The 115,343-nt window shown below is 55.7% G+C and carries 108 protein-coding genes, 1 tRNA gene, 1 other RNA gene and 1 pseudogene (2 of these 111 only partly in view); 72 read left to right on the top strand and 39 right to left on the bottom strand.

Annotated elements, in window-relative coordinates; all coding sequences use genetic code 11:
• The 4 genes from endA to metK form a co-directional block, all read right to left on the bottom strand.
• Positions 1-343 carry the start of a deoxyribonuclease I gene (gene endA, locus PGQ95_RS01620; protein ID WP_087859777.1) on the bottom strand. The gene continues 365 nt to the left of window position 1, outside the view, so the window shows 343 of its 708 coding nt (coding positions 1-343); its start codon is at positions 341-343; its stop codon lies beyond the left edge, outside the window.
• Between the two features lie 94 nt (positions 344-437).
• Positions 438-938, bottom strand: a complete 501-nt coding sequence (locus PGQ95_RS01615; RefSeq protein WP_020077952.1) for a SprT family zinc-dependent metalloprotease — start codon at positions 936-938, stop codon at positions 438-440.
• Between the two features lie 77 nt (positions 939-1,015).
• Complete coding sequence (locus tag PGQ95_RS01610) at positions 1,016-2,410, bottom strand: sugar porter family MFS transporter (RefSeq protein WP_045379571.1); 1,395 nt, start codon at positions 2,408-2,410, stop codon at positions 1,016-1,018.
• 389 nt (positions 2,411-2,799) lie between these two features.
• Positions 2,800-3,954, bottom strand: a complete 1,155-nt coding sequence (gene metK, locus PGQ95_RS01605; protein WP_004149807.1) for a methionine adenosyltransferase — start codon at positions 3,952-3,954, stop codon at positions 2,800-2,802.
• A gap of 136 nt (positions 3,955-4,090) precedes the next feature.
• On the opposite strand from metK, the gene PGQ95_RS01600 reads away from it, so the two are divergent.
• The 6 genes from PGQ95_RS01600 to speB all read left to right on the top strand — a co-directional run bounded on the left by PGQ95_RS01600 (position 4,091) and on the right by speB (position 8,692).
• Positions 4,091-4,408, top strand: a complete 318-nt coding sequence (locus tag PGQ95_RS01600) for a hypothetical protein (RefSeq protein WP_395226619.1) — start codon at positions 4,091-4,093, stop codon at positions 4,406-4,408.
• The gene (locus tag PGQ95_RS01595) at positions 4,408-4,557 is read left to right on the top strand and encodes a hypothetical protein (RefSeq protein ID WP_419718970.1); all 150 of its coding nucleotides are present in this window, start codon (positions 4,408-4,410) and stop codon (positions 4,555-4,557) included. Before PGQ95_RS01600 ends, PGQ95_RS01595 begins: the two co-directional genes overlap by 1 nt.
• An 84-nt stretch (positions 4,558-4,641) precedes the next feature.
• The gene (gene yqgB, locus PGQ95_RS01590; protein WP_015369741.1) at positions 4,642-4,758 is read left to right on the top strand and encodes an acid stress response protein YqgB; all 117 of its coding nucleotides are present in this window, start codon (positions 4,642-4,644) and stop codon (positions 4,756-4,758) included.
• Between the two features lie 8 nt (positions 4,759-4,766).
• On the top strand, positions 4,767-6,743 hold the full coding sequence (gene speA / locus PGQ95_RS01585) for a biosynthetic arginine decarboxylase (RefSeq protein ID WP_020077953.1): 1,977 nt from the start codon (positions 4,767-4,769) through the stop codon (positions 6,741-6,743).
• A 152-nt stretch (positions 6,744-6,895) separates the two neighbouring features.
• Complete coding sequence (locus PGQ95_RS01580) at positions 6,896-7,621, top strand: hypothetical protein (protein ID WP_395226618.1); 726 nt, start codon at positions 6,896-6,898, stop codon at positions 7,619-7,621.
• Positions 7,622-7,774: 153 nt separating this feature from the next.
• The gene (gene speB, locus PGQ95_RS01575; RefSeq protein WP_047080345.1) at positions 7,775-8,692 is read left to right on the top strand and encodes an agmatinase; all 918 of its coding nucleotides are present in this window, start codon (positions 7,775-7,777) and stop codon (positions 8,690-8,692) included.
• Here speB and PGQ95_RS01570 read toward each other — a convergent pair.
• Positions 8,689-9,900, bottom strand: a complete 1,212-nt coding sequence (locus tag PGQ95_RS01570; RefSeq protein ID WP_430916790.1) for an MFS transporter — start codon at positions 9,898-9,900, stop codon at positions 8,689-8,691. The two genes, speB and PGQ95_RS01570, sit on opposite strands and share 4 nt — an antisense overlap.
• A 428-nt stretch (positions 9,901-10,328) precedes the next feature.
• Here PGQ95_RS01570 and PGQ95_RS01565 point away from each other — a divergent pair, with 428 nt between their 5' ends.
• The 14 genes from PGQ95_RS01565 (at position 10,329) to PGQ95_RS01500 (ending at position 23,044) form a co-directional block, all read left to right on the top strand.
• Positions 10,329-10,652, top strand: a complete 324-nt coding sequence (locus PGQ95_RS01565; protein ID WP_004151769.1) for a Rieske (2Fe-2S) protein — start codon at positions 10,329-10,331, stop codon at positions 10,650-10,652.
• Positions 10,649-10,957 carry a recombinase-like helix-turn-helix domain-containing protein gene (locus PGQ95_RS01560; RefSeq protein WP_004144765.1) on the top strand — a complete coding sequence of 103 codons (309 nt, stop codon included), beginning with the start codon at positions 10,649-10,651 and terminating at the stop codon, positions 10,955-10,957. The genes PGQ95_RS01565 and PGQ95_RS01560 overlap by 4 nt, the downstream gene beginning before the upstream one ends.
• Positions 10,958-10,967: 10 nt before the next feature.
• The gene (locus PGQ95_RS01555; protein ID WP_032413044.1) at positions 10,968-11,990 is read left to right on the top strand and encodes an aromatic ring-hydroxylating oxygenase subunit alpha; all 1,023 of its coding nucleotides are present in this window, start codon (positions 10,968-10,970) and stop codon (positions 11,988-11,990) included.
• The gene (locus PGQ95_RS01550; protein ID WP_015703448.1) at positions 11,990-12,739 is read left to right on the top strand and encodes an SDR family oxidoreductase; all 750 of its coding nucleotides are present in this window, start codon (positions 11,990-11,992) and stop codon (positions 12,737-12,739) included. Before PGQ95_RS01555 ends, PGQ95_RS01550 begins: the two co-directional genes overlap by 1 nt.
• A 13-nt stretch (positions 12,740-12,752) precedes the next feature.
• Positions 12,753-13,541, top strand: coding sequence for an IclR family transcriptional regulator (locus tag PGQ95_RS01545; protein ID WP_113373038.1), 789 nt, complete (start codon positions 12,753-12,755; stop codon positions 13,539-13,541).
• 88 nt (positions 13,542-13,629) lie between these two features.
• Complete coding sequence (locus PGQ95_RS01540; RefSeq protein WP_015369749.1) at positions 13,630-14,556, top strand: VOC family protein; 927 nt, start codon at positions 13,630-13,632, stop codon at positions 14,554-14,556.
• On the top strand, positions 14,553-15,749 hold the full coding sequence (locus tag PGQ95_RS01535) for an NAD(P)/FAD-dependent oxidoreductase (protein WP_015703445.1): 1,197 nt from the start codon (positions 14,553-14,555) through the stop codon (positions 15,747-15,749). The genes PGQ95_RS01540 and PGQ95_RS01535 overlap by 4 nt, the downstream gene beginning before the upstream one ends.
• Before the next feature lie 26 nt (positions 15,750-15,775).
• Positions 15,776-17,032 (top strand): MFS transporter, encoded by a 1,257-nt coding sequence (locus PGQ95_RS01530; RefSeq protein WP_213793566.1) that lies wholly within the window; start codon positions 15,776-15,778, stop codon positions 17,030-17,032.
• A 10-nt stretch (positions 17,033-17,042) separates the two neighbouring features.
• Entirely contained in the window at positions 17,043-17,573 is a 531-nt protein-coding gene (locus PGQ95_RS01525; protein ID WP_004174433.1) for a cupin domain-containing protein, read from the top strand.
• 9 nt (positions 17,574-17,582) lie between these two features.
• Positions 17,583-18,353: an alpha/beta fold hydrolase gene (locus tag PGQ95_RS01520; protein ID WP_113373035.1), complete on the top strand. Its 771-nt coding sequence runs from the start codon at positions 17,583-17,585 to the stop codon at positions 18,351-18,353.
• Positions 18,337-19,131: an SDR family oxidoreductase gene (locus PGQ95_RS01515; RefSeq protein WP_015703442.1), complete on the top strand. Its 795-nt coding sequence runs from the start codon at positions 18,337-18,339 to the stop codon at positions 19,129-19,131. The genes PGQ95_RS01520 and PGQ95_RS01515 overlap by 17 nt, the downstream gene beginning before the upstream one ends.
• 9 nt (positions 19,132-19,140) lie before the next feature.
• Positions 19,141-19,905 carry an aspartate dehydrogenase gene (locus PGQ95_RS01510; protein WP_308958131.1) on the top strand — a complete coding sequence of 255 codons (765 nt, stop codon included), beginning with the start codon at positions 19,141-19,143 and terminating at the stop codon, positions 19,903-19,905.
• A 15-nt stretch (positions 19,906-19,920) separates the two neighbouring features.
• Positions 19,921-21,390, top strand: a complete 1,470-nt coding sequence (locus PGQ95_RS01505) for an aldehyde dehydrogenase (RefSeq protein ID WP_213316582.1) — start codon at positions 19,921-19,923, stop codon at positions 21,388-21,390.
• Between the two features lie 13 nt (positions 21,391-21,403).
• Positions 21,404-23,044, top strand: a complete 1,641-nt coding sequence (locus tag PGQ95_RS01500; protein ID WP_113373032.1) for a thiamine pyrophosphate-binding protein — start codon at positions 21,404-21,406, stop codon at positions 23,042-23,044.
• A gap of 136 nt (positions 23,045-23,180) precedes the next feature.
• Here PGQ95_RS01500 and PGQ95_RS01495 read toward each other — a convergent pair whose 3' ends face one another.
• Complete coding sequence (locus tag PGQ95_RS01495; RefSeq protein ID WP_108684058.1) at positions 23,181-24,449, bottom strand: OprD family outer membrane porin; 1,269 nt, start codon at positions 24,447-24,449, stop codon at positions 23,181-23,183.
• A 377-nt stretch (positions 24,450-24,826) separates the two neighbouring features.
• Positions 24,827-25,585, bottom strand: coding sequence for a M48 family metallopeptidase (locus PGQ95_RS01490; protein ID WP_015703437.1), 759 nt, complete (start codon positions 25,583-25,585; stop codon positions 24,827-24,829).
• A 279-nt stretch (positions 25,586-25,864) separates the two neighbouring features.
• Here PGQ95_RS01490 and tkt point away from each other — a divergent pair, with 279 nt between their 5' ends.
• From tkt to fbaA, 4 genes are all read left to right on the top strand, one after another.
• Positions 25,865-27,856 carry a transketolase gene (gene tkt, locus PGQ95_RS01485; RefSeq protein ID WP_213793561.1) on the top strand — a complete coding sequence of 664 codons (1,992 nt, stop codon included), beginning with the start codon at positions 25,865-25,867 and terminating at the stop codon, positions 27,854-27,856.
• Between the two features lie 385 nt (positions 27,857-28,241).
• Entirely contained in the window at positions 28,242-29,261 is a 1,020-nt protein-coding gene (gene epd, locus PGQ95_RS01480) for an erythrose-4-phosphate dehydrogenase (protein ID WP_015369761.1), read from the top strand.
• Between the two features lie 51 nt (positions 29,262-29,312).
• Complete coding sequence (gene pgk, locus PGQ95_RS01475) at positions 29,313-30,476, top strand: phosphoglycerate kinase (protein ID WP_271032129.1); 1,164 nt, start codon at positions 29,313-29,315, stop codon at positions 30,474-30,476.
• 110 nt (positions 30,477-30,586) lie between these two features.
• Complete coding sequence (gene fbaA / locus PGQ95_RS01470; protein WP_004144748.1) at positions 30,587-31,666, top strand: class II fructose-bisphosphate aldolase; 1,080 nt, start codon at positions 30,587-30,589, stop codon at positions 31,664-31,666.
• A gap of 86 nt (positions 31,667-31,752) precedes the next feature.
• Here fbaA and PGQ95_RS01465 read toward each other — a convergent pair whose 3' ends face one another.
• Positions 31,753-32,655, bottom strand: coding sequence for a carbamate kinase (locus tag PGQ95_RS01465; protein ID WP_271032130.1), 903 nt, complete (start codon positions 32,653-32,655; stop codon positions 31,753-31,755).
• Positions 32,656-32,982: 327 nt separating this feature from the next.
• Between PGQ95_RS01465 and PGQ95_RS01460 the strand changes: the two genes are divergently transcribed.
• From PGQ95_RS01460 to PGQ95_RS01425, 8 genes are all read left to right on the top strand, one after another.
• A complete protein-coding gene (locus tag PGQ95_RS01460; RefSeq protein WP_047044047.1) occupies positions 32,983-34,206 on the top strand; it encodes an MFS transporter in 1,224 nt (407 codons plus the stop codon).
• A gap of 13 nt (positions 34,207-34,219) precedes the next feature.
• On the top strand, positions 34,220-35,881 hold the full coding sequence (locus tag PGQ95_RS01455; protein WP_271032131.1) for an acyl-CoA synthetase FdrA: 1,662 nt from the start codon (positions 34,220-34,222) through the stop codon (positions 35,879-35,881).
• Positions 35,882-35,897: 16 nt separating this feature from the next.
• A complete protein-coding gene (locus PGQ95_RS01450; RefSeq protein ID WP_271032132.1) occupies positions 35,898-37,160 on the top strand; it encodes a DUF1116 domain-containing protein in 1,263 nt (420 codons plus the stop codon).
• 40 nt (positions 37,161-37,200) lie between these two features.
• The gene (locus tag PGQ95_RS01445) at positions 37,201-38,091 is read left to right on the top strand and encodes a DUF2877 domain-containing protein (protein WP_271032133.1); all 891 of its coding nucleotides are present in this window, start codon (positions 37,201-37,203) and stop codon (positions 38,089-38,091) included.
• Entirely contained in the window at positions 37,991-38,923 is a 933-nt protein-coding gene (gene allS, locus PGQ95_RS01440; RefSeq protein ID WP_032706364.1) for an HTH-type transcriptional activator AllS, read from the top strand. The genes PGQ95_RS01445 and allS overlap by 101 nt, the downstream gene beginning before the upstream one ends.
• Positions 38,924-39,052: 129 nt before the next feature.
• Positions 39,053-39,910: a small-conductance mechanosensitive channel MscS gene (locus PGQ95_RS01435; RefSeq protein ID WP_015369769.1), complete on the top strand. Its 858-nt coding sequence runs from the start codon at positions 39,053-39,055 to the stop codon at positions 39,908-39,910.
• A 155-nt stretch (positions 39,911-40,065) separates the two neighbouring features.
• Positions 40,066-40,707, top strand: coding sequence for an arginine exporter ArgO (gene argO / locus PGQ95_RS01430; protein WP_015703435.1), 642 nt, complete (start codon positions 40,066-40,068; stop codon positions 40,705-40,707).
• An 85-nt stretch (positions 40,708-40,792) separates the two neighbouring features.
• Positions 40,793-41,560 (top strand): oxidative stress defense protein, encoded by a 768-nt coding sequence (locus PGQ95_RS01425; RefSeq protein WP_087859762.1) that lies wholly within the window; start codon positions 40,793-40,795, stop codon positions 41,558-41,560.
• Positions 41,561-41,614: 54 nt separating this feature from the next.
• Here the strand turns inward: PGQ95_RS01425 and argP are convergent, their stop codons facing one another.
• Positions 41,615-42,508, bottom strand: a complete 894-nt coding sequence (gene argP, locus PGQ95_RS01420) for a DNA-binding transcriptional regulator ArgP (RefSeq protein ID WP_008806448.1) — start codon at positions 42,506-42,508, stop codon at positions 41,615-41,617.
• A 167-nt stretch (positions 42,509-42,675) separates the two neighbouring features.
• On the opposite strand from argP, the gene rpiA reads away from it, so the two are divergent.
• Both rpiA and serA read left to right on the top strand, forming a co-directional pair.
• A complete protein-coding gene (gene rpiA / locus PGQ95_RS01415) occupies positions 42,676-43,338 on the top strand; it encodes a ribose-5-phosphate isomerase RpiA (protein ID WP_045392023.1) in 663 nt (220 codons plus the stop codon).
• A gap of 268 nt (positions 43,339-43,606) precedes the next feature.
• Positions 43,607-44,839: a phosphoglycerate dehydrogenase gene (gene serA, locus PGQ95_RS01410; RefSeq protein WP_015369774.1), complete on the top strand. Its 1,233-nt coding sequence runs from the start codon at positions 43,607-43,609 to the stop codon at positions 44,837-44,839.
• A gap of 86 nt (positions 44,840-44,925) precedes the next feature.
• Here serA and PGQ95_RS01405 read toward each other — a convergent pair whose 3' ends face one another.
• The 3 genes from PGQ95_RS01405 to zapA form a co-directional block, all read right to left on the bottom strand.
• Positions 44,926-45,522 (bottom strand): 5-formyltetrahydrofolate cyclo-ligase, encoded by a 597-nt coding sequence (locus PGQ95_RS01405; RefSeq protein ID WP_271032134.1) that lies wholly within the window; start codon positions 45,520-45,522, stop codon positions 44,926-44,928.
• Positions 45,523-45,621: 99 nt separating this feature from the next.
• Positions 45,622-45,805, bottom strand: a non-coding RNA gene (gene ssrS, locus PGQ95_RS01400) — 6S RNA.
• Positions 45,806-45,846: 41 nt separating this feature from the next.
• A complete protein-coding gene (gene zapA / locus PGQ95_RS01395) occupies positions 45,847-46,176 on the bottom strand; it encodes a cell division protein ZapA (protein WP_004205298.1) in 330 nt (109 codons plus the stop codon).
• 166 nt (positions 46,177-46,342) lie between these two features.
• On the opposite strand from zapA, the gene PGQ95_RS01390 reads away from it, so the two are divergent.
• The 8 genes from PGQ95_RS01390 to PGQ95_RS01355 all read left to right on the top strand — a co-directional run bounded on the left by PGQ95_RS01390 (position 46,343) and on the right by PGQ95_RS01355 (position 56,386).
• Complete coding sequence (locus PGQ95_RS01390; protein ID WP_015703432.1) at positions 46,343-46,921, top strand: YecA family protein; 579 nt, start codon at positions 46,343-46,345, stop codon at positions 46,919-46,921.
• Between the two features lie 26 nt (positions 46,922-46,947).
• A complete protein-coding gene (pepP, locus tag PGQ95_RS01385) occupies positions 46,948-48,264 on the top strand; it encodes a Xaa-Pro aminopeptidase (protein WP_271032135.1) in 1,317 nt (438 codons plus the stop codon).
• A complete protein-coding gene (gene ubiH, locus PGQ95_RS01380; protein ID WP_430916782.1) occupies positions 48,261-49,439 on the top strand; it encodes a 2-octaprenyl-6-methoxyphenyl hydroxylase in 1,179 nt (392 codons plus the stop codon). The genes pepP and ubiH overlap by 4 nt, the downstream gene beginning before the upstream one ends.
• A gap of 10 nt (positions 49,440-49,449) precedes the next feature.
• The gene (gene ubiI / locus PGQ95_RS01375; RefSeq protein WP_430916780.1) at positions 49,450-50,652 is read left to right on the top strand and encodes an FAD-dependent 2-octaprenylphenol hydroxylase; all 1,203 of its coding nucleotides are present in this window, start codon (positions 49,450-49,452) and stop codon (positions 50,650-50,652) included.
• A gap of 422 nt (positions 50,653-51,074) precedes the next feature.
• The gene (gene gcvT / locus PGQ95_RS01370) at positions 51,075-52,169 is read left to right on the top strand and encodes a glycine cleavage system aminomethyltransferase GcvT (protein ID WP_430916778.1); all 1,095 of its coding nucleotides are present in this window, start codon (positions 51,075-51,077) and stop codon (positions 52,167-52,169) included.
• 24 nt (positions 52,170-52,193) lie between these two features.
• Positions 52,194-52,583, top strand: a complete 390-nt coding sequence (gene gcvH, locus PGQ95_RS01365; protein WP_015703428.1) for a glycine cleavage system protein GcvH — start codon at positions 52,194-52,196, stop codon at positions 52,581-52,583.
• A gap of 125 nt (positions 52,584-52,708) precedes the next feature.
• Positions 52,709-55,582, top strand: coding sequence for an aminomethyl-transferring glycine dehydrogenase (gene gcvP, locus PGQ95_RS01360; protein ID WP_430916776.1), 2,874 nt, complete (start codon positions 52,709-52,711; stop codon positions 55,580-55,582).
• A 60-nt stretch (positions 55,583-55,642) separates the two neighbouring features.
• The gene (locus PGQ95_RS01355) at positions 55,643-56,386 is read left to right on the top strand and encodes an SDR family oxidoreductase (protein ID WP_087859756.1); all 744 of its coding nucleotides are present in this window, start codon (positions 55,643-55,645) and stop codon (positions 56,384-56,386) included.
• 111 nt (positions 56,387-56,497) lie between these two features.
• Here the strand turns inward: PGQ95_RS01355 and PGQ95_RS01350 are convergent, their stop codons facing one another.
• The 6 genes from PGQ95_RS01350 to PGQ95_RS01325 form a co-directional block, all read right to left on the bottom strand.
• The gene (locus tag PGQ95_RS01350) at positions 56,498-57,001 is read right to left on the bottom strand and encodes a protein disulfide oxidoreductase (RefSeq protein ID WP_213316563.1); all 504 of its coding nucleotides are present in this window, start codon (positions 56,999-57,001) and stop codon (positions 56,498-56,500) included.
• Positions 56,991-57,602, bottom strand: coding sequence for a DsbA family protein (locus PGQ95_RS01345; protein ID WP_113373025.1), 612 nt, complete (start codon positions 57,600-57,602; stop codon positions 56,991-56,993). The genes PGQ95_RS01350 and PGQ95_RS01345 overlap by 11 nt, the downstream gene beginning before the upstream one ends.
• A gap of 1 nt (position 57,603) precedes the next feature.
• Entirely contained in the window at positions 57,604-59,613 is a 2,010-nt protein-coding gene (locus PGQ95_RS01340) for a protein-disulfide reductase DsbD family protein (RefSeq protein ID WP_430916773.1), read from the bottom strand.
• A 49-nt stretch (positions 59,614-59,662) separates the two neighbouring features.
• The gene (locus PGQ95_RS01335) at positions 59,663-60,022 is read right to left on the bottom strand and encodes a copper resistance protein (protein WP_015369786.1); all 360 of its coding nucleotides are present in this window, start codon (positions 60,020-60,022) and stop codon (positions 59,663-59,665) included.
• A gap of 124 nt (positions 60,023-60,146) precedes the next feature.
• Positions 60,147-61,580 carry a 6-phospho-beta-glucosidase BglA gene (bglA, locus tag PGQ95_RS01330; protein WP_032712496.1) on the bottom strand — a complete coding sequence of 478 codons (1,434 nt, stop codon included), beginning with the start codon at positions 61,578-61,580 and terminating at the stop codon, positions 60,147-60,149.
• A gap of 119 nt (positions 61,581-61,699) precedes the next feature.
• Positions 61,700-62,428, bottom strand: a complete 729-nt coding sequence (locus PGQ95_RS01325) for a MurR/RpiR family transcriptional regulator (protein WP_087859751.1) — start codon at positions 62,426-62,428, stop codon at positions 61,700-61,702.
• Between the two features lie 50 nt (positions 62,429-62,478).
• Here PGQ95_RS01325 and yqfB point away from each other — a divergent pair, with 50 nt between their 5' ends.
• A complete protein-coding gene (gene yqfB, locus PGQ95_RS01320; protein ID WP_015369789.1) occupies positions 62,479-62,790 on the top strand; it encodes a N(4)-acetylcytidine aminohydrolase in 312 nt (103 codons plus the stop codon).
• A 164-nt stretch (positions 62,791-62,954) separates the two neighbouring features.
• The gene (gene trhA, locus PGQ95_RS01315) at positions 62,955-63,614 is read left to right on the top strand and encodes a PAQR family membrane homeostasis protein TrhA (RefSeq protein ID WP_008806429.1); all 660 of its coding nucleotides are present in this window, start codon (positions 62,955-62,957) and stop codon (positions 63,612-63,614) included.
• Between the two features lie 98 nt (positions 63,615-63,712).
• Here trhA and ygfZ read toward each other — a convergent pair whose 3' ends face one another.
• Positions 63,713-64,696, bottom strand: a complete 984-nt coding sequence (gene ygfZ / locus PGQ95_RS01310; protein ID WP_087859750.1) for a tRNA-modifying protein YgfZ — start codon at positions 64,694-64,696, stop codon at positions 63,713-63,715.
• Between the two features lie 223 nt (positions 64,697-64,919).
• Between ygfZ and sdhE the strand changes: the two genes are divergently transcribed.
• Both sdhE and PGQ95_RS01300 read left to right on the top strand, forming a co-directional pair.
• Positions 64,920-65,186 (top strand): FAD assembly factor SdhE, encoded by a 267-nt coding sequence (gene sdhE, locus PGQ95_RS01305; protein ID WP_015369791.1) that lies wholly within the window; start codon positions 64,920-64,922, stop codon positions 65,184-65,186.
• A complete protein-coding gene (locus tag PGQ95_RS01300) occupies positions 65,167-65,577 on the top strand; it encodes a protein YgfX (protein ID WP_015369792.1) in 411 nt (136 codons plus the stop codon). The genes sdhE and PGQ95_RS01300 overlap by 20 nt, the downstream gene beginning before the upstream one ends.
• A gap of 7 nt (positions 65,578-65,584) precedes the next feature.
• Here PGQ95_RS01300 and fldB read toward each other — a convergent pair whose 3' ends face one another.
• A complete protein-coding gene (fldB, locus tag PGQ95_RS01295; RefSeq protein WP_015369793.1) occupies positions 65,585-66,106 on the bottom strand; it encodes a flavodoxin FldB in 522 nt (173 codons plus the stop codon).
• A gap of 100 nt (positions 66,107-66,206) precedes the next feature.
• On the opposite strand from fldB, the gene xerD reads away from it, so the two are divergent.
• From xerD to lysS, 5 genes are all read left to right on the top strand, one after another.
• Positions 66,207-67,103, top strand: coding sequence for a site-specific tyrosine recombinase XerD (gene xerD, locus PGQ95_RS01290; RefSeq protein WP_015703420.1), 897 nt, complete (start codon positions 66,207-66,209; stop codon positions 67,101-67,103).
• A 22-nt stretch (positions 67,104-67,125) separates the two neighbouring features.
• A complete protein-coding gene (gene dsbC, locus PGQ95_RS01285; RefSeq protein ID WP_087859749.1) occupies positions 67,126-67,839 on the top strand; it encodes a bifunctional protein-disulfide isomerase/oxidoreductase DsbC in 714 nt (237 codons plus the stop codon).
• 5 nt (positions 67,840-67,844) lie between these two features.
• On the top strand, positions 67,845-69,578 hold the full coding sequence (gene recJ / locus PGQ95_RS01280) for a single-stranded-DNA-specific exonuclease RecJ (protein ID WP_430916769.1): 1,734 nt from the start codon (positions 67,845-67,847) through the stop codon (positions 69,576-69,578).
• Positions 69,579-69,663: 85 nt separating this feature from the next.
• Positions 69,664-70,762 (top strand): peptide chain release factor 2 gene (prfB, locus tag PGQ95_RS01275; RefSeq protein WP_096335406.1). Its coding sequence is split into 2 segments (ribosomal slippage): positions 69,664-69,738 and positions 69,740-70,762, totalling 1,098 coding nucleotides; the frame shifts between segments, so codons are not numbered across the junction.
• A 9-nt stretch (positions 70,763-70,771) separates the two neighbouring features.
• The gene (gene lysS, locus PGQ95_RS01270) at positions 70,772-72,289 is read left to right on the top strand and encodes a lysine--tRNA ligase (protein ID WP_015369798.1); all 1,518 of its coding nucleotides are present in this window, start codon (positions 70,772-70,774) and stop codon (positions 72,287-72,289) included.
• Between the two features lie 106 nt (positions 72,290-72,395).
• On the opposite strand, the gene idi is transcribed toward lysS, so the two are convergent.
• The 4 genes from idi to PGQ95_RS01250 are packed head-to-tail and all read right to left on the bottom strand — an operon-like array spanning position 72,396 to position 75,816.
• Positions 72,396-72,950 carry an isopentenyl-diphosphate Delta-isomerase gene (gene idi / locus PGQ95_RS01265; protein WP_087859747.1) on the bottom strand — a complete coding sequence of 185 codons (555 nt, stop codon included), beginning with the start codon at positions 72,948-72,950 and terminating at the stop codon, positions 72,396-72,398.
• Between the two features lie 53 nt (positions 72,951-73,003).
• Complete coding sequence (locus PGQ95_RS01260; protein ID WP_004144724.1) at positions 73,004-73,720, bottom strand: DUF554 domain-containing protein; 717 nt, start codon at positions 73,718-73,720, stop codon at positions 73,004-73,006.
• A gap of 12 nt (positions 73,721-73,732) precedes the next feature.
• Positions 73,733-74,311, bottom strand: coding sequence for a UbiX family flavin prenyltransferase (locus tag PGQ95_RS01255; RefSeq protein ID WP_045359429.1), 579 nt, complete (start codon positions 74,309-74,311; stop codon positions 73,733-73,735).
• Positions 74,312-74,322: 11 nt separating this feature from the next.
• A complete protein-coding gene (locus tag PGQ95_RS01250; RefSeq protein WP_015369801.1) occupies positions 74,323-75,816 on the bottom strand; it encodes a UbiD family decarboxylase in 1,494 nt (497 codons plus the stop codon).
• Between the two features lie 211 nt (positions 75,817-76,027).
• Here PGQ95_RS01250 and PGQ95_RS01245 point away from each other — a divergent pair, with 211 nt between their 5' ends.
• The 4 genes from PGQ95_RS01245 (at position 76,028) to PGQ95_RS01230 (ending at position 78,824) form a co-directional block, all read left to right on the top strand.
• Positions 76,028-76,942, top strand: coding sequence for a LysR family transcriptional regulator (locus tag PGQ95_RS01245; protein WP_101705733.1), 915 nt, complete (start codon positions 76,028-76,030; stop codon positions 76,940-76,942).
• An 87-nt stretch (positions 76,943-77,029) separates the two neighbouring features.
• Positions 77,030-77,749, top strand: coding sequence for an amidase activator ActS (actS, locus tag PGQ95_RS01240; RefSeq protein WP_430916767.1), 720 nt, complete (start codon positions 77,030-77,032; stop codon positions 77,747-77,749).
• 80 nt (positions 77,750-77,829) lie between these two features.
• Positions 77,830-77,903 (top strand) — tRNA-Gly (locus PGQ95_RS01235).
• Positions 77,904-78,509: 606 nt separating this feature from the next.
• Positions 78,510-78,824: a hypothetical protein gene (locus tag PGQ95_RS01230; RefSeq protein WP_113373009.1), complete on the top strand. Its 315-nt coding sequence runs from the start codon at positions 78,510-78,512 to the stop codon at positions 78,822-78,824.
• Here the strand turns inward: PGQ95_RS01230 and PGQ95_RS01225 are convergent.
• The gene (locus PGQ95_RS01225; RefSeq protein ID WP_430916765.1) at positions 78,821-79,630 is read right to left on the bottom strand and encodes a DUF4225 domain-containing protein; all 810 of its coding nucleotides are present in this window, start codon (positions 79,628-79,630) and stop codon (positions 78,821-78,823) included. The genes PGQ95_RS01230 and PGQ95_RS01225 overlap by 4 nt on opposite strands.
• A 204-nt stretch (positions 79,631-79,834) precedes the next feature.
• Between PGQ95_RS01225 and PGQ95_RS01220 the strand changes: the two are divergent.
• Positions 79,835-80,171, top strand: a pseudogene (locus PGQ95_RS01220) (DEAD/DEAH box helicase); the annotation flags it as partial.
• Between the two features lie 96 nt (positions 80,172-80,267).
• Here the strand turns inward: PGQ95_RS01220 and PGQ95_RS01215 are convergent.
• A complete protein-coding gene (locus PGQ95_RS01215; protein WP_045391971.1) occupies positions 80,268-80,786 on the bottom strand; it encodes a hypothetical protein in 519 nt (172 codons plus the stop codon).
• Between the two features lies 1 nt (position 80,787).
• A complete protein-coding gene (locus PGQ95_RS01210; protein ID WP_430916763.1) occupies positions 80,788-81,576 on the bottom strand; it encodes a winged helix-turn-helix domain-containing protein in 789 nt (262 codons plus the stop codon).
• A gap of 645 nt (positions 81,577-82,221) precedes the next feature.
• Between PGQ95_RS01210 and PGQ95_RS01205 the strand changes: the two genes are divergently transcribed.
• The 8 genes from PGQ95_RS01205 (at position 82,222) to PGQ95_RS01170 (ending at position 90,599) form a co-directional block, all read left to right on the top strand.
• Positions 82,222-82,770: a fimbrial protein gene (locus PGQ95_RS01205; RefSeq protein WP_015369827.1), complete on the top strand. Its 549-nt coding sequence runs from the start codon at positions 82,222-82,224 to the stop codon at positions 82,768-82,770.
• 69 nt (positions 82,771-82,839) lie between these two features.
• Complete coding sequence (locus tag PGQ95_RS01200; RefSeq protein ID WP_113373005.1) at positions 82,840-83,388, top strand: fimbrial protein; 549 nt, start codon at positions 82,840-82,842, stop codon at positions 83,386-83,388.
• A 40-nt stretch (positions 83,389-83,428) separates the two neighbouring features.
• Positions 83,429-85,900, top strand: coding sequence for a fimbria/pilus outer membrane usher protein (locus tag PGQ95_RS01195; RefSeq protein ID WP_430916760.1), 2,472 nt, complete (start codon positions 83,429-83,431; stop codon positions 85,898-85,900).
• A gap of 26 nt (positions 85,901-85,926) precedes the next feature.
• On the top strand, positions 85,927-86,703 hold the full coding sequence (locus PGQ95_RS01190) for a fimbrial biogenesis chaperone (protein ID WP_087859741.1): 777 nt from the start codon (positions 85,927-85,929) through the stop codon (positions 86,701-86,703).
• A gap of 11 nt (positions 86,704-86,714) precedes the next feature.
• Positions 86,715-87,320: a fimbrial protein gene (locus PGQ95_RS01185; protein WP_113373002.1), complete on the top strand. Its 606-nt coding sequence runs from the start codon at positions 86,715-86,717 to the stop codon at positions 87,318-87,320.
• Complete coding sequence (locus tag PGQ95_RS01180; RefSeq protein ID WP_087859739.1) at positions 87,317-88,381, top strand: fimbrial protein; 1,065 nt, start codon at positions 87,317-87,319, stop codon at positions 88,379-88,381. The genes PGQ95_RS01185 and PGQ95_RS01180 overlap by 4 nt, the downstream gene beginning before the upstream one ends.
• A 9-nt stretch (positions 88,382-88,390) precedes the next feature.
• Positions 88,391-88,930 (top strand): fimbrial protein, encoded by a 540-nt coding sequence (locus PGQ95_RS01175; RefSeq protein WP_430916757.1) that lies wholly within the window; start codon positions 88,391-88,393, stop codon positions 88,928-88,930.
• 1 nt (position 88,931) lies between these two features.
• Positions 88,932-90,599 carry a Wzy polymerase domain-containing protein gene (locus tag PGQ95_RS01170; protein ID WP_430916755.1) on the top strand — a complete coding sequence of 556 codons (1,668 nt, stop codon included), beginning with the start codon at positions 88,932-88,934 and terminating at the stop codon, positions 90,597-90,599.
• A gap of 32 nt (positions 90,600-90,631) precedes the next feature.
• On the opposite strand, the gene PGQ95_RS01165 is transcribed toward PGQ95_RS01170, so the two are convergent.
• The 6 genes from PGQ95_RS01165 to PGQ95_RS01140 form a co-directional block, all read right to left on the bottom strand.
• Positions 90,632-92,455, bottom strand: a complete 1,824-nt coding sequence (locus PGQ95_RS01165) for an ATP phosphoribosyltransferase regulatory subunit (RefSeq protein ID WP_430916753.1) — start codon at positions 92,453-92,455, stop codon at positions 90,632-90,634.
• Between the two features lie 112 nt (positions 92,456-92,567).
• On the bottom strand, positions 92,568-93,836 hold the full coding sequence (gene hisS, locus PGQ95_RS01160; protein ID WP_113373000.1) for a histidine--tRNA ligase: 1,269 nt from the start codon (positions 93,834-93,836) through the stop codon (positions 92,568-92,570).
• A gap of 116 nt (positions 93,837-93,952) precedes the next feature.
• Positions 93,953-95,089, bottom strand: coding sequence for a histidine decarboxylase (locus PGQ95_RS01155; protein WP_343558288.1), 1,137 nt, complete (start codon positions 95,087-95,089; stop codon positions 93,953-93,955).
• A 34-nt stretch (positions 95,090-95,123) separates the two neighbouring features.
• Positions 95,124-96,470 carry a histidine-histamine antiporter gene (gene hdcC, locus PGQ95_RS01150; RefSeq protein ID WP_045373958.1) on the bottom strand — a complete coding sequence of 449 codons (1,347 nt, stop codon included), beginning with the start codon at positions 96,468-96,470 and terminating at the stop codon, positions 95,124-95,126.
• Between the two features lie 331 nt (positions 96,471-96,801).
• Positions 96,802-97,386: a cytochrome b gene (locus PGQ95_RS01145; protein ID WP_430916751.1), complete on the bottom strand. Its 585-nt coding sequence runs from the start codon at positions 97,384-97,386 to the stop codon at positions 96,802-96,804.
• Positions 97,383-98,456, bottom strand: a complete 1,074-nt coding sequence (locus tag PGQ95_RS01140) for a catalase family peroxidase (RefSeq protein ID WP_430916749.1) — start codon at positions 98,454-98,456, stop codon at positions 97,383-97,385. The genes PGQ95_RS01145 and PGQ95_RS01140 overlap by 4 nt, the downstream gene beginning before the upstream one ends.
• 481 nt (positions 98,457-98,937) lie before the next feature.
• On the opposite strand from PGQ95_RS01140, the gene PGQ95_RS01135 reads away from it, so the two are divergent.
• The 6 genes from PGQ95_RS01135 (at position 98,938) to PGQ95_RS01110 (ending at position 105,635) form a co-directional block, all read left to right on the top strand.
• The gene (locus PGQ95_RS01135) at positions 98,938-99,894 is read left to right on the top strand and encodes a LacI family DNA-binding transcriptional regulator (protein WP_430916924.1); all 957 of its coding nucleotides are present in this window, start codon (positions 98,938-98,940) and stop codon (positions 99,892-99,894) included.
• Positions 99,895-100,010: 116 nt separating this feature from the next.
• A complete protein-coding gene (locus PGQ95_RS01130; RefSeq protein WP_430916922.1) occupies positions 100,011-100,820 on the top strand; it encodes an inositol monophosphatase family protein in 810 nt (269 codons plus the stop codon).
• Positions 100,821-100,931: 111 nt separating this feature from the next.
• The gene (locus tag PGQ95_RS01125) at positions 100,932-102,290 is read left to right on the top strand and encodes an MFS transporter (protein WP_430916747.1); all 1,359 of its coding nucleotides are present in this window, start codon (positions 100,932-100,934) and stop codon (positions 102,288-102,290) included.
• A 25-nt stretch (positions 102,291-102,315) separates the two neighbouring features.
• Entirely contained in the window at positions 102,316-103,581 is a 1,266-nt protein-coding gene (locus tag PGQ95_RS01120; protein WP_430916745.1) for a histidine phosphatase family protein, read from the top strand.
• A gap of 461 nt (positions 103,582-104,042) precedes the next feature.
• On the top strand, positions 104,043-105,011 hold the full coding sequence (locus tag PGQ95_RS01115) for a hypothetical protein (protein WP_162750119.1): 969 nt from the start codon (positions 104,043-104,045) through the stop codon (positions 105,009-105,011).
• Positions 105,012-105,026: 15 nt separating this feature from the next.
• On the top strand, positions 105,027-105,635 hold the full coding sequence (locus tag PGQ95_RS01110; protein ID WP_430916743.1) for a hypothetical protein: 609 nt from the start codon (positions 105,027-105,029) through the stop codon (positions 105,633-105,635).
• A gap of 346 nt (positions 105,636-105,981) precedes the next feature.
• On the opposite strand, the gene PGQ95_RS01105 is transcribed toward PGQ95_RS01110, so the two are convergent.
• Together PGQ95_RS01105 and PGQ95_RS01100 are read right to left on the bottom strand one after the other, a co-directional pair.
• Entirely contained in the window at positions 105,982-106,638 is a 657-nt protein-coding gene (locus tag PGQ95_RS01105) for an epoxyqueuosine reductase QueH (protein WP_020078001.1), read from the bottom strand.
• Between the two features lie 116 nt (positions 106,639-106,754).
• Positions 106,755-107,861: a nickel/cobalt efflux protein RcnA gene (locus PGQ95_RS01100; RefSeq protein ID WP_430916741.1), complete on the bottom strand. Its 1,107-nt coding sequence runs from the start codon at positions 107,859-107,861 to the stop codon at positions 106,755-106,757.
• A 118-nt stretch (positions 107,862-107,979) separates the two neighbouring features.
• Here PGQ95_RS01100 and rcnR point away from each other — a divergent pair, with 118 nt between their 5' ends.
• The gene (gene rcnR / locus PGQ95_RS01095; RefSeq protein WP_015369853.1) at positions 107,980-108,252 is read left to right on the top strand and encodes a Ni(II)/Co(II)-binding transcriptional repressor RcnR; all 273 of its coding nucleotides are present in this window, start codon (positions 107,980-107,982) and stop codon (positions 108,250-108,252) included.
• Positions 108,253-108,300: 48 nt separating this feature from the next.
• On the opposite strand, the gene potE is transcribed toward rcnR, so the two are convergent.
• From potE to speFL, 3 genes are all read right to left on the bottom strand, one after another.
• Positions 108,301-109,617 (bottom strand): putrescine-ornithine antiporter, encoded by a 1,317-nt coding sequence (potE, locus tag PGQ95_RS01090; protein WP_015369854.1) that lies wholly within the window; start codon positions 109,615-109,617, stop codon positions 108,301-108,303.
• Positions 109,614-111,812, bottom strand: a complete 2,199-nt coding sequence (gene speF, locus PGQ95_RS01085) for an ornithine decarboxylase SpeF (protein WP_015369855.1) — start codon at positions 111,810-111,812, stop codon at positions 109,614-109,616. Before speF ends, potE begins: the two co-directional genes overlap by 4 nt.
• A gap of 263 nt (positions 111,813-112,075) precedes the next feature.
• Entirely contained in the window at positions 112,076-112,180 is a 105-nt protein-coding gene (gene speFL / locus PGQ95_RS01080; RefSeq protein WP_006819052.1) for a leader peptide SpeFL, read from the bottom strand.
• Between the two features lie 548 nt (positions 112,181-112,728).
• Here speFL and PGQ95_RS01075 point away from each other — a divergent pair.
• Complete coding sequence (locus PGQ95_RS01075; protein WP_430916739.1) at positions 112,729-114,279, top strand: peptide MFS transporter; 1,551 nt, start codon at positions 112,729-112,731, stop codon at positions 114,277-114,279.
• A 129-nt stretch (positions 114,280-114,408) separates the two neighbouring features.
• Here PGQ95_RS01075 and PGQ95_RS01070 read toward each other — a convergent pair whose 3' ends face one another.
• On the bottom strand, positions 114,409-115,343 hold the 3' portion of the coding sequence (locus PGQ95_RS01070; RefSeq protein ID WP_411325280.1) for an MdtP family multidrug efflux transporter outer membrane subunit. Its footprint extends 529 nt past the window's final position; the window shows 935 of its 1,464 coding nt (coding positions 530-1,464); its start codon lies beyond the right edge, outside the window; it ends in the stop codon at positions 114,409-114,411.

Raw genomic sequence — 115,343 nt, 5'->3', positions numbered from 1 at the left:
TCTTGCGGTATTCCGGATCTTTGGCGCAGTTTTTACGCCCACCATCCTGCCAGCACTGGCGCTGGTGGCCGAACTGCCACGCCGGGACCACGTGTTCCCATTCGACCCGGCTGGCGCGGTTCTCGTTTTTACGCACTTTGTAGCCGCAAGATTCCAGATCGATAACGCCTTTTTTACCCTGCCAGTCGATTTTACAGCCGCAATAAAAGTCGCCGGGGACGTCGGCATTCACTTTTACGCCAGCGGCTTTCGCCTGGGAAAAACTATGAATACCAGCAGCCGCAAGCTGGCCGCTGGCTGCCACGCTGAATAACGCGACGGCAAAAACATACATACGGGACATCGTAAACTCCGTGTCAAAACGAGCCCGCAACGTAGCGAATGAGGGTGTCAGATGCAATCAGTCAGATCAGAAAGTTTCTAATTAATTCCAATGGTTACTTTTCCGCCACTAGCAGATCGCCGCAGCGAACGCAGCGGTAAGTGGCTTCACCGCGCACCACGCGGTTATGGCGACGGACGGTTAGCTGATGCTGCTGGCACTGGCAGCGATAGGGGAAGGTGTTCTGGCGTACTGAATCGAGCTCAAAGCGGTGGGTGCGGCGGGCGGGGACGCCCAGCACGGCCTCCATCATCCATTTCCACTCTTTACCGTGCGGCGCGACGCGGCCAAAGTGTTTCCACACCAGCAGATGCGCCAGTTCGTGCGGCACCACTTCATCGATAAACGCCTGCTGATTTTCCAGCAATAGCACTGGATTGAGGCGGATCTCGTTTTTCTCCAGCCACGCGGTGCCTGCGGAGGTGCCGCGCTGCTGATAAACCAGCGTCGGTTCCGCATAGCGGCGTTCCAGCTTGAGATTGGCGGTGGCGAGATGCTCCCGCAGGCTACGCATGACGGCCTGCTGGATAGCGATGGGAATTCGGGGTGTTTTCATAGCGCCAGAGGATAGTGCGCCGCGCGGGGGAGAGCAAGAAGAAGCTTCCTCCCGGAGGGGAGGAAGCACAGAGGGGATTAATCGCGAGCGCCGATTTCGCGCAGCGGGCGTCCCTGCATCAGGTTGCGTTCAATATGTTCCAGCGAGACGTTTTTGGTTTCTGGAATCAGCCAGATAGTCAGCAGGATAAACAGCACGTTCAGACCGCCGTAGACCCAGAAGGTGTTGGCGCTGCCGAGAGAGTTCAGCATGGTCAGGAAGGTGGCGCCGACGATCATATTGGCAATCCAGTTGGTCGCGGTGGAGCAGGTGATACCGAAATCGCGGCCTTTCAGCGGCTGTATTTCAGAACACAGTACCCAAATCAGCGGGCCGGCGCTCATCGCGAAGCCGACGATAAACATCAGCAGCATCAGTACTGCAAAGTACTGCGCGGTAGCAGAGTGAATACCGATATGCATCATGCTGCCCAGTACGCCCATACCGGCGGCCATCACGATAAAGCCGAGGATCAGCGTCGGTTTACGGCCCCAGCGGTCGACCAGGCCGATAGCGATAAAGGTGGCCAGTACGTTGGTCAGGCCGACGATCACTGTGCCCCACATTTGCTCAGTGGTATTGGCATAGCCCGCCAGTTCAAAAATCTTCGGCGCATAGTACATGATGACGTTCATCCCGGTGAACTGTTGCATGATCTGCAGCAGGACGCCAAGGAACACCGCGCGGCGGAAGTTGCTGTTCTCTTTGAACAGCGCCCAGCCGGACTGTTTGACTTTCAAGCTTTCGCGGATTTCATCGAGCTCGCGTTTGGCTTCGGCGCTGGTATCGCGCAGGCGCAGCAGGACGCGTTCGGCATCGACGAAACGGCGTTTAGCGGCAAACCAGCGCGGGCTATCCGGCAGGAAGATTACGCCGATCAGCAGCAGGATTGCCGGGATGATAATCACGCCGAGCATCCAGCGCCACGCGCCGCTGTAGCTGAAGGCGGTGTCAGAGAGGTAGGCGCCGAGAATACCGATGGTAATCATCAACTGGTACATCGAAATCATACTGCCGCGGATTTTCTCCGGCGCGATTTCCGATAAGTACAGCGGCGCGGTGTAAGAGGCGACACCAACCGCCAGCCCCAGCAGGACGCGAGAGATCAGCAGGATTTCGACGTTCGGCGCGGCGGCGGAAAATAGCGAACCGGCCACGAACAGGATCGCGCCGATCATCAGGCTTTTTTTACGCCCAAGTTTGAAAGAGAGCCAGCCGCTGCCCACTGCGCCGACGGCGGCGCCGAACATCATGGAGCTGACCACCCACTCCTGGGTATGCGCGCTGATTTGGAATTCATTGGCAATGAACGGTAAGGCGCCGGCAATAACGCCGATATCAAGGCCGAACAGTAAGCCGGCCAGCGCGGCGAGGAAACAGACAAAGAACGTCATCGTCTTGTTTGAACGCCCTTGTTTTTTGTTGTCAGGCATAACGCCCTCCAGTTGAGTTATTGATTCTGTCGATGCTTAGAGTAGGGGAGTGCAGGACAAAAAAACGTGATTACAATCACGACTGTGTAATCGGTTACACTAAGGTAAAGATATGTAATCAGTAAAAACATATTCAAATCATAGATATAAAAGGCAAATATCGCCAATAAGAATGGGCTGAAACGGCGATTTTTGACATGTTATGTAACATTGTGAAAAGAGTTCGCGCCTGCGGGTAGCTAGAACGATCCCGCCCTTGCGGCAGATATGTAATCGCTTTCATCAAGTGGGGAAAGGAAATGGATCAAAGACGGTCAAACGTCGGGGAGAGAATCAGGGCAACAAAAAGGCCAGCGCGGGGCTGGCCTTAAGCAGTCAAGCGGGGTGGCTTATTTCAGGCCAGCCGCTTCGCGCAGCAGGGCTGCTTTGTCGGTTTTTTCCCATGGGAAATGTTCGCGACCAAAGTGACCGTAAGCGGCGGTCTCTTTGTAGATCGGGTGCAGCAGATCCAGCATCTGAATCAGGCCGTACGGACGCAGGTCGAAGAACTCGCGTACCAGCAGGGTCAGCTGTTCAGAAGGCACTTTTTCGGTGCCGAAAGTTTCTACCATGATCGAAGTCGGTTCAGCGACGCCGATGGCGTAGGAAACCTGAATCTCACAACGATCGGCAAGGCCTGCGGCAACGATGTTTTTCGCTACATAGCGCGCCGCGTAGGCTGCTGAACGGTCAACTTTAGATGGATCTTTACCGGAGAACGCGCCGCCGCCGTGGCGAGCCATGCCGCCGTAGGTATCAACGATGATCTTACGACCGGTCAGACCGCAGTCGCCCATCGGGCCGCCGATAACGAAACGGCCGGTCGGGTTGATGAAGAACTTGGTGGAAGCGTTCAGCCATTCGGTCGGCAGAATCGGCTTGATGATCTCTTCCATCACTGCTTCCTGCAGGGATTTCTGATCGATATCTTCAGCGTGCTGAGTGGAAAGCACAACCGCATCGATGCCGACGATTTTGCCGTCGTCATACTGGAAAGTGACCTGGCTTTTCGCGTCCGGACGCAGCCACGGCAGGGTGCCGTTTTTGCGGACTTCAGCCTGGCGCTGTACCAGACGGTGCGCGTAAGTCACCGGCGCCGGCATCAGCACGTCAGTTTCGTTAGTGGCATAGCCAAACATCAGGCCCTGGTCGCCCGCGCCCTGTTCCAGCGGGTCGGCGCGGTCAACGCCCTGGTTGATATCCGGGGACTGCTTACCAATGGCGCTCAGGACCGCGCAAGAGTTGGCGTCAAAGCCCATATCGGAATGCACGTAGCCAATTTCACGCACCGTGTTACGGGTGATCTCTTCGATATCAACCCATGCGCTGGTGGTGATTTCACCGCCAACCAGAACCATGCCGGTTTTGACATAGGTTTCGCAGGCTACGCGCGCTTTCGGATCCTGTTCGAGGATCGCGTCCAGCACGGCATCGGAGATTTGGTCAGCAATTTTGTCTGGATGCCCTTCTGATACAGACTCGGACGTAAAGAGGTGTTTTGCCATGTTTTATTTTACCTGTGAGTATTCGTGTAGCTCATACTGTTGTGTAGAGAGGCTTTGATAGATGACCCTACCAAGGCTTGCAGGTAGTGACACGAGCAGTCTGAGTGTTAATCAGTATAGATGGATTAACTTCTGGATGGCTATTTTAGGTCAGAACTTCATCGCATTTCCACATTTTTTTGACATCGCCCGCATTAATGGAAAAAGCGTGGTGGAAATTTTTCCTGACAACTCCGGCAAGACGCGTATTTTTATTTTGCATTTTACCCCGCTTCTCGGTATAAAACGCCGCGCGCGGCTCATTAAAAAAGCGCACGAAGCCCATCTCGTGACGCCACTTCCAGCCGGGTTAAGCACTCTGTTACACAGCGGCGGTTTCGCCAGCTGTTCGATATGTATAGCTTTGGCTTGTCGCTGGCCTGTTTCGGGGCAGTGTGGAGGTGATACCAGATAATGAACCAACGTTTTTCGCCTGATTCGCCGCGTCGTTCTGTCGCGCAATTCTATCCCGCAATCTGCATCTCTTTCGTGCAAACCTGCCGATGTTCTACCCATCTCGGCGCTTCTCAGGATTCCAGGGCCTCCAGGCTTTTTGAAAACTGAACAAGGGCGCTCTTGCGTGAGCAAGGGTTTTCTCGTGGTTTCTCCGGGCTGTCATACCAGCTTCGGGTACGTGTTTTACTATATATGAATAAGAAACCGGTCGCGCAGCTGCAGTGCCAGCACTATCTGCTGGGATTAAAGGCTGTTCATGGGTTGTTATCGCGTCTGTCGACTGCGATAGTAGTTAATATTACAAGTTGAGGTTCGCTATGTCTGACGACATGTCTTTGGGTTCGCTTTCGTCAGCAGGCGAACACGGTGTATTACGTTCCATGCAGGAGGTTGCGATGAGCTCCCAGGAAGCCAGCAAAATGCTACGTACCTACAATATTGCCTGGTGGGGTAATAACTATTACGACGTTAACGAACTGGGCCATATCAGCGTTTGCCCGGATCCTGACGTCCCGGAAGCGCGCGTCGACCTGGCCGAGCTGGTCAAAGCGCGCGAAGCCCAGGGACAACGCCTGCCGGCGCTGTTCTGCTTCCCGCAGATCCTGCAACATCGTCTGCGCTCGATTAACGCCGCCTTCAAGCGCGCGCGTGAATCCTACGGTTATAACGGCGACTATTTCCTTGTCTACCCGATCAAGGTCAACCAGCACCGTCGCGTGATTGAATCCTTGATCCACTCCGGCGAACCGCTGGGGCTGGAGGCTGGTTCGAAGGCTGAGCTGATGGCGGTGCTGGCGCACGCGGGGATGACCCGTAGCGTGATCGTCTGTAACGGTTATAAAGATCGTGAATACATCCGTCTGGCGCTGGTGGGCGAGAAGATGGGCCATAAGGTCTATCTGGTCATCGAGAAGATGTCGGAAATCGCCATCGTGCTGGAAGAGGCCGCCCGTCTGAACGTGGTGCCGCGCCTTGGCGTGCGTGCGCGTCTGGCCTCGCAGGGTTCCGGTAAATGGCAGTCCTCCGGCGGCGAGAAATCTAAATTCGGCCTCGCGGCGACGCAGGTGCTGCAACTGGTCGAAATTCTGCGCGAGGCAGGCCATCTTGAGAGCCTGCAACTGCTGCACTTCCACCTCGGCTCGCAGATGGCCAACATTCGCGATATCGCCACCGGCGTGCGCGAATCGGCGCGTTTCTACGTCGAGCTGCATAAGCTGGGCGTTAATATTCAGTGCTTCGATGTCGGCGGCGGTCTGGGTGTCGATTACGAAGGGACCCGCTCGCAGTCCGACTGTTCGGTGAACTACGGCCTGAATGAGTACGCCAACAATATCATCTGGGCGATCGGCGATGCCTGTGAAGAGAACGGCCTGCCGCACCCGACGGTGATTACTGAGTCCGGCCGCGCGGTGACCGCGCACCACACCGTACTGGTTTCCAACATTATCGGCGTCGAGCGCAACGAATACACCGAGGCGACCCCGCCGGCGGAAGACGCCGCGCGTCCGCTGCAGAGCATGTGGGAAACCTGGCTGGAGATGCACGAAACCGGCAACCGCCGCTCGCTACGCGAATGGCTGCACGACAGTCAGATGGATCTGCACGATATCCACATCGGCTACTCCTCCGGCACCTTCAACCTGCAGGAGCGCGCGTGGGCGGAACAGCTGTATCTGAACATGTGCCATGAAGTACAAAAACAGCTCGATCCGAGCAACCGCGCCCATCGTCCGATCATCGATGAGCTGCAGGAACGTATGGCGGATAAAATCTACGTCAACTTCTCGCTGTTCCAGTCGATGCCGGATGCCTGGGGCATCGATCAGCTATTCCCGGTGATGCCGCTGGAAGGGCTGAACAAGTCGCCGGAACGCCGCGCGGTGCTGCTGGATATTACCTGCGACTCCGATGGCGCCATCGATCACTATGTTGACGGCGACGGGATCGCCACCACCATGCCGATGCCGGAATACGACCCGGAGAACCCGCCAATGCTGGGCTTCTTTATGGTTGGGGCTTATCAGGAGATCCTCGGCAACATGCACAACCTGTTCGGCGATACCGAAGCGGTAGATGTTTTCGTCTTCCCGGACGGTAGCGTTGAGGTTGAGCTCTCCGATGAGGGTGATACGGTGGCGGATATGCTGCAGTATGTTCAGCTGGATCCGAATACGTTGCTGACCCAGTTCCGCGATCAGGTGAAAAATACCGGTCTCGACGCCGAGCTGCAGCAGCAGTTCCTTGAAGAGTTCGAAGCGGGGCTGTACGGATATACTTATCTTGAAGATGAGTAATTAAGACTAATCCGCTGGTGGGTCGGTTTATGTTAATAAACCGACCCTTTTTTATAAATGAAATCTGAAACAACATAGTGGATGCTTTTTAAAGCGATAATAGCCTGTACACTGCCGTGAGGAAATAATACTTAGTGGAACAGGGACAGAATATGAAAAATATATCGCGGTACGGTCTTATTATCGGTTTATTATTAGGCGGTTGTTCGAGCCAGGCTGTGTACCATGACCGTGCGGCGTCAACCACCGATGTCGCCACCCGCTGGGGCAGCGACGTTCACTCAACGGTTAAAGGCGTGTCCGCAGAACGCCAGGATTCCCATCCTGACGAAATTGTATTGATTAATTATTCCGGTCAAGATCATACCGGTTTCGACCAGCTGTATAGCATTCGAATTAGCGATCTGGAATATGCGGTACGCGATGCTAATTTTAACTCTCTCCCTATTACTCGCAGCTATAATAATTCCACCGGAAAATGGCAATACGCTATTGCGGCCCGCGTTGGCACACAATATCAATTATATGTTCGTAATTATAGCCATCGCGTGGATTACGAAATTGTTGCTACCGTGGATGGTCTCGATGTCCTGAGCGGTAAGGCCGGTTCGCTCCAGAATAATGGTTATATTATCCGTGCCGGCGGCTCGCTGGCGATCAAAGGATTCCGTAAAAATAACCGTACCGTAGCGGCGTTTGAGTTTTCTGATGTTGTGCAATCTTATGCCGCCCATTCCGCTCAGGGGGATACGCGTAACGCCGGGATCATTGGCTTTGCCGCCTTCGCCTTACGCGGAGAAAAGCCGGCGCCGCTTCCACCGTGTTCGGCTCAGGCCTTCCCGGCGAACGGTTTCGCCCCGGCGCCTTGTCAAAAATAAACGTCCCGCTTGCCGCCGGGCGGTTTTCAGGCGATAATTTGTCCTTATAAGCAGTAACCTAATTCAAACCCTTCCTCGTCGGGCCTAACGACGCGGAGGGGTTTTTTTATACTTATTTTTTACGTTCCACGACTGTGAAAAGAGGTCATACCCATGAGCACTTTAGGTCATCAATACGATAACTCCCTGGTATCCAACGCTTTTGGTTTCCTGCGTCTGCCGATGAACTTTATGCCGTATGAAAGCGATGCGGATTGGGTCATCACCGGCGTGCCGTTTGATATGGCGACCTCCGGGCGCGCGGGCGGCCGTCATGGCCCGGCGGCGATCCGTCAGGTGTCAACCAACCTCGCCTGGGAGCACAACCGTTTCCCATGGAACTTCGACATGCGTGAACGCCTGAACGTCGTGGACTGCGGCGATCTGGTCTACGCCTTCGGCGACGCTCGCGAAATGAGCGAGAAACTGCAGGCGCACGCGGAGAAACTGCTGGCGGCCGGTAAACGCATGCTCTCCTTCGGCGGCGACCATTTCGTCACCCTGCCGTTGCTGCGCGCCCATGCCAAGCATTTTGGTAAAATGGCGCTGGTACACTTCGATGCCCACACCGATACCTACGCCAACGGCTGTGAATTCGACCACGGCACCATGTTCTACACCGCGCCGAACGAAGGGCTTATCGATCCGAACCACTCCGTGCAGATCGGTATTCGTACCGAATTCGATAAAGATAACGGCTTTACCGTGCTTGATGCGGGCCAGGTTAACGACCGCAGCGTCGACGACATCATCGCTCAGGTGAAACAAATCGTCGGTGATATGCCGGTGTACCTGACCTTCGATATCGACTGTCTGGATCCGGCTTTTGCGCCAGGTACCGGTACGCCGGTGATCGGTGGGTTGACCTCTGACCGTGCGATCAAACTGGTGCGCGGCCTGAAGGATCTGAACATCGTCGGAATGGACGTGGTTGAAGTCGCCCCGGCTTATGACCAGTCTGAAATCACCGCCCTGGCGGCGGCGACTCTGGCGCTGGAGATGCTATACATTCAGGCAGCGAAGAAAGGCTAAGCGTTTACTGCTGCTGCGCGACGCATGCGCAGCAGCAGTATGCCGCCGGCGCACAGCGTGATCAGCTGTGATGCCACCAGAACGGAAAAACCTGAACTTACCGATCCCACCGATTTCATCACCACTCCCATCAGCAGCGGAATAAACGCCGCGCAGATATTGCCAATGCCGTTAATGATCCCATAGGCGCTGCCCACCGCTTCGCGCGGGGCGTGATGCTGCACCACAGCTGGGATCGCCGCCCCCTGTAATCCCCAGAAAACGTTCGCCGCCAGCATAAACAGCGCCAGCATCGCCGGCTGCTGGCTGAGCATCAGCGCCAGCACGGAACCGGCGGTGAGTAGGCCGCCGATAATAAACAGCAGCGGCGCCTGCTCCGGGCGCATTTTGTCGAGGAGCACGCCGCCAACAAACTTTGAGCCCAGGCTTAACAAAAAGGGTACTGCCGCCAGCAGGCCGGTGGCCTGCAGCGAGAAGTGGTGCTCGTCGCGTAGCCAGGCGGGCAGCCAGGCGCTACTTCCCCATAGATAGCTGAGCGTGGCGATTTCCACCAGTAGGATCCAGCCAAGCAGCGGCGTACGCCAGGCGAGGGCAAAAGTCTGACTGAAGCCCGGCTTCGCGCGCTGTGCGGTCACTTTTGGCGCGGGGAGAAACCGCCAGATTAATCCGCCGCCGAGCAGGAGGTTAAGCAGCGCCAGCGCGTAGAAGGAGCCGATCCAGCCAACATGCGCCATCAACCAGGTGACTAGCGGGAAGCCTACCGCCAGCCCAAGCGATACGCCGAGGGCGGTCACCGCATTCGGTTTACCTATTTCATCGGCGGCGAAGTTGTCGTTGATAAAACGTGTCTTCAGTGAGAATAGCGGTCCCTCCGCCACGCCAAGAACAATGCGCGCGATTAACATCCCGAAGAGCGAGCCCAGCAGCGGTGATACTGCGCAAACCAGCGCCCATATAGCAATGCTGCTTAAGAGTCCCTGGCGGTAATGCCATTTACTTTCTATAACTGGGGTTAATAATAATGCCGAAAATCCATAACCCAGAAGAAAGCATGTCATTAGCATGCCTTGTAACATTCTGTTTTCATTTAATTGAAAGTGGGCCGCAAATTCCGGGTTAAGGATCATCACCGAGATATTTACCCGATCGACGTAGGAAATAATTATTAACAAAAGTAATGCTATTACCCCTTGCCATCTTGCCGCCATTTGTTGTCTCCACGCTTAATTTAATGATTGCCGGTTATTATTTTTTTAACGCCAGAAATAGTTACATAAGTAAAATGATTCACCAGTGAAACTCGTTGTTTTTAAAAGATTAAATAAATGATTGTTTCATGGGTGAAACACCATGGCTTCCGCCGTTGCACATTTTTAATGATCGTCTGCAAAAGAAGTCAATAGTCGCGTGTGAAATTTAAATCGGCATTTTTATTTATAATGGATCACCACTTTAAATATCATCATTTCATCTGAATGCAGTTTTTCGTGATCAATTGCACACTTAGCTAATTTAAAAGTCATTCATTAACAAGTTTGTCACATTAACGCTTGACGAAACATTCACCGCTTTTATATTGACCGTATTAAATAAGAAACAGAGTTTCATATATGAAACAAAAGCCTGGAGGATTGCGATGAGCTGGATAGGCGTATGTGACGCGGAGCAAGTACAGGAAGATTTCCCATATAGCGGCAATATCGACGGTAAGGAAATCGGTATTTATCTGATTGATGGCGAATATTACGCGCTGGAAGACGTTTGCCCTCATGCCTATGCGCTCCTGAGCCAGGGCTTTGTCGAAGATGGCAAGGTGGAATGCCCGCTGCATGAGGCGGTATTCGACGTCAAAACCGGCCAGTGCCTGCATGGCCCCGGCGGTCGCAACCTTAATCGTTACCCGGTGCGGGTATACGACAATCAGATCCAGATTACCTTTATCGAGGAGAACGTGGCATGAGCGAATCCCTGGACTTCAACCCGGCGCTACCGGAAAGCCGCCAGTTTACGCCACCGGCGGAAGGCGGAAACGGCAATATCCATAAGCCTGGCGACTATCACAATCTGATTTGGCAAACCCGCAGCCGGGTGCCGGAAAACTGGGAACTGCAGCTTATCGCCACCCTGGAAACGTTGTTCGAGCAGGGCGCGGAAAGTCTCGGTGAACTGGTGAACGGCCTCAATGGCGTCAGGATGCATGACCAACAGGGCGAACCGTGGAGCGAAAGCAGCTTCCAGGCATTTTTACAGGTTAACGGCTACTGAGGACACAGCGATGACGACAACGGTACAAAATTATCTTGATAAAGGACTGCGCGGCCTGTGGTATCCGGTGCTGGCGAGCTGGGAAGTGCAGTCTGCGCCGGTAGGCATTACCCGTCTCGGCGAGCAGATCGTGGTCTGGAGAAATAAAGACGGCCAGGTGCAGGCGCTGGAAGACCGCTGCCCGCATCGCGGCGCGCGCCTGTCAATGGGCTGGAACTTAGGCGATCGTATCGCCTGCTGGTATCACGGCGTGGAAGTCGCCGGCAACGGCGAAGTCAAAGACGTCCCGGCGGTTGACCGCTGCCCGCTGGTCGGCCAGCAGTGCGTGCGCAGCTACAACGTGCAGGAAGCGCACGGGGCAATCTTCCTGTGGTTCGGCGTCACCGCCGACCAGCAGCCTGATGAACTGAGCTTCCCGGAGGAACTGGCCGATCACGAAAAATACAGTAACTTCCTGTGCACCGCGGCGTGGAAATGCAACTACCAGTACGCGCTGGAAAACGTGATGGACCCGATGCACGGTACCTATCTGCACTCGTCATCGCACTCGATGGCGGAAGGCGATCGCAAAGCCGATATGGTGCTGCAGCCGACGAAAACCGGCTTTATCTTCGAGAAAAAAGGGCAGAGCGGCGTCAACTTTGACTGGGTTGAATTGGGCAACAGCGGCGCCTACTGGATGCGCCTGTCTATTCCGTACAAAAAGCGTTTCGGGCCGGGCGGCCACTTCTGGATCGTCGGCATGGTGGTTCCGGAAGATAACGACAACTGCCGCGTCTTCTTCTGGCGCATCCGCGGCGTTCAGGGCTGGCAGCGCGATCTGTGGCGCTTTATGTACCGCAACCGTCTGGAAAAACTGCACTGGGAAGTACTGGAACAGGATCGCGTGGTGCTGGAAAGCCTGGCGCCGAACGCCCGCGATCATGAATATCTCTATCAACATGACGTCGGTTTGTCCCGCCTGCGCCGCATGATGCAGAAAGCGGCGAAAGAGCAGTTAGCGCTTCGCGAAGCGCAGCAGGGTGCCGCCTGATGAACGGCCTGCTGAACGGTAAACGTATTGTCGTCACCGGCGCGGCGCGCGGCCTCGGTTACCACTTTGCCGAATCCTGCGCCGCGCAGGGCGCGACGGTGGTGATGTGCGACATCCTGCAGGGGGAGCTGGCGGAAAGCGCTCATCGCCTGCAGCAGAAGGGCTATCAGATCGAATCCCACGCCATCGATCTTGCCAGTCAAGCGTCGATCGAGCAGGTCTTCAGCGCCATCGGCGCGCAGGGGCCTATCGATGGCTTAGTCAATAACGCGGCGATGGCCACCGGCGTCGGCGGTAAAAATATGATCGATTACGATCCGGACCTGTGGGATCGGGTGATGACGGTCAATGTCAAAGGCACCTGGCTGGTGACCCGCGAGGCGGTACCGCTGCTGCGCGAAGGGTCGGCGATCGTCAACGTCGCTTCGGATACCGCGCTGTGGGGCGCGCCGCGGCTGATGGCCTATGTCGCCAGTAAGGGCGCGGTGATTGCGATGACCCGCTCCATGGCCCGCGAGTTGGGTGAAAAGCGGATCCGTATCAACGCCATCGCGCCGGGACTGACCCGCGTTGAGGCCACGGAATACGTTCCCGCCGAGCGTCATCAGCTGTATGAGAACGGCCGCGCGCTCAGCGGCGCGCAGCAGCCGGAAGATGTCACCGGCAGCGTGGTCTGGCTGCTGAGCGATCTTTCGCGCTTTATCACCGGCCAGCTGATCCCGGTCAACGGCGGTTTTGTCTTTAACTAACAAGTGAGGCGGTATGGCGAACGATCAGGAAGTGAAGTACCTGGTACCGGGTCTGGAGCGCGGTTTACAACTGCTGCTGGCGTTTGGCGAACAGCATCGCGATCTGACCTTTGCCGAGCTGCATCGGCTGGTGGATATGCCGAAAGCGACCGCCTATCGCGTGGTGCAGACGCTGGAATATATGGGCTTTCTCGAGCGCAATGCCCGCACCAATACCTTTTCGCTGGGCATGAACGTACTGCGTCTGGGCTTTGAATATATCGCCTCACTGGATGTCGCTCAGGTGGGTCAGCCGGTCATCGAGCAACTGCGCGATATCAGCCAGTGCAGCAGCCATCTGGCGATCCGCGATGGCCGCGACATCATCTACATTGCCCGCGTCAGCGCAGCCGGTTCACGTATCAACCAGGTCAGCGTCGGAACGCGGCTACCGGTGCACTGCACCTCGCTTGGCCGTATGCTGCTGACCGATGTTTCCCGTAGCGAGTTTGAACAATTGTTCCCGGATGCACGTCTGCCGGGCAATACGCCGGGCCAGCTGTACGACCGCGAAGCGCTGTGGCAGATGGTGCAGCAGGATAAAGCTCGCGGCTACGTGATTGGCGAATCGTTCTACCGCCACGGTATCTCATCGATTGTCTATCCGGTCTTTGACCGCAGCGGGCGGGTGGCGGCGGTCGTCAGCATTCTGGTGCCGTCGGACGAGATCCCGCAAAGCGATCGCGAGCGGTTACAGAACGAGGTCAGTATGGCGGCGGACAAAATTTCCGGCTTCCTCGGATATTTGTCACAGGCAAGTTAAATCAACAACTTAACAGCAGGCGCTTGATTGCGTCGGGCATGTTTTACGCCCAAATTCGGGCGACTGAACGGTAAAGAGGCGACGAATAATGAGTATTACCGGAATTGAAAAGCTGGAATTTGGCGTAGACGACCTGAACCACAGCGCCAAATTTATGCGCGATTTTGGCCTGACCGGCGACGCCAGCGGCCGCGCGTTTACCACCCTCAGCGGCGCGCGGGTCGAACTTAACCCGACCGATGCCGCCGATCTCCCGCCAGCCTTTGAGGCGGGCAACACTCTGCGTCGCATGACCTGGGGCGTGGCGGATCGGGCGGCGCTGGATGCGCTGCGCCCGAAGCTGGAACGCCAGCCCGGCTTCCGTGAAATCGACGGCGCGCTGGAGTGCCGCGACCCTAACGGTATGACGCTGCGGGTGCAGGTTAGCCAGCAAACGGCGGTTGAACTGAACGTTGAACCGATCAACCAGTGGGGCGATGTGCGTCGCATCGACACCCCGAGCCCGGTGTACGACCGCGCGCAGCCGATTAACGTCGGCCACGTGGTGTTCTTCGTGGAAGAACTGGCGGCGGTGGAAAGTTTCTATCGCGAAGTGCTCGGCTTCCAGGTGTCAGACCGCTATATCAATCGCGCGGTGTTCCTGCGCTGCGGCGTACGCGGCGGCCACCATAACCTCTTCTTATTGCAGTTGCCCAACCGCAAACGTGGACTTAACCACGTCGCGTTTACCGTACGTGATATTCACGAAGTGATCGGCGGCGGTATTGCGATGAATAAAAACGCCTGGAGCACGTTTATCGGCCCCGGCCGCCATCCGGTCTCCTCGGCCTACTTCTGGTATGTCAACAGCCCGACCGGCGGCGCTTTTGAGTACTACACCAACGATGACTATCTGACGGAAAACTGGCAGCCGCGCGAACTTGAGCATTCACTCGTGTCCTTTACCGAATGGGCGGTGGAAGGCGGTATCGATCACGATACCCGTCGCCAGCAGAAAAAACCGGAGGCGGTATGACGGCGCGGATAGTCATTATCGGCGGCGGCCAGGCTGGCGGCTGGGCGGCGAAAACGCTGCGTGATGAAGGGTTTAGCGGCGAGATTTGCGTGGTTGCCGAAGAGCAATGGGATTTTTACGAGCGCCCGCCGCTGTCGAAAGCGGCATTGCTGGAGGCCGAACCGGCGCTGCCGCGGTTATTCAGCGCCGAGGCGCAGCAGGCGCTGGATCTGCGCTGGTACCGACCGCTGCGCGCGGAATCGATTGACCGGCAAAATAAAACCCTGGCGCTGAGCAACGGCGAAACGCTGGCGTACGATCAACTGCTGATCGCCACCGGCGGCCGCGCGCGGCTGCCGTCCGAGGCCTGGGCGCAGCATCCGCAGGTCTATACCCTGCGCCACTGGCAGGACGCGCAGCGTCTGAAGCAGCGGCTGGCATCGGCAACGCGGCTGGCGATCGTCGGCGGCGGCTGGATTGGCCTCGAAATCGCCGCCTCGGCGCGCAAAAGCGGCGTAGCCGTGACCCTTTATGAACAACAGCCGGCGCTGTGCATGCGCTCGGTCAGTATGGAGGTCTCGCAGGCGCTGGATGAGTTGCATCGCGGGCAGGGCGTTGATATTCGCCGCGGCTGCGGCGCGCTGGAGCTGGAAGATGATAACGGCCTGCCGACGCTGCACTGCGACGGCCAGAGGGAAACCTTCGACGCGGTAGTGGTGGGGATCGGCGTCGATCTGAATCTCGAACTGGCGCGCGATGCCGGGCTCACTGTCGAGCGCGGAATTGTCGTCGATGCCCAAGGGCGCAGCAGCGATCCGGCGATTTTCGCCGCCGGCGATGTCGCCCAGCACCATCAGTACGGCCTGTGCATTCAGTCGTGGGCCTTTGCGCAAAATCAGGCGATCGCGACGGCGAAAGCGATGCTCGATCCGCAGGCCAGCGGCTACGACGAGGCGCCGTGGCTGTGGTCAGATCAATACGATCGCAATATTCAGATCCTTGGGATCCCGCAGGCGGGCAGCCGCACCATCGTGCGTGACGAGCCGCAGGGCGCGCTCTACTTCTCGCTGAACGCCGATGGACGTTTAACGCAGCTGGTGGCCTTCAATAATGCACGTACCGTGAAGCTGGCGAAGCGCTGGATGGCGGCGGGGAGGGATCTCTCTGACGTCCCGCTCGCTGACCCGACTTTCTCGCTGATGTCATTGCGATAATTAACGCGAACCCTTAAGGGGGAGAAATGACCACATTAGAGACTAACGCCGCGCCTGCTGAGGCGAGCGGCGAGGGCGTCCGCACGCCTGAAAAAGCGGTGCGTTGGGCCATTCCACTGTCGCTGCTGGCCTGCGTACTGCTGGCGTTTTTCGACAAAATCAGTATCGCCGCGCTGTTTTCCGATAGCCACTTCCAGCAGGCGATGGGGATCGATTTCGATACCACCCGGCTGGGTATTCTGATGAGCGCCTTTTTGCTGAGCTACGGCTTCTCGTCAGTGCTATTAAGCGGCCTTGGCGACCGGATTGCGCCGCTGCGCTTGCTAACTGGAATGATGGTGGTGTGGTGCATCCTGATGGTGATCATGGGCTTCACCCACAACTACGCGCTGATGGTGACGCTGCGCATCCTGTTGGGCATCGCTGAAGGGCCGCTGTTCCCGCTGGCGTTCGCCGTGGTGCGCCACACTTTCCCGCAGCGGCTACAGGCCCGCGCCACCATGCTGTGGCTGCTCGGCACGCCGGTTGGCGCGGCGCTGGGTTTCCCGCTGTCAATTTGGCTACTCAATACCTTCGGCTGGCAGAGCACCTTTTTCGTGATGGCGATGCTGACGGTACCGGTGCTGATTTTTGTGCGCATCGGGCTGCGCGGCGTGCAGCTGGAGGCGAAAGTCGGCAGCGATAAAACGTCGCAGGAAGTGCGCCGCAGCGCGCGGCGCGAGCTCTTCGTGAGTCCGCATTTCTGGATGATCTGCATCTTCAATATCGCCTTTCTCGCCTATCTGTGGGGGATCAACGGCTGGCTGCCGGGCTACCTGATTAAAGGCAAAGGCATTCATCTGGAACACGCCGGCTGGCTGTCGTCGATGCCGTTTATCGCCATGCTGCTAGGCGAAATTATTGGCGCCTGGCTCTCTGACCGCGTCGATAAGCGCGCCGCCGCCTGCTTTATTTCCCTGGCGGGCGCCGGAATCGGGCTGGCGGCGGTGATGCATTTTAGCGCGCCGTTGCCGGTGATCGCGGCGATGAGCTTTAGCACCTTTATGTGGGGCACCGGCGCGCCAAACATTTTCGCGCTGCTGGCTAAAGCGACCCATCCACGGGTCAGCGCCACGGCGGGCGGGATTTTCAACGGGCTGGGAAACTTTGCCGGGGCCTTATCGCCGGCGGTGATGGGCGCGCTTATCGCCTTCACCCATAGCATGGATTCCGGGCTGATTTTTCTGGCGGTGATGGCGGCGGTGGGCTGCGCCCTGTTACTGCCGCTGCTGAGACGTTACTGAGGATAAAACGATGACTGATTCAACCGTAACTGCAAAACAGAGTTTGAAACCTGACCATATGACGATGGAAGAGTGGGTGGAGTCGCGTATCGCGCGCTTTGAAGGCCGTAAATACGACTGGAATGCGCTGAAATTCCAGGCCGATTTCGATCCGAAATATCGCCGCGCGCAGATGCGCTACATCGGCACCGGCGCCACCGGCGTCGCCAGTGATACCAACACCGTTCCGGCCGAGCACTTCACCTTCTCCACCATGGTGTTGCCGTCCAAATGTGAAGGCCCGCTGCACCTGCATGATGACGTAGAAGAGGTGTTCTTCATGCTCAAAGGGCAGATCACCCTGATGATTCAGGACGGCGACAACTATACCGAAACCGTGCTGCGCGAACGCGATCTGATCTCGGTACCGCCTGGAATCTACCGCGGTTTGTTTAACCACGGCGAAGAAGAGGCGCTGATGTGCGTGATGCTCGGCACCCATAAGCCGCATATTCCGACCTACCCGGAAGATCATCCGCTGGCAAAAGTAAAACGTAACTAAGGGGCGATGATGACGGGTTTTCGTGAACAAGGAAGCGGCATTCCGCTGACGCTGCTGCACGGCATCAGTTCCGGCGCGGCCTCCTGGCATAAACAGATGGCGCTTCCCGGCTACCGCGTGCTGGCCTGGGATATGCCCGGTTATGGCGAGAGCCCGATGCTGGCGGCAACGCCGGCGGATGCTGGTGATTACGCCGACGCGCTGGCGCGAATGCTGGACCGCGCTGGAGTAGAGCAAACCATACTGGTCGGCCATTCGCTGGGCGCGCTGGTGGCGGCCGCCTTCGCCGCGAAATACCCGCAGCGGGTGCTTTATCTGGTACTCGCCGACGTCGCGCAGGGATACGGCCAGGCGGAAGCCGCACAGCGGGAAAAAGTCTGGCAGGGACGTCAACAGCAGATGGCGCTGGGCGGCGAGGCGATGGCGCAGGGGCGGGCGGCAAAACTGCTGCGCCCCGGCGCGCGCGAAGCCGATGTGGCGACGGTGGCGGCAGGCATGTGCAGGCTGCGTAGCGAAGGTTACCTCGCCGCCGCCTGGATGCTGGCGCATGACGACATCCACCGCTGGCTCGCCGACTATCGCGGTCGTCTCTCGGTGTGGTGCGGCGAGCAGGATGCCATTACCCAACCGGAGCTGGTACAGGGAGTGGCGCTGCGTTACGGCGCCCCTTACATCGCCATCCCGCAGGCTGGACATGCCAGCTATCTCGATAACGAAACCTTTTTTAATCAACAGCTTTTACGCATAGGGGAAGAGGTGCGCGATGAATGCACAAATTGAAGGACGCGTCGCGGTAGTCACCGGCGGCTCGTCAGGGATCGGCTTTGAAACGCTGCGCCTGCTGCTGGGCGAAGGGGCGAAGGTCGCCTTTTGCGGCCGCAACCCGGATCGGCTGGCCAGCGCCCATGCGGCGTTGCAAAACGAATATCCAGAAGGCGAGGTGTTCTCCTGGCGCTGCGACGTACTGAATGAAGCGGAAGTTCAGGCCTTCGCTGACGCGGTCGCCGCGCGTTTCGGCGGCGCCGACATGCTGATTAATAACGCCGGGCAGGGTTATGTCGCCCACTTCGCCGATACGCCGCGCGAGGCCTGGCTGCACGAAGCTGAACTGAAACTGTTCGGCGTGATTAACCCGGTAAAGGCTTTCCAGCCGCAGCTTGAGCAGTCGGATATCGCCTCGATTACCTGCGTGAACTCTCTGCTGGCGCTGCAGCCGGAAGAGCACATGATTGCCACCTCTGCTGCCCGCGCCGCGCTGCTCAATATGACGCTGACCCTGTCGAAAGAGCTGGTGGAGAAAGGCATCCGCGTGAATTCCATCCTGCTGGGAATGGTCGAATCCGGGCAGTGGCAGCGCCGTTTTGAAAACCGCAGCGATAAGAGCCAGAGTTGGCCGCAGTGGACCGCGGATATTGCCCGTAAGCGTGGGATCCCGATGGCACGTCTTGGTAAGCCGCAGGAGCCGGCGCAGGCGTTGCTGTTCCTCGCTTCGCCGCTGGCCTCCTTTACCACCGGCGCGGCGCTGGACGTTTCCGGCGGTTTCTGCCGCCATCTGTAAGGAAAGATGATGAAAAAGGTCATGTTAATCGGCTATGGCGCGATGGCCCAGGCGGTGATTGAACGCCTGCCGCCGCAGGTGACGTTGGGCTGGATCGTCGCCCGCGAATCGCATCATGCGGCGATCCGCCTGCAGTTCGGCCACACGGGGACGCCGCTTACCGATCCGCTGCAATGCGAAGAGACGCCGGATCTGGTGCTGGAATGCGCCAGCCAGCAGGCGGTCGCGCAGTACGGCGAAGCGGTGCTGGCGCGCGGCTGGCATCTGGCGGTGATCTCCACCGGCGCGCTGGCGGACAGCGAACTGGAACAGCGTTTACGCCAGGCGGGCGGCAGGCTGACGCTGCTGGCTGGCGCAGTAGCCGGGATTGACGGCCTGGCGGCGGCCAAAGAGGGGGGGCTTGAACGAGTGACCTATCAGTCGCGTAAAAGCCCGGCCAGCTGGCGCGGCAGCTATGCCGAACAGCTTATCGACCTCAGCGCGGTCAATGAAGCGCAAATTTTCTTTGAAGGCAGCGCCCGCGAGGCGGCGCGGCTATTCCCGGCAAATGCCAACGTGGCGGCAACCATCGCGCTGGGCGGTATCGGCCTTGACGCGACCCGGGTACAGCTGATGGTCGATCCGACGACGCAACGCAACACCCATACGCTACACGCCGAAGGACTGTTCGGCGAGTTTCACCTGGAGTTGAGCGGCCTGCCGCTCGCCAGCAATCCGAAAACATCGACCCTCGCGGCACTGAGCGCGGTACGCGCCTGCCGTGAACTGGCATAACGCAGAGAGACTGAGATGGACGAATTAGACATTTTTATCGGCGGCCAGTGGCGTCGCGGCGGCGGCAATTTAATGCACAGCCTGTTTCCGGCGGATGGCGCTATTAACGCGGCGCTGCATGCGGCAAGCCTCGATGATTTACAGGAGGCGGTCGACTGCGCCGACCGCGCCTGGCGGGAGCCAACGTGGCGGACGATGCTGCCGCATCAGCGGGCGAAGATCTTGCATAAGGTTGCCGATCTGATTGAAGCACAGCTTGATGCGCTCACCCAAAAGCAGAGCCGCGATAACGGTAAACCGCTGGCGGAAGCGCGAGGGCTGGTGATGAGCGCGGCGGGCACAGCACGCTATTTTGCCGCCGCCTGCGAACTACTGGAAGGGGAGTTGCCGACGCCGCGGCAGGCGGATCTATTGACCCTGAGCCGCTATGAGCCGCTGGGCGTGGTGGCGGCGATCACCCCATGGAACTCGCCGATCGCCAGTGAAATGCAGAAGGTGGCCCCGGCGATCGCCGCCGGAAATGCGGTGATCCTCAAACCGGCGGAAGCCACGCCGCTCATGGCGCTGGAACTGGCGAAGATCTTTGAGCAGGCCGGTTTACCCGCCGGACTGCTGAGCGTGCTGCCGGGTAAAGGATCGATTATCGGCGATGCGCTGGCCCGCCATCCTAAGGTGCGCAAAATTTCCTTTACCGGCGGCACTACCACCGGGCGTCACCTGGCGCACGTGGCGGCGGAAAAGCTGATCCCGGCGTCGCTGGAGCTGGGCGGCAAATCGCCGACCATCGTGCTGGAAGATGCCGATATCGAACAGGCGGCGCGGGGCATCTGCTACGGCATTTTCAGCTCCGGCGGTCAGGCCTGCATTGCCGGCTCGCGTCTGTTTGTCCATGACAAAGTGTATCCACAATTAATGGCCCGCCTGCTGGAGTTAACCCAAGGACTGCGGGTTGGTCATCCGTTCAGCGCTGGCACCCACGTCGGGCCGCTGATCAACGATAAACACCGTCAGAGCGTGCTGGAGTACGTCGAGTTGGCGAAACGCGAAGGCGGCAGCGTGCTATGCGGCGGCGAGATCCCGGCGGATCCGGCGCTGGCAGTGGGGAGCTACTTCCTGCCGACCATCATTGAAGGGCTGAACAACCAGGCCCGCGTTTGCCAGGAAGAGATCTTCGGGCCGGTGCTGGTGGCGATGCGTTTTCACGATGAAGCGGCGTTGATCCGTGAGGCCAATGATTCGGTCTTCGGGCTGGCGGCGGGGATCTGGACGCGCGATACCGGCCGCGCGCTGCGTCTGAGCGAGCAACTGGAAGCCGGTACGGTGTGGATCAATACCTACAAAGTTTTCTCCATTTCGACCCCGTTTGGGGGCTTTAAAGAGAGCGGTCTGGGCCGCGAAAAAGGGATCCAGGGGCTGAAAGCCTGGATGCAACAAAAGAGCATTTATCTGGCGACGGGTAATAGCGTCAACCACTGGTGCGACTGAGAAAGGGTGAGCAATGAGCGAAATGATAACCGTCGGCGATGCCATCGCCAGAACGCTGGAGCAGTATCACGTTGAAGCCATTTATGGCGTCATTTCTATCCATAACCTGCCGATCGCTGATGCCGTCGGCCAGCGGGAAAAAATCCGCTTTGTTCCGGCGCGCGGCGAAGCGGGCTCGGTGACCATGGCTGACGCCCACGGCCGTTTTTCAGGGCTCGGCGTGGCGCTGACCAGTACCGGCGCGGGCGCGGGTAATGCGGTCGGCGCGCTGGTTGAGGCGATGAACGCCGGTACGCCGCTGCTACACCTGACCGGACAGGTCGAAAAAGCCTGGCTGGACGCCGACACCGGTTTTATTCATGAAACCCGCGATCAGTTGACCTTCCTGAAAGCCAGTTCGAAGCGCGCTTACCGCATTAGCAACGCCAACCAGGCGGTGGCTATCCTGCATAAGGCGATTCAGGAGGCGCAGACGCCGCCGTGCGGCCCGGTCTCGGTGGAAATCCCCATCGATATTCAGAGCGCCAAAATTCCGCTTTCACTGCTGACCGCGCCGTTGAAACGCGCTCCGGCGGTTGAGCCGGAAGCGTCGCTGGTCGATACGCTGTGGGCGCAGCTTAAGCAGGCGAAGCAGCCGCTGCTGTGGCTTGGCGGCGGCGCGTTAGAGAGCGGCGAGGCGGTGAAGACGCTGGCGGATGCGGGGGTGACGGTGATTTCCAGTACCCACGGCCGCGGCATTCTGGCGGACAGCCATCGGGCCAGCCTGCGCGCGTTTCATAATTCTCCCTCGGTTGAAGCGCTGATTTCACAATGTGATTTCACACTTGTGGCCGGTTCCCGGCTGCGCAGCAACGAAACGCGCTCGTGGACGCTGGAACTGCCCACGCCGCGGGTGCAGATTGATATCGACCCGGCGGCGGCCAGCCGTAACTACTTGATGGACAATACCCTGGTGGCGGATTGCCGGGCGCTATTAGCGGCGCTGGCAGCGCGGGTGCAGGGCCGGATGTGGGGCGATGCGCGTTGGGATAGCCAGCTTAAAGCGGCGGTAGAGGCGGCGGAGCAGGGGCTGCGCGACCAGTGTGGCGCTTACGCTAAATTGAATGACGCGATTGCGCAGGCGCTGCCCGATGACGGCATTCTGGTGCGCGATATTACCGTCTCCGGCAGCCTGTGGGGCAGCCGCCTGTTCCGCGCTCACGGCCCGCTGATGAATATCCATTCTCTGGCCGGCGCCATCGGTATGGGGCTACCGATGGCGGTGGGCACCGCGATTGCCAATCCGCAACGGAAAGTGGTCGGCCTGGTCGGCGACGGCGGCCTGAGCCTCAACCTTGGCGAACTGGCGACCCTGGCGCAGGAGAAGGCCAACGTAACGCTGTTGATTATGAACGATGGCGGCTACGGCGTGATGCGCGGTATTCAGGATAAGTACTTCGGCGGCCGCCAGTATTACAACGAGCTGCACACGCCGGACTTTACCCTGTTGGCGCAGGCGATTGGCCTGCAGGCGTGGAGCGTGGAACGGGCGGAGGATTTCCAGGCGGTGATGACCGAAGCGCTGGCGATGCCGGGGCCATCGGTGGTGGAAGTGAAAATGGGCCAGATTGGCGCGCTGCGCTTTGCCGGCCCGCCGCAGAAGACGCTGTATTAATGATAATCCAGTGACCCCAACCCTCTCCCTTCCGGGGAGAGGGTACCGCACGGCACAGGGGGTTAATCAAGGCGCCGGACGGTTGCTCCTGCGCGCCGGGAGAGGGCCGGCCCGCAGGAGAGGGTTCATTACACGGTTAAAATACGTTAAACGGATATTCGACGTAGAACCGCACCTCATTACCGCTGACGTTATAGTCGCTGGCGTTGCTGGAAACGCGCAGCACCGAATAGCGTAGTCTCAATTTCAAATCTTTCGCCATGCCGTTTTGCACCTGGTACTGCACCTGGTTGAACCATTCGTGTTCTTTACCGTTGCTGGTCTCGGCGGTTTTAATGTTATCGCCGCGAACGTAGGCGGTGGTCCAGCTCAGGCCCGGTACGCCCAGTCCGGCAAAATCCAGGCCATAGGAGGCCTGCCAGGAACGCTCATCCTCGCCGTTAAAATCGGACCAGTAGGAGTTAGCCAGCCAGATGGTGTTGCCGCCATCGCCGACGCCGCCCTGATTCTGATACCCACCGTAGTGGTAGCCGGTGCTGCCGCTGCTTTGCTGGTAAGCGACTTTAAAGGTATGAATATCCCAGATATAGCTGGCGGCCAGGCTCCAGATGCTGTTGCTGCGCCCGGTGTCATTGGCGTCGGCATATTCTTGATCTAAGCGCGAGTTATAGCCATTGAAGTCAACAATCAACTGCTGGTCGGCGGCGAACGGCTGCTTGTAGTTCAGGCCGAGATACTGCTTATTCAGCACGTCCTCGACGTGTGAAGCGTATAGCGCGCCGCTGAGCTGGTCGTTGAATTGATAGCTGGCGCCGCCAAAGGCCAGGCTTTTCAGGCCGCTGTTGTGGCTGTCGTCGCTTTTGCGCTGCTGATCGGTGAGATACCCGGCGTTAATTTCCAGGCCGTCGATTTCTCTTGAGGTCAGCATGGTACCGGTATAGCTCTCATACAGCAGCCGCGAGTCATCGGCGTAGACGATAGGCAGCATCGGGCGCTGGCTGCCGTAGCTGAGTACGGTATTCGAGAAGCGCATTTTAGCGGTAGCGCCGAATTTGGCTAAATCGGACTTCGCGCGGCCATCGTCATCCTGGGCGAAAAAGTCGATACCGCCCGCGCCGCTGCGGCCTCGGCCGCCGTCGAGGCGCACGGCGTACTGCGCAATGCCGTCAACGCCGAAGCCGACCGGTCCCTGGGTGAAGCCGGATTCGAAGGTAGCGATAATACCCTGACCCCATTCGGCTTTATCCGGTAATCCATCGCGATAATCGCGTTTGATATAAGCGTTACGTAAAAAGAGATCCAGGTGGCTGTCTTCAATAAAGCCCTGACTGGTAGATTGTTGGCTGGCGAAAGCCGGCGCGGCGGCAATAATGCCAAGTGCGAGTAATGGTAATTCTTTTTTCACTGAGGGCACTTCTCTGTCTGTCGATATATTCATGGGAATCACTGCCAGTCAGATATTGTCCTGAAATAATGTCGAAAGCAATCATTGTGTGAGCAGTTATTGCAGCCGGAAACAGGCTGTATGGCGCATGAGCCGTGTACCAGGCAGTAAGGGGTGGACTATTTATTATTCGGGTAAAGACGATTCTGGAAGCCAGATAGTGTGCGGCCTTTTTAATTTACCAAATAATATATTTCTGAATCGCCGGGCATAAAATAATTGGCTGTGATGCGCTGTGATAATAATTAACGGTTTGTGCGCTTAAATTATCAATTGATGCGGCTAAATATTTTTACGGGTATATAAAAAAGGGAGGCGATAATGCCTCCCGCTGTCGCTTATTTAATACCGTCGGCCTTCATGCGATCGCGAATATGCTGCGCGCGGGCTTCCGATGCCGGGTGATCGTCAAACATGGAGCTCTGACGGCCGGCTTCCAGCTTGGCCAGTTTTTCGAAGCTGGTGGCCAGTCCCGATGGATTGATGCCGCGTTTACGCAGCAGGTCGTAAGAGTAGTCGTCCGCTTCCGACTCCTGGCGCTGGGAGAACTGCGAGTTCACCAGTTTTTCGCCGAGATCGCCCAGCTGCGACTGAGAAAGGCTGCCGACGATGCCGCCAGCGGAGGCCGCCGCCGCGCGCACGGCGTTAGTGCCCAGCGCGACCTGCATGCCTTTCTTCACGTGGCCCAACGCAACGTGGCCCATTTCGTGGCCGATAACCGCTTCTACTTCGTTATCGTTCATCAGGTCCATCAGGCCGCTGTAAACGCGGATGCAACCGTTGGCCATCGCGAAGGCGTTGACGTCTTTTGTTTCATAAACCTTGTAGTTGACCGGCTGGCCGTTGATGTTATCGCCCAGCGCGGCGGCAATCTTGCTCAGGCGTTTGCTGTACTCGCTGCTGGCCGGAGAAATAGTGGCTTTGGCGTCCATCTCTTTACACGCCTGGTCGCTTAAGGTTTTTACCTGTTCGTCGCTAAGAGAGTAGGCCTGGAATGCTTCCGCGCCCGAGCTCAGCAGGGCGTTGGAGTCCATGTTCTGACATCCGGTTAATGTTGCTGCGATCCCGAAGGCAAGAAGGGTTGAGCGAATTTTCATTTTTATCTTCCACAATCTTATGGTTTTTTATCTGAATAATGGGCGACGACGGACCCGCCTCGTCCTGTGCAAAGTATAAATAGTATCTCATGATCCGGGCGAGTGGATTCCGCGGCAGCACAACGTGTTCCAGAGATTTCTTAATGGGCAAAAGGATGCTCCATGTACATGCTTTGTCGCTTGGGTTACATTGTTCACACTTTTTTCCGGCGTAGCCCAAAACGCGCTCTCGTCAAGTCGTTAAGGGCATGGCCTTATAACATCCGAACTGGAGTCAAAATGTCCTCACGTAAAGAGCTTGCCAACGCTATTCGTGCGCTGAGCATGGACGCTGTACAGAAAGCCAAATCCGGCCACCCTGGCGCCCCGATGGGCATGGCTGACATTGCCGAAGTCCTGTGGCGTGATTTCCTGAACCATAACCCGCAGAACCCGTCCTGGGCCGACCGCGACCGTTTCGTGCTGTCCAACGGCCACGGCTCCATGCTGATTTACAGCCTGCTGCACCTCACCGGTTATGATCTGCCGATTGAAGAACTGAAAAACTTCCGTCAGCTGCACTCTAAGACTCCGGGCCACCCGGAAGTCGGCTACACCGCAGGCGTGGAAACCACCACCGGCCCGCTGGGTCAGGGTATCGCTAACGCAGTCGGTATGGCTATCGCGGAAAAAACGCTGGCGGCGCAGTTTAACCGTCCAGGGCACGACATCGTTGATCACTTCACCTACGCCTTCATGGGCGACGGCTGCATGATGGAAGGCATTTCTCACGAAGTGTGCTCCCTGGCTGGTACCCTGAAACTGGGTAAACTGGTGGCGTTCTATGATGACAACGGCATCTCCATCGATGGCCACGTTGAAGGCTGGTTCACCGACGATACCGCGAAACGCTTTGAAGCCTACGGCTGGCACGTGGTGCGCGGCGTTGACGGTCACGACGCTGACGCCATCAAACGCGCGGTAGAAGAAGCGCGCGCGGTCACCGACAAACCGTCCCTGCTGATGTGCAAAACCATCATCGGCTTCGGTTCGCCGAACAAAGCAGGCACCCATGATTCCCACGGCGCGCCGCTGGGCGACGCGGAAATCGCACTGACCCGCGAAGCGCTGGGCTGGAAATACGCTCCGTTTGAAATCCCGTCTGACATCTATGCGCAGTGGGATGCGAAAGAAGCCGGCCAGGCGAAAGAAGCCGCGTGGAATGAAAAGTTTGCCGCCTACGCTAAAGCCTTCCCGCAGGAAGCAGCCGAATTCACCCGTCGTATGAAAGGCGAAATGCCGTCTGACTTCGACGCGAAAGCTAACGAGTTCATCGCTAAGCTGCAGGCGAACCCGGCGAAGATCGCCAGCCGTAAAGCATCGCAGAACGCCATTGAAGCGTTTGGCCCGCTGCTGCCGGAATTCCTCGGCGGTTCTGCTGACCTGGCGCCGTCCAACCTGACTCTGTGGTCCGGCTCTAAGCCGATCAACGAAGACACCGCCGGTAACTACATCCATTACGGCGTACGTGAATTCGGTATGACCGCGATTGCCAACGGTATCGCGCTGCACGGCGGTTTCCTGCCGTACACCTCTACCTTCCTGATGTTCGTCGAGTATGCGCGTAACGCGGTACGTATGGCGGCGCTGATGAAACAGCGTCAGGTGATGGTCTACACCCATGACTCCATCGGTCTGGGCGAAGATGGCCCGACTCACCAGCCGGTAGAGCAGGTCGCTTCCCTGCGCGTCACGCCGAACATGTCCACCTGGCGTCCGTGTGACCAGGTTGAATCCGCGATTGCGTGGAAATATGGCGTAGAGCGTCAGGACGGCCCGACCGCGCTGATCCTCTCCCGTCAGAACCTGGCGCAGCAGGAGCGTACCGAAGAGCAGCTGGCAAATGTGGCCCGCGGCGGTTATGTGCTGAAAGATTGCGCCGGCCAGCCGGAACTGATCTTCATCGCCACCGGTTCAGAAGTGGAACTGGCGGTTGCCGCGTGGGACAAACTGACCGCCGAAGGCGTGAAGGCGCGCGTGGTCTCCATGCCGTCCACCGACGCGTTCGACAAGCAGGATGCGGCCTATCGTGAATCCGTACTGCCGAAAGCCGTTTCTGCCCGCGTAGCGGTAGAAGCCGGTATCGCGGACTACTGGTTCAAATACGTTGGCCTGAACGGCGCCATCGTTGGCATGACCACCTTCGGTGAGTCTGCGCCGGCTGAGCAGCTGTTTGAAGAGTTTGGCTTCACCGTTGACAACGTTGTTGCCAAAGCGAAAGCACTGCTGTAATCGCTGGTACGGTGCGGGCTGATGCCCGCACCTCAACCCTCTCCCACAGGAGAGGGTGTGAACACCAAAAACGGTAACCCCTGGGTTACCGTTTTGCTTTTATCTCGCCACCCGGTTTTTTTGTAGGCACTATTCCTCGAACATGTAACTACCCTGTAAATTATTCCAAAGAAAATGTGACGCAAGTCATATAGCTGGTTTATTGCTCTGGACAAACATTCCTTTTATTCCGACTTTGGCTTATTCTAGCTGAAGCGTTTCAGTCGTATAAATGTTCGACAATTAATCAATCAGTCGCAGTTTGCGACAGGTAAGGTTCCCCTAAAGGCGTTGCTGGATTACTCTGTCAGCCACCTCAAATCAGGGATAACCTTGCAGGAGACCTATGACCATACGCATCGCGATTAATGGCTTCGGTCGCATAGGACGCAACGTGGTTCGCGCTTTGTATGAATCCGGGCGTCGTGCGGAAATCACCGTGGTGGCGATCAATGAACTGGCGGATGCCGCAGGCATCGCGCATTTATTGAAGTACGACACCAGCCATGGCCGTTTTTCCTGGGATGTTCGCCAGGAGCGGGAACAGCTGTATGTCGGTGATGACGTCATTCGTCTACTGCATGAGCCTTCTATCGCCGCTCTGCCCTGGCAGGAGCTGGCGGTGGATGTGGTGCTGGACTGTACCGGCGTATACGGTAGCCGTGAACATGGCGAAGCCCATCTTCAGGCTGGCGCGAAGAAAGTGCTCTTTTCACATCCTGGCGGCAACGATCTCGACGCAACGGTAGTCTTCGGCGTCAACCATGATGAACTGCGCGCGGAGCACCGCATTGTCTCCAACGCCTCCTGCACGACCAACTGCATTATTCCGGTCATTAAACTGCTAGATGATGCCTACGGCATTGAGTCAGGAACGGTCACGACAATCCACTCCGCGATGCACGACCAGCAGGTGATCGATGCCTATCATCCGGATCTGCGGCGCACCCGTGCGGCCAGCCAGTCAATTATTCCGGTTGATACTAAACTTGCGGCGGGGATCACCCGTATTTTCCCGCAGTTTAACGACCGTTTTGAGGCGATCGCGGTACGTGTACCGACGATTAACGTCACCGCAATAGACCTGAGCGTGACGGTGAAAAAACCGGTAAAGGCCTGTGAAGTCAACCAGTTGCTGCAAAAAGCAGCACAGGGAGCATTTCATGGTATAGTTGACTATACGGAATTACCGTTGGTCTCGACAGATTTTAACCACGACCCGCACAGCGCCATCGTTGATGGTACGCAAACCAGGGTCAGTGGCGCGCATCTGATCAAAACGTTGGTCTGGTGCGATAACGAATGGGGCTTTGCTAACCGAATGCTCGACACGACGTTAGCGATGGCTGCGCAAGGTTTCAGGTAAGGCGCTGCGGCGCTTGCAAAACTTTATCAAGAATCAACGAGAGGATTCACCATGTCTGTAATTAAGATGACCGATTTGGATCTGGCTGGTAAACGCGTTTTCATCCGTGCTGATCTGAACGTACCGGTTAAAGATGGCAAAGTGACCAGCGACGCGCGTATTCGCGCCTCCCTGCCGACCATCGAACTGGCGCTGAAACAGGGTGCTAAAGTAATGGTTACTTCTCACCTGGGTCGTCCGACCGAAGGCGAGTACAACGAAGAATTCTCTCTGTTGCCGGTTGTTAATTACCTGAAAGACAAACTGTCTAACCCGGTTCGTCTGGTTAAAGATTACCTGGATGGCGTTGACGTTGCTGCCGGTGAACTGGTGGTTCTGGAAAACGTTCGCTTCAACAAAGGCGAGAAAAAAGACGACGAAGAACTGTCTAAGAAATACGCTGCGCTGTGCGACGTATTCGTCATGGACGCTTTCGGTACCGCGCACCGCGCGCAGGCTTCCACCCACGGTATCGGTAAATTCGCCGATGTCGCTTGCGCAGGCCCGCTGCTGGCCGCTGAACTCGACGCGCTGGGTAAAGCGCTGAAAGAGCCGGCTCGTCCGATGGTTGCTATCGTTGGCGGTTCTAAAGTTTCCACCAAACTGACCGTTCTCGACTCTCTGTCCAAAATCGCTGACCAGCTGATCGTTGGCGGCGGTATCGCTAACACCTTCGTTGCCGCTCAAGGCCACAACGTTGGTAAATCCCTGTACGAAGCGGACTTGGTTGACGAAGCTAAGCGCCTGCTGAGCACCTGCGATATCCCGGTTCCGACTGACGTTCGCGTCGCTACCGAGTTCTCTGAAACCGCCACCGCGACCCTGAAATCCGTTAACGACATCAAAGATGACGAGCAGATTCTGGACCTCGGCGACGTTTCCGCTCAGAAGCTGGCTGATATCCTGAAAAATGCCAAAACCATCCTGTGGAATGGCCCGGTTGGCGTATTCGAATTCCCGAACTTCCGTAAAGGTACTGAAATTGTCGCTAATGCTATCGCAGACAGCGAAGGTTTCTCTATCGCAGGCGGCGGTGACACCCTGGCGGCGATTGACCTGTTCGGCATCGCTGACAAAATCTCCTACATCTCCACTGGCGGCGGCGCATTCCTCGAATTCGTGGAAGGCAAAGTTCTGCCGGCAGTAGCAATGCTCGAAGAGCGCGCTAAGCCGTAATTTAGTTCAGGCGGGGAAACCCGCCTGTTTTTCAGCGCGCTAACGTACAATTTTGTACAGCTCGCGAACCTTCTTCAACGGTCGAAGATACAGATACAGGACTAAGTAACATGTCTAAAATTTTTGATTTCGTAAAACCGGGCGTCATCACTGGCGACGACGTTCAGAAAGTGTTCCAGGTAGCTAAAGAAAACAACTTTGCTCTGCCAGCGGTAAACTGCGTGGGTACTGACTCCATCAACGCCGTTCTGGAAGCTGCTGCGAAAGTTCGCTCTCCGGTTATCGTTCAGTTCTCTAACGGCGGCGCTGCGTTCATCGCGGGCAAAGGCGTGAAAACTGACGTTCCGCAGGGTGCTGCTATCCTCGGCGCTATCTCTGGCGCGCATCACGTTCACCAGATGGCTGAACATTACGGCGTGCCGGTTATCCTGCACACTGACCACTGCGCGAAGAAACTGCTGCCGTGGATCGACGGCCTGCTGGACGCGGGTGAAAAACACTTCGCTGCCACCGGCAAACCGCTGTTCTCTTCCCACATGATCGACCTGTCTGAAGAGTCCCTGCACGAAAACATCGAGATCTGCTCTAAGTACCTGGCTCGTATGGCCAAAATGGGCATGACTCTGGAAATCGAACTGGGCTGCACCGGCGGTGAAGAAGACGGCGTGGACAACAGCCACATGGACGCTTCCGCACTGTACACCCAGCCGGAAGACGTTGATTACGCGTACACCGAGCTGAGCAAAATCAGCCCGCGCTTCACCATCGCCGCTTCCTTCGGTAACGTACACGGCGTTTACAAGCCGGGTAACGTAGTTCTGACCCCGACTATCCTGCGCGACTCTCAGGAATATGTTTCTAAGAAACACAACCTGCCGCACAACAGCCTGAACTTCGTATTCCACGGCGGTTCCGGTTCTTCCGCTCAGGAAATCAAAGACTCCGTCAGCTACGGCGTTGTGAAAATGAACATCGATACCGACACCCAATGGGCGACCTGGGACGGTATCCTGCAGTACTACAAAGCGAACGAAGCTTACCTGCAGGGCCAGCTGGGCAACCCGAAAGGCGAAGACCAGCCGAACAAGAAATACTACGATCCGCGCGTATGGCTGCGTGCCGCTCAGACCTCTATGGTGACCCGTCTGGAGCAGGCATTCAAAGAGCTGAACGCGATCGACGTTCTGTAATTTCGCTTGCTGCGAGCGTAACGAAGGGAAACGGCGTTTCCTTTCATTACCGGCATAAAAAAGGCTTCCTGCGGGAAGCCTTTTTTTTAGCGACTTACGCAGGTGCCTTTTTCCCCGGCTAATATCTGTGGCGCATCCTTTAACGCGCCGATAAAGGCGTTATTTCCGGTCTGTTTGACAAACTGAATGACCGCTTCCGCCTTCGGCCCCATTGCGCCGTCCGGGGCGGCAAACGGCGCGAGTGTAGCAATGTTGGCCTGACGTAACGGGCGAGCCTGCGGCGTCCCCCAATCAACATAGACCGCATCGGCATCCGTCAGTATCAGCAGGTGGTCGGCATGAATGGCGCTGGCAAGCGCCGCCGCCGTCAAATCTTTATCGATAACCGCTTCGACTCCCCGGTAACCGTGCGTATCGGCAACCACCGGGATCCCGCCGCCGCCGCAGCAAATCACCAGATGACCGGCATCCATCAGCGTCTGAATGGCCGCGCTATCAACAATATTTAGCGGCCTGGGGGAAGGGACCACCCGACGGATATAGTCGCCATCCGCTTTCATCTGCCAACCATAGCGTTTTTCCAGCTCTGCCTGCTGCTGCGGCTGATAAACCGGGCCAATATATTTCCCCGGCGCCGCGAAAGCGTCATCATTTGCCGCCACCTCTACGCGCGTCATCAGGGTGCTGACCGGCGCACCGGCGTACTGCATCAGTTCCTGAGCGATAGCGAAGCCTATCATCCCCTGACTTTCCGCGACCAGAATATCCAGCGGCCAGGCGGGAGATTCCTGATAGGCGGCGTTTTGCAGCGCCAGCAATCCGACCTGCGGGCCATTACCGTGCACGATCACCAGCTGATAATCACGGGCTAATTCCGCCGCCATCCGGGCAAAAAGTTGAATGCTGCGCTGTTGGTTTTCCGCGCTGAGCACTTCTCCGCGCTGCAGCAGTGCGTTACCACCCAGCGCAATAACGATTTTCTTTTTCATGATGACCTCATTGAATTATAGAAGTGCGCTAAAAATATCGTTTTAGCGGCCAGGTAATGTGATGAGGTCGCCACTTTATCGAGAGTAAAAAATATCTCGCTAATAAATATTATATTCGCTGGTTTTATTTAAATGTTTTTAAAGATGATTATTAGATTTTTTTTAATAATTTCGTCAGCAGTCTTTAGGAATTTAAAACAATGGATTTTGTGTGACTTTGTTCAAATGAAATACATGGTTACCCCGATATGGTTAGCGGAGTTAAAACATCAATCCTTCACCCATCCTCTGGGATGGCCTGAGGTGAATATTGCCGGGAGATAGCTTATGTCAGGAACGTATGAGGTAACCGAGGTGACCAAAAGAAAAGGAATACCCGCCTGGTGGGTCACGGTATTTCTTTTCTGGTTAGGTTGGGTATTTATGTATGCCGATCGCACGGTTTTAAATCCGGTGATGGGTGAGCTGGAAAAAGAGTTTGGTTTAAGCGGAACGCAATTAGGAGTACTCAACTCCGTATTCTATTTTTCTTATGCATTGCTACAGGTGCCGGCAGGGATCCTCGGGGACAAAATCGGTAAGAAAAAAGTGCTGGTGCCTGGGTTTATTCTGTTTGGCGTTTTTACCGCGGTCACCGGCTGGGTAAAAAGCTGGTATATGCTGCTGTTTGCCCGCGTGGTCACCGGCGCAGGCGAGGGGACATATTATGGCCCGCAGTACGGCTTGTCTTCCGAGCAGATCCCGAAAAAATTCCGCTCGCTGGGCAGCGCGATTATCAATAGCGGAATGGCCTTTGGCATCGCGCTGGGTCTGATGACCTCCAGCTGGCTGGTCTATGACCAGGGTTACTCGTGGCGGATGCCGTTTTATGCCATGGCGATACCTTCGGTGCTGGTAGGGATTGCTATCTGGCTATTCGTGAAAGAGAAAAAGCGCACCGCCGACGCTGAGGGCAAACCGGTACAAAAAGGTAAATTTAGCGATCTGTTGAAGAATCGTAATTTAATTCTGACCTATATTATGGTGTTCTGCAGCCTGTTTGGTTTCTTCGTTATTCTGACCTGGCTTCCTTATTATCTGCAAAACGAGCGCGGTATTGCCGGTAGCGAAACCGGATTTATTTCGTCGCTGGTCGCGTGGATCTCTATTCCCGGCGCGCTGTTGTTCTCAGGGCTGTCGGATAAATTAGGTCGCCGCAAACCGTTAATTTTATTCCTCGTGCCGGTGGCGATTGCCAGCATGCTTTCCATTATTTGGATGCCGAGTATGACCGGCGTCATCGTGGCGCTGTGCGTGTATGGCCTGGTTGGCAAACTGGCGCTGGATCCGGTGCTGGTGGCGCTGGTCGCCGATAGCGTCGATGAAACCAATTACAGCACCGCGTTTGGTTTATTTAATTTTATCGGGATGAGCTCATCGATTCTGGCGCCAATTATTGCAGGGGCGGCGCGCGATATTACCGGCAGTCTGGCTTCGAGTTTTTATGTTTCCGCGGCGCTGCTGGTCATTGGTCTGGTCGCTATGCTGTTTTTAAAAGAAAAACGCACATAAAGAGGTAGCGGTAATGATTTACGCTTTTATTAAAAAGGGAAGCTTTCAGGATTCCGTAAGCCTGATGATTATTTCCCGAAAATTAAGTGAACGCCCGGAAGTGGATCAGGTTTCGGTCATGATGGGCACCCCGGCGAATAAATCGATGCTGGAGTCGACCGGATTCTGGCATCCGGATTTCGCCGAGGCGACGCCCAACGATATTTGTGTCGCAGTTCGCACGCAGGAAGCGCAGCCGGAAATTCTCGATTTAATCCGTGAACAGTTAGAGAAAGAGCTGAGCGCTATCGCTAATGCATCAGGCAGCTCAACGCAGCTGGTCAAGGCGCGGCGCTGGGAGAGCGCCTGCCAGAAATTACCGGACGCGAATCTGTTGCTGGTTTCGGTGGCAGGGGAGTACGCCGCCGGGGTGGCGAAAGAGGGATTGTTAGCCAATAAGAGCGTGATGCTGTTTTCCGATAACGTCCCGTTGGAGCAAGAAGTTGAACTGAAAACGCTGGCTCGCGAGAAGGGGCTCATTGTGATGGGACCGGACTGCGGAACGGCAATGATCGCCGGCAGTCCACTGGCCTTTGCCAACGTTTTACCGCAGGGCGGAATTGGCGTCATCGGCGCATCGGGGACCGGGATCCAGGAAATCACCTCGCAGGTGGCGCTGCATCAACAGGGAATTAGCCACGCCATCGGCCTTGGCGGGCGCGATCTCAGCGCCGAAGTCGGCGGCATCAGCGCCCTGACCGCGCTGGAGATGCTGGCGGCCGATAGCGCGACGCAGGTTATCGCTTTTGTCTCCAAACCGCCTTCGCCACAGGTGCGTGCCCGCATCATTGCCGCCATGCAAAAACAGAATAAACCGGTGGTGGCGCTGTTCCTCGGTAGCCGTGCCGAGCAGCGCCGCGAGGGCAACGTCTGGCTGGCGAACTCGCTGGCGGACGCCGCGCAGCTGGCGGTACTGCTGATGCGGGTAGCGCAACAGCGGCAGAGCCAGCCGCAGGTTGCAGGCAAGGGGATTTATGGCCTGTACGCTGGCGGTACCCTTGCCGCCGAGGCCGCGATGCTGCTCTCCGATCATCTGGAAGTGCCGGTCAGCGATAGCCACGCCGAGGGCGTGATGCTGGAAGCCGGCGGGCATCGCATTGTCGACCTTGGCGACGATAGTTACACCCTCGGCAGACCGCATCCGATGATCGACCCAACCACCCGTAGCATTGAAATTGAGAAGCTGGCGGCAATGCCGGAAGTTGGCGTGCTGTTGCTGGATGTGGTGTTGGGCTATGGCGCCTGCGCCGATCCGGCCGGGGCGGTGGTTGAGGCCATCGAGCAGGTCCGGCGTAAACGTGCCGCGCCGTTGGTGGTCATCGCCACCATGACCGGCACCGATGCCGACCCGCAGGGCCGTAGCGAGCAGATAGCCATCCTGCGCGATGCCGGGGTTGCGGTGGTCGAAACCCTCGAAGAGGCGACGCTACTGGCGGTTAGCCTGACGCAGCATCAGCCGCAGAGCGAATCGACAGCGCATAACCCGCTGCTCGACGGCGTGCAGGTCATTAATGCCGGGTTGCGCAGCTTCGCGCTGGATCTACAAAGCAGCGGTACGCCAGTGGTGCATTATCAGTGGGCGCCCGTTGCCGGCGGTAACGCTCGTCTCGCCAGTTTACTCAAGCAGTTACATTAAGTTCAGAGGTATGGATATGTACTCATCAATTGCACAGGCTAACGAAGCCATTATCGAACGAATTAAAGCCGCGCGCCCGCATTGGGTTGCCGTCCGTCCTGCGAAAGAGGCGGTGGCTGAACTATCTTCTGGACGTAAATTACTGCACGCCGGGCCGCCAATCGCCTGGCAAGAGATGACCGGGCCGATGCGCGGAGCCTGTATCGGCGCATCGTTGTTTGAAGGCTGGGCGACGAGCGAAGAAGAAGCCGTGCGGATGCTGGAGCAGGAAGAGGTGGAATTCATCCCTTGCCACCACGTGGGCGCGGTGGGGCCGATGGGCGGGATCACCTCGGCGAACATGCCGGTGCTGGTGGTACGCGATGTGGTTCATGGTAACCAATCCTGCTGTAACCTGAATGAAGGGATCGGCAAAGTGATGCGCTTCGGCGCCTACGGCGAGGATGTGCAAACGCGTCTGCGCTGGATGCGCGACACGCTCGCGCCGGTGCTGCAAGAAGCGCTGTCACGAATGGAAAACGGCGTTGACCTGACGGCGATGATGGCGCAGGCGATTACCATGGGCGATGAGTTCCACCAGCGTAATATCGCCGCCTCGTCGCTGCTGCTGCGCACGCTGTCGCCGGTCATTGCCGGCCTGGATCGGCCGAATGCGGAAATTGTCGCCGTGCTGCAGTTCCTCAGCGTTACCGATCAGTTCTTCCTCAACCTGGCGATGGCTTACAGCAAAGCGGTGATGGATGCGGCGGCGGAAATCAAAGCCGGCTCGGTGGTGACCGCCATGACCCGCAACGGCCGCGAATTCGGTATTCGCGTTAGCGGTACCGGCGATCGCTGGTTTACCGCACCGGTGAATACGCCGCAGGGGCTGTTCTTCACCGGCTACAGCCAGGCGGATGCTAATCCGGACATCGGCGATAGCGCGATTACCGAAACGCTGGGGATCGGCGGCGCGGCGATGATTGCCGCACCGGGTGTAACGCGCTTCGTCGGCGCTGGCGGCATGGGCGCGGCGCTGGAAACATCGGAAGAGATGTCTGAAATCTATCTTGCCAACAACCCGCTGTTCCAGATCCCATCATGGGATTTCAAAGGCGCCTGTCTGGGATTGGATGTTCGTCGGGTCGTGGAAACCGGCATCACACCGCTTATCAATACCGGTATTGCCCACCGCGAAGCGGGGATAGGCCAGGTGGGGGCGGGAACCGTTCGCGCGCCGCTGCTGTGCTTTGAGAAAGCGCTGGAGGCGTTGGCCGAACTGCACCACATCACTGCCTGAGTCGTGAGAGGGGCGGCGCTGCCGCCCCGGAGAGACGCCGATGAAAACCCTCAATGCGCTGGCCTGTACCGGCCTTGAACAGTTAGCCGACGGCGTGTGGCAGCGCCATAGTCAGTTTTCACAGGCGGTTAATTTCGCCCACGCCGATGGAACTTTACTGACGCTGTTTCGCTACGGTAAAGGTATTGGCCCGACGGGTATTCTATTTAGCAGCACCGAGTTTGCGCAGTTGGCTAATCTTCCGCGGCTGGTTAAGCAAGGGCGCTTGTTGTGGGGTGAGGGCGTTGCCATCCGCCCGCGTCGGACGCTCAAACTTCGCTTTCCCGTCGGCCGCTCGTTTCTTCTCAATCTTTCGGCTTATTCATGCCAGAGCGGACTATGCGCCGCGCTCAATCAGCCGCTGGCGGATAGGCCGTTTTATTCATCTATTATGGGCGAGCTTGAGCGCTGGCGGCGCGGCGAGCGCCCGGACTGGGAATGGCTGATTGGCAACGGGCCAGGATTAACCCCCAGCGGCGATGATATGCTCGCCGGGATGCTGGCGGTGCTGCACGGCGCCGGTTTTTCTGACCGCCTGCACGCGTTTATCCCCCCGGCGGATCAACTTACCTCGCTGACAACTTCGGTAAGCTGTAGCTATCTGAATAGCGCCAGGCGCGGCGAGTTTTCGCTGCCGGTGGTTAAGGTGATGCGCGGGCTGCAATCGACCGGCGATCCTAAGCGGGCAATTCAGCGTTTGCTGGCGGTAGGTCATACTTCTGGGGCTGATACCCTGCTGGGGATGGCATTCGCGCAGCACTGGTTACAGAGAGTGGATTCAAGGAGAACGCATGCTCGATCAGGAAACCATCCGCACGTTTATACAGGTCGCCGAGACCGGGAGTTTCTCCCGCGCGGCCAGTCTGCTGCACAAAACGCCAGCGGCGATTAGCTATCGTATCAAAACGCTGGAAGAGCAGGTGGCAACGCAGCTCTTCTTACGCACGACCCGATCGGTAAGCCTGACGCTGGCCGGGCAACATCTGCTTGAGCACTGTCGGCAGTGGTTGAACTGGCTCGACGTGATGCCCGATGAACTCCAGCAGATTAATGCCGGCGTCGAAAGACAGGTTAATATCGTTATCAATAATCTTCTGTATCAGCCGCAAAGCGCCGCGGATCTCCTGACCTGGCTACATCAGCAGTTTCCCTTTACCCGCTTTCAGCTTTCCCGCCAGGTCTATATGGGGGTCTGGGACTCTTTGCTATACGACGATTTCCAGCTGGCGATTGGCGTCACCGGCTCGGAATCCCTGTCCAACAATATCTCTTTATTGCCGCTCGGCGATATTCGCTGGCAGTTTGTGGTGGCGCAGAATCATCCCCTTGCCACTCATCCCGCGGCGGTGCTCTCCGACGATGCGCTACGCCGCTATCCGGCAATTAATATTGAAGATACATCGCGGACTCTGACGCGTCGTGTCGCCTGGCTGCTCAACGGGCAAAAAGAGATCAAGGTGCCGGATCTCAGCACCAAGCTGGCCTGCCATCTTAGCGGCCTGGGGGTCGGCTTCTTGCCGGAGCGGATGTGTCGCGCTTACCTGGAGTCCGGCGCGCTGGTGGCCCGTGCGGTCGCCAACCCCCGCCAGCCTTCGCCGCTCTCCGTTGCCTGGAAGAATGCCGGCAGCGGCAAAGTTGTCAGTGAAATCGCCAGGGCGTTCGAGCGCAAAGAGGCATTAGTCAGCGGTTTTTTGCGGATGGTGGATCGTCCTGCGCAAGCGTAATGCTGCGTTAGTTTCATCTGGATCAGATTGAGAAATGGCATCTTCGGTGGTTTTTGTTTACCTTTAAAAGGTCATTTTCGTGAGAATGATCTCATTTGCTTTTTTTTGATATGACCCAAGGATTACTAAATGGAAGATTTGAACGTTGTCGATAGCATCAACCATGCCGGGACCTGGCTGGCGCGCAACCAGGAGTTGCTGCTGAGCTATGCCGTCAACATCGTTGCCGCTATCGTTATCCTGATCATCGGGATGATCGTGGCGCGCATCGTTTCTAACACCGTCAACCGTCTGATGCTGGCGCGTAAGATAGACGCAACTGTCGCCGATTTTCTCTCCGCGCTGGTGCGCTACGCGATTATCGCCTTTACGCTGATTGCCGCCCTGGGCCGCGTTGGCGTGCAGACCGCCTCAGTGATTGCCGTGCTGGGCGCCGCCGGTTTGGCCGTGGGTCTGGCGCTGCAGGGGTCATTGTCGAACCTTGCCGCAGGCGTACTGCTGGTGATGTTCCGCCCGTTCCGCGCCGGTGAATATGTCGATCTCGGCGGCATCGCGGGCACCGTGCAGAACGTGCAGATTTTCTCCACTACTCTGCGTACCGTCGATGGCAAAATCGTGGTGGTGCCGAACGGCAAAATCATCGCTGGCAATATCATTAACTTCTCCCGTGAGCCGGCGCGCCGTAATGAGTTTATTATCGGCGTCTCCTACGATGCCGATATCGATAAGGTGAAACAACTGCTGACCGCGATTATCGAATCCGATGACCGCATTCTGCGCGATCGCGAAATGACCGTTCGCCTTAATGAACTGGGCGCCTCTTCGGTAAACTTCGTGGTTCGCGTATGGAGCAAAAGCAGCGACCTGCAAAACGTCTACTGGGACGTGCTGGAGCGCATTAAGCGTGATTTCGACGCTAACGGCATCAGCTTCCCGTATCCGCAGATGGACGTACACATGGTAAATCAGCAGGAAAAAGCGCAGTAATTTTTTCCTGCTATGGCACAAGACCGGCACCGCCGGTCTTTTTTTTGTCTTTGTGCATTAGCTTTACTTATTAATGATTAAAATTATCAATTTCCGCTAATGATGACGACACGCTATATTCTCCGGCATTAACGATGAAACCGGAAAATTAAACGATGCTATCTTATTACTTTCAAGGGCTTGCGCTGGGCGCGGCGATGATCCTGCCGCTCGGGCCGCAAAACGCTTTCGTGATGAATCAGGGGATCCGCCGCCAGTATCATTTAATGATTGCGCTGTTGTGTGCGCTTAGCGATCTGGCGTTGATCTGCGCCGGAATTTTCGGCGGTAGCGCGCTGCTGATGCAGTCGCCGTGGCTGCTGGCGCTGGTCACCTGGGGCGGCGTCGCTTTCCTGTTATGGTATGGCTTCGGCGCGCTGAAGACGGCGATGAGCAATAATCTCGAGCTGGCCAGCGCCGAGGTCATGAAGCAAGGGCGCTGGAAAATTATCGTCACCATGCTGGCGGTGACCTGGCTTAACCCTCATGTGTATCTCGATACCTTTGTGGTGCTCGGAAGCCTCGGCGGACAGCTGGCGGTCGAGCCCAAACGCTGGTTCGCGCTGGGGACGATTAGCGCGTCATTCTTATGGTTCTTCGGCCTGGCGCTGCTGGCCGCGTGGCTGGCGCCGCGTTTACGTACCGCGCGGGCGCAGCGAATCATCAACGTGCTTGTCGGGCTGGTGATGTGGTTTATCGCCCTGCAGTTGGCAAAAGATGGCCTGCAACATATACAGATGCTCATCAACCAGGCTTAGTCCGATGGACTTTCCGCGCGTAAGCGCTAAGCTAGCTGGCATGCGTCCTTAAAATGGGCGACCTAAGCAAGATGGAGAAACGACAGTGAAGTTAAAAGTCTTAGCCCTGGCGGCAGCACTCGGATTCAGCACGATGGCGGCGCAGGCAAATGAATTGCCGGATGGCCCGCACATTGTGACTTCAGGCACAGCAAGCGTTGCAGCGGTTCCGGATATCGCCACTCTGGCGATTGAAGTTAACGTCGCGGCAAAAGATGCGGCATCGGCAAAAAAACAGGCTGACGATCGCGTTGCGCAATATCTCTCTTTCCTTGAAAAGAGCGGCATTGCCAAAAAGGATATCAGCTCGGCAAACCTGCGTACCCAACCTGATTACGACTATCAGAACGGGAAAAGCATCCTCAAAGGCTATCGCGCGGTGCGTACCGTCGAAGTTACCCTGCGTCAGCTCGATAAGCTGAATGGCCTGCTGGACGGCGCGCTGAAAGCGGGGCTGAACGAAATTCGTTCCGTATCGCTGGGCGTTGCGCAACCTGACGCCTATAAAGATAAAGCGCGTAAAGCGGCTATCGATGATGCGGTGCATCAGGCGCAGGAGCTGGCTGCTGGCTTCCACAGCAAGCTGGGGCCGGTCTATAGCGTGCGTTACCATGTTTCCAACTATCAGCCGAGCCCGATGGTTCGCATGATGAAGGCGGCTGACGCCGCGCCGGTCTCCGCCCAGGAAACCTACGAGCAGGCGACCATCCAGTTTGATGATCAGGTTGACGTGGTCTTTGAACTGCAGCCAGCACAGGCCGCCGCGCCTGCCGCGCCGGCGAAACCAGCTGAAGCGCCGAAACCGGCTCAGTAAGCCGCAGCGACAAAAAAGCCACTTCAGTGAAGTGGCTTTTTTTATGCCCGCCGTTTAATCCTGGCGCAGCACCTTGTGGCCGTAATCAATAAGCGCATCGGTCACCCGGCGCATCATGCGGCTTTCCGGCGCAAAGCGGTGCCAGTAGAGCATTCGGCGCTGGAACAGCCCCGGCGTCAGGTCGATAAGCTCGCCGCTCTTCAGCTCTTTCTCGATCTGCAGGTGCGGGATCATACAGCAGGTAGTGCCCTGACGCGCCAGCTGCACGAAGGCCTCCGACGAGTTGACGATATGGCAGGGCACGCTACCCGGCGGCAGGTCGAAGTTTTGCTGCAGGAACGCCTGGTGCATATCGTCGAGATGATCGAAGGCGACCACCGGCGCTTTCAGCAGCGCAGAACGCGTTACCCCGTTAGGGAAATAGCGTTGCGCAAATTCCTTCGAGGCGACGAACAGGTAATCGAGCGCACCGAGTTGATCGACCAGGCAGCTTGGCAGCGCCTGCGGCTGAATACTCACCGCGCCGACCACTTCCCCACGACGCAAGCGCTCCTGGGTGCGGGTTTCATCTTCAACCTGCAGATTGAGGCGGATAGGGGAGTCGGATAACACGTTGGCCAGCGCCGGCAGCAGCCAGGTCGCCAGACTGTCGGCGTTGACCGCCAACGACAGCAGCAGCGGCGTGGAGCCGGTCTGCTCATCGCCAAGCCACTCTTCTTCCAGCAGCTCAACCTGGCGCAGCAGAGCCAACAGTTTTTGCCCCTGCTCGGTCGGGCGCGGCGGTACGGTACGCACCAGCAGCGGTTGGCCAAACATGTTTTCCAGCTGTTTGATACGCTGTGAGACGGCGGACTGTGTAATGCATAGCTTCTGCGCGGCGCGCTCAAACCCACGTTCCCTAATCACCGCATCCAGCGCTTGTAATGTTCTGTAGTCCGGTCGTTTCATTATTCTGGCGTACCCCCATAACTTTTCGTTAACCCGCACTATGACATAAATTTGTTTTTGATAAAGACGAAAATGGTCTGCTCAGATGTGTGATCGCCATCGCAGGGACATTTCATCCGTCGATGTTCTATAATGCGCGGTAAGTATTCACATCTCGGACGATAATCATGACGCAGGATGAACTGAAAAAAGCAGTCGGCTGGGCAGCGCTGCAATATGTACAACCGGGCACCATTGTCGGTGTCGGCACCGGCTCCACGGCGGCGCATTTTATTGATGCGCTGGGAACCATGAAAGGGCAGATCGAAGGCGCGGTATCCAGCTCCGACGCCTCTACCGAAAAGCTGAAAAGCCTCGGTATCCCGGTATTCGACCTTAACTCCGTCGACCGCCTGGGCATCTACGTTGACGGCGCGGATGAAATTAACGGCCACATGCAGATGATCAAAGGCGGCGGTGCGGCGCTGACCCGCGAAAAGATCATCGCCTCGGTTGCCGATAAGTTTATCTGCATCGCCGACGCCTCCAAGCAGGTTGATATCCTCGGCAACTTCCCGCTGCCGGTGGAAGTGATCCCGATGGCGCGCAGCGCCGTCGCGCGTCAGCTGGTGAAGCTGGGCGGCCGCCCGGAATATCGTCAGGGCGTGGTGACGGATAACGGCAACGTGATCCTCGATGTACACGGCCTGGAAATCCTGGACGCTATCGCGCTGGAAAACGCCATTAACGGTATCCCGGGCGTGGTGACCGTCGGCTTGTTCGCCAACCGCGGCGCCGACGTGGCGCTGATCGGTACCGCCGACGGCGTGAAGACCATCGTCAGTAAATAAGACGATCGGGGGGAAGTTTCGCGCTTCCCCCTAAATTTTTTTCTATGGCCTTAATTTGGTGACTTGTGTCACATTTACGTAACCTTTCTGAGTAACAATCTGCCATCTATTCTCTTTCTGGTGTTTTGTCCTGTCTTTTGCTTCAACGTGATATTTCTTCAGGTCGGCGAGGCAAACGTTCATATTGCCGCGATAGTTTTTTTTGATATGTTGCTGGAAGAGTTTTTGTTCAGCACGACATCAGTACCAATAAAAACAGGACGGGGAAATGGCTAAGGTATCACTGGAAAAAGACAAGATTAAATTTCTGCTAGTTGAAGGCGTGCATCAGAAAGCAATCGATAACCTTCGTGCGGCAGGTTACACCAACATCGAATTTCACAAAGGCGCGCTCGATACTGAAGAGCTGAAAGCGTCGATCCGTGATGCCCATTTTATCGGCCTGCGTTCCCGTACTCATCTGACTGAAGAGATCTTCGCCGCGGCGGAAAAACTGGTGGCGGTGGGCTGCTTCTGTATCGGCACCAACCAGGTCGATCTGGATGCGGCGGCGAAGCGCGGTATCCCGGTATTTAACGCCCCGTTCTCGAACACCCGTTCGGTGGCTGAGCTGGTCATCGGCGAGCTGCTGCTGATGCTGCGCGGCGTGCCGGAAGCTAACGCCAAGGCGCATCGCGGCGTGTGGAATAAGCAAGCGGTAGGCAGCTTTGAAGCGCGCGGCAAAAAACTGGGGATTATCGGTTACGGCCATATCGGCACCCAGCTCGGCATTCTGGCGGAATCACTGGGGATGCACGTCTATTTTTATGATATCGAAAACAAACTGCCGCTGGGTAACGCCACGCAGGTTCAGCACCTCTCCGACCTGCTGAACATGAGCGATGTCGTTAGCCTGCACGTGCCGGAAAACGCCTCCACCAAAAATATGATGGGGCCGGAAGAGCTGGCGCTGATGAAACCGGGCGCGCTGCTGATCAACGCCTCTCGCGGCACGGTGGTCGATATCCCGGCGCTGTGCGATGCGCTGTCGCGTAAACACCTGGCCGGCGCGGCCATCGACGTCTTCCCGACGGAACCGGCGACCAACAGCGATCCGTTTAACTCTCCGCTGTGCGAATTCGATAACGTGATCCTGACGCCGCATATCGGCGGTTCAACTCAGGAAGCGCAAGAGAACATTGGTCTGGAAGTGGCAGGCAAGCTGGCGAAGTATTCCGACAACGGTTCTACGCTGTCGGCGGTGAACTTCCCGGAGGTTTCTCTGCCGCTGCACGGCGGACGCCGTCTGCTGCATATTCATGAAAACCGACCGGGCATCCTGACGGCGCTTAACCAGATTTTCGCCGCGCAGAATATCAACATCGCCGCCCAGTATCTGCAAACGACTCCGCAGATGGGCTACGTGGTAATTGATATCGAAGCCGACGGCGACGTCGCGCAGCAGGCGCTGCTGGCGATGAAAGCGATCCCGGGCACCATCCGCGCCCGTCTGCTGTACTAATTTGTTGTTGCCTCACGGGCAGGTCTGGTACCTGCCCGTATTTTTTTAACGCCTTCCGGGCGCAATTCTCGAACTCGCGCACCTATCTACCAGCGCCAGGTTTTGCCTGGCGTAATCACCGCCGGCAGCGGGACATCCCACTGTTCGATCGGCAGGGTGTCCACCTGCTGGCAGTCGTGGGCGTAGCCTACCGGCTGCAGGCGATACTGCTGCCAGTTTTGTAAGGTACGATCGTAGAAACCGCCGCCCATCCCCAGGCGTTGACCGCTGGCATCGAAGGCGACCAGCGGGGTAATCAGCACATCGAGTTCGGCAAGCGGCAGGACATCGCGCACGTCGAGCTTTGGTTCGTAAATCTTCAGGCGATTAAAAATCAGCTCGCTTTGCGGATGGTAATGTAAAAACAGCAGATTGCCGGGGCTAAACGGATGCAGTACCGGCAGATAAACCCGCTTGCCTGCACGCCACAATTGCTCAATCAGCGGTTGGGTGTCCAGCTCGCCGTCGAAGGAGAGGAACAGCGCTACGGTATGAGCGAGAACGACGGGCGGATACGCCATCATTCGCTCAGCGGCCTGCAGGGCGAAGCGCTGCTGCTGTTCGGCACTAAGCGCGCGTCTACGCTCGCGGATCTGCTGGCGAATTTGCTGTCTGGAGAGCGGGATATCGGGCTGTATAGTCATGCTGGTCTCATTACGAGCAGGCGAAACGATACGGGAAAGTGTAATACAGGGCGGCACAGGCCGAAAACAACGTTGAGGGGATAATGCGAACTTAAGAAGGGAATCTCCGAGATGCCGCCGCAGGCTGTAACCCTTGAACCCTTGGTTCAAGGTGAATGCGTCGTCACAGTTTTAAGGCTTCTCGGGCGAACCGAGCATGCTCACCAACCGTGGAGCGCCACATTCTTGTGGTATGAAATATCGGCTCAGGGGACTGGCCCGCTTGCAAACATCTCAGAGAAATTTTGTTCTTGCGATTACTCTAACACAGTTAACTGCAAAGTGTTATTCAAACTTCGACCCCGGTCTTTCGCTTATGCGACCTTGCTCAAGCAATGCCTGTTCGATGGTCTGCTGAAGCATGCGAATGCGCTGTTCCATACTGGAGGCGTAGTCGCGGGTCTTCGCTTTTTCCTGAGTCAACTCATAGCTGATGTTCAACGCGGCGATGAAGACCAGCTGCTCAGTATTTGTGACTCTAGTGCGTTCTTTTAAATCTTGCAACCGCTGATTAAGGTCTTCAGCTGCCTGATTCAGGGCATCCCTTTGTTCAGGCGGGCAATTCACTCGCAGTGAACGGCCAAAAATTTGGAGATCTACGGGTTGTGCAGACATGCCACCTTCCTGCTGATTGACTGCGCTGCCTTCACGTCCGAGCCCGGCTCTGCGAAGGGGCGACACTATAGCTACCCTGGTGCGGGGATACAAGCCCTTTTCTGGTTCACCAGGGTCCAAAGTGGTAGCATATCATGAATATTCCTCCCAACGATGACGAATGCGCATGTCTATACAGAACGAAATGCCTGGTTACAACGATGTAGACCAGTTACTGAACCAACAAGGGGTGGGATTAACCCCGGCCGAAATGCACGGTTTGATAAGCGGCATCCTCTGCGGCGGCAACACCGACAGCAGCTGGCAGCCGCTGGTGCATGACCTGACCAACGAAGGTCTTGCCTTTGGTCATGAACTGGCCCAGGCGCTGCGTAGCATGCATTCCGCCACCAGCGACTCGCTGGAAGATGACGGCTTTCTGTTCCAGCTGTATATGCCGGAAGGCGACAACGTCAGCGTTTTCGACCGCGCCGACGCGCTGGCGGGCTGGGTTAACCATTTCCTGTTAGGCCTTGGCGTGACCCAGCCGAAGCTGGATAAAGTGAAGGATGAGACCGGCGAAGCCATCGATGATCTGCGTAACATTGCGCAACTCGGCTACGACGAAGATGAAGACCAGGAAGAGCTGGAGATGTCTCTCGAAGAGATTATTGAGTACGTACGCGTCGCCGCGTTACTGTGCCATGATACCTTCGCGCGCCAGCAGCCAACCGCACCGGAAGTACGCAAGCCAACGTTACACTAAATAAAAAACGACATTCAGGGGGCGTCATGACACAGCAGGAGTTTCTTTCTCGTCGCCAGGCATTATTGGCGCAGATGCAGCCGGGCAGCGCGGCGCTGATTTTTGCCGCGCCGGAAGCGGTACGCAGCGCAGATTCGGAATATCCCTACCGGCAGAACAGCGATTTTTGGTACTTCACCGGCTTCAATGAACCGGAAGCGCTGCTGGTGCTGATCAAAAGCGATGACACGCACAACCATAGCGTGCTGTTTAACCGCGTTCGCGATCTGACGGCGGAAATCTGGTTTGGCCGCCGTCTGGGACAGGATGCCGCGCCGGGGAAACTTGGCGTCGATCGCGCGCTGGCGTTTAGCGAAATCAACCAGCAGCTGTATCAACTGCTCAACGGCCTGGACGCTATCTATTTCGCCCAGGGCGAATATGCCTATGCCGATGAAATTGTGTTTAACGCCCTCGAAAAACTGCGTAAAGGTTCACGTCAGAACCTGCAGGCGCCGAACTCCGTCATCGACTGGCGGCCTGTGGTGCATGAAATGCGCCTGTTTAAATCCGCGGAAGAGCTGGAAGTAATGCGCCGCGCCGGCGAGATTTCCGCCCTTGCCCATACCCGGGCGATGGAAAAATGCCGCCCAGGCATGTTCGAATATCAGCTGGAAGGCGAAATTCTCCATGAATTCAACCGCCATGGCGCGCGTTTCCCGTCTTATAACACCATCGTTGGCGGCGGCGAAAACGCCTGCATCCTGCACTACACCGAAAACGAATCCGAACTGCGTGATGGCGATTTAGTGCTGATTGACGCCGGCTGTGAATACCGCGGCTATGCGGGCGATATCACCCGCACCTTCCCGGTTAACGGTAAATTCACTAAACCGCAGCGTGAAATCTACGACATCGTGCTGGAATCGCTGGAAACCGCGCTGGAGCTGTATCGTCCGGGTACCTCCATTTATAAAGTTAATCAGGAAGTGGTGCGCATTATGATTACCGGCCTGGTGCGGCTGGGGATCCTGAAAGGCGAGATTGACGAGCTTATCGCCAACAACGCCCACCGCCCGTACTTTATGCATGGCCTGAGCCACTGGTTGGGTCTGGATGTACACGATGTCGGTAATTACGACACCGACCGTTCGCGCGTCCTGGAACCGGGAATGGTGCTGACCGTCGAGCCGGGGCTGTATATCGCCGCCGACGCCGACGTACCGGCCCAATATCGCGGCATCGGCATTCGTATTGAAGATGACATCGTGATTACCGAAGATGGCAACGAAAATCTCACCGCCAGCGTGGTGAAGAAGGCGGATGAGATCGAGGCGCTGATGGCGGCGGCGCGCCAGTCATGAGTGTGCTGATTGTCGGCGGCGGGATGACCGGCGCGACGCTCGCGCTGGCCATCTCCCGTTTGACCGGCGGTGCGCTGCCGGTTCATCTGATTGAAGCGCAGGATCCGGCGTCGTCACGCCACCCAGGTTTTGACGATCGGGCGATCGCCCTGGCTGCGGGCACCTGCCAGCAGCTGGCGCGCATCGGTATCTGGCAGAACCTTGCTAAACGAGCGACGCCTATCCAGCGGGTACACGTCAGCGACCGCGGCCATGCCGGTTTTGTAAACCTGGCGGCGGCCGATTACGGCCTGTCGGCGCTGGGGCAGGTGGTTGAACTCCACGATGTCGGCCAGCGGCTGTTTAGCCTGCTGCGCGAGGCGCCGGGCGTCACCCTGCACTGTCCGACGAAAGTGGAAGCGGTCAACCGCAGCCAGGACAGCGTCAGCCTCACCCTTGATAGCGGCGAAACGATCAACGGTGAGCTGCTGGTGGCGGCAGATGGTTCGCGTTCGTCGCTGGGCGCCCGCTGCGGCATTAGCTGGCAGCAGCAGTCCTATGAGCAACTGGCGATTATCGCCAACGTTAGCACCGCGTTGCCGCACGAAGGCCGCGCCTTCGAGCGCTTTACCGATCACGGTCCGCTGGCGATGCTGCCGATGTCGCAAGGGCGCTGTTCGCTGGTGTGGTGCCATCCGCAGTCGCGGCGCGATGAGGTGCTGAGCTGGTCTGACGAACGTTTTTGCCAACAATTACAGCAGGCGTTCGGCTGGCGGCTGGGGCGCATTACCCATGCCGGTAAGCGTAGTGTTTATCCGCTGGCGTTAACCACCGCCATCCGTTCGGTGTCGCACCGTCTGGCGCTGGTCGGCAACGCGGCGCAGACATTACACCCGATCGCCGGGCAGGGCTTTAATCTCGGCCTGCGCGACGTGATGAGTCTGGCTGAACTGCTTGCCGACGCCCACGCGCTCGGCGAGGATGTGGGCAATTATTCCCTGCTGTGCCGTTATCAGGCGCGGCGAGCGGATGATAAAGCCGCCACCATCGGCGTGACCGATGGGCTGGTGCATCTCTTTGCCAACCGTTGGGCGCCGCTGGTGGCGGGGCGCAACGTCGGGCTAATGGCGATGGAATTATTTACCCCGGCGCGCGATGCGCTGGCGCAGCGTACCCTCGGTTGGGTTCCCCGTTAAGGAGTAGAACGTGCAAAGTGTTGATGTTGCCATTGTTGGCGGCGGAATGGTGGGACTGGCGGTGGCCTGTGGTTTACAGGGCAGCGGCCTGCGCGTCGCGGTGCTGGAACAAGCGGCGCCGCAGCCTCTTGACGCCGATGCGCCACCGGCGCTGCGCGTTTCGGCTATTAATGCCGCCAGCGAAAAGCTACTGGATAAGCTGGGTGTCTGGAGCGAGATCATCGCCCAGCGCGCCAGCTGCTATCACGGCATGGAAGTGTGGGACAAAGATAGCTTTGGCCGCATTAGCTTCGATGACCAGAGCATGGGCTTTAGCCATCTGGGCCATATTATTGAAAATGCCGTGGTGCATTATGCGCTGTGGCAAAAAGCACAGCGCTGCGCTGACGTTACCCTGCTGGCGCCTGCGCAGCTGCAGCAGGTGGCGTGGGGCGAAAACGAAGCCTTCCTGAGCCTGCAGGACGGCAGCATGCTGACCGCGCGGCTGGTGGTCGGCGCCGATGGCGCCAATTCGTGGCTGCGCAATAAAGCCGATATTCCACTGACCTTCTGGGACTATCGCCATCATGCGCTGGTGGCGACGATACGTACCACCGAGCCGCATCAGGCGGTGGCGCGTCAGGCGTTTCACGGCGAAGGCATTCTGGCCTTCCTGCCGCTTAGCGATCCGCATCTGTGCTCGATCGTCTGGTCGCTGTCGCCGGAGGAGGCGCAGCGGATGCAGCAGGCCGATGCAGCCGCGTTTAACCAGGCGCTGAACATCGCTTTTGATAATCGCCTTGGCCTTTGCCAGCTTGAAAGCGATCGGCAGGTTTTCCCGCTGACCGGACGCTACGCGCGTCAGTTCGCCGCCCATCGTCTGGCGCTGGTTGGCGATGCCGCCCACACTATTCATCCGCTGGCCGGGCAGGGGGTAAACCTTGGCTTTATGGACGCCGCCGAACTTATCGACGAGCTGAAGCGCCTGCACGCGCAGGGTAAAGATATCGGTCAGCATTTGTACCTGCGCCGCTATGAGCGCAGCCGCAAGCACAGCGCCGCGCTGATGCTGGCGGGTATGCAGGGATTCCGCGAAATGTTCTCCGGCAGCCATCCGGCGAAGAAATTCCTCCGCGACATGGGGCTCAAACTGGCCGATTCGCTGCCTGGCGTGAAACCGCAGCTGATTCGTCAGGCGATGGGCCTTAACGATCTCCCCGCCTGGTTACGTTAACCCCGTCACACTTCTTTTACCCGGCCTGCGCGCCGGGTTTTCTCCCTCATTTGAAATATTCTAATTTCACCTCTTATTTCGCATTAGTTTTATTAATGCGCTCTTTTTTTTGTTAAAGAAATTAGGCCCGTAAAATCGCATAAAACACCATCATCACCTGACTTGTTGGCTCATCATGTTAATTTTATGTGGCATAAATCGCTTTTTTCCAGTCAATAACTCTGTAGGCTTTCCGGCGCGCTTTGGTCATAAGCTAATGTGATGTCCTGATTTACCTTATGGTTTAGCACCGGGTTCGGTGGTAAGTTCAGGCAAAAGAGAACGTTTGCGTCGGCGTCCGTAAGCGGTGCCGTCGCCGGATTTCGTGGCGCAAAATCGCCGACAATATCGTGGCTGGTTCCGTTTTATTCGATGAGGAAAAGATGGCTCAACAGACTCCGTTGTATGAACAACACACGCTGTGCGGCGCTCGCATGGTGGATTTCCATGGCTGGATGATGCCGCTGCATTACGGGTCCCAGATTGATGAGCACCACGCGGTGCGCGGCGATGCAGGGATGTTCGATGTGTCGCATATGACCATCGTCGATTTCCACGGCAGCCGGATCAGAGAGTTCTTGCGCTATTTGCTGGCAAACGATGTGGCGAAGCTTACCACCCCAGGCAAAGCGCTCTACACCGGCATGCTAACCGCTTCCGCCGGCGTCATCGATGACCTGATTGTTTATTTCCTTTCTGAAGATTATTTCCGCCTCGTTGTTAACTCCGCCACTCGTGAAAAAGACCTCGCCTGGATTTCCGAACAAGCCGAACCTTACGGTCTTGAAATCACCGTTCGCGACGATCTGTCGCTGATCGCGGTGCAGGGTCCGCAGGCGAAAGCGAAGGCGGCGACGCTGTTCACCGACGCTCAGCGCCAGGCCGTGGAAGGCATGAAGCCGTTCTTCGGCGTACAGGCCGGCGACCTGTTTATCGCCACCACCGGTTATACCGGCGAAGCGGGTTATGAAATCGCTATGCCGAACGAGCAGGCGGCGGATTTCTGGCGCGGTCTGCTGGACGCCGGCGTTAAGCCGTGTGGTCTTGGCGCGCGCGATACTCTGCGCCTGGAAGCCGGGATGAACCTGTATGGCCAGGAGATGGATGAAAGCGTCTCGCCGCTGGCGGCGAACATGGGCTGGACTATCGCCTGGGAGCCCGCCGATCGTAACTTCATCGGCCGCGAAGCGCTGGAAATGCAGCGCGAAAAAGGCACCGAGCAGCTGGTTGGCCTGGTGATGACCGAGAAAGGCGTCCTGCGCGGCGGCCTGCCGGTACGTTTTACCGATAGCGACGGTAATCAAAAAGAAGGCATTATCACCAGCGGCACCTTCTCGCCGACGCTGGGCTACAGCATCGCGCTGGCTCGCGTACCGGCCGGGATTGGCGAAACCGCGGTGGTGCAAATTCGTAACCGTGAAATGCCGGTAAAAGTGACTAAACCTGGTTTTGTACGCAATGGCAAAGCCATTGTGTGATTTCCCTTTTTTGGAGATGAATTGATGAGCAACGTACCAGCAGAACTGAAATACAGCAAAGAACACGAGTGGCTGCGTAAAGAAGCGGACGGTACCTATACCGTTGGGATCACCGAGCACGCGCAGGAGCTGCTTGGCGACATGGTTTTCGTTGACCTGCCGGAAGTGGGCGCCACCGTTGAAGCGGGCGCCGATTGCGCCGTTGCCGAATCTGTGAAAGCGGCTTCTGATATCTACGCGCCGATTAGCGGTGAAATCGTTGCCGTCAACGAAGAGCTGAACGACTCTCCGGAACTGGTCAACAGCGACCCGTATGCCGACGGCTGGATCTTCAAAATTAAAGCCAGCGACGAAGCGCAGGTTGCCGCGCTGCTGGATGCGACCGCCTATGAAGCTCTGTTAGAAGACGAATAAGCCATTACCCTCTCCCCTGTGGGGAGAGGGAAGGGTGAGGGGAACCGATAATACCCTCACCCCAGCCCTCTCCCTAAGGGAGAGGGAGAAAACACATTCACCGCACGTTTCAGGAACCATCGCTCATGACTCAGACTTTAAGTCAGCTTGAAAACCGCGACGCCTTTATTGAACGTCACATTGGCTCGGACGCTCAGCAGCAGCAAGAGATGCTGAAGACCGTCGGCGCGGATTCGCTTAACGCCCTGATTGGCCAGATTGTGCCGCAGGATATCCAGCTGGCGACCCCACCACAGGTGGGCGACGCGACTACCGAATTCGCCGCGCTGGCGGAGCTGAAGGCGATCGCCGGTCGCAACAAGCGCTTCAAGTCTTACATCGGCATGGGCTACACCGCCGTGCAGCTGCCGCCGGTCATTCAGCGCAACATGCTGGAAAACCCGGGCTGGTATACCGCCTATACCCCTTACCAGCCGGAAGTATCCCAGGGCCGTCTGGAATCACTGCTGAACTTCCAGCAGGTGACGCTGGATCTGACCGGGCTGGATATCGCTTCCGCTTCGCTGCTTGATGAAGCCACCGCCGCCGCCGAAGCGATGGCGATGGCTAAACGCGTGAGCAAACTGAAGAACGCCAACCGCTTCTTCGTTGCCGCCGACGTTCATCCACAAACGCTGGATGTGGTTCGCACCCGCGCGGAAACCTTTGGCTTCGACGTGATTGTCGATGAGGCCGACAAAGTGCTCGATCACCAGGATGTCTTTGGCGTGCTGCTGCAGCAGGTTGGCACCACCGGTGAAATCCACGATTACAGTAAACTTATCGCCGAGCTGAAAGCGCGCAAAGTGATTGTCAGCGTCGCCGCTGACTTTATGGCGCTGGTGCTGCTGACGGCGCCGGGCAAGCAGGGCGCCGATATTGTCTTCGGTTCCGCTCAACGTTTCGGCGTGCCGATGGGCTATGGCGGCCCGCACGCGGCCTTCTTCGCGGCGAAAGATGAATTCAAACGCTCCATGCCGGGCCGTATTATCGGCGTATCGAAAGATGCGGCGGGTAATACCGCGCTGCGCATGGCGATGCAGACTCGCGAGCAGCATATCCGCCGCGAGAAAGCGAACTCCAACATTTGTACCTCGCAGGTTCTGCTGGCCAACATCGCCAGCCTGTACGCGGTTTTCCACGGCCCGGCGGGCCTGAAACGTATCGCTGGCCGCATTCATCGCCTGACCGACATTCTGGCCGACGGCCTGCAGAAGAAAGGGCTGAAGCTGCGCCATGCGCACTACTTCGACACCCTTTGCGTCGAAGTGGCGGATAAAGCCGCGGTGCTGGCGCGTGCCGAAGCGCTGCAGATTAACCTGCGTAGCGATATTCACGGCGCGGTTGGCATTACGCTCGATGAAGCGACCACCCGCGAAGATGTGCTGAACCTGTTCCGCGCCATCGTCGGCGACGATCACGGTCTGGATATCGATACCCTGGATAAAGACGTGGCGCTGGATAGTCGTTCGATCCCGGCGGCGATGCTGCGCGACGATGCGATCCTCACCCATCCGGTGTTTAACCGCTACCATAGCGAAACCGAGATGATGCGCTACATGCACGCGCTGGAGCGTAAAGATCTGGCGCTGAACCAGGCGATGATCCCTCTGGGATCCTGCACCATGAAACTGAACGCCGCGGCGGAGATGATCCCGATCACCTGGCCGGAATTTGCCGAGCTGCACCCGTTCTGCCCGGTCGAGCAGGCGGAAGGTTATCATCAGATGATCGCCCAGCTTTCTGACTGGCTGGTTAAATTGACCGGCTATGACGCCGTCTGTATGCAGCCGAACTCCGGCGCGCAGGGCGAGTATGCTGGCCTGCTGGCGATTCGCCACTATCACGAGAGCCGCAACGAAGGCCATCGCGATATCTGCCTGATCCCAAGCTCCGCGCACGGCACCAACCCGGCTTCCGCGCAGATGGCGGGTATGCAGGTGGTGGTCGTTGCCTGCGACAAAAACGGCAACATCGATCTTGCCGATCTGCGTGAAAAAGCAGAGCAGGCGGGGGCGAATCTTTCCTGCATCATGGTCACCTATCCGTCGACCCACGGCGTGTATGAAGAGACCATTCGTGAAGTATGCGAGATAGTGCATCAGTTTGGCGGTCAGGTTTACCTCGATGGCGCCAACATGAACGCCCAGGTCGGGATCACTTCTCCGGGCTTTATCGGCGCTGACGTTTCGCACCTCAACCTGCATAAAACCTTCTGCATTCCGCACGGCGGCGGCGGCCCGGGTATGGGCCCTATCGGCGTGAAAGCGCACCTGGCGCCGTTTGTACCGGGCCACAGCGTGGTACAGATTGAAGGCATGCTGACCCGTCAGGGCGCGGTTTCCGCCGCGCCGTTCGGCAGCGCTTCCATTCTGCCGATCAGTTGGATGTATATCCGCATGATGGGCGCGGAAGGGCTGAAACAGGCGAGCCAGAACGCGATTCTCAACGCCAACTACATCGCTACCCGATTGAAAGATGCTTACCCGGTGCTGTATACCGGCCGCGATGGTCGCGTGGCGCACGAATGTATTCTCGATATTCGTCCGCTGAAAGAAGAGACCGGCATAAGCGAGTTGGATATTGCTAAGCGCCTGATCGACTTCGGTTTCCATGCGCCGACCATGTCCTTCCCGGTTGCCGGGACGCTGATGGTTGAGCCGACAGAATCGGAAAGCAAGGTAGAGCTGGACCGCTTTATTGACGCCATGCTGGCGATCCGTGCGGAAATCGATCGCGTTAAAGCCGGTGAATGGCCGCTGGAAGATAACCCGCTGGTGAACGCGCCGCACACCCAGGGCGAGCTGGTTGGCGAGTGGAACCATCCGTACAGCCGCGAGCTGGCGGTATTCCCGGCTGGGTTGCACAACAAGTACTGGCCGACGGTAAAACGCCTGGACGATGTCTACGGCGACCGTAACCTGTTCTGCTCCTGCGTCCCGATGAGCGAATACCAGTAAGTGGTGAATTAGCTAAACTTTTAAAGGCGCTGCGGCGCCTTTATTTTTTGGAGGAAAGGTATGGCGATAGCTCTGATTAGCGGCGCGAGCCGCGGCATAGGACGGGCGACGGCGCTGCTGCTGGCGCAGGAAGGGTATACCGTCGCGGTTAATTATCATCACAACATTAAAGCCGCCACCGAAGTGGTCAATACCATTGTTGAATCTGGCGGCAAAGCCACGGCGCTGCGGGCGGATATCAGCGATGAAGCGCAGGTGATGGCGATGTTTGAGGCGGTTGACCGCATGGGCGAACCGCTGACGGCGTTGGTCAACAACGCCGGGATCCTGTTTACCCAATGTACGGTGGAGAGCCTGAGCGCCGAGCGTATTAACCGCGTGCTGGCCACCAACGTCACCGGATACTTTCTTTGCTGTCGCGAGGCGGTCAAGCGCATGTCGCATCGGCATGGTGGCAAGGGCGGGGCGATAGTTAACGTTTCGTCGGCGGCGTCGCGCCTTGGCGCGCCGGGGGAGTACGTTGATTATGCCGCGTCGAAAGGGGCAGTAGATACCCTGACCACCGGGCTGGCTCTGGAAGTGGCGGCGCAGGGGATTCGGGTAAACGGCGTGCGTCCGGGGCTGATTTATACCGAGATGCACGCCTCCGGCGGCGAACCGGGACGCGTGGACCGGGTGAAAAGTTCGCTACCGATGCAGCGCGGCGGCCAGCCGGAAGAGGTCGCTCAGGCCATTGCCTGGCTGCTGAGCGACAAAGCGTCGTATGTGACGGGTAGCTTCCTCGAACTAGCGGGCGGTAAATAACCCGTAGATGTCTATTGCCCGGCGGCGCTGCGCTTGCCGGGGAAACCTTCCCGGATGGCGGCTACGCCTTATCCGGGCTACCCAACAACGCGAGCCGGGTAACCCGACGGTCTACCAGGAGGCCAGCCATAGCCTAAGGCGCATTCCCCAACTGCTGGTCCAGCCGGTGGTAACCGACTTCACCTCGCCTTGAGAAATGAACACCAGAGTTGGCGTCACCTGGATATCCCACTGCCGGGCCAGCTGGCCGCTCGGATCATTTACCGTCGGCAGCGCCATTTTCTTCCTGGTAAGCCACTTCTCCAGCGCGGCGTTATCGCCGGAACGCAGGGCTACCGTCAGCACATTGCCGCCATCGGCGGCAAGCGATGCCACCGACGGTGTGGTATAGCGACAGACTCCGCACCAGGTCGCCCAGACGTACAGCAGCAGCGGCTTTTGCTGGCTCATGGCGTTCAGATCCAGCGTTCTGCCGTCGAGTGTCTGCAGCGATGTGGCGCTGAAGTTTTGCGGCAGCGTGGGCTGGCGAAAATAATCCACCGCCAGGCTCACCGCCGCGCCAATCAGCAGCCATAACGCCAGCTCGCGCAGCCAGCGCCTGATTTTACTGGCCACGGGCTTTCGCCAGCTGTTCTTTCACCAGCCCCTCCAGATCTTCAGCAGGGATTGCGCCGGCCACCATCTGATCGCCGATGATGGTCGCCGGGGTGCCCTGAATATTCAGCACCTGCGACAAAATCAGGTTCATTTTCAGCGAATCCATGGTCTTGTCATCAATATTCACGCTATCGGTGGCGGTTTTCTTCTGCGCGGCGGCGATGCTGGCGTCATCGTGATAGCCTTTTTTCGCCATCAGCCGCTGATGCAGCGCCCAGAACTTATCGGGCTGTTGACGCCAGGTGGAGAGCGCGGCTTTAGCGGCATTCACCGAACTCTGCCCTTTAAACGGCAGCAGCTTAACGATGAGCTGGATGTCCGGATTATCATGGACGATTTTTTCCAGCATCGGATCAAACTGTTTGCAGTAAGGGCAGTTGTAATCGGTAAACGAGACGATCGTGAGCTTCGGCGCTTTCGCGCCGGTGCGCGGGCTATTCGGATCGTTAAACAGCAGTTGGGCTAACTGGTCATTACCGTTCGATTGTGGTTCTTCCGCCGGGGCGGCGAAGCTGAAGGCCGATACGCACAGCAGCAATAAGGCGGTGATAGCTCTCATGTTATTTTCCTTTAGCGGCGGACAGGGTGGCGAGAAGTTGTTCGCGGTCTAACAGCGCAGGCAGAATCTGTCCCTGCGGCAATCCCGGTCCGTAAATCTGGTTAAACGGCACCGCGGCGCTGCCGCGAGCGGTTAAAAACTGACTAATGTCGGCGGAGGGGCGGGTCCAGTCGCCACGTAAGGCGACCAAGTCTGGTTCTGATAGCGCCTGCTGGACGTCGTCGCGCAGCAGCACGTTGTATTTATTGGCTTTACAGGTCACGCACCAGTCGGCGGTGACATCAATAAATACCCGTTTATGCTCAGCCAGGGCGTTAGCGATAGCCTGCTCGCTGAGCGGCTGCCAGTTAACCCGGTCGCGACGCGGGCCCTGGCCGTCCTGTTGGGCGACAAAGGCGACGGCGCCCGCTACCACGATGGCCAGAGCGCCCGCTCGCAGCGCCGTACGCCAGCGGTAGCGCCAGGCGGTGGCCAGGAGCAGGACGATGGCCAGAATCACCAGCAGGGTAAGCACCGGCGTACGGCCGATGTGGATCGTCAACAGGCTGACCAGCCATAGCGCTGAGCCAAGCATCATCAACCCCAGCACCACCCGCAGATGATTCATCCAGCGGCCTGGACGTGGAAGTCGTTGCGCCAGACCCGGCCAGGCGACGATAAGCAGCCACGGCAGGCTCATGCCGATCCCCATGGCGAAGAAAATCCCCCACAACAGCGGCAGCGGCGCCACTAGCGCCACCGAAACGGCGGTACCGAGGAACGGCGCGGTACAGGGCGTCGCCAGCAGGGTGGCGAAGGCGCCCTGCCAGAAATGGCCCATTAAGCCGTTGCCGCCCCGGGTGGCGAGGAAGGTACTGGCGCTGGAGGAGAGACGGATTTCGAACAGCCCTAATAAACTGGCGCTGAACAGCACCATCACCAGCGCCATCGCGCCGATAAACCACGGGTTCTGGAACTGGATCCCCCAGCCGAGCGCCTGATTGCCTAAGCGTAGCGCGGTCATCATCAGCGCCAGCGCCAGGAAGGAGACGACGATCCCGCATACCGAGGCGAGGAACTGCCGCCGCACCGCGCCGCGTTCGCGACGTTCGGTTTGCACCAATGAGCCGAGTTTCATCGCCAGCACCGGCAGCACGCAAGGCATAACGTTGAGAATAAGCCCGCCGGCCAGCGCCATCAGCAGCACCCAGCCTAACGCCAGCCCCGGCGCAGCGCTGCCGGCGGCGATGGCGATTTGGCTTTCCTGCGCCTGACCGCTATCGGCCAGCACCAGCGACAGCGTTTTGCCGCTCAGATCCGGCGCCGCTTCGCCCCAGCTATCGGTGACCGGTACGGTGGCAGTCAACGTATCGCCGCGGCTGGTAAAACTCGGCTTGCCGAAATCGACATCCTCCATGCTGTCAATAAACAGCGCTGGCTGCTGCCAACCGGCATCGCGGCGGGCGGTTACCGTCAGCTTACCGCTGACGTAGCTGGCGCTAAGCGCCGAGGTGAGACCGTCGCGCAGGGGCAGCGTGCCCATCGCGCGGGTGAAATCGTAATTAAATTGCTCCCCCGCCGGAGCCGTCATATCCAGCGAAAAGGGGTAGTCAGTGAGAATACAGACATTGCTGCAGGTAGAGAGCGTCAGTACGCCGCTAAGCGTCGGCGGTATTTTGCCGCGCAGGGTCATCGGGAAGCTAACGTCGCCGTGATACCCCTGAGTGGAAATACCCGCGACGTCGAAGCGTTGCGGCGTCGGCCAGCGCCAGTTCACCTCCAGCGGCGTGCGCCAGGTGATAGCCGGCGCGATGCCGCCTTCGCCCGGCGAACGCCAGTAGGTTTTCCAGCCCTTTTCCAGCGCTACGTCTAAAAGCAGGCGGGTGTCGCCATTGCTTTCGCTTTGCGCCCGCAGGCGCACGCTGGCGTGTTGATTGTCGGCGACATGCAGCCAGCCGCTATCGGCGGCCTGGCTGACGGGCAGCCATAGCCAAAGCAGGCAGACCAGCAGTCGCCTGAATACCATAAACATAAATTTTCTCCGTAAGTAATAAATTAACCTGAGCTGTCAGGAGAATTAATCACTCACGGAAGACGCATAATCGTAGATGCACCCGCAATCGGGGAGGAGAAATGACGCGGGGAGGCCAGATTCGCTCGATGCGCGGCGGGATGGCCGCCAGCACCGCCAGCAGCAGAGCGATCGCTAATAGCGCCCCTTCAAACAGCATCGGCGGAACGGCCATCAGCGACTTGGCGCTGAGTTCGCAGGGGGAAACCGGCGCCTCGGCATTATCTGGGCCAGGTTGAGCGGATTGGCTGGCGGCCGTGACGTTCATCACCAACGCATGCATCCCCGCCATTCTCTGGGCGGTGCAGATCAGCACCACCAGGCAGGCAAGGAGTACAAGAAGAATGGCTTTGCGTTGTCGCTTAATCATGGTCGCCTCAAATATTCACGAGGCCTATCTTATCGGGCGAACGCGTTTTAGCAATGGTAAAGCTGTAAAGAAGTGTCTGGCGGATAAGTGATTTGCCCCCTCCCGGCCGGGAGAGGGCGGTTAATTACAGATTCTCGCCGTTGCTGGCGATGACTTCTTTGTACCAGTTAAAGCTCTTCTTGCGCGAGCGGGACATGTCGCCGGTGCCGTCGTCGTGTTTATTGACGTAGATGAAGCCGTAGCGTTTGCTGTACTGGCCGGTGGTGAAGGAGACGCAGTCGATGCAGCCCCATGGGGTATAACCCATCAGATCAACGCCGTCATAAGTCACCGCTTTTATCATCTCTTCGACGTGGGCGCGCAGATAATCGATGCGGTAGTCATCGTTGATGCTGCCGTCGGCTTCTACTTTGTCGTAGGCGCCAAAGCCGTTTTCCACGATAAACAGCGGCTTCTGGTAGCGCTCATACAGTTCGCACAGGGCGTAGCGCAGGCCAACCGGGTCAATCTGCCAGCCCCAGTCGGAGGCTTTAACGTGCGGGTTCGGCACGCTACCTTCGAAGCCGGAAATGGCATCGCCGGTGCCGCCTTCGGCTTTCACCGCGTTGGTCATGTAGTAGCTGAAGCCGAGATAGGCGCAGGTGCCTTCACGCAGGATCTGCGCGTCGCCGTCTTCCATCTTGATGTTGAAGCCGCGGCGTTCCCATTCATTCAACACATAGCTCGGGTAGTAACCGCGCAGCTGGACATCGGTAAAGACATAGCGTTCGCGCATCGACTCCTGGGCAAACATGACATCTTCCGGTTTGCAGGAGTAAGGGTAGAGGGCGACCATCGCCAGCATGCAGCCGACCTGCATTTCCGGGTTGATGCGCCGCGCCGCTTTCACCGCCAGCGCGCTGGCGACGAACTGGTGATGCAGCACCTGGTACATGGTCTCTTCCGGGTTTTCATGCTCGGTATAGACCACGCCGGAACAGCAGTAGCCGAACAGCGGCGCGCGCCAGTTACGCTGGTTATTGATCTCGTTAAAGGTCATCCAGTATTTCACTTTGTGCTTATAGCGCTCAAAGACGACTTCGGCGAAGCGCACAAAGAAATCGACCACTTTGCGGTTGGTCCAACCGCCGTACTGCTGTACCAGATGCAGCGGCATTTCAAAGTGGGAAAGGGTGATCACTGGCTCGATGTTGTACTTCAGCAGTTCATCAAACATGTCATCGTAGAATTTCAGCCCTTCTTCATTCGGCTGGGTTTCGTCGCCCTGCGGGAAGATGCGGGTCCAGGCAATAGAGGTGCGGAAGCACTTGAAACCCATCTCGGCGAACAGTTTGATGTCTTCTTTGTAGTGGCCGTAAAAATCAACCGCTTCATGGTTAGGGTAATATTTACCCGCCTCGACCTGTTGGGTGATTTCGCGCGGCACGCCGTGCGCCCCGCCGGTTAAAACGTCGCAGATGCTGGGGCCTTTGCCGCCTTTATTCCAGCCGCCTTCAACCTGATGCGCGGCGACCGCGCCGCCCCACAAAAAGTCTTTTGGAAGAGTCAATTTTTTCATCTTTGCTAATCTCTATGAATAACTATTGCGATTGAGTCTAGCAAAGCGAAATTGAATGTCACGATATAACAAATTCCGCTAAAAGTAATATGTTACATCGGAAAAACAGGCTGTTATTTTTAGCCGATTTTGCGCGCTAATTTACGCCCCAGGGTTTCGAGAATATATATCACCGGGATCTGCGTTGTAATATCGTAAACGCCGCCGATGCGCGTTTGCGGCACGTGCCAGGAGAGATTGAAATCAGCCAGTTTTGCCAGCCGCGAATGCTCATGGCTGGTAATCGACATCACCTTGCAGTGATGCAGACTGAACTGGCTGGCAAAGCGAAGAATCTCTTCGGTTTCGCCGGAGACGGAAAGCACAATCGCCAGCGCATTGCGGGCCATGTCATTGGTGACCGGGAAATAAGGATCGTCAATATGGTTGCTGAATTTCCCGACGTTAGAAAAGAAGCGAGCGCCATATTTCGCCAGCGCGCCGGAGGTGCCGGCGCCGACGAAAATAATACGTTCGGAGGAGAGAATAATATCGACGGCTTGTTCGAGCAATTGATCGAACTCATCGTTATTGACGCTTTTAAAAAAGCTCATTATTTCGCTGGCGCCGATATTTGCCTGTTGAGGCTCGTTCTGCTCAAGATATAATTTAAAGCGTACGCGAAATTCAGAGTAGCCCTCGCACTGCAGTTTGCGGCAGAAGCGCAACACGGTGGTGGTGGAGACCCCGGCGGCCTCGGCCAGTTCGCGAATAGTCATGTACATCACTTTGTCACGATTCTTAATGACGTAGTGGTAGACCATCATCTCAAGATTATTGAGACTGGCGACAGCGGCGTGGGAGAACATACTCACAGTGGCGAACTCACAATTCATAAAGACCAGGACGGAATTATATCATGCAGGCTAATGACATTACCTTTTTTCAGCGTTTTCAGGACGACATCCTCGCCGGGCGCAAAACGATCACCATTCGCGATGCGGCGGAGTCGCACTTTAAGCCCGGTGACGTGCTGCGCGTCGGACGCTATGAAGATGACGGCTACTTTTGCACTATCGCCGTTACCGCGACCTCGACGGTGACCCTCGACACGCTAACTGAACAGCATGCTCAACAGGAGAATATGACCCTCGAACAACTGCGGCAGGTCATCAGTGAAATCTATCCTGCGGAAGATCGGTTTTATGTTATTGAATTCAAACGCCTTTAAATAAAACCAGCACAACTGTTAGTTGAAATATTGTTGTAACACTATGATTTTAATGTGTTTACAAATATACATCGTTTTATTTTAGCTAACAGGTGTTCACTGGAATCATTCTCAGTTAACCTAAGTGGGCAATGAAAGCGTTCTTGTTTTCACGGAGTCAAAATATGGTTCGCAAACCATTAATCACTCAGGGATATTCTCTGGCAGAGGAAGTTGCCAACAGCATCAGTCACGGGATCGGGCTGGTGTTCGGTATTGTCGGCCTTGTGTTGCTGCTGGTGCAGGCGGTAGACACGAACGCCAGCGCGACGGCGATCACCAGCTACAGCCTGTACGGCGGCAGTATGATTATGCTGTTCCTCGCTTCCACGCTCTATCACGCTATCCCGCATCAGCGGGCGAAACAGTGGCTGAAGAAATTCGACCACTGCGCCATCTACTTGCTGATTGCCGGAACCTACACGCCATTTTTGCTGGTGGGATTGAATTCGCCGCTGGCAAAGGGGTTGATGATTGTCATCTGGAGCCTGGCGCTACTGGGGATCCTGTTTAAGCTGACTATCGCGCACCGCTTTAAAATTTTGTCGCTGGTGACCTATCTGACGATGGGCTGGCTGTCGCTTATCGTAGTCTATCAACTGGCGGTGAAGCTGGCGGTGGGCGGCGTAACGTTGCTGGCGGTTGGCGGGGTGGTGTACTCGCTGGGGGTCATCTTCTACGTCTGTAAACGTATTCCTTATAACCACGCTATCTGGCACGGTTTCGTGCTCGGCGGCAGCGTGTGTCATTTCCTGGCGATTTATCTTTACGTCGGCCAGTCCTGATCAAACTTCCACGGTGGCGCTGCGCTTACCGTGGCTACAATATTCTGCGGCCTGGTAGCCCGGCTGAGGCGCAAGCGCCGCAAGCCGGGAACTGTTCCTTAATCTTCTTCCAGCGAATACGGCAATGGCTTGATGCTCAGGCTGCCGGCATCGTCACGCACGCGGAACACGCTGTCCGGTTCCATATCGTTATTCATCACCACCTGGACCATCAGGCTTCCGTCATCCAACTGTACGGCTGCCAGCACCGTACCGGTGCGACGCCAGTTGTCGCCCATTTTCAGCTCCAGATCTTCCCCGGCTTCCGGCACCCGGCTGGCGGTACCCGCCAGCGTCCACAGCGCGCGTTTATTGGCGCCGCGGAATTTCGCCCGGGCGACCATTTCCTGGCCGGTGTAGCAGCCTTTCTTGAAGCTGATACCGCCCAACGCCTGCAGGTTGGTCGCCTGCGGAATGAACTGCGCGCTGTTTACGCTGTCGATAACCGGCAGACCGGCCTCGATGTTCAGCGCCAGCCACTGCTGACTGTTGTTAAGCTGCGCTTCGCCGCGCAGCGCGTCCGTCACCCGGTTGGCGGTGTCGGCATCGGTCACCAGCAGGAAGCGTTCGGCAGGGTGTTCAAACCACAGCAGGCTGGTCACGCCTTCGGTGACCACCGGTTTACCGGCATCCGGCAGCGCAGCGAACAGCGGCGCCAGCGCGGCGCGCGCCTGGAAACCGGCAACGCCCAGCAGGACCAGATCGTCGTTTGCGGCGATGGTGACTTTGGAGAAGACGGCATATTTTTTCAGTTCGGTCAGCTGCGCTTCGCGCAGGCTGCGGCGCTCAATCCACGCGAAACCGCCGTCGCGGTGGAAGACGCGCAGGTTGCTCCACATTTTGCCTTTGGCATCACAGTGCGCGGCAAGCAGATGCCGATCGGCGGTTAAATGGCTGACATCGGCGGTGATCTGCCCCTGCAGATACTTCTCGCCATCCGGACCGGTAATCGTCGCCAGCGCCCAATCATCCAGCGTCATCAGCGTTAACGGCAGACGAGCGGAAGAAGAGGGCTGACGCGGAGGAAAAGGTGTAAAAGCCATAGTCATATCCTGAATAGCTTAACGCAGAGTGAATGACTAATGGTAAAAGAGCTATGGTGCAATGCAAGCGCTTTCGGCAAGCCATTTGTGCCCTCCGGATGCGGTGAATAGCCAACCGGATGTTGGGCTTTTATGGAATGCTGCTCGCACAAGGCGATATTACTGTAAAGTAAGTGCCTAAAAAGGGTTAAACTAAGCTATATCTTGATGCTGGAAGGACAACATGGACATTAACAACAAAGCTCGCATCCACTGGGCATGCCGCCGCGGTATGCGCGAACTCGATATCTCCATCATGCCGTTTTTCGAGTATGAGTACGACACGCTCAGCGATGACGACAAGCGCCTGTTCATCCGTTTGCTGGAGAACGATGATCCGGATCTGTTTAACTGGCTGATGAATCACGGCAAGCCGGCAGATGCGCAACTTCAACGGATGATTAATTTAATCCAGACTCGGAATCGGGAACGTGGTCCTGTGGCAATCTGATTTACGTATTTCCTGGCGTTCGCAGTGGTTCTCGCTGCTGCTGCACGGGGTGGTGGCGGCGATAGTGCTGCTCATGCCCTGGCCGTTAAGCTACACCCCGATTTGGCTCCTGTTGCTATCGCTGGTGGTGTTTGACTGCGTGCGCAGCCAGCGGCGGATCCACGCCTGCCAGGGAGAAATTAAGCTGTTGATCGATTCCCGTTTACGGTGGCAAAAAACGGAATGGGATATCGTCGGGACGCCATGGGTTATCAGCAGCGGTATGCTGCTGCGCCTGAAGCATGCGGAAACCGGCCGTAGCCAGCATTTGTGGGTGGCGGCGGATAGCATGGATGCGGGAGAATGGCGGGATTTGCGCCGGCTGGTGCTGCAAAAACCGGCGCACGACTAACTCAGGATCAGGCGAAGTGCTCCGCCATTTCGCCGAGGATCTGCTCGCACCAGTTCTGGATGCGCTCATCGCTCAGGTCGTATTGATTGGTTTCATCCAGCGCCAGGCCGACAAACAATTGGCCATCGGCGATAACCGGTTTCGGGCTGGTGAACTCATAGCCCTCGGTTGGCCAGTAGCCGACAAACTTCACGCCTTTGGTCGCCAGCTTATCGTGCAGCATCCCCAGTGCGTCAAGGAACCATTCGCCGTAACCAAGCTGATCGCCCATGCCGTACAGCGCGACGATTTTGCCATTCAGATCTAAGGCGTCGAGCTGTTCCCAGACCGCTTCCCAGTCTTCCTGAATTTCGCCGAAATCCCAGGTCGGGATGCCGAGGATCAGAACATCGTACTGGCTCATCAGCGCGGGGGAGTCATCTTTCAGATTATGCAGCGTCACCAGCTCGGGGCCGATGATATCGCGGATTTTTTCCGCGGCCATTTCGGTGTAGCAGGTACTGGAGCCGTAAAAAAGACCTATATTCATCGCGTAAACGTCTCAATTCTTGCCGTGAATTGCGCCCAGTGTACCAGAAAGGCGGCCTCTTAAGGCATAATGAGGGTGTATAACGAACAAAGAGGCCGATGTGAAACAGGATCTGGCACAAATTGAACAGTTTCTCGATGCCCTTTGGCTGGAGCGTAATCTGGCGGAGAACACGCTCAGCGCCTATCGTCGCGATTTGACGATGTTAGTGGAGTGGCTGCATCATCGCGGGCTGTCGCTGGCGAGCGTCGGCAGCGACGATCTGCAGGCGCTGCTGGCCGAGCGGCAAACCGGCGGCTACAAAGCGACCAGTACCGCGCGGCTGCTTAGCGCCGTGCGCCGCTTCTTCCAGCATTTGTACCGGGAGAAAGTCCGCCCGGACGATCCCAGCGCGCTGCTGGCTTCGCCGAAGCTGCCGCAGCGGCTGCCGAAAGATCTCAGCGAGGCGCAGGTTGAGCGTCTGCTGCAGGCGCCGCTGGTGGAGCAACCGCTGGAGTTGCGCGATAAGGCGATGCTGGAAGTGCTGTATGCCACCGGCCTGCGCGTCTCCGAACTGGTTGGCCTGACGATGAGCGATATCAGCCTGCGACAGGGCGTACTGCGGGTCATTGGTAAAGGCAACAAAGAGCGGCTGGTGCCGCTGGGCGAAGAGGCGGTGTCATGGGTAGAAAATTACCTTGAATACGGCCGCCCGTGGCTGCTGAACGGTGTGGCTTCGGACGTGCTTTTCCCCAGCCAGCGCGCGCAGCAGATGACGCGCCAGACCTTCTGGCACCGCATTAAACACTATGCCGTACTGGCGGGGATCGACAGCGCGAAGCTCTCCCCGCACGTCTTGCGTCATGCGTTCGCCACACATTTGCTCAATCACGGTGCCGATTTACGCGTGGTGCAGATGCTGTTAGGACACAGCGATCTCTCCACCACGCAGATCTACACCCACGTGGCGACCGAACGTTTACGACAACTTCATCAACAGCATCACCCGCGGGCGTGAGTGCTGAATAAAAGGACTGAGTATGAAAAAAGGTTTATTGATGTTCACCCTGCTGGCGGCTTCACTCTCCGGCGCGGCGCATGCCGATAGCGCGGCGATCAAACAGTCGCTGGCGAAACTGGGTGTGCAGAGCACCGATATTCAACCGTCGCCGGTTTCCGGGATGAGCACGGTGCTTACCGACAGCGGCGTGCTGTACGTCACTGACGATGGCAAACACATTATTCAGGGACCGATGTACGACGTCAGCGGCGCGCAGCCGGTTAACGTCACCAACCAGTTGCTGGTCGGTAAGCTGAACGCCTTAGCCAAAGAGATGATTGTCTATAAAGCGCCGAAGGAGCAGCATGTCATTACCGTCTTTACCGACATCACCTGCGGCTACTGCCATAAACTGCACGAGCAGATGAGCGACTATAACGCGCTGGGGATCACCGTGCGCTATCTGGCCTTCCCGCGCCAGGGGCTGCAAAGCCAGGCCGAGCAGGATATGAAAGCGATCTGGTGTGCGAAAGATCGCAATAAAGCGCTGGATGACGCCATGAACGGTAAGGGCGTACAGCCGGCGAGCTGCAATGTGGATATCGCTAAACACTACACGCTTGGCGTACAGATGGGCGTCAACGGTACCCCGGCGATGGTCCTCAGCAATGGTATGGTGCTACCAGGTTATCAGGGGCCGAAAGAGCTTAAAGCTTTCCTCGACGAGCATCAAAAACAGACAAGCGGTAACTGATTCGCGTGAAACAACAGATACAACTACGCCGCCGCGAGGCGGTTGACGGCGTCGACCTTCCCGCCGACCTGCCGCCGCTGCTGCAGCGGCTGTATGCCAGCCGCGGCGTGCGCAGCGCGCAGGAGCTGGAACGCGGCGTCAAAGGCATGTTGCCATGGACGCAGCTTACCGGCGTTGAAAAGGCCGCTGAGATGCTGCATGACGCTTTCCAGAAAGGGCTACATATTGTGGTGGTCGGCGATTTTGACGCCGATGGCGCCACCAGTACCGCCCTTAGCGTGCTGGCGCTACGCGCGCTGGGCTACGGCAACGTCTCCTATCTGGTGCCGAACCGTTTTGAAGACGGCTACGGCTTAAGCCCGGAAGTGGTCGATCAGGCGCACGCGCGCGGCGCGCAGATGATCATGACCGTCGATAACGGCATTTCATCACATGCCGGCGTCGATCACGCCCATGCGCTCGGCATCCCGGTGCTGGTGACCGATCACCATCTACCGGGCGATACGCTGCCGGCGGCGGAAGCTATCGTTAACCCTAACCTGCGCGATTGCGACTTCCCGTCAAAATCGCTGGCCGGGGTTGGGGTGGCGTTTTATCTGATGCTGGCGCTGCGTACTTTCCTGCGAGATAACGGCTGGTTCGAGGCCCGCGGTATCGCCGCGCCAAACCTTGCCGAGCTGCTGGATTTAGTGGCGCTGGGCACCGTTGCGGACGTCGTGCCGCTGGATGCCAACAACCGCATCCTGACCTGGCAGGGGTTAAGCCGCATTCGCGCCGGGAAATGTCGGCCAGGGATTAAAGCGCTGCTGGAAATTTCCAACCGCGATCCGCAAAAGCTTGCCGCCAGCGACCTTGGTTTCGCCCTCGGGCCGCGCCTGAACGCTGCGGGGAGACTGGATGATATGTCCGTCGGCGTCGCGCTGCTGCTGTGCGATAACATCGGCGAGGCGCGAGTGCTGGCCAACGAGCTCGATGCGCTCAATCAAACGCGTAAAGAGATTGAGCAGGGGATGCAGGCCGAAGCGCTGACCCTGTGTCAGAAACTGGAACGTAGTAGCGAGACCCTGCCCGGCGGGCTGGCGATGTACCATCCGCAATGGCATCAGGGGGTGGTCGGCATCCTGGCATCACGGATTAAAGAGCGCTTCCATCGCCCGGTTATCGCTTTTGCGCCTACCGGCGACGGCACGCTCAAAGGTTCTGGCCGCTCTATTCAGGGGCTGCACATGCGCGATGCGCTGGAGCGCCTTGATACGCTTTATCCTGGGTTAATCCTGAAGTTTGGCGGCCACGCGATGGCGGCGGGCTTATCGCTGGAAGAGGCGCGTTTTGAGGAGTTTCAACAGCGCTTCGGCGAGCTGGTGACCGAGTGGCTGGATCCCGCATTATTGCAGGGCGAGGTGGTTTCCGATGGCCCGCTGGCGGCCGCGGAGATGAGCATGGAAGTGGCGCAGATGCTGCGCGATGCCGGGCCATGGGGGCAGATGTTCCCGGAACCGCTGTTTGATGGCCGTTTCCGCCTGCTGCAGCAGCGGCTGGTGGGCGAGCGTCACCTGAAAGTGATGGTCGAACCGGTTGACGGCGGGCCGCTGCTGGACGGTATTGCCTTCAACATCGATACTTCCATTTGGCCGGATAACGGCGTGCGTGAAGTACAGTTAGCCTACAAGCTCGACATCAACGAGTTCCGCGGCAACCGTAGCCTGCAGCTGATCATCGATCACCTCTGGCCAAATTGACAACAGTGTATTAATAAGGGCGCGAATCCGGTAGAATTCCGCTCTTATCACCGCATTTTGACAAATCCATTAAAAGAAACCGACCATGTTTGAAATAAATCCGGTAAAAAACCGCATTCAGGACCTCACGGAGCGCTCCGACGTTCTTAGGGGGTATCTTTGACTACGATGCGAAGAAAGAGCGTCTCGAAGAAGTAAACGCCGAGCTGGAACAGCCGGACGTCTGGAACGAACCTGAGCGCGCACAGGCGCTGGGTAAAGAACGTTCTTCCCTGGAAGCTATCGTCGAAACGCTGGATCAGATGACCCAGGGTCTGGAAGATGTCGCCGGACTGCTGGAGCTGGCGGTAGAAGCCGAAGACGAAGAGACCTTCAACGAAGCGGTTGCCGAGCTGGACGGGCTGGAAGAGAAGCTGGCGCAGCTTGAGTTCCGCCGCATGTTCTCCGGCGAATATGATAGCGCCGACTGCTATCTTGATATTCAGGCCGGTTCCGGCGGCACCGAAGCCCAGGACTGGGCCAGCATGCTGATGCGCATGTACCTGCGTTGGGCGGAAGCGCGCGGCTTTAAGACCGAAATCATCGAAGAATCCGAAGGTGAAGTCGCGGGCATTAAATCCGTGACCATCAAAATCATTGGCGATTACGCCTACGGCTGGCTGCGTACTGAAACCGGCGTTCACCGCCTGGTGCGTAAGAGCCCGTTCGATTCCGGCGGCCGCCGTCATACCTCCTTTAGCTCGGCGTTCGTATATCCGGAAGTTGATGACGATATCGATATCGAAATTAACCCGGCCGACCTGCGTATCGACGTATACCGCGCCTCCGGCGCCGGTGGTCAGCACGTTAACCGTACGGAATCCGCGGTGCGTATTACCCATATCCCGACCGGGTTGGTGACGCAGTGTCAGAACGACCGTTCGCAGCACAAGAACAAAGACCAGGCCATGAAGCAGATGAAAGCGAAGCTTTATGAGCTGGAAATGCAGAAGAAAAATGCCGAGAAGCAGGTGATGGAAGATAACAAATCCGACATCGGCTGGGGCAGCCAGATCCGCTCTTACGTGCTGGACGACTCGCGTATTAAAGATCTGCGCACCGGGGTGGAAACCCGCAACACTCAGGCGGTGCTCGATGGCAGCCTGGACCAATTTATCGAAGCAAGTTTGAAAGCAGGGTTATGAGGAACCAACATGTCTGAACAACAAGCACAGGGCGCTGACGCGGCAATTGACCTTAATAATGAACTGAAAACCCGTCGTGAGAAGCTGGCTGCGCTGCGTGAGCAGGGCGTCGCATTCCCGAACGATTTCCGTCGTGACCATACCTCTGACCAACTGCACGCTGACTTCGATGCCAAAGAAAACGAAGAGCTGGAAGCGCTGAATGTCGAAGTGGCCGTTGCTGGCCGCATGATGACCCGTCGTATCATGGGTAAAGCGTCTTTCGTTACCCTGCAGGATGTCGGCGGCCGCATTCAGCTGTACGTCGCCCGCGATGACCTGGCGGAAGGCGTCTACAACGATCAGTTCAAAAAATGGGATCTCGGCGACATCATCGCCGCCCGCGGTAAGCTGTTCAAAACCAAAACCGGCGAGCTGTCCATCCACTGCACCGAGCTGCGTCTGCTGACCAAAGCCCTGCGCCCGCTGCCGGACAAATTCCACGGCCTGCAGGATCAGGAAGCGCGCTACCGTCAGCGTTACCTCGATCTGATCTCCAACGACGAATCCCGTAACACTTTCAAAGTACGTTCGCAGATCCTGGCTGGCATCCGTCAGTTCATGGTTGGCCGCGGCTTTATGGAAGTGGAAACCCCGATGATGCAGGTGATCCCAGGCGGCGCTTCCGCGCGTCCGTTCATCACCCATCATAACGCGCTGGATCTGGACATGTACCTGCGTATCGCGCCGGAACTGTACCTCAAGCGTCTGGTGGTTGGCGGCTTCGAACGCGTTTTCGAAATCAACCGTAACTTCCGTAACGAAGGGATCTCCGTTCGCCACAACCCAGAGTTCACCATGATGGAACTCTATATGGCGTATGCGGATTATAAAGATCTGATTGAGCTGACCGAATCCCTGTTCCGTACTCTGGCGCAGGACATCCTCGGTAATACTGCCGTGCCTTACGGCGATCAGACTTTCGATTTCGGCAAACCGTTCGAAAAACTGACCATGCGTGAAGCCATCAAGAAATACCGTCCAGAAACCGAGATGGCGGATCTGGATAACTTCGATTCCGCGAAAGCGATCGCTGAGTCTATCGGCATCAAAGTTGAGAAGAGCTGGGGTCTGGGCCGTATCGTGACCGAGATCTTCGAAGAAGTGGCGGAAGCGCATCTGATCCAGCCGACCTTCATCACCGAATACCCGGCAGAAGTCTCTCCGCTGGCCCGTCGTAACGACGTGAACCCGGAAATCACCGACCGCTTTGAATTCTTCATCGGCGGCCGCGAAATCGGTAACGGCTTTAGCGAGCTGAACGACGCCGAAGATCAGGCGCAGCGCTTCCAGGATCAGGTTGATGCGAAAGCCGCCGGTGACGACGAAGCGATGTTCTACGACGAAGACTATGTCACCGCGCTGGAACACGGCCTGCCGCCGACCGCCGGTCTGGGCATCGGTATCGACCGTATGGTGATGCTGTTCACTAACAGCCACACCATCCGCGACGTTATTCTGTTCCCGGCGATGCGTCCGCAGAAATAATCGCTTCTCGCGAAAAGTAAAAAACCCGGCTTGCCGGGTTTTTTTATGTCTGATGTCAAGGTTCGTCGCTGGCGTAGCCTGGGTCTTTAATGCTCGTCACTCGCGGTTACGCACGTAAACGCGCGACAAAGTCTATTAACGCCTGACGCGCGTTTTTGTTTTGGGCTTCCAGTACCATCCACGGGCTAAAGGCCCACGGGGTAGCGGCCAGCGCGCTTAACATTTCCGTCAGCTCAACCCACTGATAACCCATTACTTCATCATCATTCGGTTGCAGCTCGCTGACCACGCGTGCGGCAAAAACCGGGCACACTTCGTTTTCGACGATGCCATTCGGTGCGACGGCGCGGTAGCGGAAGGCCGGATGGACGGGGGCAATATCAGCGATCTCGACGCCCAGTTCGAAGCGGCAGCGCCGGGTGACGGCCTGCTCGAAGGTCTCGCCCTGTTGCGGATGTCCGCACACCGAGTTAGTCCACACGCCGGGCCAGGCTTTTTTGCTAAGCGAACGGCGCGTGACCAGGAACTGGCCTTGCTCATTGAACAACCAGCAGGAAAATGCGAGATGCAAAGGGGTATCGAGCGTGTGGGCGGCATACTTCTCCAGCATACCTGTGGGTTTATCTTGCTCATCCAGCAAAATGACGTGTTCCCCGGCCATGACGACTCCTGAAAAAAATAAATGACCCGGCACAAACCCGCCGGGTCATGTACTCAGGCCACTAGGGTAGCCCATAAATGGGAGAAAGGCATTACCAAAACAAGCCCTGGTAGCATGTTGGCGACAGGGAAAAGCTTGATGTTACAGATGCGCAACCCGGTCGCTACCATCAGCAATCCACCGGCGCAGGAGAAATCCGCCATCATTGACGGGGTGATCATCGGCAGAATAAACACCGCCAGCATCGCCAGCGCCACCTGAATAACGATCTGCGGGATAGCGATGGTCATCACCGCGTAGCCCAGCAGGGTTGCGAATATCCCGGCGGTGAACAGATCGAGGATCGTTTTAATGTACAGGATCGACGGATCGCCGCTCATACCTTCGGTCATGGCGCCGAAAATACCGGTACCGCTGGCGCAAAACAGCACCAGGATAGCGACGAATTTTTCGGTGAATTCTTCATGACCTAACCCCTGAACGGGCGGCAAAACTTTATTAATCAAGCCACGTGTTGAACCCGCCGCGCTGCCGATGCGTTTTTCCAGATGCAGCAGTTCGCCGAGGAAAGCGCCGAGTACCATTGCCAGCACTACCGCCGGCATATATTTCACCTTCAGCACCAGGGTGATGCCCAGGCCAACCGAACAGAGACCAAAGGTCATCGGTAGCGCGGTTTTGACGCGTTCCGGAAGTTTGCCTCCGGCCATTGCGCCGATCAATCCGCCGATAATCACGGCGGAACCATTTACATATGGACCAATTAACATTGCGAGTTCCTGTTACGCGTAATGCAGCGCGCCTTCACCCCAGCGCGGGATGTTATTGACCTCAAGGTCAAAGAGGTCGAGCGCGCGGTTCACGCTATGGGTAATAATGTCATCTGCGCTTTGCGGGCGTTGATAGAGCGCCGGAACCGGTGGAAAGATGATGCCGCCCATCTCGGTAACCGCCGCCATATTGCGTATATGGCCGAGGTTGAGCGGGGTCTCGCGCGCTAACAACACCAGCCGACGGCGTTCCTTCAGCACCACGTCCGCCGCGCGGGTGAGCAGATTATCGGTGAGACAGTGGGCGATAGCGCCCAATGACCGCATTGAGCAGGGGGCGACTAACATCCCCAGCGTTTTAAACGATCCGCTGGAGATAGATGCGCCCAGATGGTTGATAGGGTGTACCACGTCAGCCAGCGCCATCACTTCGTCTAAGCGGTAGTCCGTTTCCAGCTCGCAGGTCTTTTCCGCGCCTTTGGAGACCACAAGGTGCACTTCTACCGCCTGCGGCCGCAGAAGCTCCAGCGCTTTGACGCCGTACTGGAATCCGGAAGCGCCGCTAATGCCAATGATGATGCGTGGTGTCATGGTATTTGCCCTTATTCGAAATCCGGCAGGAAACGTTTTACATCAACCGCTTTGAACTTAGAGCGCTCAAAGTTGTGCTTCAGATGGAACGGTACGGTGCAGTCGAAAATGGTTTTACACGACATTCCCTGCTGCAGAATGCTGGGGCTGTATTCCGGCACCTGCGACGGGTCGAGCGGATGGCAGCGTACGCCAGGGATCACCACGGTATCGACATCGCCCTGGTAACGGGTTTGCATCGCCCATAGCACGTCGTCGCTATCGAAAATATCAACATCTTCATCTACCAGAATAACGTGTTTGAGTTCCGGGAAGGCGGAGAACGCCAGTAGCGCAGCCTGGCGCTGGCGGCCTTCATCGGCTGGAGACGACTTTTTGAATTGCAGCACCGCGAGCAGCTTGCCGCCGCCTGCCGAGTGGGCGAAGACGTTGAGCAATTTGCCCGGCATGGCGCGTTCTACCATATCGAGAATACTGGCTTCGGTCGGGATCCCGGCCATGTTGACATGTTCTTCGCCTGGCCCGACGGTGGTGCGCCAGATGGGGTTGATACGATGGGTAACCGCTTTAACTTTAATGACCGGAATCGCCTCTTTGGCTTCGCCGGTATAGCCAGGGAACTCCGGCATGGCGCGGCCGGTATTGGTGTTTTGATCTTCACGCACGCGTACGTTCGGCAACAGTTCGCCTTCGATAACGATTTCGGCGTGGGCGATGGCTTTTTCATTAATGGTTTTACACTGCACCATCTCCACCGGATGGCCGCGCAGCGCGCCGGCGATACTTAGCTCATCAAAGCCCAGCGGGGTGGTCGGCGGTTCAAAGCAGGCGGCGATTTCGATAGCCGGGTCCACGCCGATACTAATCGAGATCGGCAGCGGCTGTCCCGCCGCTTCCGCCTTCATGCGGAAGGCATCGATATGGCGGCCCGGCGTCAGCCACATTGAGAGTTCATCGCGGCTCTGTACGCACAGACGATGAATGGTGATATCGGATTCACCGGTTTGCGGGTCGGAGGCATAGCACAGGCCCATGGTGATATACGGGCCAGCGTCTTCTTCGGTGTTGGTTGGCGCAGGCAGCAGCTTGCGTAGATCGAAATCATCATCGCTTGCGAGGTGAACCACTTCCTGGCATACCGCCGCGCCCTGCACCATGGTCGGGGCAATGGCATTTTCAACGGAGTCTTTCAACAGGTGACCCAGTTTCGCCGGTTCGCACTGCAGGAACTGGCTGACGCGCTGGCGTGAACCGTTCAGACCGATGGCTACGCTAATGTCATTGAAGCCCTTAATATTGTTAAATACCATCACCGGGCCGTTCTTACGCGTCGGACGCTGGCAGGTACCGCCGGCGCCCACGTAGCGATAAACGCCGGAGAGCTCGGCGTGGGGATCGACTTCAGTATCGGTTTCAACATACTCGCCAGGTAGCGTTTTTAGTAGCGCCAGGGCAGAGCGTAAATCATGCACCGATGACGGCGCTTTTTTATCTGAGTGTGCCATGAGTGTTCCTTTGGGAAAGCAATTTTGCTAACCGCACAATATTTTTGTTCGTTTAATTAAACAAATACCGTTTACCGGATGGTCAGTAGATCAAAAAGGTTTAATTTAAAAAGCTGTTAAGAAATGATTAATTAAAATGGAGGGATTGCCGCGGCTTTTTATTTGATTCCATTAGTGCAATACTGACCTGCAGATAAAGAGGGGTTAGATAATGGATCTGAAACGCTTACGCTATTTTTGCCGGGTGGTCGAACATGGCTCGGTTAGCCAGGCGGCGAAATCGCTCAACATGGCGCAGCCGCCGCTCAGTAAGCGGATACAGGAGCTGGAAGAAGAGCTGCAGGTGTCGCTTTTTGAACGCCGCGGCAACCGTATTGAACCAACGGAAGCAGGCTATTTTCTTTATCGTAAGGGTTGTGAAATATTACGCCAGGTGGAAGATACCGCCAGGGAAACGGCCGATATTGCGCAAAAGACCCGTGCGGAAGTGCGCGTTGGCTTAACTCATCTTTATCAAAACTATTTTCAGCCTTTATTAATGGAGCTCTATCGGCGAAATCCAGAAACGGCAATAAATATCTCGGTGACCGATTCAAGTCATCTGGAAACGTTATTAAATGAAGGCGCTATCGACCTGGCCTTAATACAGCGGCCCTACCGTAGTGAGGGTTTCGATTATGTCTCCTTTGACCCGATAAAATTGGTAGCCGTCATTAATAAAAAATGTCTGCCGCAGCCGCCGTCTAATCCCTTCGATTATAACGCGCTGGCGAAGATGCCGTTGGTGCTGCTTCACCGGGCGAAAGATTCCGGCACCTATGAGATGCTGATGGATCTGTTTCGTAAATCCGGCGTCAGTGCGAAGGTGATTATGCATATTACCCAACCAGGGGTGATCCTCGACTGGCTGGAGGGCGGACTGGAAGCGGCGACGTTGTTGCCATCCTCGGAAGTGAATGCTGAAAAACTGCCTCATTGCTATGTGGTTGATGTCTTCCCCTCGCCGCAGATATTTTATCCGGCGCTGGTGAAATTACCGTCAATGTCGTATCTCCCGGCGTTGATGGATATTATCGCCGGAGGTTATCCATTTAACGCGCCGAAGGGAGTAGAGGTCGTAGAATAAGCGTAGAACATTGGGGATCGTCCATCGGGCTGGTATGATATTCGCCCATGACGCCGAGATGAGAAACCGTTGAGTGCAGGACGCCTGATGAAAACACGCTTTTATATCGCGATGATGCTGCTTGGTAGCCTGGTGTTAGCCGGCTGTTCCAGTACATCCGATTCTGGTTCCACCTATACCGTGAAGCGCGGCGATACGCTGTATGCGATCTCCCGTAGCACTGGCACCAGCGTACGCGATCTGGCGCGCCTGAATAACATCTCTCCGCCATACACTATTGAAGTCGGACAGAAGCTGAATCTTAACGGCGGTTCGAAAGCAAAAAGCAGCACCGCCGGGAAAAAATCCTCCAGTACCCGCACAGCCTCCGTAACGCCATCATCGGCGGTGCCGCAGTCCTCATGGCCGCCGGTGGGGCAGCGCTGCTGGCGCTGGCCGACCAGCGGTAAGGTGGTGATGCCGTACTCCACCCGCGATGGCGGCAATAAAGGTATTGATATCGCCGGTACCCGCGGCCAGCCGGTTTACGCCGCCGGCTCCGGTAAGGTGGTCTACGTCGGCAATCAGCTGCGCGGCTACGGTAACCTGATCATGATTAAGCATAACGAGGATTACATCACCGCGTATGCGCATAACGATAAGATGATGGTTAATAACGGCCAGAGCGTGAAGATTGGCCAGCAGATTGCGACCATGGGCAGTACGGACGCCGATTCCGTACGGCTGCATTTCCAGATTCGCTATCGCGCCACGGCCATCGACCCGCTGCGTTATCTGCCGCCGCAAGGCAGTAAGCCTAAGTGCTAAAAGGTTATTTTATCAGCAGTTAGCCCAATCCGGGCTTGCCACAGGGTGCGTAAGGTCTATAATGCTTTTCGCACCTCTTCGCGGGCGTAGTTCAATGGTAGAACGAGAGCTTCCCAAGCTCTATACGAGGGTTCGATTCCCTTCGCCCGCTCCAAATCTTATTTCTAATCAATAAGTTAGATTATTCAATCAGTTACGTTGCTCTGCTTTACAGGTACAACTTAAACTACCCATTGTACTACGCCCGCACCTGTCGCGTGATTGGTCTGTGGTACAGGGGAGCATATCTTCACACTGGCAGTCGTTCCATCGTTCATACCGCGACAGTACAACAACGAACAAAAAGCCGCATACCTGGCATAACTCCCGAACAGATTGATCACACGCATTTAAGCCCGACGTGTGGCCTTGTGGCTGCGTAAACAGGTGAATAGTGGTAAACGTACCTGCACACGATATGCAGGTTCTGCCAGCGCTTCGCTCACGCTCCGAAAGATACACGAGCACCCTGATAAGGTGTGATCCTTCTGACAATCTGATTTGATCACTGATGACTTTCGCAAAGCGAAACCAACCAGGTTGGCCTGATGAAGTCGCTACGCTTGTTGCTTGTACCACTAACGGGGCGTTATGGCTTCTATTGTCTGAAATCTGATACATTGCATAAACATCATGTGGATTGCTGTAAAATTCATCAGTATGATTGCTTGCACAATCAGCGATTGGGAAAGCACTTCTGGAAGATAAGGGACGAGACGATATGAAAGTGACTGATGAGGCTTTGTTACGTTCAGGGTTTACGCAGCCTGAATTGCAGAAGATAAAAAGCAATATTGAAAAATATGGAGGAACGCTTGGAGAGGCCATAAATGACCTCGCCAGGCGATTTGTTACCTTGGCGGGAGTGGTGGCTGTGTGTGCCTTAATCCTACTGCTACTTATCGTCTTCAGCTCACCTGATAGAGCATTTGCATGGGGGCTGGCGATGATCTTTGGGGCTGCCATTATGTTCTTTGCACAGCCGCCGGTAATTTCCTATAAATCCTGGCGTTACCGAAAAACTATCAAGGATTAACTGGTTCCATTTTCTGTTGTCAATAGATCGAAAATCACTTTTGCTTTAACACCATACCCGACAATCTTCATTGTTAGCTTAGGAGTGTTCATTGTGCTGACTTTGCGATAGTAATCGTGTGGAAGCCAACGGAATAATCTCCAGGCTCCAGTTTTTCGAGCGAGACCTACAATGCTGTACACACTGGCACCAAGAGTAACACCATTATAGAGAGCCAGGCCCGTGTTAGGATTAAATCCCATGAACTGGGCCGTATGCATCGCGGAGTCAGCAATGATGCCTTGCGAGGGTTTATGTCCTGCTGGCTGATCAAAGTTGAGCACTTCTTTCGTTAATCCGTTCATTCCATCGGCAATCAGGACTGCCCCAGCCAGCATACCAATCGGCCCCATAGTGGATAACATCATAAAGCCACCAAAGAGAACCACGCCTGATAGCACCACATTTACAGCGGATATAACATAACCGACGATTTTATTGTTTTCCCTGACAAACTCGACCTTTGCATAAAGTTGGGCGGCTCTGGTTCTTAACAGGCGTTCTTGTTCTTGCAGATTATCTGTTTCGGCACGCAGATTTTTGATGCATGCAATGCATTCTTCATCGGTTTTGGCCCGTCGTGCAGTTTCAAATTCTTTATCTACAACCTGTTTTATCTCTTCGACAAACTTGATTCGTGTAATACCATCTTGCAAATAGAATGCTGACAGTCGGTTTGCTGTTTCGACGAGTTTCCGGGCTTCAAGATTCACCATGGTATCTGACCATGTTCTGTTCCAGCCCCTGTTGAGCAGCGCAATATCCATTAAAGACTCCTTCCCAAAATGTGTCTGGTCATTTTACGTGCAGTAAGGTCGAAGACAACAGGAAATGCCTTTCCCAACGTCTGATTTTAGCGGAACGAACACATAATCAAACTCGGAGACTCCACATGGTAATTCTCTATTTTTATTGTCCGACGTTTCAAACGTCCTGGAGTACGGGCAGGACTGCGAGCGCGTCACCAGTGTAATAAGCAATGTCCCATCAAGCGGAAGCTAGTACAGGCTGCGTTTAATACGCAGACTTAACGCTGACGATTCTGTTATGTCGTTCCGTGAATGGAAAGAGGCGAACGGAATTGGCCGTAAGACCCACACCTGCCGCGCAGAGACTGAGCAATGGCTAAATAAAGAGCCTGCTCGTTATATTGAGCCACTGCCGCCAGACTTCCCCGGCGTTCGCCTGGACGATGCCACATTGAAACCGCGCGAGCACGCCGTCCCCGAATCGACAACCGGACAGAATGCTTTTCTCAAAGCCTGCCGCGAGTTCCTGATTTGCGATGATTCCATCCTGAAAAGAATCTGCTAAAGCTGGGCGCTGACTCTATGACCGATCATCCGTGGCGATTCAGAGAGATACATCAGGTCATCCTTAACCCGACGCATATCCAGAAGGTGATTAATCCGCGAAGTGATTCATTACGCAGGCAAAGCGGGGTGAAAAGTTATCGCCAATAAGAACCGTTTCCTCATTCAGCCGCTTTAACATATACAGCTTGTCGGCACGTTCGTAAGCGTCGAAGAAAAGATAATCGACAGCGTCCGTTGCTTCATCATCGGGGGATTTTTCGCGTCCCTCGGGAGTGAGCATGAAAACGCCGGCAGTATGTCCAAGCGGACGAGCATACCGAAAGAACAATTTTCGGTTTACAGCAAACTCGCCGTCATCGCTTTTGAGCTTTCCTTGCACTGATAATGAAAGGTGCCCGGAGTTGTAGCTGGTAATCAGCATGATTCCGTGGAGTTCCTTTTTGGTATTCTGGATGTCGAGTATCGACGTGAATTCCGAGGAGCAGGAAAAACTGATTTCTTGTTTTTTAGCATTCCCAGTGATAATCAAATAAGCGATTGCTGCCAGCCCAATAATGACGATTACGACTGACCAGAGTAAAAAAGAGTGATCGCTTTCCTGCTTCATATCATTCCTCATGATGGCGATACTGGCTGATGCAATGGTAATAGCCGAGGTTGAGGCCGCATTCAGCGGCAAACGACCAATCAACCAGGTTATGGTTGCTCGCCCAGGTATTAAGATACAGATCTTTAGGGTGCGAGCAGTTGGGGCTAATCCCCACGGACTTGAAAATATCCAGCGCTTTCTTTTCGCTTATCGTGTCTGTGAGGGCATTTCCTAATATATGTACACGGCATTGCTCGTAGTCGATGGTGCGCAAGATAGCCGCGTCCGTCATGGCGATATGATTGGGTATCCATGTTAACCACGCTGTCGCCAGCACGGCGATGCTGGTAATTAACGCTGTGATAGCGACAGGCCACCGGTTTGGTTTCTTTCTCCTCGGCGTCGATGCAACATAGGCAACTCTGGCGGCCGTTTGCGCGTCTTCCATTTGCTGAATATTGATATTGACGTCGCCCATCCGAAATCCAATACGAGGAATGGTAACGATGAGTTCTGCAGGATGACCTGTTGACGTAATGGCTTTACGCAAAAATGAAATGTGCTGGTTAAGATTCGCATCCGTAGCTCTGGCGCCATTCTGCTGAAAAACATTCAGCAGAATTTCATCGCGCGAAGATATCTCTTTACCATTTTGCAACAAATAGAGCAGTAATTGTGTGGCCACATTATTCAATGTAGCTATTTCACCAGATGCCACGTCTTTTAGGGTATTTTTAAGTGGTCTGAAAACTAAACCATCACCAATAATTACGGATTTAATTTTGTTTATTGGTATATGAGAAATCACTGATGTCTCCTTTAAAGCAGGATATCTCGCATTCGAGTGGGGGAAGCAACAGCATAACATAATTCATTTATAAAAAGAGGTTGTGCCATAGATCGCTTTATTATCATTTACATAACAATATTTTAATATTCTTTATGTCATCATTCATTCTCCTTCCTTTCTTTCACTATCTTATTGTCAGCACTCACTTTTGGTATCCCTTTCAATTTTTAAAAATATTTTATAAATATATTCTGCCAGTTATCTGTTCTAAATTAAAAAATAGTTGATAGTTAAAAACTCTATAAAAACTATAAATAATAGACATTAACACTGTTAGTTGCGTGTTTTTTGGCTGATTTTTAGGTAAAAGATCGATCTGCAGGCGGGAAAGCAACACGATTTCCTGAGTTTGATTGATTCCGTATTTTGGCATTGTGTCAATTTTTCGTCGACTTAATATAAGCCCCGAAACAGCGTAAACGACTGTGGACGGTATTTCTGATGGAATACCAATGAACTTCAAAATACGGTGCGGCTTGAGATGGATTGTTTGCAAGGATATGCGCTGCCGCCACCGCGAGATCGGGCTTTCCCGGACAGGAATTGTCTGTGGAAATAGATCGTCGAAATAACCAAAACACAGATATAAGGTTAAGTAGTAATATGAAAATGAAAAACGTGGCTGTGGCCTGTGCGCTGATGGCGGGAATGACTTTTACTGCATCTTCTGCTTTCGCTGCAAAAAATGTTGAACCGACTAACGGTAAAATCCACTTCACCGGTTCTCTCGTTAATTCCGCATGTGGTCTGGCGCCAGAATCCAGCCCGGTGCAGGTGAATTTTGGCGAGATCCCAACCTCTCAGTTAAAAGACAACCAACGTGCTGGCGTTAAACATGCCAAAATCGTTCTGCAGGGTTGCGATACGACTGTCGCAAAAACCGCTACCGTGACTTATACCCCGGCAACGATTGATGCAGACAACAACGCGCTAGCCGCCTTCACCTCTGGTACTGCCAAGGGCGCAGGCATCGGTATGGTTGACAGCGGCAACCAGGATGTTGAGTGGGGTAAAGCGGCCTCTCAGGTCAACATTACCGATGGCGAAACCGACATTGATTTCGTCGCTTACCTGCAGGCAAACAACGCATCTGCAGCGGTAACTCCGGGTGATTTTGAATCTACCGTTAATTTCCAGATCGATTATCAGTAACGATCTGCAGCGGGCGCATTAACGCGCCTGCTTAACCCTTCCTGCGAATAACTGAAAGGAAATGCGGTTATGCCTGGATGGCGTATTTTACTGCTTTTTATCTTCATATCGCCTGCATGGGTTTCGGCTGACACTCAACGTCTTGTCAGTACGCCCGGAAAAATGCGTATGCGGGGAAATATTATTGAGGCTGCTTGTTATGTCGATCCGCGCGACCGGTCGCTACTGGTTGAATTTGATGACCTCTCAGCCAGAGATATTTCCGGAACACCTGAAAAAGTATCTGCGCATGATTTCAGCATTCATTTGCTGGGATGCTCACTAGGGGATTCTCAACACCCCGGTAATTTGTTTCAACGCGCCAATATTACTTTTTCCGGCGCCCCCGATAGCGACAATCCAGATTATCTGAGCGTGCAATCGGAAACTGAAAATTTAGCGATAGAAATATACGACAGCAAAGGGCAGCAAATTCATCTGGGCAAACCATCACCGGACTATGTACTTAACCCAGGAAAAAATACGCTCAAGTTTACGGCTTATTTGATCTCCCGCGACGGAAGAATGACATCTGGCGAATTTACTGCGGTCACGCATTTTGTTGTGAATTATCTCTGAGCTGCACTGCAATTCGGGTATCTGAAGGTTGCGAACGAAAATGATCACGCTGAAAACAGATAAAAAACGTCTGGCACTATTTATTGCTCTGGTCTGCGCCGCTTCATGGGCTGAAGCGGATGAGGCCATTGAATTTAATACCGACGTACTGGATGCCAGCGACAGGCATAATGTCGATTTACAGCGTTTTTCCGAAGGCAACTTTGTGGCTCCCGGAGAATATCTGCTGGATGTTCGTATAAACAGCCAGGAGATTCCTCAACAGTCAATCCGTTATATCGCCGATCCTGCCAACTCACATAAATCTATGGCGTGTCTGACGGCGCAACAACTCGAGTTACTGGCGCTAAAAGAAGAGGCGTTGACCCATATTCATTCCATTAGCGCAACCTGCTATGACATTTCCCGCCTGCCGGGTGTGGCGCTGAATAATAGCGCAGGCGTGCTGGACATTACCGTGCCTCAGGCATGGATGAAATATACCGACCCAGACTGGACGCCGCCGGAGCGCTGGGATAACGGCGTCGCCGGGCTGATTTTTGACTACAGCATCTCAGGGCAGGCCACGCATTACGAGCAGGGTGGCGATCATTATCGCTCGCTGTCCGGCTATGGGCAGACAGGTTTTAACCTCGGCGCATGGCGTTTTCGGGGCCAGTATCAGGCCAATTACGCTTCAGATGATAATCATGGGCGTATCGACTGGGATCAGATCTATGCTTATCGCCCGTTACCAATGCAGGCTGCAAAACTGACGGTCGGTGAAATCTATCTGAATTCTCAGGTTTTTGACTCGGTGCGCTTCACCGGGGTCAACCTCGCCAGCGACGAGCGTATGCTGCCGCCAAATTTGCAGGGCTACGCACCTGAAGTGCACGGCATCGCCCGCAGTAATGCGAAGGTCACCGTCAGTCAGCAGGGCCGTGTTATCTATCAAACCACCGTTCCTGCGGGGCCGTTTAATATTCAGGATCTGCACGGTTCGGTACGCGGTACGTTGGATGTGCGGGTCGAGGAGCAGGATGGCAGCGTACAAACTTTTCAGGTCAATACGGCTGATATTCCTTACCTGACGCGCCCGGGCTATGTTCGCTACAACGCCGCGGTCGGCAAGCCATCGCGTTATAACCACGACGTTCAGGGCCCTGCGTTTTATAGCGGCGATTTTTCCTGGGGGGTGAGCAATGCATGGTCACTGTACGGGGGTGCGTTGCTCACCGGCGAGCGCTACAACGCCTGGTCGATGGGGATTGGACGGGATTTAAGCTGGCTGGGAGCGCTGTCGGCCGATGCGACGCAATCCGTGAGTCGGGTGAAGCATCAGGCTGAACAAAAAGGCATGTCCTTTAAGCTCAGCTATGCCAAAACCTTTGATGAGTACAACAGCGCGATTACCTTTGCCGGATACCGCTTTTCACAGCGTAACTTCCGCACCTTCTCGCAGTTTCTCGACGAGCAGTATGAAAGTAACAACAGCGCCGGCAACGAAAAAGAGATGTACACCGTTACCGGCAACAAAACCTTTTTTGCTGACGATCCGCATTTAGCGACCACGCTCTACCTCACCTATACCCACCAGAACTATTGGGATCGCGGTTCCCAGGATCGTTACGGGTTATCGATGGGACACAGTTTTTCCTTCGCGGGTATCCAGGGGATCAGCGCCAACCTTGCGGCTTATCGCTCTGAGTATCAGGGCAAACGGGACGACAGTCTCTCGCTTTCAATTTCAGTGCCATGGGGCGATGGCCGCTCTATGGATTATGAATTACAGAACAGCGGTAACCAGACCAGCCAAATGGTTTCATATTCCGATAACCGCGATCGCAACAATCCGTGGCGCTTGCGCGCAGGGGTTTCCGGGGAAGGTCATACGGCATTTGATGGCTATTACCAGCACCGCAGCATGATGGCGGAACTGGAATCCAACGTCAGCTGGCAGCAATCACGCTATTTCTCCGTTGGCGGCACGGTACGCGGCGGCTTTACGGCGACGCGTCACGGCGCGGCGTTACATAACAGCCAGGCGTCAATGAATACCGCCAGAGTGATGGTTGATACCGATGGCGTTGCCAATGTGCCGCTTAACGGCGAACAGGCGCACTCAAATCGTTTCGGTATTGCTGTTGTACCGGACGTCGTCAGCTATCACAGCTTTGATACCCGTATCGATGTGGACGCCATGGATGAGGACATTTCCGCGACCAAAGCGATCGTGACTAACACCCTGACGGAAGGCGCCATTGGCTACCAGCGCTTTGCCGTCGCGCAGGGGCAAAAAATGATGGCGCTGCTGCGCCTGAAGGATGGCTCGGTGCCGCCGTTTGGCACCGAAGTGTTTAACGCCAACGGCGTCAGCGTCGCCATGGTGATGGAAAACGGCATGGCCTGGATTGCGGGGGTGAATCCGTCCGAGCGTCTTTCCGTTGCCTGGGCCGGTCGTGCGCAGTGTCACTTACAGGTGCCGCAACAAATCAACCCGGAAGGTAACGTGCTGTTGCCTTGTGAATAATGTCAATAACCTGAATGAATTTTGTCATGAATAATAAATCTCTTAATTTCGCGCGCCGTTGGCTTAAACCCGTGGCCTGTGGCCTGTTTTTTATTGCCCAGATCAATGCTTCATGGGCGGGAATTGCGCTCGACCGTACCCGCATGATCATCACCGGTGATGCGCGCTCGGTAAGTGCGAACTTAACCAACACCAGCCCGAGTATTCCCTTTCTGGCTCAGTCGTGGGTAGAGGACGCCCACGGAACAAAAATTACCTCGCCATTAATGGTCTTACCGCCGCTGCAACGGATTAACGGTGGGCAGAAGGGAATCGCCCGCGTGACGAAAACCAGCGGAATAAACGCGTTGCCACAGGATCGCGAGAGTCTGTTCTATTTGAACGTGCGTGAAATTCCGCCAAAACCGGATAAGCCGAACGTACTGCAGTTGGCGATGCAGTCGCGGATCAAATTGTTCTATCGGCCGACAGCTATCGTGCCGGAAACGCCGGGGGCCGTGTGGCAAAACCAACTGACCTTTCACAAACAGGGTCAGCGCTGGACCGTGGATAACCCAACGCCATACTTCGTCACCTTAATCGGCTTAAGCCGCAAACCTGAAGCCCAGGGCGGCGGCAGGCTGACTGATTTCCCGGGGATTATGATCTCGCCGAAATCCTCCCTCGATTTCAAGGTTTCGGATGCCAGCGTCAGCCAGTTCAGCATGATGTACGTGAACGATTTTGGCGGTCACCCTGAATTGAAATTCAGCTGTACAGGCAATGTGTGTAAAGCATTGCCGATGGAGCAACAGCCCCGGTAAAGGACTCGTAAATGAAAAAGATGCTTTGCGCTCTGCTGATGGCAGGCATGGCCTGCTCGGTTCAGGCCACAAGCGGCCGCCATGATATGAGCAACGTTTCCGGCGAGTATGGCAACGTCCGCTTTCATGGCCGGGTATTCGTTTCGCCGTGCGTGCTGGATATGGCTTCACGCGATCAGACCATCGATCTCGGTGATATTTCCGCCAGCCGCTTTCGCCAGAGCGGCGATCGCAGCGATCCGGTATTGGTGACGCTGCACCTGAATGGCTGCTTAAAAGGCTCCGGGCACACATTAAAGGATTTCCCTGGGCAGACCAGCGAGCTCCCTGAGCTGGCGCACAGTACGGTGGAGCGTGGCGTTTCGATGACTCTGATGGCCGAAAGCGCGCCGGAAAACAGCGATCTTGGGCGCATTCGCGGCGATGTGCGCGGCGCGGGCATTCGGCTACTGACCGAACGCAACCAGTTGATCCATCTGAATCAACCGCAACGCATGTGGATCCTCAAACCGGGCGATAACGCGATTCACTTTCTTGCCGCGCTAGAATCTTTTGGGCAGGAGGTGACCGCTGGCGACTTTAACGGTCTGGTCAGACTTAAGCTGGAGTATCTATGAGCGTATTGCACAAAGCACTGCTGTGGGTCGCCCTGGCGGGCTGTCCGCTGGCCGGGCAGGCATTTACCCTCGGAGAGGGAGAACCACAGGGCGGTTCGCCGCATCAGTACGATATTGAACTGAGCTCGCTGGATGTCAGCAAAAACCACGAGGGCGGCAGAACGGATCCGTTCACCTGGAATTTGGGCAGTTGGTATGTCGTGGATTTTCATTGTGAGCAGGCCGACATCTCGCGACAGCCGATTTACTACACCACCACGACCACCATGCCGCCTTCTAATCAGGGAGCGAACCGTTTTCGTCTGAATGAGTACCTGGATGTGGAAGTCCAGGTATGGGTCGCCGGGCGGTATAACAACTATGTTCAGGCGCCGTTCACCAACTTTTCGAATCGCTACAACGACCATAACTGCAAAAAGCGCAAAGGCTACGAGCGAGCTACTAACATTGAAAGTGGCTCTAAAGGGAAAGTGACGTTTATTGTCACTAAACCCATTATTAACGGCATCAATATTACCTCTCAGTCGCTGGTGGAGGTTGCTGGACGTCTGGGCAACGCGGGACCTACGCCGACAACGCCAATTTCCCGTGTGGTCATTAAATCCGGGCTCATTACCGTACCGGACAAATGCATCTTTAATCGGGGAGACAAAATCAGCATTGAATTTGGCGATCTGCCAGGCTCCGCCGCCCGGCTCAACGGCACCAACTACAGCAAGTCGATCCCCATTCATGTGGTCTGCGAGGGGGGGAGCTTCGATCAGGGCGCGTTGAACATTAATCTTGGCGTACAAACTACCACGGCGTCAGGCACGGCGGGGTTTAACGATCATCTCCTCGGCACGCTGAGCGGTGGCCAAAAACGCGACGACCTTGGCATCGTGATTAAAGACGCGAGCGGCGGCACGGTCGTGCCCAATCAATTCTACAACGTGAAGGGTTTTTACCAGAATCAGGGCGACTGGAATCTTACCGCCGCGCCGGTGGCAAAACCGGGCGTGGGAAGCGTTAAAGAAGGTGAGTTTGAAGCTTCTGCCACCGTTGTCGCGCAGTTTCAGTAGGGGGATGCCATGAGATTTACGGCGTTAATCGCGACCAGCGCGCTACTGCTTGGCGGCTTGGCGCAGGCCGACACTAAGCTGGTCGGCGGCGATATGTATTTTCACGGCACCATTCGAGCGTTGGCCTGCAGCCTTGCGCCAGGAGGCGACAAAATCGAGGTCGATTTCGGGCAAATCGCGACGCAGGATCTCTATCTCTCGGGGCGCAGTAAGCCGAAAAAATTCAGCATTGAGTTACGCGACTGCAACCCGGAGGTTTTTCGCGGGATCTCGGTCACTTTCAGCGGCAGTGAAGATGCGGAGCTGGCGGATCATCTGGCGCTGGATAGCAGTGAACAAGGCGCCTCCGGAATCGGCATTGGAATGAGCGAAGAGGATGGTACGGCAATCCGCCTTGATGAAAGCACATCAGTCAAAGAGATTACTGAAGGCTCGATGACGCTGAACTTTTTGGCATGGGTCGCGGCGGAACCGTCGGCGATAAAAAATCAGACTCTCGAATACGGCCCCTTCAGCGCCAGCGGGACCTGGACGCTGAACTACCAGTAGCATGATGAACGCATTGCATCGTATTGCGCCGCTGCCGGCGCAGAAAGTATTGCTCGTTGTCAGTCTGCTGTTCTGGGGCGGGGCAATGCATCTCTACTGGCCGAATAACGGCGGCAGCGGTTTGTCGTTGCCGCTAAATATTACGGCCTGGATTTATGCCGTTGTGCTGGCAGCTAGCGCATCGATGCTGGTACCCCGTCAACGCTGGCGGATAACTATACCCGCCGCGGGGTTTACGATGGGCGCGCTCATTCTGACGCTACTTTGTCTATTGACGCCTGAGGTTTGGCGGTCCGAGGCGCTGCTGGTGGCGGGGGCGTTGTCAGGAGGCGTGCTTGTTTATTTGGCGACGTTGCAAATTCCGCTTACGACAAACACGCTGACACTACTGTTGGCTCTGCTCTGGGGCGCGTGCGTCCTCGAATGTCTGGCGTTTACCTATCAATACTGGCATTGGCCGGGAGTGAATTACTGGGAGTTTGCCTGGCGGCGCGGTACGCGCCCCTACGGTATTTTTCAGCAGGTTAATCTGATGGCCAGCTTCACGGCGTGTGGCGTGCTGCTGTCAGCATTGCTCTTTTTACGGCTACGTGGCGGATATCGAATTATCATCGCGATTGCTCTGGTGATAATGGGATTTGTACTACATGAGTCTCAGTCGCAAACCGGTTACCTGTCTGTGGCGGTAGGCGAGGTCTTGCTGCTGGCGGTTTTTCCTGCGCAGCGCCGTACACTGCTGTTACTTCTGCTGCCGCTGGCGATAGGCATGATTGCGGGCGCGCTTGCTCGCCATTTCTTGTCGGTGGTGACGATTAATCACCTGACGACCTCCCAGGTGCGCTGGACGGTGTTGAAAGCATCGCTGGCATTATTTGCCGAACGTCCGTGGGCAGGATGGGGCGTGGGCAGTTTCGCCGCCGTGTTTCTTGAACGCGCGGGTCCGTTGGGGCTGAGTAGCATCTCGCATCCGCATAACGAACTGGCGCTGTGGCTGGTGGAGGGAGGGCTGATTGGATTGCTGGGGGCGCTTTGTTTTATGGCGAGTGGTTTATGGCTCTGGCTATACGGCAATCGCTGGCATCGCGCCTGTCTGGTGGCGGCGCTACCCGTCGTTATCCATATGTTGACGGAATACCCCGTCAGGCAGTCAACGCCACACTGGCTACTGCTGATTTTGTTGCTTCGTTGCGCAGACTGTAGGCGAAAGGGGGCACGGCTGCCGTTCACCCTGGCGACGCTGTTGCGTGCCGTGGCATTGATCGCGGTTGTTGTCATCACACCATTGCTGTTTCTCACGCTGCATACGCAGCAGCAACTGACGCTGGCGGAGCGACAATCAACACAGTGGCGTCTGGCCGAATCTCTTCCTGTAGGAGGCTGGCTGCTTGCCACCCGCTACCGGTTTGATGTCCAGATGGGGTATCTACAACGATACCAACATACCCGCGATGAGCGTTGGCTGGCAGCCGTTCGCCGCTGGGCGCCTGACTATGTGCGTGTTCAACCGGACCCGAATGTCTCCTTCACGCAGATCTTGCTGGCGTTGCAGCAGAGGGACCTGGCCGAGGCGCATCGTCTGGCGACGCGCTTTTGTCTGTTATACCCGAATGATAGGCGTATTCCATGGCTGCAGAATGCGCGACGTCCTTTTAATCAAATAATGGAGTGAGATAAGCAAATCCTCTTATCGGCCCACGCCCATTACTGAGCCAGAACGACCTGCGCGAGCCGATCGGTGATGTTATCAAGCGTGCAAATCTTAATACGATGGTCCCGTGAATCAGAGAGGATAACCGTTTCTCCGTCGCCTTCGATTTCAAGAATAAATCTCGCCCCCAGGCGCCTGGAATTTTTATAGCGGGTGCTGATTCGTTGGGGAGAGCAGTCGTTGATGATGCTTAAATAGGGAAATTGCTGACGCAGGCTACGCCCGAGCAGCATTGCCTTAGCAGCCACACGAGGCTGGCCTGCAATAATCACAATGTCGGTCGGTGGATGCGCTCTGGCGGGTTGTGGACGATAACCGAGCAGAGTGACAATCGGCTCCATCATGAATGCAAAACCGCAGGCGGAAACCGGTTTTTCAGCAATACGGCTGGCGCAGGCGTCGTATCGGCCGCCACGGCTGATAATTAACTCGCGCTCCATGGCAATGCTGCGCCATTCAAAGACCAACTGACAATAGTCATTGGCGGGAAACAGCGCAGGATCGTATTGCCAGGCAATACCGGCTTGGGTCAGGGCGTGCTGAAGGCGCTGGAACCGATGACGGGAGTCAACGGTAATAAAATCCGCCAGGCAGGGCGCCGCAGGAGCAAGACGCTGAAGAAGGATATCCTCATGATGGATCAACCACTCCGGATGTTTCTCCAGCCAGTGCTGCTGCTCCGGGTTCAGCAAATGCGCGATGGGCTGATAATAATCGCGTAACGCCCGGCGGAAAGCCGCCAGCGAGGCCTCGTCACCCAGCATATTAATATGCAGTTCCGCCATTTCACCGAGGCCAATACGCCTGAAGAAAACCGCCTGCATAACCAGATGCTCGAGTTCGATATCAACGCCCGGCATGCCGAATGCTTCGACGCCAATTTGATGATTTTGCCGGATATCTCCATCCAGGGAGCGTTGACGGAACATGGCGCCTGAATACCAAATCCGGCTCATTACTGCGGTATGAGGGTTATCGGCCATCAGGCGTAGACATCCGGTTGTTCCATCGCCACGTAATTTTCCCTTGTCGGCCATCACCGGGCCGCCTGGGGCGAATAGCGATGTATGTTCAAGTAAGGGTAACCTGATTTGTTGATAGCCATGCTGGCGCAGAAACTGTTCAGCCTGAAGTTCCAGCCAGGTCCACTGTTCTGACGGGGAGGATTCATATTTACGCGGGCGGCCGCAATGTCTTGCCCGCAGCGGCCTTTCCATCTGGGCTTCAAGTTGCTGGCTCAACGCTTGCGAGGCGAGCAGGCAATTTTGCGCCAGTGCATGGCGGATTCTGGTCACCAGCGCCCGATTTACCGGTTGCCGGCAGAACTCCTGGAAGTGGGTCTGTCGCTGTTGCTCATTCTCACCGAGCTTGAGCCAGGCAGGATGAGGAACTATCAAACCTGAAGGCATATTACCGTGACTATGGCACCCCGGGCTCCCGTCTTCGTCACATTCAATAAAGCGTTTTACGGCCAGGAAATAGGTTTCAGGTTCCAGCGGGCTGCATAGGTAGCGGCTGTCCCACAACGCGCCATGCCGTTGGTAACGACGATTATAATAAGGCACATAGCTGCGTCCGATATGCTGAATAAAACGGCTCAGCGCCTGTTTATCCGGAGCGCTGACCAGCAGCAGGATACGTGGAACGGCAAGTGACCAACTGTGAATAGACACGGCGTAACGTTGCGCCGCGTCTTGCATACACCGTTCGAAGGCTGAGTAATCCTCCTCGTGGCGGAATAACTCCTCGCCATTATGCCCGCGAAGCTGCGCCAGATGCGGCATCCCCGGAATAAATAATCTGTTTTTTCTCGGCATGTCCACGGTTCTCTGCTTAAGGATCTCGCTGTGTGTCAGGGTGAAATGCTGAAGGCGGGATAAGCGCCGCGACGAGTACCGTCCTGCCGCACGGTACCCAATCTGGACGTGTTTACTGACAGTGCTGTTGCAGCCAGTCAATGAGCGCTTTCTCTTCGAGCGACATTTGACGGGAGCTGGCGAGGTCCCATAGCCGTATCTCATTGTCGGTATTCAGCGTGATTATCGCGCGACACTGGCTTTGTAGGGCGGTTTGATGCTGGCGTTTAAGTTTGTTGCCGCTGCAATCCACCATCACGCTTAACTTCTCAATACGCTGGCGCAGAAGCTCCGCCAGCATCTGGGCCCGCAGGCCATCATCCTGACATTCACTGGTAATGACCACGTCTGGGTGAAAATGCCACAACGGATTATCTTTCTGGCTGACGGTCTGAATCAGTAGCAGCAGGCGTTCGATACCGATGGCAAAACCGCAGGCTGGCAACGCCTTCGGATTGAATAACTCCGCCAGGCCGTCGTAGCGGCCACCGCCGCAGACGGTACCCTGCGAACCCAGTTCATCAGTCACCCACTCAAACACGGTGCGGGTGTAGTAATCCAGCCCGCGCACCAGACGCGGATTAATGGTATAGGGGATATCGGCCTTATCGAGCAGTTCGCAAAGTAGCGAAAAATGGCGGCGGGAGTCTTCGAACAGGTAATCCAGCAATCGCGGCGCCTGTTCCAGCATGGGCTGCATGGTCGGATTTTTGCTGTCGAGAATACGTAATGGATTGGTTTCCAGTCGTTTGAGGCTATCTTCATCCAATTGCTCACGATGAGCATTAAACCAGTCAACAAGGGCGGCTTTATGCGCCCGCCGTTCATCCGGCGTGCCCAGGGAGTTAATTTCCAGCCTGACATGCGGGGTCAGGCCCAGCTCCTGGAACAAATCCCGGACCATAAAAATCATTTCAGCATCGACGTCTGGCCCGGCCATGCCGAAGGCTTCAGCGCCGAACTGCGTGAACTGACGCAGTCGTCCCTTCTGCGGGCGTTCATAGCGAAACATCGGGCCCTGATACCACAGGCGCTGGGTTTTGTTGTAACACAGATTATTTTCCAGGACCGCACGCATGCAGCCGCTGGTCCCCTCGGGACGCAACGTAATCTGTTCGCCGCTTTTATCCGTAAAATTGTACATTTCTTTGGCAACGATATCTGTGGCTTCGCCAACAGCACGTTCGAATAAGGCGACCGGTTCCAGCAGGGGTAAGCGGATCTCCTGGTAGCCATAACGGTAGGTCAGACGACGGAATTTATTTTCAAGCCATTGCCAGATTGGCGTTTCGGCGGGCAGTACGTCGCGCATACCACGTATGGCTTTTAACTTTGCACTCATCGTTTATGACTCCTGATGCGAAATTCCCATATACTGTGCAGGTCTGGCGGGTTCCGGTTGGCGCTGCAACCCACCAGATTGTCCAGCGGGCAGCGGCAGTTTGCCGCTGCTCACTCTTATGCCGCCCGTTGCGCCAGGTCGGCAATCACGTCATCGATCAGCGCATCAATCCGGGAACTGTCCAGGTGGTGAGCGGTGGTGATCAGATGGGCCACGTTGCCGGACGTTGCCAGGCAGTGTTTCTTCCATACCCATTCAGAAGGCTTCGGAAAGACCACCGTGATGGAGTTTTTGTGGCACAGCGCGTCAATACCTGCTGCTTTAAAGCGATCCACGGCGTATTTCGCCATGTTGAGGCTGTGACCAATGCGGCGATGCCATTCGGCATCGGTATGGCTGCGAACGGCGGCCCACATCATCAAAGGGGTGTGACCGTTGCGTGACCCTGAAATCGTTTTATCGTGGGCGGAGATGTAGTCGATCTCTACGCTGATACGGTCGACGTTGGCTTTCTTGGCTACCACAATGCCGCATGGAATCGGGGAGCCGATCATTTTGTGTCCGGAAACGCCAATCGAATCGATACCATCCGCGAAGGTAAAGGGTTGTGGGTCCTCCACGAAAGGCAAGATCATGCCGCTTAGCGCGGCATCCGCATGCAGATAATAATCTTCACGTGGGATCCCCAGCGCAGCGATACGCTTCTGTATCTCAGCGATATTATCAACAGCGCCGCGTACCGTTGTGCCAATATTGGCGAAAATGATAGGATGGCGTTCGCCTGAGGTCCTGATTTTATTGATTAAATCGTCATAATCCATTTCTCCGTCTGGTTGAGATTCCACCAGTTGCGATTTGATACGCAGCAGTTTGACGATTTTAGCGACGGAATAGTGAGTATCTTTTGAATAGTAGAGCGTGCCTTCCGGGAACAGCTCTCTTCCCAGATAGCAACCAAACATATTACTTTCTGTGCCGCCGTTGGTGACATAACCCCAGCTTTCCGCAAAGGGGATTTTGAATATGCCGGAGAAATACTCCATGACTTCTTTTTCAAAGTCGAAAGAGTTGAGTAAATAGTTACAGTACTCCCCCCAGTCACCACAGTTATTAATTGAGAAACGCAGGAAGCGCTCCAGCATGGTGTAATCAAAATCAGCAGATTCAGGGTAGCCAATATTAAAGTGGCGATTTTTTACACAGTATGACCAAAATGCATCAAGTTTATTTTGATCGGCAATAGATAAAGACATATGAATCTCCATATTTATGTTGGTGAATAAAATATTATTTTTGAAGGTAAAGAATATCCTGGCCTTTTTTATTACGTCCGGCCGCGACAAAAGAAAACAGAGGAATGGTTACCATCATCATAATTGTGCCCCAGAAAATGGAATCAGTACCCGAACCGAGCAGGGCGAATATACTGTAAATCATACCGATGACAGTCAGGACGCAATAAAACATAAAGCCACGTCCACGGTTGAGCTTTTTAGAAACCATGATGATAGGTAGCGCGATAATGGCATACATATAAGGCAGCAGGGAGGCAAATACCGACATCAGAATCACCACCTGGAACTGTTTGGCGAGATCGGGGGAAGCCGTCAGTAACAGCACCAGACTCATCAGCACGCCAGAAATAATCAGACCTTTCATCGGGACATCATTTTTATTGGTCTCGGCGAAAATCTGCGGAAATAACCCCTGTTTCGCCCCGGCCCGCGGCCCTTCTGACTGTAGAATCAACCAGCCGGAAATGGAGCCAAAGCAGGCGATAATACTCAGCGCGGAGGCGATGTTGCCGGCCATATCGCCAAACATATAGCGTGCCGCATCGGCGAATGGGGCGGCAGATTTGACCAGTTCGGCGTGGGGAACCAGGCCCATGATAACGGTACAGCTACCGACGTAACATACGGAGGCAATCAGCAGACCATATACGGTTGCGCGAGGCACCGTGCGTTCAGGATTTTCCACCTGTCCGCTGGAGACCACGGCGGATTCCACCCCTAAGAAACCCCACAGCGCAATGGAGGCCGCGGAGACGATGGCTGAGCTGTCGCTGTTGCCCGTCCCGTTGTAGACTTCAGAGAACATTTTCGGGTCAAACCAGAACCAGCCGACAATGCCCACACCCAGCACCACGACCAGCATGCAGCTGGCGGTGAAGGACTGCGCGCGCCCGGCCGTTTTAGCCCCCAGGCTGCCTAAGGCAATAAATGCCCACAGAATCGCGATAGCGGTGATACAACCGTAAACCGGATTATGCAGCGCCGGGAAGAAGTAGCTCAGATAGCCTACCCCGGCGACGAGGAGCGCGACGTTGCCAATCCAGGCGCTGATCCAGTAGCAAACCGTCGTCTGAAACCCGATGAAAGGGCCAAACGCATCGCTGGCATAGGCCACGATCCCTCCTGCGCGAGGGGTAATGAGGCTGGTTTTAGCGAAAACCAACGCCAGCGCAATTACGCCAATAATAGTAAACAACCATCCCCATAGTGAAATATATCCCACTCCGGCGAGATTGGTCGGCAACATAAAAACACCGGAACCCATCATATTTGATGCGGTCACAAGGGTTAGTGCCGTTAACCCCATTTTTTGCGCAGTACCCGCGCTGACGCTTCCCATATATATCCCCTCTGTATTAAGTAAATGCTTACTTGGTTATTAAGCGCATTTTTTCACAGGGCAGGTGCGGGAATATGATCTACATCATTTTTTGAAAATGATATGCGCGAATATATATTAATTTCTGTATAGTTTTTAAACAGTGATTGGGTAATTCACTCCGTCCCCTTTTTATTTAATCATCAAGGTCAGTGGTGATTGTGCAATAAATAACGGACGGGCTAATTTTTATAGGCGGGTGCTACAGTGAGTGGCTGCTGATTTTTCGGATGCAAAAAATAAGGGGCAAAAGCCCCTTTATCTTTATTTCAACGCATCTTGTTATTAAGTTTCACCGCTCAGCAGGTGGTTTACTGGACCGGCTGGTACTTTTCGCCATGCTGGCAAACACGCCGTCGCGGAATATCCATGCGTGCACTAATGCCGCCGAGAGATGTAGCAACACCACCGCAAAGAGCAGTTTAGCTAACAGGCGATGGGCGTCGTGAAACCAGGCAAAAAGCGCCGGGCTGGTCGGGGTAATGGCCGGAAGGTTAAGTCCTTCAAACATAACTATCGGAACGCCCGCAGCCGACAGTTGTGCCCAGCCAAGCAATGGCATTGCCAGCATCAGCGCGTATAGCGCCCAGTGTGACGCTTTTGCCGCCAGCTCCTGCCAGCGTGAGAGCTCCGCAGGAAGATGTGGCGGCCGGCTATAAAACCGGTTGGCCAGGCGAATGAGCGCCAGCAGCAAAATAGCGATCCCCAATGGCCGATGTACATCCACCAACCAAATGCGATGGTGTAATGAAGTCATCATAGCGGCGCCGATGAACAGCATGGCCAGGATCATGATTGCCATCAGCCAATGCAGATATCTCGCCAGAAGGTTGAAATGCTGCGGCGCGCGCCTTTGGTCAGGTTTATTCGATATCATTTAACCTCCTGTTTTTGCACGGCTTCGGTTGCTTTGCCGTAGCCAATTTCCCGTTCGCGACGGCTCCAGGAATGCGAATAGGCGCCAGAGCGCGCATTTAAGACGGGGTCGTTAGAGACCTCTACTCCAGCAGGCACGATGGAGGGATCAAAGTTAACGTCACGGCAGGCGCCTTCGGCTTGGGCGACGAGTTGGGTGACTTTGAGCGTACCGGCGACGACCTGCTGGCGATCCTTTGGCCATGGCTGCGAAGGGTCATCCACCGCGTCGCCAGATTGGGCTAGTTGCAATACCAAATCCCAGTAAATAGGATGTTGAGAAAGTCGCTGCTGTAATTGTTCGAACAGGAAGTTATGGTCGGCTTTCTGTCGCTGTTCATCAGCGATAGAGACAAATGGATCGTGCGGCCGCATCATCCAGCGTACGGGCTGGCGCTGGCGGTCAGCGTTCACAAGATAGAACGCGTTAATGCTGTAAAATGTCGCCCCGGCAAAGCCGCCTGGCGCTGGCTTTTGCGCCGCCCACTGCAAATATTTACCGGCTTCCGGGTAGGCCTGTAAAAATGCCGCGAGGTGCTTCGGATCGGGCTTACCGGTGGCCGGGTCGACGGCGGTGGCCTTCTTCATGGCAAGAAAGCCCTCCGGGTTTCGCGTGGCGAAGTAGGGCTCGTTGTTCATTGCCATGCGCCATTGCTGTTGATCGTCCGTTTTCAGTAGCAGCGCCATGCTCAGGGTTTTCGTTGAATTATCAGCCGCGTGTGGATTACCTGCGCCAATGGAGAATCGCCCTACAACGGGGGTTTTTGACTGTGAAAAGAGCCGTGCGGTGGAATAAGAAACGGCTGGAGCGGCTGGCTCGAACGTCCCGGTAAAACAGATCCCTTTGCCGTGTGCCCGGCGAAACCCGGCAGGAAAAGGCTTGTCTGGATCGGGGACTAATGACTGGCTGGTGGTTCGCGAACCCAGCCAGCCTGAAGTCCAGGCGAATGCCGCCGCCGTTGCCCCGACGATGACCGCGATGGACGCCAGCGCGCGCCATGTACTTGGGGATCGGAAATCCAGTTTTGACATAGACCTTTTCCTGTTATTAAGTTTTATTCCACATCACGCTTACTTTATTTAAAATAACGCAGTTAATATCGTGAAAATATAGGGGCATTATTGATGTATGGACGTTGTCGCTATATTTTTTTATGTGCTGGGAAAGATTGTGTTTATTATAATTTAGTTGGTTGTGTTTCTTCTTTAACCGCATTTTTATGCTTCATGAATTATCATGATAATAATTATAATTGGTGCGCGAACGAAAGAAACAATATCACGAAAAGTTTATACTTCTGTGCAGTTAACGTGATAATAAAAAATGTCATTATCCGCGCCGGATGACGGGCATCACCGACCCGATTCAGGGTATAGTGAAAGCCAAAGTGGTCTCGGAAAACATTGCCTACAGCGTGACGAGGGTAATGTGTTGAGCTATATATCTATGTTGGATAAATTTCACTGAAAAATCAAAGTGATGAACGATAAAAAATGGATTAAAGCAGAAGACGTGGCGAAGCTTGCCGGCGTTTCCCGTTCAGCCGTCTCCCGCGCTTTCACGCCTGGGGCCTCGGTGTCGCCGAAAACCCGCGCCAAAGTGCAGGCCGCCGCGGAAGCTCTGGGCTACCAGGTCAATATCATCGCCCGTACGATGAACACCGGCAGCAGCAACTTTATCGGCATCATCACTTCGGGGTTCGATAACCCTTTTCGCAGTAAACTGCTGGCGCCGCTCATCCACCAGCTGGCGCTGCATGGATTTATGCCATTGTTGATGAACGCCGATGATCCGCAGCAGTTAGCCCCTTCGCTAAAACATCTTCTCAGCTACCACGTCGCAGGCGTCATTATCACTTCCGGCGCGCCGCCGCTGGAGTTGGCTGAGGAGTATCTTGCGCGAAAAATTCCCGTTACGCTTATCAACCGTCACGCTGAGCTTCCCGGTTGCGATCGCGTCAGCAGCGATAACGCGCTCGGCGGGAAACTGGCCGCTGAACTGTTGCACGCAGGCCAGTGCCGGGACGTCGGTTTTATTGGCGAAAATCGTGACAATTTCAGTACCCGTCAGCGCTACGAGGGGTTTATCCACCATGCCAGCGGGCTAGCTGTTACGCCGCATTTCTGCGAAACGGGCGGTTATCAGTCCGGTTTTGCTGCCGCTCGCCGGCTCGCCGCGGAAAGGCCAGGATTGCAGGCGCTGTTTTGCGCCACCGATATGCTGGCGATTGGGGCGATGGATGGGCTAAGAGCGGATAATCCAGCGGCCGTCCTGCCGGCGATTATTGGCTTCGACGATATTCCCCAGGCGGAGTGGCAGCCTTATCAACTTACTACTATCCAGCAGGACACCACGCTGTTGGCTTATCACGCGATGGAGATGCTGGTTAGCCGGATCGCCAAATTCAATCAACCTTCACGTCATCGAGAAGTTGCCGTGAAATTAATAATTCGTAATAGCGCTAAATGAAAAATTCGTTTTATGATGAATCGATCACAGAATTATCGCTAAAATCCATCCACACTCACTGCGCTCTTCGGGGCTTTTTTAAATAAAATTGCACACGTGTGCAAAAGGAGTAAATGATGACATCACTGGATTCCTCTGCGCTACAGGCCCGCTATCGCCTGGCCTGCGAGCTGGCGAAAGCGGGTGCCGAGCTGGCTTTCGAATATTATCAGCAGCGCGAGGCGCTGGCGGTAGAGCATAAGGGCAATGACCTACAGGACGTGGTGAGCGTGGCCGATAAACGCGTAGAAGCCTTTGTTAAGCAGCGCATTACTGACGCGTTTACGGAGGATGGTTTTCTCGGCGAAGAGAGCGGTACGCAGATGCCGGACGCCAGGGTGCTATGGGTGGTTGATCCCATTGATGGCACCAGCTGTTTTTTGAATGGGCTGCATACCTGGTGCTTGTCGCTGGCGATCGTCGTTGACGGCGAGCCGGTGGTTGGCGTCGTCTACGATCCCAATCATCGTGAACTGTTCCACGCGCTACGGGGCCATGGCGCCTGGCTTAATGAGACGCCAATCCGCCCACATCCCGCAGCAACGGTCAAAGAAGGGGTGATGGGCGTCGGAACGTCGCATCGGGTGACGCCGGCGCAGTTCCTGCCTTTTCTTGACGCTCTGCTCAGCGATGGCGGCATGTTCATCCGCAATGGCTCCGGCGCGTTGATGAGCGCATGGGCGGCCGCCGGGCGCCTGATCGGCTACTACGAACCGCACATGAACCCGTGGGATGCCTTACCCGGTCTGGTGTTGATGCGCGAAGCGGGGGGAGTCGCCAACGACTTTCTGGCGCAAGAGGGGATTCGCCATGGTAATCCCCTCCTGCTGGCCAGCCAAACGCTGTATCCCCAACTACAAAAGATGATCCTTCAACCATTACATTAACCCTTACAGGTTCGGGCTGTTTCTGATTATGTACCCTACACAGTAACGATAACGACCCTCACGGACGAAGCACATCAATCAGTCAAGCCTCCGACCGTCGGAGAAACTATTATGTCTGGAATTATTCATTTTTTCCGGGCGTCGCCGCCGCAAGCGGGCGCCGCGTTTGATGAAAAACGTTTTCGCCGGGTACGTTGGCAAACGTTTATTGCTATGACCCTGGCCTATGTGACGTTCTACGTCTGCCGCTTATCGTTCACCGTGGCGAAAAGCGCGCTGGTGGAATTAGGCATTACCCCAACGGAATTGGGGATGATTGGCTCGACGCTATTCTTTAGCTACGCCATCGGCAAACTGGTTAACGGTTTTATCGCCGATCATGCCAACGTGGTGCGCTACATGAGCCTTGGTCTATTGCTCAGCGCCGGGATGAACCTGCTGATGGGCATGACCACCAATGCCATGCTGCTGGCTATCTTTTGGGGGATCAACGGTTGGGCGCAGTCGATGGGCGTCGGCCCTTGTGCGGTTTCGCTGGCGCGCTGGTATGGCTTTAAAGAGCGGGGAACGTTTTACGCCATCTGGTCGACGGCGCATAACATCGGCGAGGCCATGACCTATATGGTGATCGCCGCGGTGATCGCGGGTTTTGGCTGGCAAATGGGCTATCTCTCCACGGCTGCGCTTGGCGCCGCTGGCGTGGTGCTGTTGCTGCTGTTTATGCGCGATTCGCCACAGAGCTGCGGCTTTCCCTCCATTAATGTAATTCGTGATGAACCGCAGGAAGAGACTGAAGCGCGGGGGTCGGTGTTCAAAAACCAACTGCTGGCATTGCGTAACCCGGCGCTGTGGACGCTGGCGCTGGCATCGGCGTTTATGTATATCGACCGTTATGCGGTGAACTCGTGGGGGATCTTCTTTCTGGAGCAGGATAAAGCTTATTCCACCCTTGAGGCTTCTGGCATCATCGGCGTTAACGCGATCGCTGGTATCGCCGGGACCATCATCGCCGGCATGCTCTCTGACCGCTTTTTCCCACGCAATCGTAGCGTCATGGCTGGATTTATCAGCCTGCTGAACACCGCGGGTTTCGCCTTAATGCTCTGGTCGCCGCATAATTACTACACCGACATCCTGGCGATGATCGTCTTCGGCGCGACCATCGGCGCGTTAACCTGTTTCCTCGGAGGATTGATCGCCGTCGATATCTCTTCACGCAAAGCGGCGGGGGCCGCGCTGGGAACCATTGGTATTGCCAGCTATGCCGGGGCGGGGTTGGGCGAATTTCTGACCGGGATCATTATCGATAAAACCGCGATCCTCGAAAACGGGAAAACGCTTTATGATTTCAGCACGCTGGCGTTGTTCTGGATAGGCACCGGATTGGGTTCCGCGTTACTCTGTTTTACCACCGCCGCCATCGTCGCCCGACGCCATGCCGTCGAACGGCAGACTTCATTCTCCTCATAACTGATTAATCGATAAGGAAGATTTTATGATGCCTGCAAGACATCAGGGCCTTTTACGCCTGTTTATCGCCTGTGCGTTGCCGCTGCTGGCGATGCAATCCGCCGTCGCGGCGAACTGGCAACTGGAAAAAGTGGTGGAGTTAAGCCGCCACGGCATTCGTCCGCCAACGCCCGGCAATCGTGAAGCCATTGAAGCCGCGACCCAGCGTCCATGGACCGAATGGACCACCCACGATGGGGAGCTGACCGGACATGGCTACGCGGCGGTCGCCAATAAAGGGCGTGCGGAAGGGCAGCATTATCGCCAGCTTGGCCTGCTGCAGGGGCAGTGTCCCAGCGCGGAGGATATTTATGTTCGCGCCAGCCCGCTACAGCGTACCCGGGCAACCGCACAGGCGCTGGTAGATGGGGCATTCCCCGGCTGCGGCGTGGCGATTCATTATGTCAGCGGCGATGCCGATCCGCTGTTCCAGACCGACAAGTTTAGCGCGACGCAAACCGACCCCGTCCGCCAGTTGGCGGCAGTAAAGGCGAAAGCCGGCGATCTGGCGAAGCGTCGGCAGGCGCTGGCGCCGACGATCCAGTTATTAAAAGCCGCGGTTTGCCAACAGGATAAACCGTGCCCCATTTTTGATAAGCCCTGGCAGGTGGAGCAAAACCAAAGCGGTAAAACCACCATTAGCGGGCTGAGCGTGATGGCCAATATGGTTGAAACGCTGCGTCTGGGCTGGAGTGAAAACCTGCCCTTGAGCCAGTTGGCGTGGGGGAAGATTACCCGCGCCAGCCAGATCACAGCTATTCTGCCGCTGTTAACGGAAAACTACGATCTCAGTAATGACGTGCTGTACACCGCGCAAAAGCGCGGCTCGGTGCTGCTCAACGCGATGCTGGACGGAGTGAAAGCGGACGCCACGCCGCACGTACGCTGGCTGCTGCTGGTGGCTCATGACACCAATATCGCGATGGTGCGCACGCTGATGAATTTTAGCTGGCAGCTGCCGGGTTACAGCCGGGGCAATATTCCGCCGGGCAGCAGTCTGGTTATAGAGCGCTGGCGCAACAGCAAAAGCGGCGAACGTTATCTGCGCGTCTATTTCCAGGCGCAAAGCCTGGACGACCTGCGACGCCTGCAGATGCCGGAGCGTCAGCACCCGATGCTGCAACAGGAGTGGCGTCAGCCTGATTGCCAGCAGACCAGCGTGGGCACGTTATGCCCGTATCAGTCCGCGCTGGAGGCCTTAAGTAAACAGATCGATAAAAGCGCGGTACCGCCGGTGAATATGGTTCTTTAATCAGCGCAAACGCCATAATCCTTAGCGGAAATAGGATGGATTATGGCGTATTGCTTAAAAGCGTTAGTGATTCGAGTAATAATTACAGAGATATTGGTTTAATGGACGCATGGCACTAATTTCCTGAGAGGAAAAATAAGCAAGCCTCCTCTGAGTTTTGTTACGTCTTTATGTAATATGCCTTGGTTTTTTGGAATTTTTAGGAAAACATTTAGGTGCGCTAAGATTGTTCACAACTCAGGAGTTGGTTACCATTTAACTTCTCAAGATAGTGCTCTGTAATAGTATAGATATTTACTTTAAAGAGTAGGGGGGTAATACTTCAATTAATAACATATTGAAGAAGTTGGTAATGGTCATATTTATTGGCGGGCTAAATTTGGTTGGTGTGATATTGGTTTTGTTGGATTTTATGCCACCATTTTCGTGGGAGTAAGTTAAAGCTAAAAAGGATTTATGCAATGGTTGAATATTATTTTGGCCATGATGGCCTCCACAATATCTCTCCTTTTGATAGACCAGCAACATGGGGAGGGCCAGGTCCGGTTGATTTTAATTTTCATGATCTAGCAAAACAATTGGACTGTTCGCGGAATTTCAATCGAGTTGGTATTATTTATTCTAATGGTGTGAGCCAATGGTTGGTAAGACCCTCCCGGCGGATTGCCAATTCGGCCCAAAGCATAGCAAGTCATGTTATTGTCACAAAGGTTTGTGATATCTCACAAGAAGGTTCCACAAAAGCTATTGTTAAGACACTTCAGGCACCATCACTGGCCACCGAAATTACATCAACGGCACTTTCATGCGGAGCGGCTGTAATCACATTAGCCCTTGCTCTTACTGGAACGGCGATACTTCCCATTACGGCTGGAGCATCGGTGCTGGTAGCCGGAGTTATTGCTGCCAGCGGCGTAGCTACCGTTGGGCAATGTTTTATCGGTGCGGGAAGATTATGGACAATAAGTAGAGGTAGGGAAGAGCGTTTAGCATGGCTTGATTCGCAGGATTGGTATCTTACTACGACTACTATCCTTGATATCATTTCTCTTGCAGGTGCCGGAGCTGGGTTAGCGAAATCTATCGAAGTGTGGAAAACGATGAAAAAAATATCTTCAGCAGAAGCTTTATCATGGCTCAGAGGCCTAAGTAGATTTGAGCGTAAGCGGCTTACTTATGAAATCATTCGTAATGAAAATCCGGGAATATCTAACTCTGGCATAAAAGCTGCTATAGAAATGGGACGTTATCCTAAACGATTTCCGTCTGAAGCATTACAACGAACTCTACAAAGGGAGTTGATGCAAGTGATTGTTAACTCATCAGCATTTGCAGGAAGCGGCATTTCCGGAACTGTTAGAAATCCACACAATCTAAAAAAAACAGGACAATATGTGATTGGGATAATACAATCCTTTTCATTAACATAAAAATTGGTTGGCATAATGATTGAGCATATCAAAAAAAGCCTTGTGTTAAATATTGATGTGGAAAAAAATCTTGCGTCAATGAGTCCCCGACAACTTGAGGTGGTTAAGCAGCGTTTGACCGAATATATAGGGGCGAGAGTTGGTGGACATACGTTCAGTATTCCAATGGTGGGCGGAATACTATTTGCTATTTTTTGCTTTGTTATGCCGCAAATTACCGTGTGGGAAATTATTTTCAGACTTAATGGATGGCCTGATTATGCTATACTGGCTGCGGCTTTTCCCTCGGGAGTTTTGTATAGCATATTGATTTGTATTCCGGGGTTTCTTACTGCACGAGGCCGGTTAATAGGTCTGAAATCTTTTTTATGTGTCATTGCTGGGACAGGAATCATTGCAATAGCATTTTTTTTATTCGCTGTTATTACTTTCATTATGGGGGGAGGTGATGATGCGGGCGATCTCATCGGTGCTATTTTAGGGGGGGGTTTTATTGCGATAGGCATCAAATGCCTCAATACGGTTATGTTCACTAAAACAATCGCATTTTACTTACTAAATCGGGTCTCCCGCCAGCAAATAAAATTGCAACACTCATCAGGTAAATATTTTGGGTGTCGATGATTGTTCATATCTACGCGTCAGTTACTATTTGAATACTCAATGCGTGACGATATCATAGTCTGGATATTGACTTTAAGAGCGCGCTGTCATTATGTATAGCTGTTAGATTATTTATCCCGGACTAGCAACGATTTCTTGAACAGCACGGGGTTGGGGTTTGCCGATGGGGATGCCGACCCCTCTTTCTTGTGGGTTTTGCTGACGTTGATGGTGATTGTGACCGTGGCGTTGAACTATCTCATCCGTAAGATTATGCCAGGAAATAGGGTATGAAATATATGTGAAGTTATTAAACAACGGACCTTTGCTGGCCCGTTATTTCTCCACATCATTCCCTTTTCTTCAGCTATTCACCTTCATCGCCATAATAGAGCTTGCCGATCTTAATCAGCGGTCGGCCCTGGGATTTACGGTGCAGATTGCTATCGCGCAGCGAATAGACGCAGCCGCAGTACTCCTGCTGGTAAAAGCGCTCGCGCTTGCTGATATCGATCATCCGCGAGGATCCGCCCTGTTTACGCCAGTTATAATCCCAGTAGACCATGCCTGGATAATGCCCGGCGGCGCGCTCGCCGCAGTCGTTGATTTGCTGCATGTTCTTCCAGCGTGAAATTCCCAGCGAACTGCTGATAACGCTAAAGCCGTGCTCGTAGGCATAAAGCGCCGTGCGTTCGAAGCGCATATCAAAGCACATCGTGCAGCGCACGCCGCGCTCGGGTTCCCATTCCATCCCCCTGGCCCGCGCGAACCAGTTATCGGTGTCATAATCGGCATCGATAAACGGCACACCGTGTTTGTGCGCAAAACGAATATTCTCTTCCTTGCGGATTTCATACTCTTTCTGCGGATGAATGTTGGGGTTATAGAAGAAGATGGTGTAGTCGATACCGGAGGCCTGAATCGCCTCCATCACTTCCCCGGAGCAGGGAGCGCAGCAGGAGTGGAGCAGCAGTTTATCGGCTCCGTTGGGCAACGTCAGCTGTGGGCGCTGGAACTCGGACATCAAGTCATTCCTGAAGTAAATACATCCAGCGCCAACTGTAGCATGTTGAATGGCTGCTATCCTTCCCCAGAAATGTCAGGCCGCGCAACCTCACGCGGCGCTGAATTCATCTCAAATTAACCTCTCACGCCGAGATAGCCGTGGATCGCCATATAGATCCCCACCGCGCCGATTAGCACGCTGGAAAAGTAGGGGGCCCGTCGGGCGAGCGTGTTAAAACCACTCCAGCGTTTGGCCACCTGGCGAACGCTTACCGCCGCGCCAACGCCGACGGTGACCAGCGTCAGCGCCAGGCCGATGCTGAAAGAGAGGACCAGCGTCGCACCTAAGGTCAGGGCTTTGAGCTGGATGCAGATAAGCAGTACGGTGATCGCCGCCGGGCAGGGAATCAATCCGCCGGTCAGGCCGAACAGTAAGATCTGCCAGTTGGTGACCTCCCGGCCGTCAAAGCGACGTTGAATATCGTTCGCATGGGCCCGCTCGTGGGCGTCCTGATAGGCCTGACTTCCTTCCTCAAGGCCGTCCAGTTCATGATGATGATGTTCATGAAACGCCAGATCATAATCGTGGATATGGCGCTGGTGGCCGAGCGTCAGGCGTACGTTAAAGTCATGCGGTTCCGGGATGGTCTGCGCGGATTCTAAATAATCGCCTTTATCAACAAAAGAGAACATCTGCGCGAAGCTGCTCCCGCTGCGCCGTGTCGCCAGTGAGACATCGCCAGCGGCCCATCGGTTGCCACTTAGCGTGCGTATGCGCCAGCGCGGCGGTTCTCCTTCTTCGAAGATGGAAAGGGCGATTTTACCGTGGCCAGTGTCGACGATCTGGGTTTCATCATCATGATGATGCTCATCCCGATCCTGCATGGCCTGCAGCCAGTTACGTTCACCGCGCCAGGTGCGCCAGAACATCCATATTGCGGTACCGAGAATGATGAACGCGGAAAGCAGCTGTAGCCAGGGTTCAGCCGCTTCGGCGGTAAATTTCTGGCTAAAATACATGCCGCCAAAGGCGATCAGCCAGACGATGGCAGTATGCGAAAGGGTCGCGGCGAGGCCCAGCATCACCGCCTGACGTACCGTGCCTTTAATGGCGATGATGAACGCCGCCATCATGGTCTTTGAATGGCCCGGTTCCAGGCCATGTAGCGCGCCTAACAGAATGGCGCTGGGAATGAAAAACCAGGCATTACCCTGCTGAAGTAAAGGTAAGAATTCGTTCATAAGAAGAGAGTAGGTTGTCGTTGGTGAATGGGATTCTACTCCCCCCCAGTATAAGATACTACCCCCCAGTAGATTACAAACCTATAATTGAGGCATTGAGTTCGCCAGTGAGGTTAACGTGTCGCATACGATTCGGGATAAAAAGAAGCTGCAGGCCAGAGCCAGCAAGATTGAGGGGCAGGTGAGCGCGCTGAAAAAGATGCTGGATGAGCCGCACGAATGCGCCGCCGTGCTGCAGCAAATTGCCGCTATTCGCGGAGCGGTAAACGGACTAATGCGTGAAGTGATCAAGGGCCATCTGACGGAACATATCGTTCATGAAGGCGATGAAGTGAAACGTGAAGAGGATTTGGACGTGGTGCTGAAGGTGCTGGATTCCTATATCAAATAGTGTCCACGGATAGCGCCGGCGGCGACAGACGCGCCGCCGGCTTCAGCATTAGCTGTGTTTGTTTTTCATCTCAAAACGCGGTGATACTAGGCCGTACAGCGTCCAGCCCATAAAGGTCACAATCGCGCCGTAGAGCATCGCCTCTTCGCCGGAGGAGTACAGCGCATAGAAGCTGTATACCGCACCGATAAAGGCAATCACGTTGGTGGATCGCGCTTTGCCCGGTTCCACATTGGCCATTTTCTGGATAATCGCCAGCGCGGCCATCGACAGAATGTACGGGATGATGTTAGTCACCACCGCCAGGTTAACCAGCACGTTGAACTGGTTGCTCAACGACGGGCTAATGGTCATCAGCGACAAGCCGGTTTGCAGGATAACGATGGTCAGCATCCCCTGAATCGGCGCGCCGGAAGCCGAGACGCGGGAGAAGATTTTCGGGAAGTAACCTTCGTCAGACGATGATTTAAAGACCTGCGCGATGGTGAACTGCCAGCCGAGCAGCGAACCGCAGCAGGACATCACCATCAGCCCCATAATCACTTTACCTACGCCAGGCGTGAACATCTGGGCAAACGCCAGGCCAAACGGCGCCGTGGAGTTAGCCAGGTCCATGTTCGGCACGATCCCGGCGATGACGTTGGTCGAAACGATATAGATAACCGCCGCGCCGAGGGTACCGCCGAGTACGGCGATCGGCACGTTACGTTCCGGGTTTTCGACCACATCGGTGTTGGCGCAAGCGGATTCCAGACCGAGGAAGGCCCACAGCGTCATGGCGATTGACGAACCAACGGCGCCGAAGAACGGTACGTGGTGCGGGTTCCATGACTCGACGTACATCGTCGGGCTAAACCAGAACCAGCCGATGACGCACAGGCCGACAACCGGAATGATGACCCCCCATACGGTGATGCTACTGATCTGGCCGGTAATGCGCGCGCCGCCGAAGTTGGCTACGGTACAGATCCACAGCACCCCGATAGTCGCCAGGCCAATCTGCACCGGTGACAGGGTGGCGCCGAACAGCTCGGTGCCGTAACCCACCGCGGAGATAGCGATAGCGACGTTAGCGATCAGCAGCGAGACGCCGTAGGTATAGTTGGCCATAAAGTTGCCAGACTTGCCGAACGCGTACTCGGCGTAACCGCCCATCCCGCCCGATTTACGGCTAAACATCCCGCATTTGGCGAAGGCCCACGCCAGCGCCATCGATCCTACCGCCGTCACCAGCCAGGAGATGATGGAAATAGTCCCCACCTCCGCCAGCTTGGTGGGCAGCATGATGATGCCGGAGCCCATCATGTTGACCATGGTTAAGATGGTGAGCTGTACCACTCCCATCTTGTTACTGGATTTGCTCATACAGTTTCCCCTTTCAACAGCGCGCTTTGTTTCTCGCTTTCCGCGATGACATAGCACCAGACCTGTTTACGGCCATCGTGCTCCTGGATATAAACCCCCTGCAGTTCCGGCGCGAAGCCCGGCAGCAGGTTGATCCCTTCTTCCAGTGCGGTGAAGTACTGCAGCACTGCGCCGCCCCAGACTTCGCCCGGGACTACGCACAGCACTCCCGGCGGGTAAGGCAGGGCGCCTTCAGCGGCCACGCGGCCTTCGGCTTGCGGCAACGGCACCAAATCGACCTGGCCGCGCAGATAGGCGTAGTTAGCCTCTTGCGGGTTCATCACCACCCGTGGGAAGTGATCTTTACGGAACATCTCTTTTTGCAGCTGTTTGACGTTGTGACGGGCGTACAGGTCATGCATTTCCTGACACAGCTGGCGCAGGGTATAACCGGCATAACGTTCTTTGTGCTGGCTGTAGATAGACGGCAGAACTTCCTGCAGCGGCGCATCGGCGTCGAGCAGTTTATCGAAGCGCGCCAGCAGGGCGACCAGCTGCTGCAGTTTGGCCATATCTTCCGCTGGGGTCAGCAGGAACAGAATGGAGTTAAGGTCGCATTTTTCCGGTACCACGCCGTTTTCACGCAGGAAGTTGGCGAGAATGGTGGCCGGTACGCCGAAGGCGTCATATTCGCCGCTGGCGGTATTGATACCCGGCGTAGTCAGCAGGAGTTTGCATGGATCGACAAAGTACTGATGCTCGGCATAACCGTCAAAGGCGTGCCAGCGTTCGCCTGGGCCAAACTCGAAGAAGCGCAGGTCAACGGCGATTTGCGCGGTTTCATATGACTGCCATGGTTTACCATCGACCATTTTTGGCACAAACGGACGGATGTGCTTACAGCTTTCAAGGATCAGCTTACGCGCCTTGATGCCGTTCATGACGCAGTCCATCCACATGTTGCGGCCGCTCTCGCCTTCATGCATTTTGGCGTTGATATCCAGCGCGGCAAACAGCGGATAGAACGGGCTGGTGGAGGCGTGCATCATAAAGGCGTTATTCAGACGTTTATGCGGAACATAGCGCTGTTGCCCTTTGATATGGCTGTCTTTTTTATGGATTTGCGAGGTCTGGGAGAAACCGGCCTGCTGTTTGTGCACCGACTGGGTTACCAGAATGCCCGGATCGTTTTCGTTCAGCTCCAGCAACAGCGGCGAACAATCAGCCATCATCGGAATGAACTGTTCATAGCCGACCCACGCGGAGTCAAACAGGATGTAATCGCACAGATGACCAATTTTATCGACCACCTGACGAGCGTTATAAATGGTGCCGTCGTAGGTACCTAACTGGATCACCGCCAGGCGGAACGGGCGGGCATCCTGTTTCCGATTCGGCGCCACTTCACCGACCAGCTCGCGCAGGTAGCGCTCCTCGAAGCAGTGGGCGTCGATACCGCCGATAAAACCGTACGGGTTACGCGCGGTTTCCAGATAGACCGGTGTCGCCCCGGCTTGCAGCAGCGCGCCGTGGTGGTTGGATTTATGGTTGTTACGGTCGAACAGTACCAGGTCGCCCGGCGTCAGCAGCGCGTTGAGCACCACTTTGTTAGAAGAGGAGGTGCCGTTGAGCACGAAGTAGGTTTTATCGGCGTTAAAGACTTTTGCCGCATGCTGTTGGGCAATGCATGGCGCCCCTTCGTGGATCAGCAGGTCGCCCATGGCGACGTCGGCGTTGCACAGGTCGGAGCGGAACAGCGTCTCGCCGAAATACTCGACGAACTGATTACCGGCCGGATGACGGCGGAAGAATTCCCCCCCCTGATGCCCCGGGCAGTCAAAGGCGCTGTTGCCCTGTTTAACGTAATCGACCAGCGCGCTAAAGAACGGCGGACGCAGTTCGGTTTCATATTTATGCGCAGCGGCTTCTAACTGGCGGCCGTAGAAGTCGTTACGGGTTTCGTCGTGTTCAAATACCCCCTGCACCGAAGCCATATACTCGGCCGGGACAACCTCTTCTTTATTAATAGCGATAAATACCGGGATGTTATAGCCGGTGGCCTTTAACTCATCGAGTTTACCGCATTCGATATCTTCCAGGGTTAATACTACCGCGGCCACATCAATAAAGTTGGTTTCGCTAGTATTGACAATATTACGCTGGGTAGAAAAACAGTTTGGACATGTACGGCTAACGGCAATTTTTAAATCAGTCATTGTTATCTCTTTATTTTCAGATAATAGCAGGCCCTCAATTTCTCGAATGAGAAATTGATTACGCCGGACAAAAGGTAATAGTCTGCCGCTGATATAATAAATATCAGTAGAGTACCTTTTGAGATGCAATAAACCCTACCAGTCCGGTGGCTGGTAAATAGCAGGATTTATTAGGGCGAGCGCGGTTAGCTACAGGCGAATGCCTGTATTAACAACAAAAGATGCAGGAAGACCTGTATGCTGAAGCGCCCGTAGTCGGAAGACTACCGGGCATTAAAGAAATGAAAATCGAAGCTGTTACGGTGAGCAAACATCATAATATGCGTTGTCCGCCTTATGTGTGGCATCATCCTGTTATTGTTTTCCATGATATACACCTTTCAAATGATTGACTGAAGGTATGGCATATTCTATATCCGGCTTAGACTTAATCTGTGACGCCGATCACTAATAGCCTCTCATTATGATATCAATAGCTGGTATTTTGATCTTATCCAACATTATTCACTGGTTTGTTGTTTATATGTAAATATATTGTGTTGCAATATAGTTAAAATGAATAATGGCCGGTTAATCATTGCGTTATTTCAGCCATATGACGGAAATATGTCGTATACTCGGGGCTTTCTGACTTCTACCCTCTTAACATTATGTTTATTAAGGATTAAGAGGTTCCTGTAGTACGAAAGAACGCTGTCAATCATTATCCCTTTATTGCCAACATAAAATCTGGGAAAAGAGAGCCTGGTCGAGTTTTCATCTAAAAGATATCGCTCAGGGGCTAGACAAAACCACCGTCTGGTTATCAAATGGTTAAATAAAATTAACGCCTGTGTGAATGATAGGCAGGTAGAAAAAATGGTCAATACGCTTTTCGGCATGACAAAGCGCTAAGATCGCCTTATTGGGAGAAGTTATGCATTCCTCTGTTAACAAAAATGAAAGCCGGACCTTCTTTGGTCACCCTTACCCTCTGGGATCGCTGTTCTTCACCGAAATGTGGGAGCGATTCTCGTTTTATGGCATTCGCCCGTTATTAATCCTGTTCATGGCGGCCACCGTCTATGACGGCGGTATGGGCTTAGCCCGTGAGAACGCGTCGGCCATCGTCGGCATCTTCGCGGGCGCCATGTACCTGGCGGCGCTGCCGGGCGGCTGGTTGGCGGACAACTGGCTTGGCCAGCAGAAAGCGGTGTGGTACGGCTCGATTCTGATCGCGCTGGGCCATCTGTCGATTGCGCTGTCAGCGTTTATGGGCAACAACCTGTTCTTTATCGGGCTGATGTTTATCGTGCTCGGTTCCGGCCTGTTTAAAACCTGCATCTCGGTGATGGTCGGTACGCTGTATAAGAAAGGCGATAGCCGTCGCGATGGCGGTTTTTCGCTGTTCTATATGGGTATCAATATGGGGTCGTTTATCGCGCCGCTGATTTCCGGCTGGCTGATTAAATCCCACGGCTGGCACTGGGGCTTCGGCATCGGTGGTATCGGTATGCTGGTGGCGCTGGTGATTTTCCGCCTTTTCGCGGTCCCGGCAATGAAACGCTACGACAGCGAAGTGGGTCTCGACTCTACCTGGAATAGTCCCATCGCGAAGAAAAACGGCGTTGGCGCCTGGCTGCTGGCGCTGGCGGTCGGCGTGGCGGTGGTGATTACGCTGATTGCTCAGGGGGTGATAGTCATTAACCCGGTGGCGGTCGCCAGCATGCTGGTGTACGTGATTGCCGCGTCGGTGGTGCTCTATTTCATCTACCTGTTTGTTTTTGCGGGGCTTAACCGTAAAGAGCGCGCGCGTCTGCTGGTCTGCTTTATTCTGCTGGTTTCCGCCGCCTTCTTCTGGTCAGCCTTCGAGCAGAAACCGACTTCGTTTAACCTGTTTGCTAACGACTACACTAACCGCATGATCGGCGATTTCGAAATCCCGGCGGTATGGTTCCAGTCGATTAACGCCCTGTTTATCATCCTGCTGGCGCCGGTATTTAGCTGGGCATGGCCGGCAATGGCGCGCAAAAACGTGCGCCCGAGCAGCATTACCAAGTTTGTTATCGGGATTCTGTGCGCGGCGGCGGGCTTCGGCCTGATGATGCTGGCGGCGCAGAACGTGCTGAGCAACGGCGGCGCCGGCGTATCGCCGCTGTGGCTGGTGGGCAGTATTCTGATGCTGACGCTGGGCGAACTGTGTCTGAGCCCGATAGGCCTGGCAACTATGACCCTGCTGGCGCCGGAAAGAATGCGCGGCCAGATGATGGGGCTGTGGTTCTGCGCCAGCGCCCTGGGTAACCTGGCGGCGGGGCTGATTGGCGGCCACGTGAAGGCCGACCAACTGGATATGCTGCCGGATCTGTTCGCCCGCTGCTCGACGGCGCTGCTGATCTGCGCCGCGGTGTTGTGCGTGCTAATTGTGCCGGTGCGCCGTATGCTGGAGAACAGCAAATCCGTCGAGCAAAAACCGGCGACCAATGCCTGATTGCGCAAGCGGTCAATGAAAAGCCGGCGCTGAGCGCCGGCTTTTTTATAGTAAGCAGAGTATGGAAACGGTAGCCCGGATAAGGCGTAAGCCGTTATCCGGGGATTTCCCTGCTCGCGCTGCGCTGGCTTACGGTTCTGCGGAACCCACCGCCGGACCGCGATAATCGCCGCCGAGGGCCTTAATCAGCGTGATATCGGTGCTAAGGCGCTGGGCCTGGATATCCAGCAATAACAGCTGCTGGGCGATGGCCGGTCGCCGCGCTTCTTGTGCGGCATAGCGGCTTAACAGGCCGCGCTGGTGATGGGCGTTGGCGCTGCGGGTGGTGGCCATCGCCGCCGTCACCTTCAGCTCCTGCAGCGCCACCTGCTGGTTGAGATCGTTAAGCTGACTGGAGCTTATCGCCACGTCCCGTACCGCATCCAGCACCGCCTGGTTGTACTGCTTAATCAGGATATTGCTCGCCGTACGTACCGACTTCAGATTGGCGTTCAGGCGGCCGCCATCGAATATCGGCAAATACAGCCCCGGCAGCAGGTTAATCTGCTGGAAGGACGACTTAAACAGATCGCCGACGCTCAGCGCGTTATATCCCCAGAAGGCTTTAATATCAAAATGCGGATAAAAGGCCGCTTTCGCCGCATCGACCTGGCTCATAGAAGCGGTCACATAACCGCGCAGGGCCTGCAGATCCGGGCGACGCGCCAGCAATTCGAAGGAGAGTGAATCCGGCAGCGTTTCCTGCAACGCCGGCAGAGCGACCGGGTGGATCTCCGGCATACTCTGCGCGTCGGCGCCAATTAGCGCCCGCAACGTTTCGCGGTACTGGGTCAGCGTGCCGCGGGCGGTAATCACCTGCTGCTGCGCGCCCAGCAGTTCCGCCTGCGCATTGGCGATATCGACGCTATCCTCCACGCCGCGCTGGGTGCGGTGTTCATGCGCCTGTACCGACAGCCGCGCAATTTCTTCTAGCTGCTGCAGCAGAACGATCTTCTGGAAGGTGGCCTGCATGGCGAAGTACAGCTGCGCCACGCTGCTGGCAAGGTCCAGTTCGATACCGGCGG

Origin of the sequence: Klebsiella sp. 141240 (assembly GCF_050600805.1) — a bacterium.
Classification (GTDB): Bacteria; Pseudomonadota; Gammaproteobacteria; order Enterobacterales; family Enterobacteriaceae; genus Klebsiella; species Klebsiella aerogenes.
The sequence above is the reverse complement of the archived record's forward strand: the minus strand, read 5'-3'. Positions and strand labels throughout refer to the sequence as shown.

Bases quoted from the DNA above. Each gene is read 5' to 3' on its own strand.
- PGQ95_RS01615 (WP_020077952.1), bottom strand. From the start codon at position 938: ATGAAAACACCCCGAATTCCCATCGCTATCCAGCAGGCCGTCATGCGT.
- PGQ95_RS01610 (WP_045379571.1), bottom strand. From the start codon at position 2,410: ATGCCTGACAACAAAAAACAAGGGCGTTCAAACAAGACGATGACGTTC.
- metK (WP_004149807.1), bottom strand. From the start codon at position 3,954: ATGGCAAAACACCTCTTTACGTCCGAGTCTGTATCAGAAGGGCATCCA.
- PGQ95_RS01600 (WP_395226619.1), top strand. From the start codon at position 4,091: ATGGCTATTTTAGGTCAGAACTTCATCGCATTTCCACATTTTTTTGAC.
- PGQ95_RS01595 (WP_419718970.1), top strand. From the start codon at position 4,408: ATGAACCAACGTTTTTCGCCTGATTCGCCGCGTCGTTCTGTCGCGCAA.
- yqgB (WP_015369741.1), top strand. From the start codon at position 4,642: ATGAATAAGAAACCGGTCGCGCAGCTGCAGTGCCAGCACTATCTGCTG.
- speA (WP_020077953.1), top strand. From the start codon at position 4,767: ATGTCTGACGACATGTCTTTGGGTTCGCTTTCGTCAGCAGGCGAACAC.
- PGQ95_RS01580 (WP_395226618.1), top strand. From the start codon at position 6,896: ATGAAAAATATATCGCGGTACGGTCTTATTATCGGTTTATTATTAGGC.
- speB (WP_047080345.1), top strand. From the start codon at position 7,775: ATGAGCACTTTAGGTCATCAATACGATAACTCCCTGGTATCCAACGCT.
- PGQ95_RS01570 (WP_430916790.1), bottom strand. From the start codon at position 9,900: ATGGCGGCAAGATGGCAAGGGGTAATAGCATTACTTTTGTTAATAATT.
- PGQ95_RS01565 (WP_004151769.1), top strand. From the start codon at position 10,329: ATGAGCTGGATAGGCGTATGTGACGCGGAGCAAGTACAGGAAGATTTC.
- PGQ95_RS01560 (WP_004144765.1), top strand. From the start codon at position 10,649: ATGAGCGAATCCCTGGACTTCAACCCGGCGCTACCGGAAAGCCGCCAG.
- PGQ95_RS01555 (WP_032413044.1), top strand. From the start codon at position 10,968: ATGACGACAACGGTACAAAATTATCTTGATAAAGGACTGCGCGGCCTG.
- PGQ95_RS01550 (WP_015703448.1), top strand. From the start codon at position 11,990: ATGAACGGCCTGCTGAACGGTAAACGTATTGTCGTCACCGGCGCGGCG.
- PGQ95_RS01545 (WP_113373038.1), top strand. From the start codon at position 12,753: ATGGCGAACGATCAGGAAGTGAAGTACCTGGTACCGGGTCTGGAGCGC.
- PGQ95_RS01540 (WP_015369749.1), top strand. From the start codon at position 13,630: ATGAGTATTACCGGAATTGAAAAGCTGGAATTTGGCGTAGACGACCTG.
- PGQ95_RS01535 (WP_015703445.1), top strand. From the start codon at position 14,553: ATGACGGCGCGGATAGTCATTATCGGCGGCGGCCAGGCTGGCGGCTGG.
- PGQ95_RS01530 (WP_213793566.1), top strand. From the start codon at position 15,776: ATGACCACATTAGAGACTAACGCCGCGCCTGCTGAGGCGAGCGGCGAG.
- PGQ95_RS01525 (WP_004174433.1), top strand. From the start codon at position 17,043: ATGACTGATTCAACCGTAACTGCAAAACAGAGTTTGAAACCTGACCAT.
- PGQ95_RS01520 (WP_113373035.1), top strand. From the start codon at position 17,583: ATGACGGGTTTTCGTGAACAAGGAAGCGGCATTCCGCTGACGCTGCTG.
- PGQ95_RS01515 (WP_015703442.1), top strand. From the start codon at position 18,337: ATGAATGCACAAATTGAAGGACGCGTCGCGGTAGTCACCGGCGGCTCG.
- PGQ95_RS01510 (WP_308958131.1), top strand. From the start codon at position 19,141: ATGAAAAAGGTCATGTTAATCGGCTATGGCGCGATGGCCCAGGCGGTG.
- PGQ95_RS01505 (WP_213316582.1), top strand. From the start codon at position 19,921: ATGGACGAATTAGACATTTTTATCGGCGGCCAGTGGCGTCGCGGCGGC.
- PGQ95_RS01500 (WP_113373032.1), top strand. From the start codon at position 21,404: ATGAGCGAAATGATAACCGTCGGCGATGCCATCGCCAGAACGCTGGAG.
- PGQ95_RS01490 (WP_015703437.1), bottom strand. From the start codon at position 25,585: ATGAAAATTCGCTCAACCCTTCTTGCCTTCGGGATCGCAGCAACATTA.
- tkt (WP_213793561.1), top strand. From the start codon at position 25,865: ATGTCCTCACGTAAAGAGCTTGCCAACGCTATTCGTGCGCTGAGCATG.
- epd (WP_015369761.1), top strand. From the start codon at position 28,242: ATGACCATACGCATCGCGATTAATGGCTTCGGTCGCATAGGACGCAAC.
- pgk (WP_271032129.1), top strand. From the start codon at position 29,313: ATGTCTGTAATTAAGATGACCGATTTGGATCTGGCTGGTAAACGCGTT.
- fbaA (WP_004144748.1), top strand. From the start codon at position 30,587: ATGTCTAAAATTTTTGATTTCGTAAAACCGGGCGTCATCACTGGCGAC.
- PGQ95_RS01465 (WP_271032130.1), bottom strand. From the start codon at position 32,655: ATGAAAAAGAAAATCGTTATTGCGCTGGGTGGTAACGCACTGCTGCAG.
- PGQ95_RS01460 (WP_047044047.1), top strand. From the start codon at position 32,983: ATGTCAGGAACGTATGAGGTAACCGAGGTGACCAAAAGAAAAGGAATA.
- PGQ95_RS01455 (WP_271032131.1), top strand. From the start codon at position 34,220: ATGATTTACGCTTTTATTAAAAAGGGAAGCTTTCAGGATTCCGTAAGC.
- PGQ95_RS01450 (WP_271032132.1), top strand. From the start codon at position 35,898: ATGTACTCATCAATTGCACAGGCTAACGAAGCCATTATCGAACGAATT.
- PGQ95_RS01445 (WP_271032133.1), top strand. From the start codon at position 37,201: ATGAAAACCCTCAATGCGCTGGCCTGTACCGGCCTTGAACAGTTAGCC.
- allS (WP_032706364.1), top strand. From the start codon at position 37,991: ATGCTCGATCAGGAAACCATCCGCACGTTTATACAGGTCGCCGAGACC.
- PGQ95_RS01435 (WP_015369769.1), top strand. From the start codon at position 39,053: ATGGAAGATTTGAACGTTGTCGATAGCATCAACCATGCCGGGACCTGG.
- argO (WP_015703435.1), top strand. From the start codon at position 40,066: ATGCTATCTTATTACTTTCAAGGGCTTGCGCTGGGCGCGGCGATGATC.
- argP (WP_008806448.1), bottom strand. From the start codon at position 42,508: ATGAAACGACCGGACTACAGAACATTACAAGCGCTGGATGCGGTGATT.
- rpiA (WP_045392023.1), top strand. From the start codon at position 42,676: ATGACGCAGGATGAACTGAAAAAAGCAGTCGGCTGGGCAGCGCTGCAA.
- serA (WP_015369774.1), top strand. From the start codon at position 43,607: ATGGCTAAGGTATCACTGGAAAAAGACAAGATTAAATTTCTGCTAGTT.
- PGQ95_RS01405 (WP_271032134.1), bottom strand. From the start codon at position 45,522: ATGACTATACAGCCCGATATCCCGCTCTCCAGACAGCAAATTCGCCAG.
- zapA (WP_004205298.1), bottom strand. From the start codon at position 46,176: ATGTCTGCACAACCCGTAGATCTCCAAATTTTTGGCCGTTCACTGCGA.
- PGQ95_RS01390 (WP_015703432.1), top strand. From the start codon at position 46,343: ATGTCTATACAGAACGAAATGCCTGGTTACAACGATGTAGACCAGTTA.
- pepP (WP_271032135.1), top strand. From the start codon at position 46,948: ATGACACAGCAGGAGTTTCTTTCTCGTCGCCAGGCATTATTGGCGCAG.
- ubiH (WP_430916782.1), top strand. From the start codon at position 48,261: ATGAGTGTGCTGATTGTCGGCGGCGGGATGACCGGCGCGACGCTCGCG.
- gcvT (WP_430916778.1), top strand. From the start codon at position 51,075: ATGGCTCAACAGACTCCGTTGTATGAACAACACACGCTGTGCGGCGCT.
- gcvH (WP_015703428.1), top strand. From the start codon at position 52,194: ATGAGCAACGTACCAGCAGAACTGAAATACAGCAAAGAACACGAGTGG.
- gcvP (WP_430916776.1), top strand. From the start codon at position 52,709: ATGACTCAGACTTTAAGTCAGCTTGAAAACCGCGACGCCTTTATTGAA.
- PGQ95_RS01355 (WP_087859756.1), top strand. From the start codon at position 55,643: ATGGCGATAGCTCTGATTAGCGGCGCGAGCCGCGGCATAGGACGGGCG.
- PGQ95_RS01345 (WP_113373025.1), bottom strand. From the start codon at position 57,602: ATGAGAGCTATCACCGCCTTATTGCTGCTGTGCGTATCGGCCTTCAGC.
- PGQ95_RS01340 (WP_430916773.1), bottom strand. From the start codon at position 59,613: ATGTTTATGGTATTCAGGCGACTGCTGGTCTGCCTGCTTTGGCTATGG.
- PGQ95_RS01335 (WP_015369786.1), bottom strand. From the start codon at position 60,022: ATGATTAAGCGACAACGCAAAGCCATTCTTCTTGTACTCCTTGCCTGC.
- bglA (WP_032712496.1), bottom strand. From the start codon at position 61,580: ATGAAAAAATTGACTCTTCCAAAAGACTTTTTGTGGGGCGGCGCGGTC.
- PGQ95_RS01325 (WP_087859751.1), bottom strand. From the start codon at position 62,428: ATGTTCTCCCACGCCGCTGTCGCCAGTCTCAATAATCTTGAGATGATG.
- yqfB (WP_015369789.1), top strand. From the start codon at position 62,479: ATGCAGGCTAATGACATTACCTTTTTTCAGCGTTTTCAGGACGACATC.
- trhA (WP_008806429.1), top strand. From the start codon at position 62,955: ATGGTTCGCAAACCATTAATCACTCAGGGATATTCTCTGGCAGAGGAA.
- ygfZ (WP_087859750.1), bottom strand. From the start codon at position 64,696: ATGGCTTTTACACCTTTTCCTCCGCGTCAGCCCTCTTCTTCCGCTCGT.
- sdhE (WP_015369791.1), top strand. From the start codon at position 64,920: ATGGACATTAACAACAAAGCTCGCATCCACTGGGCATGCCGCCGCGGT.
- fldB (WP_015369793.1), bottom strand. From the start codon at position 66,106: ATGAATATAGGTCTTTTTTACGGCTCCAGTACCTGCTACACCGAAATG.
- dsbC (WP_087859749.1), top strand. From the start codon at position 67,126: ATGAAAAAAGGTTTATTGATGTTCACCCTGCTGGCGGCTTCACTCTCC.
- lysS (WP_015369798.1), top strand. From the start codon at position 70,772: ATGTCTGAACAACAAGCACAGGGCGCTGACGCGGCAATTGACCTTAAT.
- idi (WP_087859747.1), bottom strand. From the start codon at position 72,950: ATGGCCGGGGAACACGTCATTTTGCTGGATGAGCAAGATAAACCCACA.
- PGQ95_RS01260 (WP_004144724.1), bottom strand. From the start codon at position 73,720: ATGTTAATTGGTCCATATGTAAATGGTTCCGCCGTGATTATCGGCGGA.
- PGQ95_RS01255 (WP_045359429.1), bottom strand. From the start codon at position 74,311: ATGACACCACGCATCATCATTGGCATTAGCGGCGCTTCCGGATTCCAG.
- PGQ95_RS01250 (WP_015369801.1), bottom strand. From the start codon at position 75,816: ATGGCACACTCAGATAAAAAAGCGCCGTCATCGGTGCATGATTTACGC.
- PGQ95_RS01245 (WP_101705733.1), top strand. From the start codon at position 76,028: ATGGATCTGAAACGCTTACGCTATTTTTGCCGGGTGGTCGAACATGGC.
- actS (WP_430916767.1), top strand. From the start codon at position 77,030: ATGAAAACACGCTTTTATATCGCGATGATGCTGCTTGGTAGCCTGGTG.
- PGQ95_RS01230 (WP_113373009.1), top strand. From the start codon at position 78,510: ATGAAAGTGACTGATGAGGCTTTGTTACGTTCAGGGTTTACGCAGCCT.
- PGQ95_RS01225 (WP_430916765.1), bottom strand. From the start codon at position 79,630: ATGGATATTGCGCTGCTCAACAGGGGCTGGAACAGAACATGGTCAGAT.
- PGQ95_RS01215 (WP_045391971.1), bottom strand. From the start codon at position 80,786: ATGAAGCAGGAAAGCGATCACTCTTTTTTACTCTGGTCAGTCGTAATC.
- PGQ95_RS01205 (WP_015369827.1), top strand. From the start codon at position 82,222: ATGAAAATGAAAAACGTGGCTGTGGCCTGTGCGCTGATGGCGGGAATG.
- PGQ95_RS01200 (WP_113373005.1), top strand. From the start codon at position 82,840: ATGCCTGGATGGCGTATTTTACTGCTTTTTATCTTCATATCGCCTGCA.
- PGQ95_RS01195 (WP_430916760.1), top strand. From the start codon at position 83,429: ATGATCACGCTGAAAACAGATAAAAAACGTCTGGCACTATTTATTGCT.
- PGQ95_RS01190 (WP_087859741.1), top strand. From the start codon at position 85,927: ATGAATAATAAATCTCTTAATTTCGCGCGCCGTTGGCTTAAACCCGTG.
- PGQ95_RS01185 (WP_113373002.1), top strand. From the start codon at position 86,715: ATGAAAAAGATGCTTTGCGCTCTGCTGATGGCAGGCATGGCCTGCTCG.
- PGQ95_RS01180 (WP_087859739.1), top strand. From the start codon at position 87,317: ATGAGCGTATTGCACAAAGCACTGCTGTGGGTCGCCCTGGCGGGCTGT.
- PGQ95_RS01175 (WP_430916757.1), top strand. From the start codon at position 88,391: ATGAGATTTACGGCGTTAATCGCGACCAGCGCGCTACTGCTTGGCGGC.
- PGQ95_RS01170 (WP_430916755.1), top strand. From the start codon at position 88,932: ATGATGAACGCATTGCATCGTATTGCGCCGCTGCCGGCGCAGAAAGTA.
- PGQ95_RS01165 (WP_430916753.1), bottom strand. From the start codon at position 92,455: ATGCCGAGAAAAAACAGATTATTTATTCCGGGGATGCCGCATCTGGCG.
- hisS (WP_113373000.1), bottom strand. From the start codon at position 93,836: ATGAGTGCAAAGTTAAAAGCCATACGTGGTATGCGCGACGTACTGCCC.
- PGQ95_RS01155 (WP_343558288.1), bottom strand. From the start codon at position 95,089: ATGTCTTTATCTATTGCCGATCAAAATAAACTTGATGCATTTTGGTCA.
- hdcC (WP_045373958.1), bottom strand. From the start codon at position 96,470: ATGGGAAGCGTCAGCGCGGGTACTGCGCAAAAAATGGGGTTAACGGCA.
- PGQ95_RS01145 (WP_430916751.1), bottom strand. From the start codon at position 97,386: ATGATATCGAATAAACCTGACCAAAGGCGCGCGCCGCAGCATTTCAAC.
- PGQ95_RS01140 (WP_430916749.1), bottom strand. From the start codon at position 98,456: ATGTCAAAACTGGATTTCCGATCCCCAAGTACATGGCGCGCGCTGGCG.
- PGQ95_RS01130 (WP_430916922.1), top strand. From the start codon at position 100,011: ATGACATCACTGGATTCCTCTGCGCTACAGGCCCGCTATCGCCTGGCC.
- PGQ95_RS01125 (WP_430916747.1), top strand. From the start codon at position 100,932: ATGTCTGGAATTATTCATTTTTTCCGGGCGTCGCCGCCGCAAGCGGGC.
- PGQ95_RS01120 (WP_430916745.1), top strand. From the start codon at position 102,316: ATGATGCCTGCAAGACATCAGGGCCTTTTACGCCTGTTTATCGCCTGT.
- PGQ95_RS01115 (WP_162750119.1), top strand. From the start codon at position 104,043: ATGGTTGAATATTATTTTGGCCATGATGGCCTCCACAATATCTCTCCT.
- PGQ95_RS01110 (WP_430916743.1), top strand. From the start codon at position 105,027: ATGATTGAGCATATCAAAAAAAGCCTTGTGTTAAATATTGATGTGGAA.
- PGQ95_RS01105 (WP_020078001.1), bottom strand. From the start codon at position 106,638: ATGTCCGAGTTCCAGCGCCCACAGCTGACGTTGCCCAACGGAGCCGAT.
- PGQ95_RS01100 (WP_430916741.1), bottom strand. From the start codon at position 107,861: ATGAACGAATTCTTACCTTTACTTCAGCAGGGTAATGCCTGGTTTTTC.
- potE (WP_015369854.1), bottom strand. From the start codon at position 109,617: ATGAGCAAATCCAGTAACAAGATGGGAGTGGTACAGCTCACCATCTTA.
- speF (WP_015369855.1), bottom strand. From the start codon at position 111,812: ATGACTGATTTAAAAATTGCCGTTAGCCGTACATGTCCAAACTGTTTT.
- speFL (WP_006819052.1), bottom strand. From the start codon at position 112,180: ATGGAAAACAATAACAGGATGATGCCACACATAAGGCGGACAACGCAT.
- PGQ95_RS01075 (WP_430916739.1), top strand. From the start codon at position 112,729: ATGCATTCCTCTGTTAACAAAAATGAAAGCCGGACCTTCTTTGGTCAC.